This is a genomic window from Aquincola tertiaricarbonis, assembly GCF_000969605.1.
Lineage (GTDB): Bacteria > Pseudomonadota > Gammaproteobacteria > Burkholderiales > Burkholderiaceae_C > Aquincola > Aquincola tertiaricarbonis.
Genome location: NZ_JZUE01000007.1, coordinates 1 through 110,469, shown reverse-complemented (window position 1 = coordinate 110,469; position 110,469 = coordinate 1). Strand labels below are relative to the sequence as shown.

At 70.0% G+C, this 110,469-nt stretch carries 110 protein-coding genes, 2 tRNA genes and 1 other RNA gene (1 of these 113 only partly in view); 56 read left to right on the top strand and 57 right to left on the bottom strand.

Features of this window, described 5'->3' with window-relative positions; all coding sequences use genetic code 11:
* Positions 1-1,100, top strand: partial view of a molecular chaperone HtpG gene (gene htpG / locus VO99_RS10390; RefSeq protein WP_046112780.1) — the 3' portion only. The gene continues 772 nt to the left of window position 1, outside the view; 1,100 of the gene's 1,872 nt are visible here — the last part of the coding sequence; its start codon lies beyond the left edge, outside the window; the stop codon is at positions 1,098-1,100.
* 87 nt (positions 1,101-1,187) lie between these two features.
* Here the strand turns inward: htpG and VO99_RS10385 are convergent, their stop codons facing one another.
* From VO99_RS10385 to VO99_RS10375, 3 genes are all read right to left on the bottom strand, one after another.
* Positions 1,188-2,198: a serine/threonine protein kinase gene (locus VO99_RS10385; protein ID WP_046112779.1), complete on the bottom strand. Its 1,011-nt coding sequence runs from the start codon at positions 2,196-2,198 to the stop codon at positions 1,188-1,190.
* 2 nt (positions 2,199-2,200) lie between these two features.
* A complete protein-coding gene (locus tag VO99_RS10380; protein ID WP_052736242.1) occupies positions 2,201-2,860 on the bottom strand; it encodes a DUF2726 domain-containing protein in 660 nt (219 codons plus the stop codon).
* 86 nt (positions 2,861-2,946) lie between these two features.
* Positions 2,947-3,627: a GNAT family N-acetyltransferase gene (locus VO99_RS10375; protein WP_046112778.1), complete on the bottom strand. Its 681-nt coding sequence runs from the start codon at positions 3,625-3,627 to the stop codon at positions 2,947-2,949.
* A 295-nt stretch (positions 3,628-3,922) separates the two neighbouring features.
* Between VO99_RS10375 and rplM the strand changes: the two genes are divergently transcribed.
* From rplM to erpA, 3 genes are all read left to right on the top strand, one after another.
* Positions 3,923-4,351: a 50S ribosomal protein L13 gene (rplM, locus tag VO99_RS10370; protein ID WP_046112777.1), complete on the top strand. Its 429-nt coding sequence runs from the start codon at positions 3,923-3,925 to the stop codon at positions 4,349-4,351.
* Positions 4,352-4,360: 9 nt separating this feature from the next.
* Positions 4,361-4,753 (top strand): 30S ribosomal protein S9, encoded by a 393-nt coding sequence (gene rpsI, locus VO99_RS10365; RefSeq protein WP_046112776.1) that lies wholly within the window; start codon positions 4,361-4,363, stop codon positions 4,751-4,753.
* Positions 4,754-4,920: 167 nt separating this feature from the next.
* On the top strand, positions 4,921-5,298 hold the full coding sequence (erpA, locus tag VO99_RS10360; RefSeq protein ID WP_046112775.1) for an iron-sulfur cluster insertion protein ErpA: 378 nt from the start codon (positions 4,921-4,923) through the stop codon (positions 5,296-5,298).
* 27 nt (positions 5,299-5,325) lie between these two features.
* Here erpA and VO99_RS10355 read toward each other — a convergent pair whose 3' ends face one another.
* Together VO99_RS10355 and VO99_RS10350 are read right to left on the bottom strand one after the other, a co-directional pair.
* Positions 5,326-6,456 carry an anhydro-N-acetylmuramic acid kinase gene (locus VO99_RS10355; protein ID WP_046112774.1) on the bottom strand — a complete coding sequence of 377 codons (1,131 nt, stop codon included), beginning with the start codon at positions 6,454-6,456 and terminating at the stop codon, positions 5,326-5,328.
* A 16-nt stretch (positions 6,457-6,472) separates the two neighbouring features.
* Positions 6,473-7,714 (bottom strand): M23 family metallopeptidase, encoded by a 1,242-nt coding sequence (locus tag VO99_RS10350; RefSeq protein ID WP_157039520.1) that lies wholly within the window; start codon positions 7,712-7,714, stop codon positions 6,473-6,475.
* 352 nt (positions 7,715-8,066) lie between these two features.
* On the opposite strand from VO99_RS10350, the gene tyrS reads away from it, so the two are divergent.
* On the top strand, positions 8,067-9,296 hold the full coding sequence (gene tyrS / locus VO99_RS10345) for a tyrosine--tRNA ligase (protein WP_046112772.1): 1,230 nt from the start codon (positions 8,067-8,069) through the stop codon (positions 9,294-9,296).
* 7 nt (positions 9,297-9,303) lie between these two features.
* Positions 9,304-9,747 carry a D-aminoacyl-tRNA deacylase gene (gene dtd, locus VO99_RS10340; protein WP_046112771.1) on the top strand — a complete coding sequence of 148 codons (444 nt, stop codon included), beginning with the start codon at positions 9,304-9,306 and terminating at the stop codon, positions 9,745-9,747.
* A gap of 18 nt (positions 9,748-9,765) precedes the next feature.
* Here the strand turns inward: dtd and VO99_RS10335 are convergent, their stop codons facing one another.
* Positions 9,766-10,689 (bottom strand): MBL fold metallo-hydrolase, encoded by a 924-nt coding sequence (locus tag VO99_RS10335; protein ID WP_083440513.1) that lies wholly within the window; start codon positions 10,687-10,689, stop codon positions 9,766-9,768.
* Positions 10,690-10,702: 13 nt separating this feature from the next.
* Entirely contained in the window at positions 10,703-12,391 is a 1,689-nt protein-coding gene (locus tag VO99_RS10330; RefSeq protein ID WP_046112910.1) for a long-chain-fatty-acid--CoA ligase, read from the bottom strand.
* A 118-nt stretch (positions 12,392-12,509) separates the two neighbouring features.
* On the opposite strand from VO99_RS10330, the gene VO99_RS10325 reads away from it, so the two are divergent.
* A complete protein-coding gene (locus tag VO99_RS10325; RefSeq protein WP_046112909.1) occupies positions 12,510-13,442 on the top strand; it encodes an esterase/lipase family protein in 933 nt (310 codons plus the stop codon).
* On the opposite strand, the gene hppD is transcribed toward VO99_RS10325, so the two are convergent.
* A complete protein-coding gene (gene hppD, locus VO99_RS10320) occupies positions 13,417-14,523 on the bottom strand; it encodes a 4-hydroxyphenylpyruvate dioxygenase (protein ID WP_046112770.1) in 1,107 nt (368 codons plus the stop codon). The genes VO99_RS10325 and hppD overlap by 26 nt on opposite strands.
* 116 nt (positions 14,524-14,639) lie before the next feature.
* On the opposite strand from hppD, the gene VO99_RS10315 reads away from it, so the two are divergent.
* Positions 14,640-15,122 (top strand): Lrp/AsnC family transcriptional regulator, encoded by a 483-nt coding sequence (locus tag VO99_RS10315; protein WP_046112769.1) that lies wholly within the window; start codon positions 14,640-14,642, stop codon positions 15,120-15,122.
* 11 nt (positions 15,123-15,133) lie between these two features.
* Here the strand turns inward: VO99_RS10315 and VO99_RS10310 are convergent, their stop codons facing one another.
* The 4 genes from VO99_RS10310 to VO99_RS10300 form a co-directional block, all read right to left on the bottom strand.
* On the bottom strand, positions 15,134-15,958 hold the full coding sequence (locus VO99_RS10310; protein WP_046112768.1) for an HDOD domain-containing protein: 825 nt from the start codon (positions 15,956-15,958) through the stop codon (positions 15,134-15,136).
* A gap of 226 nt (positions 15,959-16,184) precedes the next feature.
* Complete coding sequence (locus VO99_RS10305) at positions 16,185-16,457, bottom strand: hypothetical protein (RefSeq protein ID WP_232315330.1); 273 nt, start codon at positions 16,455-16,457, stop codon at positions 16,185-16,187.
* 63 nt (positions 16,458-16,520) lie between these two features.
* Positions 16,521-16,682 (bottom strand): hypothetical protein, encoded by a 162-nt coding sequence (locus tag VO99_RS30800; RefSeq protein ID WP_198156911.1) that lies wholly within the window; start codon positions 16,680-16,682, stop codon positions 16,521-16,523.
* Positions 16,683-17,031: 349 nt separating this feature from the next.
* On the bottom strand, positions 17,032-17,604 hold the full coding sequence (locus VO99_RS10300) for a hypothetical protein (RefSeq protein WP_046112767.1): 573 nt from the start codon (positions 17,602-17,604) through the stop codon (positions 17,032-17,034).
* A 77-nt stretch (positions 17,605-17,681) separates the two neighbouring features.
* Here VO99_RS10300 and VO99_RS10295 point away from each other — a divergent pair, with 77 nt between their 5' ends.
* The 3 genes from VO99_RS10295 to VO99_RS10285 are packed head-to-tail and all read left to right on the top strand — an operon-like array spanning position 17,682 to position 21,021.
* Entirely contained in the window at positions 17,682-18,536 is an 855-nt protein-coding gene (locus VO99_RS10295; protein ID WP_046112766.1) for an aldo/keto reductase, read from the top strand.
* A gap of 21 nt (positions 18,537-18,557) precedes the next feature.
* Positions 18,558-19,763: a formate-dependent phosphoribosylglycinamide formyltransferase gene (purT, locus tag VO99_RS10290; protein WP_046112765.1), complete on the top strand. Its 1,206-nt coding sequence runs from the start codon at positions 18,558-18,560 to the stop codon at positions 19,761-19,763.
* 10 nt (positions 19,764-19,773) lie between these two features.
* Positions 19,774-21,021 (top strand): MFS transporter, encoded by a 1,248-nt coding sequence (locus VO99_RS10285; RefSeq protein WP_046112764.1) that lies wholly within the window; start codon positions 19,774-19,776, stop codon positions 21,019-21,021.
* On the opposite strand, the gene fusA is transcribed toward VO99_RS10285, so the two are convergent.
* Positions 20,999-23,077 carry an elongation factor G gene (gene fusA / locus VO99_RS10280; RefSeq protein WP_046112763.1) on the bottom strand — a complete coding sequence of 693 codons (2,079 nt, stop codon included), beginning with the start codon at positions 23,075-23,077 and terminating at the stop codon, positions 20,999-21,001. The genes VO99_RS10285 and fusA overlap by 23 nt on opposite strands.
* A 239-nt stretch (positions 23,078-23,316) precedes the next feature.
* Between fusA and VO99_RS10275 the strand changes: the two genes are divergently transcribed.
* The gene (locus tag VO99_RS10275; protein ID WP_157039519.1) at positions 23,317-24,009 is read left to right on the top strand and encodes a hypothetical protein; all 693 of its coding nucleotides are present in this window, start codon (positions 23,317-23,319) and stop codon (positions 24,007-24,009) included.
* On the top strand, positions 24,009-24,254 hold the full coding sequence (locus VO99_RS10270; RefSeq protein ID WP_046112761.1) for a hypothetical protein: 246 nt from the start codon (positions 24,009-24,011) through the stop codon (positions 24,252-24,254). The genes VO99_RS10275 and VO99_RS10270 overlap by 1 nt, the downstream gene beginning before the upstream one ends.
* Positions 24,255-24,268: 14 nt before the next feature.
* On the opposite strand, the gene VO99_RS10265 is transcribed toward VO99_RS10270, so the two are convergent.
* From VO99_RS10265 to VO99_RS31725, 3 genes are all read right to left on the bottom strand, one after another.
* On the bottom strand, positions 24,269-25,813 hold the full coding sequence (locus VO99_RS10265) for an AMP nucleosidase (RefSeq protein WP_046112760.1): 1,545 nt from the start codon (positions 25,811-25,813) through the stop codon (positions 24,269-24,271).
* Between the two features lie 43 nt (positions 25,814-25,856).
* Complete coding sequence (locus VO99_RS10260) at positions 25,857-26,642, bottom strand: transporter substrate-binding domain-containing protein (RefSeq protein ID WP_046112759.1); 786 nt, start codon at positions 26,640-26,642, stop codon at positions 25,857-25,859.
* A gap of 101 nt (positions 26,643-26,743) precedes the next feature.
* Positions 26,744-26,866, bottom strand: a complete 123-nt coding sequence (locus VO99_RS31725) for a hypothetical protein (protein WP_259374793.1) — start codon at positions 26,864-26,866, stop codon at positions 26,744-26,746.
* Positions 26,867-27,050: 184 nt separating this feature from the next.
* Here VO99_RS31725 and VO99_RS10255 point away from each other — a divergent pair, with 184 nt between their 5' ends.
* Positions 27,051-27,863, top strand: coding sequence for a DUF72 domain-containing protein (locus VO99_RS10255; protein ID WP_046112758.1), 813 nt, complete (start codon positions 27,051-27,053; stop codon positions 27,861-27,863).
* 3 nt (positions 27,864-27,866) lie between these two features.
* On the opposite strand, the gene VO99_RS10250 is transcribed toward VO99_RS10255, so the two are convergent.
* Positions 27,867-28,481 (bottom strand): histidine phosphatase family protein, encoded by a 615-nt coding sequence (locus VO99_RS10250; RefSeq protein ID WP_052736240.1) that lies wholly within the window; start codon positions 28,479-28,481, stop codon positions 27,867-27,869.
* A gap of 61 nt (positions 28,482-28,542) precedes the next feature.
* Here VO99_RS10250 and VO99_RS10245 point away from each other — a divergent pair, with 61 nt between their 5' ends.
* Positions 28,543-30,225, top strand: a complete 1,683-nt coding sequence (locus VO99_RS10245) for an MBL fold metallo-hydrolase (protein ID WP_046112757.1) — start codon at positions 28,543-28,545, stop codon at positions 30,223-30,225.
* A gap of 25 nt (positions 30,226-30,250) precedes the next feature.
* Here the strand turns inward: VO99_RS10245 and VO99_RS10240 are convergent, their stop codons facing one another.
* Together VO99_RS10240 and VO99_RS10235 are read right to left on the bottom strand one after the other, a co-directional pair.
* Positions 30,251-31,198, bottom strand: a complete 948-nt coding sequence (locus VO99_RS10240; protein WP_046112756.1) for a transglutaminase family protein — start codon at positions 31,196-31,198, stop codon at positions 30,251-30,253.
* Positions 31,199-31,244: 46 nt separating this feature from the next.
* Positions 31,245-31,937, bottom strand: coding sequence for a PEP-CTERM sorting domain-containing protein (locus tag VO99_RS10235; RefSeq protein ID WP_157039517.1), 693 nt, complete (start codon positions 31,935-31,937; stop codon positions 31,245-31,247).
* Between the two features lie 207 nt (positions 31,938-32,144).
* Between VO99_RS10235 and VO99_RS10230 the strand changes: the two genes are divergently transcribed.
* The 6 genes from VO99_RS10230 to pyrC all read left to right on the top strand — a co-directional run bounded on the left by VO99_RS10230 (position 32,145) and on the right by pyrC (position 37,579).
* A complete protein-coding gene (locus tag VO99_RS10230) occupies positions 32,145-33,062 on the top strand; it encodes a LysR substrate-binding domain-containing protein (RefSeq protein WP_046112754.1) in 918 nt (305 codons plus the stop codon).
* Between the two features lie 282 nt (positions 33,063-33,344).
* Complete coding sequence (locus VO99_RS10225) at positions 33,345-34,241, top strand: amino acid ABC transporter substrate-binding protein (protein ID WP_046112753.1); 897 nt, start codon at positions 33,345-33,347, stop codon at positions 34,239-34,241.
* A gap of 105 nt (positions 34,242-34,346) precedes the next feature.
* The gene (locus VO99_RS10220) at positions 34,347-35,054 is read left to right on the top strand and encodes an amino acid ABC transporter permease (protein WP_046112752.1); all 708 of its coding nucleotides are present in this window, start codon (positions 34,347-34,349) and stop codon (positions 35,052-35,054) included.
* A complete protein-coding gene (locus VO99_RS10215) occupies positions 35,054-35,722 on the top strand; it encodes an amino acid ABC transporter permease (protein WP_046112751.1) in 669 nt (222 codons plus the stop codon). Before VO99_RS10220 ends, VO99_RS10215 begins: the two co-directional genes overlap by 1 nt.
* Positions 35,723-35,737: 15 nt before the next feature.
* Positions 35,738-36,472 (top strand): amino acid ABC transporter ATP-binding protein, encoded by a 735-nt coding sequence (locus tag VO99_RS10210; protein WP_046112750.1) that lies wholly within the window; start codon positions 35,738-35,740, stop codon positions 36,470-36,472.
* Positions 36,473-36,517: 45 nt separating this feature from the next.
* The gene (gene pyrC / locus VO99_RS10205) at positions 36,518-37,579 is read left to right on the top strand and encodes a dihydroorotase (protein WP_046112749.1); all 1,062 of its coding nucleotides are present in this window, start codon (positions 36,518-36,520) and stop codon (positions 37,577-37,579) included.
* Positions 37,580-37,623: 44 nt separating this feature from the next.
* Here pyrC and VO99_RS10200 read toward each other — a convergent pair whose 3' ends face one another.
* On the bottom strand, positions 37,624-39,813 hold the full coding sequence (locus VO99_RS10200) for a serine/threonine protein kinase (RefSeq protein ID WP_157039516.1): 2,190 nt from the start codon (positions 39,811-39,813) through the stop codon (positions 37,624-37,626).
* Positions 39,814-39,821: 8 nt separating this feature from the next.
* The gene (gene cysK / locus VO99_RS10195) at positions 39,822-40,742 is read right to left on the bottom strand and encodes a cysteine synthase A (protein WP_046112747.1); all 921 of its coding nucleotides are present in this window, start codon (positions 40,740-40,742) and stop codon (positions 39,822-39,824) included.
* 60 nt (positions 40,743-40,802) lie between these two features.
* Here cysK and rnpB point away from each other — a divergent pair.
* The 5 genes from rnpB to VO99_RS10175 all read left to right on the top strand — a co-directional run bounded on the left by rnpB (position 40,803) and on the right by VO99_RS10175 (position 44,900).
* An RNA gene (gene rnpB, locus VO99_RS28770) (RNase P RNA component class A) lies at positions 40,803-41,141 on the top strand.
* Between the two features lie 21 nt (positions 41,142-41,162).
* On the top strand, positions 41,163-42,368 hold the full coding sequence (locus VO99_RS10190; RefSeq protein WP_046112746.1) for a multidrug effflux MFS transporter: 1,206 nt from the start codon (positions 41,163-41,165) through the stop codon (positions 42,366-42,368).
* 79 nt (positions 42,369-42,447) lie between these two features.
* Positions 42,448-44,163 carry a response regulator gene (locus VO99_RS10185; protein ID WP_083440498.1) on the top strand — a complete coding sequence of 572 codons (1,716 nt, stop codon included), beginning with the start codon at positions 42,448-42,450 and terminating at the stop codon, positions 44,161-44,163.
* 50 nt (positions 44,164-44,213) lie between these two features.
* A complete protein-coding gene (locus VO99_RS10180; RefSeq protein WP_046112745.1) occupies positions 44,214-44,534 on the top strand; it encodes a hypothetical protein in 321 nt (106 codons plus the stop codon).
* A 6-nt stretch (positions 44,535-44,540) separates the two neighbouring features.
* Entirely contained in the window at positions 44,541-44,900 is a 360-nt protein-coding gene (locus VO99_RS10175; RefSeq protein ID WP_157039515.1) for a hypothetical protein, read from the top strand.
* A 21-nt stretch (positions 44,901-44,921) separates the two neighbouring features.
* Here VO99_RS10175 and VO99_RS28745 read toward each other — a convergent pair whose 3' ends face one another.
* Genes VO99_RS28745 through VO99_RS10160 form a run of 3 tightly spaced genes read right to left on the bottom strand, consistent with a single transcriptional unit; the run spans position 44,922 to position 48,169 of the window.
* Complete coding sequence (locus VO99_RS28745; protein WP_052736238.1) at positions 44,922-45,797, bottom strand: hypothetical protein; 876 nt, start codon at positions 45,795-45,797, stop codon at positions 44,922-44,924.
* A gap of 37 nt (positions 45,798-45,834) precedes the next feature.
* The gene (locus VO99_RS10165) at positions 45,835-46,941 is read right to left on the bottom strand and encodes a M14 family metallopeptidase (RefSeq protein ID WP_046112743.1); all 1,107 of its coding nucleotides are present in this window, start codon (positions 46,939-46,941) and stop codon (positions 45,835-45,837) included.
* Between the two features lie 37 nt (positions 46,942-46,978).
* On the bottom strand, positions 46,979-48,169 hold the full coding sequence (locus VO99_RS10160; protein ID WP_046112742.1) for a M20 aminoacylase family protein: 1,191 nt from the start codon (positions 48,167-48,169) through the stop codon (positions 46,979-46,981).
* Positions 48,170-48,249: 80 nt separating this feature from the next.
* Between VO99_RS10160 and VO99_RS10155 the strand changes: the two genes are divergently transcribed.
* The 3 genes from VO99_RS10155 to VO99_RS10145 are packed head-to-tail and all read left to right on the top strand — an operon-like array spanning position 48,250 to position 51,746.
* Positions 48,250-50,316 carry a molybdopterin-containing oxidoreductase family protein gene (locus VO99_RS10155; RefSeq protein WP_046112741.1) on the top strand — a complete coding sequence of 689 codons (2,067 nt, stop codon included), beginning with the start codon at positions 48,250-48,252 and terminating at the stop codon, positions 50,314-50,316.
* A 14-nt stretch (positions 50,317-50,330) separates the two neighbouring features.
* The gene (locus VO99_RS10150) at positions 50,331-51,395 is read left to right on the top strand and encodes an aminopeptidase (RefSeq protein ID WP_046112740.1); all 1,065 of its coding nucleotides are present in this window, start codon (positions 50,331-50,333) and stop codon (positions 51,393-51,395) included.
* Positions 51,396-51,434: 39 nt separating this feature from the next.
* On the top strand, positions 51,435-51,746 hold the full coding sequence (locus VO99_RS10145; RefSeq protein ID WP_046112739.1) for a polyhydroxyalkanoic acid system family protein: 312 nt from the start codon (positions 51,435-51,437) through the stop codon (positions 51,744-51,746).
* 24 nt (positions 51,747-51,770) lie between these two features.
* On the opposite strand, the gene VO99_RS10140 is transcribed toward VO99_RS10145, so the two are convergent.
* The 17 genes from VO99_RS10140 to VO99_RS10060 all read right to left on the bottom strand — a co-directional run bounded on the left by VO99_RS10140 (position 51,771) and on the right by VO99_RS10060 (position 72,553).
* A complete protein-coding gene (locus VO99_RS10140) occupies positions 51,771-52,028 on the bottom strand; it encodes an acyl-CoA-binding protein (RefSeq protein ID WP_046112738.1) in 258 nt (85 codons plus the stop codon).
* A gap of 29 nt (positions 52,029-52,057) precedes the next feature.
* Positions 52,058-53,254 (bottom strand): nicotinate phosphoribosyltransferase, encoded by a 1,197-nt coding sequence (gene pncB / locus VO99_RS10135; RefSeq protein ID WP_046112737.1) that lies wholly within the window; start codon positions 53,252-53,254, stop codon positions 52,058-52,060.
* A 64-nt stretch (positions 53,255-53,318) separates the two neighbouring features.
* The gene (locus VO99_RS10130; RefSeq protein ID WP_046112736.1) at positions 53,319-54,839 is read right to left on the bottom strand and encodes a BCCT family transporter; all 1,521 of its coding nucleotides are present in this window, start codon (positions 54,837-54,839) and stop codon (positions 53,319-53,321) included.
* Positions 54,840-54,885: 46 nt separating this feature from the next.
* The gene (locus tag VO99_RS10125) at positions 54,886-55,494 is read right to left on the bottom strand and encodes a DVUA0089 family protein (protein ID WP_052736237.1); all 609 of its coding nucleotides are present in this window, start codon (positions 55,492-55,494) and stop codon (positions 54,886-54,888) included.
* 23 nt (positions 55,495-55,517) lie between these two features.
* Positions 55,518-57,182 carry an alkaline phosphatase D family protein gene (locus tag VO99_RS10120; RefSeq protein ID WP_046112735.1) on the bottom strand — a complete coding sequence of 555 codons (1,665 nt, stop codon included), beginning with the start codon at positions 57,180-57,182 and terminating at the stop codon, positions 55,518-55,520.
* A gap of 101 nt (positions 57,183-57,283) precedes the next feature.
* Positions 57,284-58,969 carry a tannase/feruloyl esterase family alpha/beta hydrolase gene (locus VO99_RS10115; RefSeq protein WP_198156910.1) on the bottom strand — a complete coding sequence of 562 codons (1,686 nt, stop codon included), beginning with the start codon at positions 58,967-58,969 and terminating at the stop codon, positions 57,284-57,286.
* Between the two features lie 176 nt (positions 58,970-59,145).
* Positions 59,146-62,712, bottom strand: a complete 3,567-nt coding sequence (locus VO99_RS10110) for a molybdopterin cofactor-binding domain-containing protein (RefSeq protein WP_046112734.1) — start codon at positions 62,710-62,712, stop codon at positions 59,146-59,148.
* A complete protein-coding gene (locus VO99_RS10105) occupies positions 62,709-63,221 on the bottom strand; it encodes a (2Fe-2S)-binding protein (protein WP_046112733.1) in 513 nt (170 codons plus the stop codon). The genes VO99_RS10110 and VO99_RS10105 overlap by 4 nt, the downstream gene beginning before the upstream one ends.
* Positions 63,222-63,237: 16 nt before the next feature.
* Positions 63,238-63,972: a bifunctional nicotinamidase/pyrazinamidase gene (gene pncA / locus VO99_RS10100; RefSeq protein WP_046112732.1), complete on the bottom strand. Its 735-nt coding sequence runs from the start codon at positions 63,970-63,972 to the stop codon at positions 63,238-63,240.
* A gap of 16 nt (positions 63,973-63,988) precedes the next feature.
* Positions 63,989-64,741, bottom strand: coding sequence for an ABC transporter ATP-binding protein (locus VO99_RS10095; protein ID WP_046112731.1), 753 nt, complete (start codon positions 64,739-64,741; stop codon positions 63,989-63,991).
* On the bottom strand, positions 64,738-65,514 hold the full coding sequence (locus VO99_RS10090) for an ABC transporter ATP-binding protein (protein ID WP_046112730.1): 777 nt from the start codon (positions 65,512-65,514) through the stop codon (positions 64,738-64,740). The genes VO99_RS10095 and VO99_RS10090 overlap by 4 nt, the downstream gene beginning before the upstream one ends.
* A complete protein-coding gene (locus VO99_RS10085) occupies positions 65,514-67,397 on the bottom strand; it encodes an ABC transporter permease (RefSeq protein ID WP_046112729.1) in 1,884 nt (627 codons plus the stop codon). The genes VO99_RS10090 and VO99_RS10085 overlap by 1 nt, the downstream gene beginning before the upstream one ends.
* 126 nt (positions 67,398-67,523) lie before the next feature.
* Complete coding sequence (locus VO99_RS10080) at positions 67,524-68,741, bottom strand: ABC transporter substrate-binding protein (protein WP_083440496.1); 1,218 nt, start codon at positions 68,739-68,741, stop codon at positions 67,524-67,526.
* A 33-nt stretch (positions 68,742-68,774) separates the two neighbouring features.
* Positions 68,775-69,359, bottom strand: a complete 585-nt coding sequence (locus VO99_RS10075; protein WP_046112728.1) for an amino acid synthesis family protein — start codon at positions 69,357-69,359, stop codon at positions 68,775-68,777.
* A 28-nt stretch (positions 69,360-69,387) separates the two neighbouring features.
* Positions 69,388-70,029, bottom strand: a complete 642-nt coding sequence (locus VO99_RS10070) for an amino acid synthesis family protein (RefSeq protein ID WP_046112901.1) — start codon at positions 70,027-70,029, stop codon at positions 69,388-69,390.
* A 22-nt stretch (positions 70,030-70,051) separates the two neighbouring features.
* On the bottom strand, positions 70,052-70,954 hold the full coding sequence (locus VO99_RS10065) for a UPF0280 family protein (protein WP_046112900.1): 903 nt from the start codon (positions 70,952-70,954) through the stop codon (positions 70,052-70,054).
* Positions 70,955-70,963: 9 nt separating this feature from the next.
* Complete coding sequence (locus tag VO99_RS10060) at positions 70,964-72,553, bottom strand: hypothetical protein (protein WP_046112899.1); 1,590 nt, start codon at positions 72,551-72,553, stop codon at positions 70,964-70,966.
* 255 nt (positions 72,554-72,808) lie between these two features.
* On the opposite strand from VO99_RS10060, the gene VO99_RS10055 reads away from it, so the two are divergent.
* From VO99_RS10055 to VO99_RS10045, 3 genes are read left to right on the top strand one after another with little or no spacing between them, the layout of a single operon-like run.
* Positions 72,809-73,582: a ferredoxin--NADP reductase gene (locus VO99_RS10055; RefSeq protein ID WP_046112727.1), complete on the top strand. Its 774-nt coding sequence runs from the start codon at positions 72,809-72,811 to the stop codon at positions 73,580-73,582.
* 30 nt (positions 73,583-73,612) lie between these two features.
* On the top strand, positions 73,613-74,317 hold the full coding sequence (locus VO99_RS10050) for a TetR family transcriptional regulator (RefSeq protein ID WP_375136386.1): 705 nt from the start codon (positions 73,613-73,615) through the stop codon (positions 74,315-74,317).
* 45 nt (positions 74,318-74,362) lie between these two features.
* A complete protein-coding gene (locus VO99_RS10045; protein ID WP_046112726.1) occupies positions 74,363-75,550 on the top strand; it encodes an amidohydrolase family protein in 1,188 nt (395 codons plus the stop codon).
* Position 75,551: 1 nt separating this feature from the next.
* Here VO99_RS10045 and VO99_RS10040 read toward each other — a convergent pair whose 3' ends face one another.
* The gene (locus VO99_RS10040) at positions 75,552-76,319 is read right to left on the bottom strand and encodes a tetratricopeptide repeat protein (protein WP_046112725.1); all 768 of its coding nucleotides are present in this window, start codon (positions 76,317-76,319) and stop codon (positions 75,552-75,554) included.
* Positions 76,320-76,334: 15 nt separating this feature from the next.
* A complete protein-coding gene (locus VO99_RS10035; RefSeq protein WP_046112724.1) occupies positions 76,335-77,006 on the bottom strand; it encodes a TetR/AcrR family transcriptional regulator in 672 nt (223 codons plus the stop codon).
* 119 nt (positions 77,007-77,125) lie between these two features.
* Here VO99_RS10035 and VO99_RS10030 point away from each other — a divergent pair, with 119 nt between their 5' ends.
* The 15 genes from VO99_RS10030 to VO99_RS09960 all read left to right on the top strand — a co-directional run bounded on the left by VO99_RS10030 (position 77,126) and on the right by VO99_RS09960 (position 88,993).
* The gene (locus VO99_RS10030) at positions 77,126-78,064 is read left to right on the top strand and encodes an ABC transporter ATP-binding protein (RefSeq protein ID WP_046112723.1); all 939 of its coding nucleotides are present in this window, start codon (positions 77,126-77,128) and stop codon (positions 78,062-78,064) included.
* Positions 78,061-78,831 carry an ABC transporter permease gene (locus tag VO99_RS10025; protein WP_046112722.1) on the top strand — a complete coding sequence of 257 codons (771 nt, stop codon included), beginning with the start codon at positions 78,061-78,063 and terminating at the stop codon, positions 78,829-78,831. The genes VO99_RS10030 and VO99_RS10025 overlap by 4 nt, the downstream gene beginning before the upstream one ends.
* A complete protein-coding gene (locus VO99_RS10020) occupies positions 78,828-80,021 on the top strand; it encodes a DUF3734 domain-containing protein (protein ID WP_046112721.1) in 1,194 nt (397 codons plus the stop codon). The genes VO99_RS10025 and VO99_RS10020 overlap by 4 nt, the downstream gene beginning before the upstream one ends.
* Positions 80,022-80,031: 10 nt before the next feature.
* A complete protein-coding gene (locus tag VO99_RS10015; protein ID WP_046112720.1) occupies positions 80,032-80,310 on the top strand; it encodes a BolA family protein in 279 nt (92 codons plus the stop codon).
* A gap of 96 nt (positions 80,311-80,406) precedes the next feature.
* A complete protein-coding gene (gene murA, locus VO99_RS10010) occupies positions 80,407-81,702 on the top strand; it encodes a UDP-N-acetylglucosamine 1-carboxyvinyltransferase (protein ID WP_046112719.1) in 1,296 nt (431 codons plus the stop codon).
* A complete protein-coding gene (hisG, locus tag VO99_RS10005) occupies positions 81,699-82,340 on the top strand; it encodes an ATP phosphoribosyltransferase (RefSeq protein WP_046112718.1) in 642 nt (213 codons plus the stop codon). The genes murA and hisG overlap by 4 nt, the downstream gene beginning before the upstream one ends.
* Positions 82,337-83,650: a histidinol dehydrogenase gene (gene hisD / locus VO99_RS10000; protein WP_046112717.1), complete on the top strand. Its 1,314-nt coding sequence runs from the start codon at positions 82,337-82,339 to the stop codon at positions 83,648-83,650. Before hisG ends, hisD begins: the two co-directional genes overlap by 4 nt.
* 38 nt (positions 83,651-83,688) lie before the next feature.
* Positions 83,689-84,765: a histidinol-phosphate transaminase gene (hisC, locus tag VO99_RS09995; RefSeq protein WP_046112716.1), complete on the top strand. Its 1,077-nt coding sequence runs from the start codon at positions 83,689-83,691 to the stop codon at positions 84,763-84,765.
* A complete protein-coding gene (gene hisB, locus VO99_RS09990; protein WP_046112715.1) occupies positions 84,765-85,367 on the top strand; it encodes an imidazoleglycerol-phosphate dehydratase HisB in 603 nt (200 codons plus the stop codon). Before hisC ends, hisB begins: the two co-directional genes overlap by 1 nt.
* A gap of 2 nt (positions 85,368-85,369) precedes the next feature.
* Positions 85,370-86,014 (top strand): imidazole glycerol phosphate synthase subunit HisH, encoded by a 645-nt coding sequence (gene hisH / locus VO99_RS09985; protein WP_083440495.1) that lies wholly within the window; start codon positions 85,370-85,372, stop codon positions 86,012-86,014.
* A 65-nt stretch (positions 86,015-86,079) separates the two neighbouring features.
* Entirely contained in the window at positions 86,080-86,820 is a 741-nt protein-coding gene (hisA, locus tag VO99_RS09980; RefSeq protein WP_046112713.1) for a 1-(5-phosphoribosyl)-5-[(5-phosphoribosylamino)methylideneamino]imidazole-4-carboxamide isomerase, read from the top strand.
* A gap of 1 nt (position 86,821) precedes the next feature.
* Positions 86,822-87,583 (top strand): imidazole glycerol phosphate synthase subunit HisF, encoded by a 762-nt coding sequence (gene hisF / locus VO99_RS09975; RefSeq protein ID WP_046112712.1) that lies wholly within the window; start codon positions 86,822-86,824, stop codon positions 87,581-87,583.
* Positions 87,580-88,158, top strand: coding sequence for a 16S rRNA (guanine(966)-N(2))-methyltransferase RsmD (gene rsmD / locus VO99_RS09970; protein ID WP_046112711.1), 579 nt, complete (start codon positions 87,580-87,582; stop codon positions 88,156-88,158). Before hisF ends, rsmD begins: the two co-directional genes overlap by 4 nt.
* 44 nt (positions 88,159-88,202) lie before the next feature.
* The gene (gene coaD, locus VO99_RS09965) at positions 88,203-88,706 is read left to right on the top strand and encodes a pantetheine-phosphate adenylyltransferase (RefSeq protein ID WP_083440494.1); all 504 of its coding nucleotides are present in this window, start codon (positions 88,203-88,205) and stop codon (positions 88,704-88,706) included.
* Between the two features lie 14 nt (positions 88,707-88,720).
* Entirely contained in the window at positions 88,721-88,993 is a 273-nt protein-coding gene (locus tag VO99_RS09960) for a YfhL family 4Fe-4S dicluster ferredoxin (RefSeq protein WP_046112710.1), read from the top strand.
* Positions 88,994-89,040: 47 nt separating this feature from the next.
* On the opposite strand, the gene VO99_RS09955 is transcribed toward VO99_RS09960, so the two are convergent.
* From VO99_RS09955 to VO99_RS09920, 8 genes are all read right to left on the bottom strand, one after another.
* Positions 89,041-89,478 carry a hypothetical protein gene (locus VO99_RS09955; protein ID WP_046112709.1) on the bottom strand — a complete coding sequence of 146 codons (438 nt, stop codon included), beginning with the start codon at positions 89,476-89,478 and terminating at the stop codon, positions 89,041-89,043.
* Positions 89,475-90,140 (bottom strand): aminoacyl-tRNA hydrolase, encoded by a 666-nt coding sequence (pth, locus tag VO99_RS09950; RefSeq protein ID WP_046112708.1) that lies wholly within the window; start codon positions 90,138-90,140, stop codon positions 89,475-89,477. The genes VO99_RS09955 and pth overlap by 4 nt, the downstream gene beginning before the upstream one ends.
* A gap of 87 nt (positions 90,141-90,227) precedes the next feature.
* The gene (locus tag VO99_RS09945; RefSeq protein ID WP_046112707.1) at positions 90,228-90,869 is read right to left on the bottom strand and encodes a 50S ribosomal protein L25/general stress protein Ctc; all 642 of its coding nucleotides are present in this window, start codon (positions 90,867-90,869) and stop codon (positions 90,228-90,230) included.
* A gap of 110 nt (positions 90,870-90,979) precedes the next feature.
* Positions 90,980-91,927 (bottom strand): ribose-phosphate pyrophosphokinase, encoded by a 948-nt coding sequence (locus VO99_RS09940; RefSeq protein ID WP_046112896.1) that lies wholly within the window; start codon positions 91,925-91,927, stop codon positions 90,980-90,982.
* A gap of 71 nt (positions 91,928-91,998) precedes the next feature.
* A tRNA-Gln gene (locus tag VO99_RS09935) sits at positions 91,999-92,075 on the bottom strand.
* Positions 92,076-92,108: 33 nt separating this feature from the next.
* Positions 92,109-92,969: a 4-(cytidine 5'-diphospho)-2-C-methyl-D-erythritol kinase gene (gene ispE / locus VO99_RS09930; RefSeq protein ID WP_083440493.1), complete on the bottom strand. Its 861-nt coding sequence runs from the start codon at positions 92,967-92,969 to the stop codon at positions 92,109-92,111.
* Positions 92,966-93,499 carry an outer membrane lipoprotein LolB gene (locus tag VO99_RS09925; protein WP_232315329.1) on the bottom strand — a complete coding sequence of 178 codons (534 nt, stop codon included), beginning with the start codon at positions 93,497-93,499 and terminating at the stop codon, positions 92,966-92,968. The genes ispE and VO99_RS09925 overlap by 4 nt, the downstream gene beginning before the upstream one ends.
* Positions 93,496-95,289, bottom strand: coding sequence for a tetratricopeptide repeat protein (locus VO99_RS09920; RefSeq protein WP_046112705.1), 1,794 nt, complete (start codon positions 95,287-95,289; stop codon positions 93,496-93,498). The genes VO99_RS09925 and VO99_RS09920 overlap by 4 nt, the downstream gene beginning before the upstream one ends.
* Before the next feature lie 100 nt (positions 95,290-95,389).
* Between VO99_RS09920 and mutM the strand changes: the two genes are divergently transcribed.
* From mutM to mutY, 3 genes are all read left to right on the top strand, one after another.
* Complete coding sequence (mutM, locus tag VO99_RS09915) at positions 95,390-96,223, top strand: bifunctional DNA-formamidopyrimidine glycosylase/DNA-(apurinic or apyrimidinic site) lyase (RefSeq protein WP_046112704.1); 834 nt, start codon at positions 95,390-95,392, stop codon at positions 96,221-96,223.
* 102 nt (positions 96,224-96,325) lie between these two features.
* Entirely contained in the window at positions 96,326-98,380 is a 2,055-nt protein-coding gene (locus VO99_RS09910; RefSeq protein WP_052736235.1) for a dynamin family protein, read from the top strand.
* Positions 98,381-98,634: 254 nt separating this feature from the next.
* Positions 98,635-99,705 (top strand): A/G-specific adenine glycosylase, encoded by a 1,071-nt coding sequence (gene mutY, locus VO99_RS09905; protein WP_046112893.1) that lies wholly within the window; start codon positions 98,635-98,637, stop codon positions 99,703-99,705.
* Here mutY and VO99_RS09900 read toward each other — a convergent pair.
* Genes VO99_RS09900 through VO99_RS09885 form a run of 4 tightly spaced genes read right to left on the bottom strand, consistent with a single transcriptional unit; the run spans position 99,702 to position 103,884 of the window.
* Entirely contained in the window at positions 99,702-100,325 is a 624-nt protein-coding gene (locus tag VO99_RS09900) for an LON peptidase substrate-binding domain-containing protein (protein ID WP_046112703.1), read from the bottom strand. The genes mutY and VO99_RS09900 overlap by 4 nt on opposite strands.
* 4 nt (positions 100,326-100,329) lie before the next feature.
* Positions 100,330-101,232, bottom strand: a complete 903-nt coding sequence (rapZ, locus tag VO99_RS09895) for an RNase adapter RapZ (RefSeq protein ID WP_046112702.1) — start codon at positions 101,230-101,232, stop codon at positions 100,330-100,332.
* A 43-nt stretch (positions 101,233-101,275) separates the two neighbouring features.
* A complete protein-coding gene (gene recN, locus VO99_RS09890) occupies positions 101,276-103,003 on the bottom strand; it encodes a DNA repair protein RecN (protein WP_046112701.1) in 1,728 nt (575 codons plus the stop codon).
* A gap of 5 nt (positions 103,004-103,008) precedes the next feature.
* The gene (locus tag VO99_RS09885; protein WP_046112700.1) at positions 103,009-103,884 is read right to left on the bottom strand and encodes an NAD kinase; all 876 of its coding nucleotides are present in this window, start codon (positions 103,882-103,884) and stop codon (positions 103,009-103,011) included.
* A 68-nt stretch (positions 103,885-103,952) separates the two neighbouring features.
* Here VO99_RS09885 and hrcA point away from each other — a divergent pair, with 68 nt between their 5' ends.
* Positions 103,953-104,981 (top strand): heat-inducible transcriptional repressor HrcA, encoded by a 1,029-nt coding sequence (hrcA, locus tag VO99_RS09880; RefSeq protein WP_046112699.1) that lies wholly within the window; start codon positions 103,953-103,955, stop codon positions 104,979-104,981.
* A 50-nt stretch (positions 104,982-105,031) separates the two neighbouring features.
* Positions 105,032-105,108 (top strand) — tRNA-Ile (locus VO99_RS09875).
* Positions 105,109-105,113: 5 nt separating this feature from the next.
* Here the strand turns inward: VO99_RS09875 and VO99_RS09870 are convergent.
* The gene (locus VO99_RS09870; protein ID WP_046112698.1) at positions 105,114-105,812 is read right to left on the bottom strand and encodes an alpha/beta fold hydrolase; all 699 of its coding nucleotides are present in this window, start codon (positions 105,810-105,812) and stop codon (positions 105,114-105,116) included.
* Positions 105,812-107,074 (bottom strand): CaiB/BaiF CoA transferase family protein, encoded by a 1,263-nt coding sequence (locus VO99_RS09865; RefSeq protein WP_046112697.1) that lies wholly within the window; start codon positions 107,072-107,074, stop codon positions 105,812-105,814. The genes VO99_RS09870 and VO99_RS09865 overlap by 1 nt, the downstream gene beginning before the upstream one ends.
* 36 nt (positions 107,075-107,110) lie before the next feature.
* Between VO99_RS09865 and VO99_RS09860 the strand changes: the two genes are divergently transcribed.
* The 4 genes from VO99_RS09860 to ptsP all read left to right on the top strand — a co-directional run bounded on the left by VO99_RS09860 (position 107,111) and on the right by ptsP (position 110,404).
* Positions 107,111-107,653, top strand: a complete 543-nt coding sequence (locus VO99_RS09860; protein WP_046112696.1) for a hypothetical protein — start codon at positions 107,111-107,113, stop codon at positions 107,651-107,653.
* Between the two features lie 161 nt (positions 107,654-107,814).
* Positions 107,815-108,264, top strand: coding sequence for a PTS sugar transporter subunit IIA (locus tag VO99_RS09855; RefSeq protein ID WP_046112892.1), 450 nt, complete (start codon positions 107,815-107,817; stop codon positions 108,262-108,264).
* Positions 108,233-108,502 (top strand): HPr family phosphocarrier protein, encoded by a 270-nt coding sequence (locus VO99_RS09850; protein ID WP_046112695.1) that lies wholly within the window; start codon positions 108,233-108,235, stop codon positions 108,500-108,502. The genes VO99_RS09855 and VO99_RS09850 overlap by 32 nt, the downstream gene beginning before the upstream one ends.
* A 96-nt stretch (positions 108,503-108,598) precedes the next feature.
* Positions 108,599-110,404, top strand: coding sequence for a phosphoenolpyruvate--protein phosphotransferase (ptsP, locus tag VO99_RS09845; RefSeq protein WP_083440492.1), 1,806 nt, complete (start codon positions 108,599-108,601; stop codon positions 110,402-110,404).
* Positions 110,405-110,469: the final 65 nt, after the last annotated feature.

Sequence of the window (110,469 nt, the reverse complement as noted above, 5' to 3'; positions counted from 1 at the left end):
ACGACACCGAAGCGCCGCTGGCCTACACGCACAACCGCGTGGAAGGCCGCAGCGAGTACACCCAGCTGCTGTACGTGCCGGCCAAGGCGCCGTTCGACCTGTGGAACCGCGACAAGCGCGGCGGCGTGAAGCTGTACGTCAAGCGCGTCTTCATCATGGACGATGCCGAGGCGCTGATGCCGGTGTACCTGCGCTTCGTCAAGGGCGTGATCGACTCGGCCGACCTGCCGCTGAATGTCAGCCGGGAGCTGCTGCAGGAAAGCCGCGACGTGAAGGCCATCCGCGAAGGCAGCACCAAGCGCGTGCTGAGCATGCTGGAGGACGTGGCCGAGAACCAGAAGGACAAGTACGCCTCGTTCTGGAACGAGTTCGGCGCGGTGCTGAAGGAAGGCGTGGGCGAGGACCATGCCAACCAGGAGCGCCTGGTCAAGCTGCTGCGCTTCGCTTCCACGCAGGCCGACGAGGGCGTGTCCTTCGCCGACTACATCGGCCGCATGAAGGAAGGCCAGGAGTCCATCTACTACATCACCGCCGACAGTCTGGCCGGCGCCAAGAGCAGCCCGCAGCTCGAGATCTTCCGCAAGAAGGGCATCGAGGTGCTGCTGCTGACCGACCGCGTCGACGAGTGGATGCTCTCGCACCTGTACGAGGTGGAAGGCAAGCCGCTGCAGAGCGTGGCCAAGGGCGCGGTCGACCTGGGCAAGCTGCAGGACGACGAGGAGAAGAAGCAGGCCGAGGAAGCCGCCGAGGCCTTCAAGCCGGTGCTGGAAAAGCTCAAGACCGCGCTGAAGGACCGCGCGAAGGACGTGCGTTCCACCAGCCGCCTGGTCGATTCGCCGGCCTGCATCGTGGTGGAGGAAGGCGACATGAGCGCCCACCTGGCCCGCATGCTGAAGCAGGCCGGCCAGCAGGCGCCCAAGACCCAGCCCATCCTGGAAGTGAACCCGTCGCATGCGCTGGTCAAGCGGCTGGAGGCGGACGAGTCCCATTTCGACGACCTGGCCAACCTGCTGTTCGACCAGGCCTGGCTGGCCGAGGGCGGCCAGCTGGAAAGCCCGGCCGACCATGTGCAGCGCGTGACGCGGCTGCTGACGGCCTGATGGCGCGGGCCACTCCCCGTTCCGCCGGGCCGCCCCAAGGAACGGGGCTCCCCCTCGGGGGGCGCGAGCGAAGCGAGCTCGGGGGCGCTATTCCCCCATGGCCTCGATCTGCTCGCGCAGCTGCTGCGTCTGCTGCTGCCAGTAGGCCGCGGTGCCGAACCACGGGAAGGCCGCCGGGAAGGCGGGGTCTTCCCAGCGCTCTGCGATCCAGGCGCTGTGGTGGATCATGCGCAGCGTGCGCAGCGGCTCGATCAACGTGAGCTCGCGGCGGTCGAAGCGCATGAAGCTTTCGTAGCCTTCCAGCAGCGACTCCAGCTGCATCGACATCGTCGGCCGGTCGCCCGACAGCAGCATCCACAGGTCCTGCACCGCAGGCCCGTTGCAGGCGTCGTCCAGGTCGACCACGTGCGGGCCTTCGTCGCGCCACAGGATGTTGCCGGGGTGGCAGTCGCCATGCAGCCGCAGCTGGCGCGCGCCAGGCAGGCGGTCGAAGGCCTGCTGCGCCAGCACGAGGGCCTGCTCGCTGGCGGCGGCCCACAGCACGTCCTGCGGCTCGGGCACGAAGCGCCCGTCCAGCAGCCGCTGGCGCGCGGCGGTGCCGAAGGTGGCCACGTCCATCGTGCGGCGATGCTGGAACGGCGCGGTGGCGCCCACCGCATGCAGCCGGCCCAGGAAGCGGCCCAGCCACTCCATCACCAGCGGGTCTTCGAGCTCCGGCGCGCGCCCGGCGCTGCGGTCGCTCACCGCAAAGCGGTGTGGCGCGGCTGCAGTGCCCAGCGTGGCCAGCGTCGGCGGGTCGCCAGCCAGCGCCACCGGCACCGGCGTGTCGGGCGCAGGCTGCAGCCCACGCGGCGCGATCACCGGCACCTCGGCCTGCGCCAGTTCCAGCGCGAAGGCGTGCTCCTCCAGGATCTGCGCGTCGGTCCAGCGGCCGGGGCGGTAGAACTTGGCGACCACCACGTCGCCGTCCTCCAGGAAGACCTGGAACACGCGGTTCTCGTACGAGTTGAGCTGCAGCAGGCGGCCGTCGCCGCGCAGGCCGACGGCGTCCAGCGCCTCCAGCACCGCGCCGGGGTCGAGTTCGGAATAACCGGGCATGTTCAGCGTCCTGTGGTGCCGTTGCGGGAAGGCGGCCCGTTCTGGTCGGGGGGCGGATTGGAGCGCCGGTAGCCGGTCAAGAAGGAGTCGATGAAACCGTTGGACTCGGGCCAGCCGCTGCTGCGCTGTTCCGGCCACGGGGTGGGCGTGGAAGGGGCCGGGGCCGCGGCGCCAGCGGGCGGCACCAGCGAACGCAGCTCGGGAATCGTCGGCAGCGCATCGGCCTTGCAGCGCAGGTAGCGCACCTCGCAGGCCGCCAGCACCGATTGCTTGATGCGCTGCCCGCGTCGCGAGCGCAGGCTGGGCGATTCGATGTCGATGGCCGCCAGCACGCGGCCGCTGCCGGTGCAGATGGCGAACGAGACGTTCAGCGCACCGATCAGCTCATACCAGTAGCGGATGCGGCCAGGGTCGTGCGGATGGCAGAAGCGCACCAGCGGCAGCTTGGACAGCACCACATGCTGCGGCGAGGCTTCCCGCAGCTGGCGGTACACCTGCCGCTCCTCGGCGCTGAACACCGGGCGCGGCGCCAGCGGCCATTCGTCGGGCAGCATCGGCTGGCGGGCCGTCAGGCGCCTACGCCGCCACGCGACCACGGCGATCAGCACGGTGCCCAACAGCAGGATGGCGCCAGCGACGAACCACGGTGACGACTGCAGCATCGGTCAAACGGCAGAGGTGCGGTGCCCCACGGCAGCACGGAAATGCGGAGCGGGCATGTTAAGGCCCGCGGCCGCGCCGGCGCCCATCACTCGCTGGCGCCGCGGCCGGTCACGCCGAAGTACGACTTCACCGACGAGATGCCCTCGAGCAAGGCGTTCACCTGGCGTGCATGCACCTTCAGCCGGTAGTCGATCTCGGCGGCCTGGTCGCCCAGCAGCTGCTCCACGTTGGACACCAGGTCCTCCGGCGGCAGCTTCAGCCGCGCTTCCGCTTCGGAGCCCGAGCGCTCCACCACCGCGCCTGCGTTGCGTGCGATCTTCAGCATCGCGGTGTTCTCGCTCAGCGCATGGATCACCAGCGTGGTGATGCCACGGTTGCGGGCATGCAGCACCGCATGCTCGAAGAGGCGCGCCCCAAAGCCGCGGCCGCGGGCGCCGCCCACCACCGACACGCCAAACTCCGCCGCCGGCGGCTGGCCTGGCACCGGGCTCAGGTAGGCCAGGTGCGCCAGCGCCACCAGTTCCAGCCGGCGGTTGAACACCCCGAACACTTCGTCGTGCACGAAGTCGATGCCGTCCACGTAGCGGCCCACCTGGCTGTCCGACGCGGCATAGCCGAAGCGCAGGTAACGGTCGGCCGGATCCAGGCTGAGCAGATGCGACAGGATGCGCGGGCGGTGCCGCTGCGCCAGGGAACGCACCGGCAGCCAGCGGTAGCTCGCCGCCTTGCCGGGAGCGGCGGTGGGAGTGGCAGTGCGAGTGTTCATGGAGGCTCCGTGGCGCGGTGTCGCGTCAGTATTTACCCTAGTATTGTAGGCGGTCGCGGGACGCGGCGTTGCTGGGTGAGTCACTCAGCGCCCCGGAACCGTGGCACTGCCTTGTCAAAACCGCATATACTCGCGGGCTTCCCTCCGACGGACGGGACGTTTGCTTGCGCGCCGTGCCTGCCACGGCAGCGACTGAGAGGCCACCTCGTGAGAGTGGCACCGAAGAAGCCGACACGCAAACGAAAGTCCGTTTCCGGGTGTGCCATGCCGGCGCGCCCACATTGAAAGACCTCTCATGAAGACCTTCAGCGCCAAGCCGGCCGAAGTGAAGCACGAGTGGCTTGTGCTCGACGCCACCGACAAGGTGCTCGGACGTGTTGCCAGCGAAGTGGCACTCCGTTTGCGCGGCAAGCACAAGGCCATCTACACGCCTCACGTCGATACCGGTGATTTCATCATCGTCATCAACGTCGACAAGCTCCGTGTCACCGGCAACAAGGCCAACGACAAGGTGTACTACCGGCACTCGGGCTTCCCGGGCGGCATCTACGCGACCAAGTTTAAGGACATGCAGGCCAAGCACCCCGGCCGTGCCCTGGAAAAGGCCGTGAAGGGCATGCTCCCCAAGGGTCCGCTGGGCTACGCGATGGTGAAGAAGCTGAAGGTCTATGCCGGTGACACCCACCCGCACACCGCTCAGCAGCCCAAGACGCTGGAAATCTAAGGAGCTGAGATGATCGGCAATTGGAACTACGGAACGGGCCGTCGCAAGTCGTCTGTCGCACGTGTCTTCATGAAGAAGGGCACGGGCCAGATCACGGTGAACGGCAAGCCGGTGGAGGAGTACTTCGGCCGCCAGACCTCGATCATGATCGTCAAGCAGCCGTTGTTCCTGACGAACAACGTCGAGGCTTTCGACATCAAGGTCAACGTGCAGGGCGGCGGCGAAAGCGGCCAGGCCGGTGCGGTGCGCCACGGCGTCACCCGCGCGCTGATCGACTACGACGCGGCGCTGAAGCCCGAGCTGAGCAACGCCGGCTTCGTGACGCGTGATGCGCGTGAAGTCGAGCGTAAGAAGGTCGGCCTGCACGGCGCCCGCCGTCGCAAGCAGTTCAGCAAGCGCTGATCGCGCCTGCTGCGCATCGAAAGCCGCCTCCGGGCGGCTTTTTTTCGCCCCGTACCGTGGCGATCCTGCGCGCACAAGCCCGAATTTGCGTGGGGTCAGGCCCCAGCGCCGATAATCCGGCTTGAACGCAAGCGGTTTGACCGCATGTCCTCTTGGAAGGAGCTCCCATGAACGCTGTAGCCGAACCGATTGCCACGCCCGTCGCCGATGAAATGCCGGCACCGATCATCTTCACCGACAGTGCCGCCGGCAAGGTGAAGGAGCTGGTCGACGAGGAGGGCAACCCTGAGCTGAAGCTGCGCGTGTTCGTGCAGGGCGGCGGCTGCTCGGGCTTCCAGTACGGTTTCACCTTCGACGAGATCGTGAACGAAGACGACACGCAGATGAGCAAGAACGGCGTGACGCTGCTGATCGACGCGATGAGCCTGCAATACCTGATGGGCGCCGAGATCGACTACAAGGACGACCTGCAGGGCGCCCAGTTCGTGATCAAGAACCCCAACGCCACCACCACCTGCGGCTGCGGCTCCAGCTTCTCGGCCTGATCGGCGCGGCCAGCGCCCGGCGCCTTCTCAGGCGCCCGGGTGCCAGGCGCCCAGCACACGCGGCCCCAGCGCCCCGGTGACCTCCTTGCGGTTGCCGGGGCGTTGCTCCTTGAAGGCCTGCGCCAGCCAGGCGAAGGCGGCCGCTTCCACATGCATCACGTCGATGCCGGCCTCGTCGGTGGCGGCTACGCCCACGCCGGGCAGCAGGTCGGCCAGCCGGCCCATCAGGTGCCGGTTGTAGGCGCCGCCGCCGCACACCCACAGCTGCCGGGTATCCGGCGCATGCCGCGCCAGGTCCGCGGCGATGGGGCGCACCGTCAGTTCCGCCAGCGTGGCCTGGATGTCCTCGGGCCGGTGGCCGGCGGGCACCTCGCGGACCAGCCAGCCGGGGTCGAACAGGTCACGGCCGGTGCTCTTGGGTGCAGTGCGGCTGAAGAAGGGCTCGGCGAGCCACTGGGCTAGCAGATCCTCCAGCACGCGGCCGGTGGCGGCCCAGGCGCCCTCGGCGTCGTAGGGCTGGCCGGTGTGGCGCTCGCACCAGGCGTCCATCAGCGCATTGGCCGGGCCGCAGTCGAAGCCGGTGATGCTGCCGCTGGCGCCCAGCAGCGTCAGGTTGGCGATGCCACCGAGGTTGAGCACGGCCGTGGCCTGACCGCTGCGCGCGAACAAGGCGGCATGGAAGGCAGGCACCAGCGGCGCGCCCTGGCCGCCGGCCGCCACGTCACGGGAGCGGAAGTCGCACACGACGTCGATGCCGCAGCGCTCGGCCAGCAGTGCGCCGTTGAGCAACTGCAGCGTGTAGCCGCTGCCATCGAATTCACCGGGGCGGTGGCGCACCGTCTGCCCATGGGCGCCGATGGCCTGCACCGGCGCGTCGCCGGCATGCGGCAGCAGTGCCTCCACCCGCTGCGCATAGGCCTCGGCCAATGCGTTGGCGGCCAGCGCCGCGCGGTGCAGCTCGTTGTCGCCGGGCTGGTTGAGTGCCAGCAGCTCCTGCCGCAGGGCGGCACTGAAGGGCGCATGCACGTGGTGCAGCACCTGCAGGGCGCGGCCGCCGCCCTCGACATGGACGAGCACGCCGTCCACGCCGTCCAGCGAGGTGCCGGACATCAGGCCGATGTACAGGCCTGGCGCGCAGGCGTTGACGGGCCGCGGCATGCGGGCGGCCGGCGGCTCAGTCGCCGTCGCCGTGGTTGCCTGCGATGGTCTGGGCCAGCGCCAGCTGCGCCTTGTAGTTCAGCGCGCGGGCGGTGAAGTCGGCCCGCTGGGCGGACGACACGGTCACCGCTTCGGCGTTCTTGGCGATCTTCAGCGGGTCCTGCTGCTGGCCGTCCACCTTGAACTCGAAGTGCAGGTGCGGGCCGGTGGCCCAGCCGGTGGCGCCGACGGCGCCGATCGTCTCGCCCTGGCTGACACGGTCGCCCTTGCGCACACCGATGCGTGACAGGTGGGCGTACAGCGTGCTGCGCTCGTTGCTGTGCCGCACTTCGATCACGTTGCCGTAGCCGTTCTGCACGCCGGCAAAGGTGACCACGCCATCGGCCACGGTGCGCACCGGGGTGCCGGTGGGTGCGCCGTAGTCCACGCCGCGGTGGGCGCGCCAGGTCTGCATGATGGGATGGAAGCGCATCGCGAAACCGGAGGTGACGCGCGAGAACTCCATCGGGCTGGCCAGGAAGGTGCGGCGCTTGCTCTGGCCATCGAAGCCGAAGTAGGCGCCGCGGCCGGAGGCGTCGCGGTACCACAGCGACTGGTACGCCTTGCCGCCATTGACGAACTCGGCGGCCAGCACTCGGCCGGTGCCCTGGTTCCAGGTGATCGGCTCGCCGTCGGCGGTGAGCGCTTCGTAGACGATGCTGAAGGTGTCGCCCTTGCGCAGTTCGCGGTGGAAGTCGATGTCGGCGGCAAACATCTCCGCCATCTGGGCAGCGATCGCGTCGGGGATCTGCGCTTCGTCGCTGGCGGCGAAGAACGAGCTCTGGATCGTGCCGCTGGCCAGCCGCACCTGCGATTGCAGCGGCGCCACGGCCACGCTGCTGCGCAGGCCGCTGCCGTCACGCTGGATGCTCAGGCGGGTGAAGTGGCTAGCGGTGTTGTCCGTGGTTTCGGCCGGATAACGGGCCACCAGGCTCACCAGCTGGCCATCGGCGTCGGCCACCACCTGCACCATCTTGCCCGGCCGGCCTTCTAGCAGGCGGCGGGCCACCGGGTCGCGGCGCAGGAAGCCGGCCGCGGACGCATCGCTCACGCCCAGCCGCTTGAGCAGGCTGTCGGCGGTGTCGCTGCCGCGTGTGAGGTCGCTGCGGCTGAGCTCCAGTCCTTGCGCGGCGAGGGCTTCCAGCTGGCTGTCCAGCGGCTCGTGCAGCACCTGTTCGCTGACGATGCGCTGCGGCAGGTCCGACGCGTCGGGCGCCATCGGGGCGATGCCGAATGCGGTGGCCGAGACCCCGGCCAGGAAAGTGACGACGGCGGCAGTGATGCCGCGGGGATGTCGTCTTGTGAAATTTTCAACGGCGGTACCGACACGCGCCAGCGTTCCCAATTGTTCCAATTTGAGTTGGCGGGACGACGGGCCCCGAGATTCGTGTAGCGCCGGCACGATCAGCCGGGCCACGGGGTCGGAAAAAAGCGTCCGAAGGGCCTCGCTAGAATTGAAGCGAGATCAAGAGTCGGACGCCGTCGATAGGGACGTGTTCTCGTTGTCCTACAAGTATATCGGCCCACCCCCCCGTTCGAGTAGGCCGGACCACCGGATTTACAAGCCCTCCATGTCAAGAAATGTGAATGACGCCGTGACTTCCGACCGCGTTCTGGAGGCGCTCGCCGTCAGCAAGCGCGGTTGCGACGAATTGCTGCCCGAGGCCGAGTGGCTCAAGAAGCTGCAACGGTCGGAGGCCACCGGCACGCCGCTGCGCATCAAGCTGGGGCTGGACCCCACGGCGCCGGACATCCACATCGGCCACACCGTGGTGCTGAACAAGATGCGCCAGCTGCAGGACCTGGGGCATCAGGTGATCTTCCTGATCGGCGACTTCACCTCGATGATCGGCGACCCCTCTGGCCGCAACGCCACCCGGCCGCCGCTGACCAAGGAGCAAATCGAGTCGAACGCGCAGACCTACTACCAGCAGGCCAGCCTGGTGCTGGACCCGGCGCGCACCGAGATCCGCTACAACTCCGAATGGAGCGACGCGCTGGGCGCGCGCGGCATGATCCAGCTGGCCGCACGCTACACGGTGGCCCGCATGATGGAGCGCGACGACTTCCAGAAGCGGTACAGCGCCAACACGCCGATCAGCGTGCACGAGTTCCTGTACCCGCTGATGCAGGGCTACGACTCGGTGGCGCTGAAGAGCGACCTCGAACTGGGTGGCACCGACCAGAAGTTCAACCTGCTGGTGGGCCGCCATCTGCAGCAGGAATACGGCCAGGAGCCGCAGTGCGTGCTCACCATGCCCTTGCTGGAAGGCCTCGACGGGGTCGAGAAGATGAGCAAGAGCAAGAACAACTACATCGGCATCACCGAGCCGGCGAACAGCATGTTCGCCAAGTTGCTGTCGATCAGCGACACGCTGATGTGGAAGTACTTCACCCTGCTGAGTTTCCGCTCCGAGGCCGAGATCGCGAAGCTGAAGGCCGAGGTGGAAGGCGGGCGCAACCCGAAGGGCGCCAAGGTGCTGCTGGCCAAGGAGATCACCACGCGCTTCCACAGTGCGGCGGCGGCCGAGGCGGCGGAGCAGGACTTCCAGAACCGCGCCCGTGGCGGCGTGCCGGACGAGATTCCGGAGGTGTCGCTGTCCGGCGGGCCGCTGGGCATCGGCGCGCTGCTCAAGCAGGCCGGCCTGGTGCCTTCCACCAGCGAAGCCCTGCGCATGGTGGAGCAGGGCGGCGTGCGCATCGACGGCACGGTGCTGTCCGACAAGGGCCTGCGGGTGGAGCCCGGCATCTACGTGCTGCAGGTGGGCAAGCGCAAATTCGCCCGCGTGACGCTGGGCTGACGCACAGGTGCTGTCCGTCATCCAGCGGGTGGCCGAAGCCTCCGTCACGGTCGATGGCCGGGTGGTCGGGCACATTGGGCCCGGCCTGCTGGTGCTGGTGTGCGCCGAGCCGGCCGACACGCCCTCGGTGGCCGACAAGCTGGTGGCCAAGCTGCTGAAACTGCGCATCTTCAGCGACGATGCCGGCAAGATGAACCGCAGCGTGCAGGACATTGGCGGCGGATTGCTGATCGTCTCGCAGTTCACGCTGGCGGCCGACACCCGCGGCGGCAACCGCCCGAGCTTCACCAACGCGGCGCCGCCGGCGCTGGGTCGCCAGCTCTATGAGGCGGTGCTGGCCAGCGCCCGGGCGCAGCATGCGCTGGTGCAGGCGGGCGAGTTCGGCGCCGACATGCAGGTGCGGCTGCTGAACGATGGCCCCGTCACCATCCCGCTGAACATCAGCGGCTGACGACGCCGGCAGGGCCGGCTACGGCAGGCGCACGTCGGCACCGTCGGCCACCAGCGTGCGGTCGTGCAGCAGGCGGTCGAGGTTGTCGGCCGCGAAGTCGTCGGGCGAGGTGCCTTCCGGCAGCCGGCGCGCCAGCTCGGCCAGCAGCGGCGTGACCGTCATCCAGCGCAACAAGTCGGCCCGCGGCCGGCGGCGGTGCTCCAGCAGGTTGAACATCACCAGCGCCCGCAGTGCATAGCGCAGATGCGCCAGCGGCTGCCCGGCGAACAGCGCCAGGCGCTCGCGGCTCGCGGCCAGCGCATCGGCCACGCCGGTGAACGGCGCGCCGTGACCGGGGATGACGATGCGCGGCGCCAGCTGCTCGATGCGGTCCAGCGCCTGGCGCGCCGGGCCGATGCCGTCCTCGCCCACCAGTTCGGGAAAGACGATGGCCACCCGCCGCTCCCACAGCGCATCGCCGGAGATGAGCACCCGCTGCGTGGGCTCGAACAGCATCACCGCGTCCGGGTCGTGGCCGGGCGCGGCATGCACCTGCCAGTCCGCGCCGCCCAGGCGCAGCCGCTGGCCGTCGGCCAGGCCGTGGTGCGCGGTGAAGCGGGTGCAGCGCTGATCGATGGCGTCGAAGCTCAGCGCGCCGCCGGTGTCCCACTGGTTGACGGCCTGCAGCAGCGGCTCGGGCACCCAGCACGCTTCGGCCCCGCCGGCCAGCAGCGCCGCGTTGCCGCCGCAGTGGTCGGCATGCAGGTGGGTGTTGATGATTCGCGCCGGCCCGCCGGGCAACAGCGTGTCGACGAGCGCCAGCGTCTGGTCGGCATGGCTGACGTAGCCGGTATCGACCACCGCCGACGGCGAACCGGGCCGCGCCTCGAACACGATGTTGTTGGCCGACAGCCAGCCGCGCTCCAGCACCTGCAGCCCGAGTGCGGCGAACGCCGCCGGCACCGGCGCCGCCTGCTCAGGCCGCACGTCGCAGTTCGCGGCGCAGGATCTTGCCGACGTTGGTCTTGGGCAGCTCGTCGCGGAACTCGATGTATTTCGGCCGCTTGTAGCCGGTGAAGTTGTCGCGGCAGTAGCGCATGAGGTCTTCCTCGTCCACCGCCACGCCGTCCTTGCGCACCACGAACAGCTTCACCGCCTCGCCGGACTTGTCGTCCGGCACGCCCACTGCGGCGCATTCGAGCACCGCGTTGTGCAGGCCCACCACCTGCTCGATCTCGGTGGGGTACACGTTGAAGCCGCTGACCAGGATCATGTCCTTCTTGCGGTCGACGATGCGCACCTCGCCGTTGGCGTCCATCACGCCGATGTCGCCGGAGCGGAAGAAGCCGTCGGGCGTCATCACCTTGGCGGTCTCGTCGGGGCGGCGCCAGTAGCCGGGCATCACCTGCGGGCCGCGGATGCAGATCTCGCCCGCGGCGCCCAGCGGCACGTCGTTGCCGTCGTCGTCGCGGATGGCGATGTCGGTGGACGGCATCGGCAGGCCGATGCTGCCGGTGAAGCCCTGGATGTCGATGCGGTTGGCCGTGGCCACCGGCGAGGTTTCCGACAGGCCGTAGCCCTCCACGATCCAGCAGCCGGTGATGGCATGCCACTGCTGGGCCGTGGCCTGCTGCACCGCCATGCCGCCGCCGTTGCAGATCTGCAGCTCGGAGAAGTCGAGCCGGCCGAAGTCCGGGTGGTTGATCAGCGCATTGAACAGCGTGTTGACCGCCGGGAACATGTGCACCTTGTGCTTCTGCAGCGTGGCGATGAAGCCGGGGATGTCGCGCGGGTTGGGCACCAGCAGGTTGGTCATGCCCAGCCGCAGGCCCAGGAAGTTGCAGGCCGTCAGCGCATAGATGTGATACAGCGGCAGCGCGCAGACGATGGTCAGCGGCTTGTCGCCGAGGAAGGTGAGCGCCGGCGCGAACCAGGCCTCGCTCTGCAGGATGTTGGCCACCACGTTGCGGTGCAGCAGCATCGCGCCCTTGGACACGCCGGTGGTGCCGCCGGTGTACTGCAGGAAGGCGATGTCGTCGGGCTGCAGGCTGGGGCGCTTGAGCGGCAGGCGCTGGCCGGCGGCCACCGCGTCGTTGAAGCGGGTGACGGTGTGGCCTTCGTCGGCGGGCAGCCGGAACTCCGGCACCATGCGCTTGGCATGCCGCACGGCAAAGTTCACCAGCCGGCCCTTCCAGAAGCCCAGCATGTCGCCCATGGCGGCCAGCAGCACATGGCGCACCTCGGTGCGCTGGATCACTTCTTCCAGGGTGGCGGCGAAGTTCTCCAGCACCACGATGGCCTGCGCGCCGGAGTCCTTGAGCTGGTGCTCCAGTTCGCGCGCGGTGTAGAGCGGATTCACGTTCACCACCACATAACCGGCGCGCAGCACTGCGGCGATGGCCACCATGTACTGCGGCAGGTTGGGCATCATCAGCGCCACCCGGGTGCCGCGCTCCAGCCCCAGGGACTGCAGCCAGCCGGCCAGCGCCTGGGAGGTCTCGTCCAGGTCGCGGTAGGTCATGCGCGCATCCATGCAGATCGATGCATCGCGCGTGGCATGGCGTCGGAAGCAGTCTTCCAGCAGATCGACCAGCGACGAGTAGCCGCTGGCATCGATCTCGGCCGGTACGCCCGGCGGATAGTGGGCCAGCCAGGGGCGGTCGATCGGAGGTACCGTGGTGGCAGTCACGCGTGAACGTCCTTGAGGTGCAGTTGAACCATTGCAGACGATCTTCGGCCTTGCGCGCCAGGCCTGCCACGGTAGTTATCCGCTGTCGAACCCCATGACAGTCGCCCGGCTGCAGCAGGCGCTGGTGCTGGCCATCCTGGCCGCGCTGGTGCTGTGGAATGCCTGGTGGTGGCCGCGCGGCCAGCCGGTGGTGGCGCTGCTGGGCAGCCTGCTGCTGGCGCTGCCGCATGCGCCGGTGCTGGCGCTGGAGTTCTGGCTGATGCGCCGCCTGCACCGCGACCAAGCGGTGCCGCGCGCGCGGCCAGGCGCGCTGTTACGCGCCTGGTGGCACGAGGTGGCCTGCGGCGTGGCGGTGTTCGGCTGGCGCCAGCCTTTCCGCAGCCGGGCCGAGCCCGACCACCTGGAGGCCGGGGCACAGGGCCGCACGGCGGTGGTGCTGGTGCACGGCTTCATGTGCAACCGCGCGATGTGGAACCCGTGGATGCGCCGCCTGCGTGCCGCCGGCCATCCATTTGTGGCGGTGACGCTGGGCCCGCCGTGGGCGCCCGTCGAGCACCATGCGCCGGCGCTGCAGCAGGCGGTGCAGCGGGCCCGGCAGGCCACCGGCCGGCCGCCGCTGGTGGTGGCGCACAGCATGGGCGGGCTGGTCGTGCGGGCCTGGCTGCGCTCGATCGCCGCGCTGCATGCCGACCCGGTGGCCGAGTGCACGGCCGGCATCGTCACCATCGCGACGCCGCACGGTGGCACCTGGCTGGCGCGCTTCGGCCGGGCGGCCAATGCGCGGCAGATGCGGCTGGGCAGCGCCTGGCTGGCTGAGCTGCAGGCCGCCGAACGACCGGCCTGGGCAGCCGGCTTCACCTGCTTCCATAGCAACTGCGACAACGTGGTGTTCCCCGTCAGCGCGGCCGTGCTGCCGGGTGCGGACAACCGGCTGGTGCCTGGCATGGCGCATGTGCAGCTGCTGGGCCACCCCGCCGTGTTGGGCGAGGTGCTGCGCCGGCTTACACCGCCGCCTTGTCGGTCTTGAGCACGCCGCGGCGCATCTGGTCGAGCTCGATGCTCTCGAACAGCGCCTTGAAGTTGCCTTCGCCGAAGCCCTGGTCGCCCTTGCGCTGGATGAATTCGAAGAAGATGGGGCCGAGCTGGTTCTCGCTGAAGATCTGCAGCAGCAGCTCGCCTGGCTTGCCGTCCACCAGGATCTTGCGCTTCTTCAGCTCGGCCACGTCCTCGCCGTGGCCCGGGATGCGCTTGTCGATCAGCTCGTAGTAGGTGTCGATCGTGTCCAGCAGCTTCACGCCGCTGGCGCGCAGGGCATCCACCGTCTGGTACAGGTCGCGCGCGCCCATGGCAATGTGCTGGATGCCCTCGCCGTGGTAGTGGTCCAGGTACTCCTGGATCTGGCCCGGGGTGTCGTTGCCCTCCTCGTTGATGGGGATGCGGATCTTTCCGCAGGGGCTGGTCAGCGCCTTGCTCTTGACGCCCGTCACCTGGCCTTCGATGTCGAAGTAGCGGATCTCGCGGAAGTTGAACAGCCGCTCGTAGAACTCGGCCCATTCGTTCATGCGGCCGCGGTGCACGTTGTGCGTGAGGTGGTCGATGTACTGCAGGCCGTGGCCCGCCGGGTTCAGCTCGGCGCCGGGCAGCGGCTCGAAGTCGACGTCGAAGAAGCCGATGTTGCCGATGTCGCCCTCCTTCGCACCGTTCTTGCCGCGCCAGCGGTCCACCAGGTAGATCAGCGAATCGCCGATGCCCTTGATGGCCGGGATGTTGAGCTGGCCCGGGCCGGCCTGGTCGGCAAAGCCCCAGGCGCCCAGCGAGGTGGCGCGCTCGTAGGCGGCCTTGGCGTCCTGCACGCGGAAGGCGATGGCGCACACGCTGGGGCCGTGCAGGCGCGCGAAGCGCTGGGCGAAGGAATCGGGCTCCGCGTTCAGGATGAAGTTGATCTCGCCCTGGCGGTACAGCGTCACCTTCTTGTAGCGGTGTTTGGCGATCGGCTTGAAGCCCATGCGCTCGAACACCTGGCCCATCGCGGCCGGGTCGGGCGCGGCGTATTCGATGAACTCGAAGCCGTCGGTGCCCATCGGGTTGTCCCAGGGAGTGAACTGCATGGCGTGTCTCCGTTGCGGTGTGGCTGCTTCCACTGTAGGAGGCGGTGCACGCAAGCTTCCTGCAAAGTACCGCAGGGCGGCTTATGCTTTTGCAGGAAACCTGCGTGGAGAGGACCATGAAGACCGAAGACGCGCTCGACAGCCTGGATCGGCGCATTCTTCGCGCGCTGCAAGCCCAGGGCCGCATGACCTATGACGAACTCGCGGCCGAGGTGGGGCTGTCGGCCTCGGCGGCGCTGCGGCGGGTCAAGCGGCTGGAGGAAGCGGGCGTGATCGCCGGCTACGTGGCGCTGGTGCGCGCCGAAGCGGTGGGCCTGGGCCTGACGGCCTACGTGAACGTGCGGCTGGAAAAGCAGTCCGAGAGCTCCAAGCGCAACCCGATGGACCTGTTCCGCGCCGCGGTGCAGGCCTGGCCCGAGGTGGTGGAGTGCGTGTCGCTCACCGGCGAGATGGACTACCTGCTGCGCGTGCTGGTGGCCGACATGGCGCACTACGCCCGCTTCATCGCCGACACGCTGCTCAAGCACCCGAGCGTGCAGGACTGCAAGACCAGCTTCGTGCTCGACCGAGTGAAGGCCACGACCGCCGTGCCGCTCTAGCGCCCGGGCGGTCAGTCGTCGATCTCGTGCAGCAGGGCCAGGGTCGATTCGTTGTTCAACCGCAGCAGCTGCGCGATGTCGCTCAGGTCGTCGGGCAGCGCGGCATTCGCCCAGCCCTGCGCCGAGTGACGCGCCACCCGCACCGCCAGCCGCACGTTGCGCACGGAAGGCGTGTCGGCGCCGTGCTCCGCATCGAGCTGCAGCAGCAGGTCGGGCAGGCTCCAGGCCTTCATCAGCGCCTGCTGTACCTCGCACAGCGCCACGCCCAGCACCTGCTGCTGCGCCATGGCCGAACGCAGCGTGCCGTCGGCCTGCTGGCGGCGAGCGATCTCCAGTGCCAGGCGCGGCGCATGGCACCAAAGCAGCATCTCGGCCAGGTCGTGCAGCAGCGCGGCCTCGCGGATGACCATGGCGTCGTGGTCCAGGCGCTGCACCGCGAAGCCGAGCGCGAAGCGCGCGGCGCGGTGGGCGCGCGAGAGCACCCGGCGCAGGCCTTCCAGCGCACCGGGCACGGCCTGCAGCCGGTCTTCCACCGTCGGCAGCTGGCCGAAGGTGCGGAAGAACGGCGGCACGCCCATCAGCACCAGGGCGGCGGTCAGCGTCTCGATGCCGGTGTCGCGCCGGTGGTGGCGGCCCACGTGGGCCAGCACCCGCACGGTGAGAAAGGGGTCGTCGCCGAGTGCTTCGGCCAGGGTGTGGGCATCCACCGCGTCTTCATTGGCGGCAAAGGCCTCGATCTGGTCGGCGCTGTCGGCCAGCACCGGCACCGGGGCATCGCGGAAATGCGCCACCCAGGCATCCAGGGTGGGCAGGGGGTTGTCCAGCAGGGGCGGCATGGGCGACGAGGCTACGGCAAACGCCCCCCGGGCGATCAAGGGAGCTGACCGGGGAATCGGCATTTGCCGTCGGCATCACACCCGGGCTTACCCGCTGCGGCGGACACCGCCGGACAGGCCGCGGACGGCCCGCCGGCGTCCGCCGCCATCACGGTGGCGGCCAGCAGCGATGCGGCCATCACCGCGGCCGTGACCCACACGGCGCGTTGGTTGGAGCTGCCGCGCATCACAGCCTCGTCACGCCGGGCAGGTGCCCGACCAGGTGGCCGTCGAGGTACAGCGCGCCTTCCGGCGCCCCGGCTTCGGCGTAGAACTCCAGGCGGGCATCCGCCATCGGTCGCGGGCGCTGCGGCCGCGGCAGGGTCAGGGCGCGTGCGGCGCGGGCCAGCTGGCGGCTGGCCTGCAGCATCGCGGCCGCCAGCAGGCGGCAGGGCAGGCTGGGTCGGTACAGGGATGGGCTGGCCTCCAGGGCCGGCCAGTGCAGGCTGGGCTGCGACATGGTGAATCTCCTTGGCGGCGCCGGCCTGCCGCAGCCTGCGGCGGTGCCGGTCGCCCTGTCAGTTCATGGGCTGGGCGGTTTCATGCGGTCGAGGTCGCGGCGCAGGTCGCGGCGGCCTTGCTGGCGCATCGCCCCGGCGCCGGGGCGGTGGGCGCCGGCCCGACGGGCGCGGGCGGCCAGGGCCAGCGGATTGCGGGGGCGTGGGACATGGAGGGTGATCTTCATGGGGTGGCTCCTGAAGTGGCCGGACGGACAAGTGCCGGACTGGAAAGGCAAACGGCCCGGATGCGGGATGCAGCCGGGCCGTGGCAGGTGAGGAACGCCGACGTTTCAGCGTCGGCGGCACACCGGCCGCGCCCGGGCAGGGCGGCGAGGGAACGCAGGGGCGGACTGCTCGGGCAGCAAGGCGCTGGACATGTCGCTCCTGTCGTTCAAGGTGGGGAATGAGGTTTCGCCGGCTGCGCGATGCGCTGCAGCCGGCTTGCTGCGCATGATAAACAAACGATTATCTTGCGCAAGAGTCTTCATCCCTAAGCTTAGGGGTGCGTTGCGCACCGGCATCGTCGGCCGCGGCTCAGCGCTTCTTCGGCTTGAGCGGCGCCACGCCGGTCTGGGTCTTCAGCCACAGCGCATGGGCATCGTCGGGCGCTGCGCGCTTGACGGCGGGCGGCGGTGGGGCGGCCGGCGAAGGCACCAGCACTTCACCCAGGAGATCAAGCAATCTTGCCCTGGCGCGCTGCGGATGGCGCCGGTAATAGGTGAGCACCAGGCCGACGATGAAGCGTTCGTCGTCGTCGCGCGGCAGGCGGGTGTCGTCCGGCGCAGAGGCGGCCGGGGCGGCAGCATGGACTGCCAGGCTGGGTGCGGGCGCGTCGCTCGGCGCGTCGCGCGGCTGGTCCATCCACAGCGGCGGCTTGTGGCAGAGCTGCTCGAACTGCCGCGCCAGGCGGTCGCCGATCTGGCGTGAACGGCTCTTGATCTGGCTCCAGTAGCTGGGCTGGATCTGCAGGCGCTCGGCGAAACGGCGCTCCAGGCCGCGCAGGGTGGCGGCATCGGCGTGCTTGACGGTGGCTCGCACGAACTCGTCGAACAGCACCAGGGCGTTGTCGAGCCGGATCTGCGCGACATCGCGGGGACGGTTGGACATGCGGGGATGATAAAGGCGGCTTCACCTGCACCTGCGGCCTACACTGGCCTGCTTCAACCCCGTACGGATGGATCGCGATGCGTGAAGTGACGCTGCCGGCCGGCGACAAGCTGCCCGCCCTCGGGCTGGGCACCTGGAAGATGGGCGAACAGGCGCGCCAGCAGCCGGCCGAGGTGGCCGCCGTGCGACGCGCCCTGGAGATCGGATACCGCCTGATCGACACCGCCGAGATGTATGGCGAAGGCGGTGCCGAGACCGTGGTGGGCCAGGCGCTGGCCGAGGCGCTGCGCGCCGGCACCGTGACGCGGCAGGACGTCTTCCTCGTCAGCAAGGTGTACCCGCACAACGCCAGCCGCGCCGGGGTGCAGGCGGCGTGTGAGCGCAGCCTGAAGCGCATGGGCATCGACACCATCGACCTCTACCTGCTGCACTGGCGCGGCGGCGTGCCGCTGGCCGAGACGCTGGCGGGTTTCCAGGCGCTGCAGCAGCGCGGCTGGATCCGCCGCTGGGGCGTGAGCAATTTCGACCGTGACGACCTGCTGGAGCTGGCCGCGCTGCCGGGCGGCGACGAGTGCGCGGCCAACCAGGTGTATTACTCGCTCAGCCAGCGCGGCATCGAATTCGACGTGGCGCCCTGGCAGCGCCAGCGCGGCATGCCGGTGATGGCGTATTCGCCGATCGACCAGGGCGCGCTGGCCGAGCAGCCCGGGCTGGACGAGATCGCCGCCCGCCATGCCGCCACGCCGGCCCAGGTGGCGCTGGCCTGGCTGATGGCCCAGCCGGGCACCATCGCCATTCCGAAGGCGGTGCGTGAAGCGCACCTGCATGAGAACCTGGCGGCCGCCGGCATCACGCTCAGCGCCGACGACCTGGCCCAGCTCGACCTGCTGTTTCCCCCGCCGCGGCGCAAGCAGCCGCTGGCGATGCTGTAACCCAACCACGCTTTTCCCGACATGACCGTCACCCTCGGCACGCCGCTGTCTCCCCACGCCACCAAAGTGATGCTGCTCGGCTCCGGCGAGCTGGGCAAGGAGGTGCTCATCGCGCTGCAGCGCCTGGGCGTGGAGACCATCGCCGTCGACCGCTACGACAACGCGCCCGGCCAGCAGGTGGCCCACCATGCCCGCACGATCGCGATGAGCGACCCGGCGCAGCTGCGTGCGCTGATCGAGGCCGAGCAGCCGCAGCTGGTGGTGCCCGAGATCGAGGCCATCGCCACCCCGGTGCTGGAAGCGCTGGAGGCCGAAGGCCGCGTGCGTGTGATTCCCACCGCCCGCGCCGCCCGCCTGACGATGGACCGCGAAGGCATCCGCCGCCTGGCCGCCGAGACGCTGGGCTTGCCCACCAGCGCGTACAAGTTCTGTGATTCGCAGGAGGAACTGCAGGCCGCCATCGACGGGGGCATTGGCTATCCCTGCGTCGTCAAGCCGGTGATGAGCAGCTCGGGCAAGGGCCAGAGCAAGCTCGAAGGCCCGGCCGACGTCGCCGCCGCCTGGCAGGTGGCGATGGCCGGCGGCCGCGTGAGCCATGGGCGGGTGATCGTCGAAGGCTTCATCCGCTTTGATTACGAGATCACGCTGCTGACGGTGCGTGCGCTGGGCGCCGACGGCCAGGTGCACACGCATTTCTGCGACCCCATCGGCCACATCCAGGTCAGCGGCGACTACGTGGAAAGCTGGCAGCCGCACCCGATGAGCTCCGCTGCGCTGGCCGAAGCACGCCGCATCGCCGAGGCGGTGACGGCCAACCTGGGCGGCCAGGGGTTGTTCGGCGTGGAGCTGTTCGTCCAGGGCGACCAGGTGTGGTTCAGCGAGGTGAGCCCGCGCCCGCACGACACGGGCATGGTGACCATGATCACGCAGCAGCAGAACGAATTCGAGCTGCATGCCCGCGCCATCCTCGGCCTGCCGGTGGACACCACGCTGCGCACGCCGGGCGCCAGTGCGGTGGTCTACGGCGGCGTGGAAGCCGCCGGCATCGTGTTCGACGGCGTGGACGAGGCGCTTCGCGTGCCGCAGACCGAGCTGCGCCTGTTCGGCAAGCCCGAGAGCTTCGCCAAGCGCCGCATGGGCGTGGCGCTGGCCTACGACGCCGACGTGGAGCAGGCGCGCCACCGCGCCAAGCAGGCCGCCGCGCTCGTCAAGCCGCGCACTCCCTGACCGCGCCCCGATGAACGTTCTGGCCTTCCTGCGCGAGAACGCGCGCTGGTTGGCCCTCGGCTTCCTGCTGCTGTTCTTCGGCGCCGTCGGCCAGACCTACTTCCTCGCCATGTCGGTGGGCGACTTGCGGCGCGAGCTCGGCCTGTCGCACAGCGCCTTCTCGGGCTTGTACATGGCGGCCACGCTGATCAGCGCCTTCACCCTGCCGCACCTGGGCGGCCTGCTGGACCGCCATGCGCCGCACCGGGTGGTGGCCTGCGTGGTGCCGATGCTGGCGCTGGCCGCAGCGGCGCTGGCGCTGTCCACCCACTGGGCGGCGGTGTTCCTGGCGCTGATCGGCCTGCGGCTGTTTGGCCAGGGCCTCATGCCGCAGACCGCCTTCAACGTGCTGGGCCGCTGGTTCGCCGCCGAGCGCGGGCGGGCGGTGTCGATCGCCACGCTGGGCTTCAACGGCGGGCAGGCGCTGCTGCCGGCGGCCTTCGTCGCGCTGGCGGCGGTGGTGGGCTGGCGCAGCGCCTGGGCCGCCGTGGTGGCGCTGCTGCTGCTGGCGGTGTGGCCGCTGGCGACGTGGCTGGCCGCCCGCGAGCGCCAGCCCCGCGCGGCCGACGTGGCCGCCGCCCGCCGCGCCGCGCCCGACCGCACGCGGGCCGAGGCGCTGCGCACGCCGCTGTTCTGGTTGGCGCTGCTGGGCGTGGTGCCGCCGGCCTTCATCGCCGGGCTGGTGTTCTTCCACCAGACGCACCTGGCCGAGGTGCGCGGCTGGTCGCTGCAGGCGATGGCGGCTTCGCTGTCGCTGCTGGCGGTGGTGACGGTGACGTCGTCGCTGATCACCGGCCCGCGCATCGACCGCGGCACCGCGGCGCAGTGGCTGCCGGTCTACCTGCTGCCGCTGGGCGCCGGCTGCCTGGTGCTGGGCCTGGTGCCGGCGGCCTGGGCGGTGCCGGTGTTCATGGTGCTGTTCGGCATCACGGACGGCATCGCGCTGACGCTGATGGGCGCGTTGTGGCCGGAGCTGTTCGGCGTGCGCCACGTGGGCGCCATCCGGGCGGTGGTGGTGTCGGTGCTGGTCACCGCATCGGCCGCGGGGCCGGGGCTGGGCGGCGTGCTGATCGACGCGGGCGTGCCGTTTCCGGCGGTGGTGGCCTCGCTCAGCGGGCTGTGCTTCGGCATCTCCGCGCTGATGCCGCTGGCGGTGCGCCATGCGCGCGCGCACAGGGCGCGGGCGGTGCCGCCGGTCAGTCCTCTTCCCTCGCCTTGAACTGGCCGGTGAGCTGCGCCTGCGCGTTGGGCGGCACGGCCTCGTAGTGGCTCAGCGCCAGGGTGTAGCGGCCCTGGCCGCTGGTCATGGCGTTCAGGCGTGACTGGTAGGCGCTCAGCTCCGACAGCGGCGCCTGGCCGGTGACCACCGACTGCCCGGCCGCGCCCGGGTGGGTGCCGCTGATCAGCCCGCGGCGGGCCGACAGGTCGCCGGTGATGTCGCCCAGCGCCGCCTCGGGCGCGGTGATCTCCAGGTCGACGATGGGCTCGAGCACGATGGGCCGGGCCTCGCGCACCGCGGCCATGAAGGCCTTGCGGCCAGCGGTGGCGAAGGCGATTTCCTTGCTGTCCACGCTGTGGGCCTTGCCGTCGAACACCGTCACCTTCACGTCCACCACCGGGTAGCCGGCGATCACGCCCTGGGCCAGCACCTCGCGCACGCCTTTTTCCACCGCGGGGATGAACTGGCCGGGTATGGCGCCGCCCTTGACCTCGTCCGCGAATTCGAAGCCCGCGCCGCGCGGCAGCGGCTCCACCCGCAGGAACACCTCGCCGAACTGGCCCGCGCCGCCGCTCTGCTTCTTGTGGCGGTGGTGGCCTTCGGCCGCAGCGGTGACGGTCTCGCGGTAGGCGATGCGCGGCGGGCGCGTCACGGCCTCGAACTTGTAGACCTCGCGCAGCCGGTCCAGCAGCACCCGCAGGTGCAACTCGCCCAGGCCGTACACCACCGTCTCGTTGGTGTGGGCCACGTGCTCCACCTTCAGGCACGGGTCCTCGTCCACCAGCTTGGCGAGGATCTCCCACATGCGCTGCTCGTCGCCCGGGCGCCTGGGCTCGATGGCCAGGCCGTGCACCGGCACCGGGAAGGGCAGCGGCTTGAGGTGGATGTGGTCGTCTTCCGCGGCGTCGTGCAGCACGGCGTCGAAGTGGATCTCGTCCACCTTGGCCACCGCCACGATGTCGCCGGGCACTGCCTGCGGCACCTCCACGTGTTCCTTGCCCTGCAGCATGAACAGGTGGTTCACCCGGAAAGGCTTGCGGCCGTCGCCCACGTACAGCAGGCTGTCCTTGGTGATGGTGCCCTGGTGCACGCGCAGCACGCCCAGCTTGCCGACGAAGGGGTCCACCGCCACCTTGAACACATGGGCCAGCACATGCAGCGCCGGGTCCGGCCGGGCCTGCAGCGGCTGCGCCGCCTCGCCCTCGCCGCGCAGGAAGGCGGGCGGGTTGCCCTCGGTGGGGTTGGGCAGCAGCTTGACGATCACGTCCAGCAGCTCGGCCACGCCCGCGCCGCTGCGGGCCGAGACGAAGCACACCGGCACCAGGTGGCCCTCGCGCAGCGCCTGTTCCAGCGGGGCGTGCAGCTCCGCGGGATCGACGTCGCCGTCGTTCAGGTAGCGCTCGACGAAGTCGCCGTCCACCTCCACCACCTGCTCCACCAGCGCGCGGTGGGCGGCTTCCACGCTGGAGAAGTCGCAGCCGCCTTCCTCGCGGTTGTAGAAGCAGTCGACCACCCGGCTGCCGCCGTCGGCGGGCAGGTTCAGCGGCAGGCATTCGGTGCCGAAGGCCTCGCGGATCTGCGCCAGCAGCGCCTGCAGGTCGGTGCCGGCGTCGATGCGGTTGACGATCACCAGCCGGTCGAGCTGCCGCTCGGCGGCGTAGGCCATCATGCGCACCGCCATCGGCTCGATGCCCACGGCGGCATTGATCACCACCGCCGCGGTTTCCACCGCCTCCAGCGCGGGCAGCGCCTGGCCGATCAGGTCGGGCGAGCCAGGCGTGTCCAGCAGGTGGATGCGCACGCCGGCATGGTCCAGGTGCAGCGCCGACGAGTTCAGCGAATGCTGCATCCGCCGCTCCAGCGGATCGTGGTCGCTGACGGTGCTGCCACGCTCCAGCGAGCCCGGCGTGGTGAGCATGCCGGCGCGGTGCAGCAGGGCCTCGGCCAGGCTGGTCTTGCCGCAGGCCTGCGGGCCGACGAAGGCGATGGTGCGCAAGGCGGCAGGATCGACGGTCGCGGAGGGCAGGCCGGGGGTGCCGTTGGATGGGCGTGGCATGGGCAGTCTCCTTGCGGTCGGGCCGCGATGCCAGCCTACGGGAAGGCCGTGCACCGCACAAGCAGGGCAAATGGCAGGCGCCGGACAGCCGCTGCCTGCCGCGGTGACCGGGTCCACGGTGCTTGTCCTACAAGATTTGCCCCGTGGCGCCGACATCCGTCGGAAGTGGGATGTCAGACGATCTGCACAGGGCGTCCGAGGGTGGACGCAGGTCTAGAGTCAAGGGCGTCGAGGTGCACATGCCGACCCGCATTGCCAACCGGAGGGAAGCTGTCCGTTCGCCGTGGGGCCGCCCGCTGGCGTCGCCAGCTGCGTGGTTCACCCTGGCCGCGCTGACGGCATTGCCGGCCGCCAGCCGGGCAGCGGACGACGTGGGCGCCAGCGGCGCCTCGTCGGTGGCCATGGCTTCGCTGCTGGGCCGGGTGACCGCGGCCACGCCGGCGCTGCGCGAAGGCGGGCCGCCGGCCCTCGACGCCGCGCTGGGCACCGTGTCGCCCGCCGATCCGGTGGCCGATGCCCAGGGCCATGTGATGGACGCGCTGTCCCGCGTCACCGTCAGCCGCTGGATGGGCCGCGGCCAGGCCCGCCTGGGGCTCGGCGTGGGCGCGGTGGGACAGCGCGCCGCCGACGGCGTGGTGCTGGCCAATCCGTCGCCGGCCGTCACCGTGGGCGTGCAGCTGGACCTGGCGCCACGCGCGACGATGTACGCGGATGCCTCCAGCGCGGCGGTGTGGCGCACGGCGGGCAGCGAGGCGGGCGCGCCGGCGGCGTTCTACAACACCCGTGTGGGCATGGAATTCAAGAGTGCGAGCAATGCACGGGGGCTGGGTTTCGATCGCGGAGCGATCGGCATGCAGCTCGATTCAGGCTATCGCCTGCAAATGAAGCCACGCCGCGGCGGGTTGGCGGTTTACCTTCGAGGACAGTTCTGATGGACAGCAGCACGCACCCGCGCGACCAACCCAAGGCCGAGCGCGACGACAACGACCAGACCCGCCGCACGCTGGAGCGCTCCGGCGGCCCCGACCCGAAGCAACCCAACGAGCGGGACGAATCGGCCGACACCGCCGCCGAGCCGCAACCCCGCATCGAGCAGGCGCACAGGGACCTGGAGCGCGGCCTGCAGGACACCGACCGCGGCAAGCCGATGGACGACACCTACCGCAAGCAGAAGTAGGCCAGCCGGCAGCCTTACTGGAACGCCACTTCGGCAAAGCTGCGCAGCTTGCGGCTGTGCAGCTCGTCCAGCCGCAGCTGGCGCAGCAGCTCGATGGCGCGCATGCCGATGCGCAGGTGCTGGTCCACCCGCTCCCGGTAGAAGTGGTTGGCCATGCCGGGCAGCTTGATCTCGCCGTGCAGCGGCTTGTCGCTCACGCACAGCAGCGTGCCGTAGGGCACCCGGAAGCGGAAGCCGTTGGCCGCGATGGTGGCCGATTCCATGTCCAGCGCGATGGCGCGGCTCTGGCTGAAGCGCCGCTCCGGCGTGGTGAGCTGGTGGTGGAAGGGCAGCAGCTCCCAGTTGCGGTTGTCGGTGGTGGCCACCGTGCCGGTGCGCATCACGCCCTTCAACTCGTAGCCCGAGAGCTGCGTGATGTCGGCCACCGCGGCCTCCAGCGCCACCTGCACCTCCGCCAGCGGCGGAATGGGCACCCACAGCGGCAGTTCCTCGTCCAGCACGTGGTCTTCCCGCACGTAGCCGTGGGCCAGCACGTAGTCGCCCAGCTGCTGCGTGGTGCGCAGGCCGGCGCAGTGGCCGAGCATCACCCAGGCATGCGGGCGCAGAACCGCGATGTGGTCGGTGATGGTCTTGGCGTTGGAGGGACCCACGCCGATGTTCACCATCGTGATGCCGCTGCGGTCCGGCCGCACCAGGTGGTAGGCCGGCATCTGCGGCAGCCGCGGCGGCACGGCGCCCAGCTCGTCGCCGGGCTGGTGGGCGGTGCCGCTGCGGCGGGTGATGACGTTGCCCGGCTCGACGAACATCGTGTAGCCGTCGCCGGCGGCCGGGTCGGCATGACCCGCCTGGCCGTCCAGCAGGTCGCCCTGGCCCATCTCGCTGGCCATCACCTCGTGGCCCAGCCGCACGAACTCGTCGATGTAGAACTGGTAGTTGGTGAAGAGCACGAAGTTCTGGAAGTGCTCGGGCGCGGTGCCGGTGTAGTGGCGCAGCCGGTGCAGCGAATAGTCCACCCGCGGCGCGGTGAAGAGGGCCAGCGGCTGCGCCTCGCCGAAGGCCGCCTCGTAGGTGCCGTTGGCGATGCCGTCGTCCATCGAGGTGAGGTTCGGCAGGTCGAACAGGTCGCGCATCAGCAGCCGGCGTGCGGGCGACAACGTGCCTTCCACATGGTCGTGCTCGGCGAACGAGAAGTGCACCGGGATCGGCTGCGTGCTGACGCCCACCTCCAGCGGCACGCCGTGGTTGCGGACCAGCAGGTGAAACTGCTCGCGGTAGTACTCGGCAAACAGCTCAGGCCGGGTGAGCGTGGTCTCGAACACGCCGGGCCCCGAGACGAAGCCGTAGGACAGCCGCGAATCCGCCCGGCGCACCGTGTCCACCTGCACCCGCACGAAGGGATAACACGCGCGGATGCGGGAGGCCGGCACCTCGCCGGCCAGGAACGCATTCAGATGCTGCCGCAGGTGCGCGATGGCGGCGTCGTACAACGCCTTCGCATGCTGGAAGGCGGCTTCTGCATCGGTGAACTGCGCGGGAGACGGGAGGGCGGGCTCGATCATCGGGCCATTGTGGCGCGTGTGGATGACGCTTCCGCCGCCGCGCTCAGAGCGGCAGGTCGCCCGCGGGGCGGCCGAGCCAGCGCTTGGCCATGGCGTCCAGGTCACCGGCGGCCTTGGCCCCGGCGATGATCTCGTTGACCTTGGCGCGCAGCTTGTCCTCGCCCTTGGCAATGCCGATGAAGTTGGGCGAGTCCTTCAGCACGAACTTGTATTCGGCGCCCAGGTTGGGGTTGCGCGCCATCATGTTGCCGGCCACCGAGGCGCCGGTGGCAATGGCCTGCACCTGGCCCGAGACGAAGGCCGCCACGGTGGCGTTGTTGTCCTCGAAGCGCTTGATGTCGGCCGAGGCGGGGGCGATCTTGCTCAGCTCCATGTCTTCCATCGCGCCGCGGGTCACGCCCACGCTCTTGCCGGCCAGGTCGCCGGCGGCCTTGATCACGCTGGCCTTGGGCGCGAACACCGCCTGGAAGAAGGGCGAGTAGGCGGCGCTGAAGTCGATCACCTTCTCGCGCTCCGGGTTCTTGCCCAGCGTGGAGATGACGAGGTCGGCCTTGCGCGTCTGCAGGTACGGAATGCGGTTGGCGCTGGTCACCGGCACCAGCTCCAGCTTCACGCCCAGCTTGTTGGCGATGTAGCCGGCCATCTCCACGTCCAGGCCCTGCGGCTTCAGGTCGTTGCCCACGAAGCCGTAGGGCGGAAAGTCGGTGGGAATCGCGATCGTGATGAGCTTCTTGGCCATCACGTCGTCGAGCGCGCTCTGCGCGGCAGCAGGCAGGGCGACGGCCAGCAGCAGCGTGCCGGCGGCGGTGATGAGTGAGCGGCGGTCCATCGTCAGGGTCTCCAGGTTTGGTGACCCTGCCATCGCAAGCGCCGTGCCTTGCGCACCGCGCACCGCCTTGGCGCGTGCCAGACACGCGCCGGTTCAGATGCTCAGCGGTCGAGCAGTTGTATGCGTTCGCGGGCCTCGGCCGCGTCGGCGTACAAGGCCTGCAGTCCGGGCAGCGCAGCTTCGTAGCCCACGTCCAGGTCGGACACCGGCACGTCGTCTGCCACGACGGGGGCGGGAGAGAAATCCCAACGCCGCCCGCTTGCTTCGATCCAATCCTGTTCGCTTGACATGGCCTACTCCTGGCAACCGGTGTGATAGTGCTTGCTGACGGCATGGCTTGCCATCCGTCGAATGGGGGAACTGATGTAGTCGGTTTCCTACAAGCCCCACTTGAAGGGAAAACTTGAAATGACCCCTCGCATACGGGTAGGAATCGGCGGCTGGAACTTCGCGCCCTGGCGCGACAACTTCTACCCCGCCGGCTGGCCGCAGGCACGCGAGCTGGAATACGCCGCGCAGCACGTCACCGCCATCGAGGTGAACAGCACCTACTACAGCGCACAGAAGCCGGCCACCTATGCCAAGTGGCGTGACAGCGCGCCCGAAGGCTTCGTGTTCTCGCTCAAGGCGTCGCGCTATGCCACGCAGAAGCGGGTGCTGGCCGAGGCGGGCGAATCGGTGCAGCGCTTCCTGGGCAGCGGCATCGCCGAGCTCGGCGACAAGCTCGGGCCCATCGTCTGGCAGCTGGCACCCACCAAGGTGTTCGACGCGCAGGACCTGGAAGCCTTCCTGGCGCTGCTGCCTTCGCAGGTGGCGGGGGTGCCGCTGCGCCATGTGCTGGAGGTTCGCAACCCGAGCTTCGCGGTGCCGGAATACGTGGCCCTGGCCCGCCGCTTCAAGGTGGCCACGGTGTTCACCGATGCCATCGACCGCTTTCCGGTGATCGCCGATCCGACCGGCGACTTCGTCTATGCGCGGCTGCTGAGCGCGGATGCGGAGATCGACACCGGCTACAGCCCCGCGGTGCTGGACCGCTGGGCCGACTGTGCGCGGCACTGGTCGGAAGGCCGCATCGATGCCGACCTGCCGCGGGTGGAGCCCACTTTGCAGCCCGCCGGCACGCCGCAGGACGTGTTCATCTTCTTCATCAATGGCGCGAAGGAGCGTGCGCCGGCGGCGGCCATGGCGCTGCTGTCCCGCCTGCAGGCCGGCGGCGGCTGAGCCTCAGCCGCCCACCAGGCTGCTGCCCTGGTGGGCGCTGCGTTCGTCGAGGTGGGCGGTGCAGTTCACCAGCTCCACCTTGTGCGGCGGCAATGCGGTGCACACCGTCAGCGCGGTGTTGCCCAGCGGGCCGCTGAACGCCAGCGCCTCGGGCAGCTGCAGCACGCCGTCCAGCCACACGCGCAGCACCAGCCCATGGGTGACCACGACCAGCGGCCCGTCCAGGCGGGCCTGCTGCGCGGCCAGCTCGGCCAGCGCCGCCGTCACGCGGGCGCTGAACTCGGCGGCCGATTCACCGCCGGGCGGGGCCTCGTCCATGCGCAGCGCGTCGAAGCCCAGGCCGTCGTAGCTGCGGCCGCGCAGGTCACCGAAGTTGCGCTCCTGCAGCGCGTCCATCCGTTCAATGGGCAGGCCGGTGGCCGCGGCGATGGCCTCGGCCGTCTGCAGCGCACGCGGCAGGGGGCTGCTGACGATGCCCGCCGGCCGCAGCGCGGCGACGCGGGCGGCCAGCAGCGCAGCCTGGCGCCGGCCGGTTTCGCTCAGCGGGGTGTCGGCGGGCTGCAGCACGCGCGCCACGTTCAGCGCGGTCTCGCCATGGCGCACCATCAACAGGCTCATCGACGCTCCTTTCGCGGGGGTCGGGCATTATTGGTGCCCGCTCCTGCTGTCCGAAGAAACCATGTTCGATGCGCTGAACCGCCTGGCCGCCGATCCCGAGGGCCGGCCGCCCCGCCCCTCCGCCACGCTGGTGGTGCTGCGCGAATCCCCGGCCGGGCCGGAGGTGCTGCTGCTGCGCCGGGCCGAGCGCGGCGACCTGAACAGCGGCGCCTGGGTCTTTCCCGGCGGCCTGGTGGACGAGGCCGACCATGCCAGTGCAGGCTGCTGCACCGGCGTGGACGAGGCCGCCGCCAATGCCACGCTGGGCCTGGCGTCCGGTGGCCTGGCCTTCTACGTGGCCGCGGTTCGCGAGTGCTTCGAGGAGTGCGGCCTGCTGTTTGCGCGCGAGGCCGGCGGGCTGCCCGTGGCGCCGCAGCGCCTGTCGCAGCTGGACGCCTGGCGCGGCCCGCTGCACCGCGGCGAGGCCGGCCTGCCGGCGCTGTGTGCGGAGCACGGCCTGTCGCTGGCGCTGGACGAGCTGGTGTATTGCGCGCACTGGCTCACGCCGGTGGGCATCCCCAAGCGCTACGACACCCGGTTCTTCGTCGCGGCCGCGCCGGCGCTGCAGACCGCGGTGCCGGACGCGGCCGAGACGGTAGAGCACCGCTGGCTGCGGCCGGCCGACGTGCTGGCCGACCGCGCGGCCTACAAGATGCTCACGCCCACGTTGAAGACGCTGGAGATGATCGCCCCGCATGCCAGCGCCGCCGCCTTCCTGGCCTGGGCGCGGCAGCCGCGCCAGGTGCCGATGATCCAGCCACGCCTGGGCAGCGGCCGCCAGGGCAAGCGGCCGGTGACGCCGGACGAACCCGCCTGGGCGGAGCTCGGCCGGCTGGACCCGCAGGGTACCGGCCAGGCCTGCTACGAGATCCAGGTGGACGTGCCGGTGCGGCTGTCGCCGCGGGTGATCCGCGTCACCGCCGACAACGGCAGCGTGATGACCGGCCCCGGCACCAACACCTACCTGGTGGGCGGCGGCCCGCGCAATGAATGGGCGGTGATCGATCCCGGCCCGCTGTCGCCCGCCCATGTGCAGGCGGTGCTGGCCGCCGCGCCGGGCCCCATCCGGCACATCCTGGTGACCCACACCCACACCGACCATTCACCCGCCTGCGTAGCGCTCCAGCAGGCCACCCAGGCGCCGGTGTCAGGCCGGGTGGCCAGCCATCCGATGTGGCAGGACACCACCTTCGCGCCCGACCGCCTGTTGCAGGGCGGCGAGCGCCTGCAGATCGACGACGGCGTCACGCTGCAGGTGGTGCACACGCCCGGCCATGCCAGCAATCACCTGTGCTACCTGCTGGAGGAAGAGAAGACGCTCTTCACCGGCGACCATGTGATGCAGCTGTCCACCGTGGTGATCAACCCGCCCGATGGCGACATGCGGGCCTACATCGCCTCCCTGCGCGAACTGGCCGCCGGGCTGGAGCTGGACTGGCTGGCACCGGGCCACGGCTTCCTGATGGCGCAGCCGCGGCAGGCGATGGAGGCCATCGTCGCCCACCGGCTCAAGCGCGAGGCCAAGGTGGTGGAAGCGCTGCGCCGCCTGGGCCCGGCCAGTGCCGATGAACTGCTCAAGGCGGTGTACGACGACGTGCCGCCGCGGTTGCATCCGGTGGCCATGCGCTCGCTCAACGCGCACCTGCTGAAGCTGCGAGACGACGCGGCCGCGGTGGAGCGGGATGCGCTGTGGGCGCTGGCCTGAAGGTCGCGCCCGGCGCCGCGGGTGCTCAGCGCCGCGGCAGCACCCGGCGCACGTCCACCACCACGTCCATGCCCAGGTAGGCCTCCGGGTCGCCGTACCAGCTGCCGGTGACCGGCGCGGCCTGTCCCGGGTCGCGCGCCACGCCCACACGGATGAGCTGGTTGCCGCCCAGCAGGTTGTTGGTGGGGTCGAAGGGCAGCCAGCCGGCGCCGGGCAGGTAGGCCTGCAGCCAGGCATGCGTGCTGCCGGCGCCCACGGTCGGCTGCGCCTCGGCGGCGGTGGCCGGGCTCCCTTCCGCGGCCAGGGCGGGCGCCTCCGCCGCGGCGGCCGTGTCCAGCGCGGGGTCGTAGAGGTAGCCCGAGACGAAACGCGTGGCAATGCCCAGCCGGCGGGCGGCTTCCATCATCAGCAGCGCGAAATCGCGGCAGGTGCCGCCGCCCAGCGCCAGCGTCTGCAGCGGGGTCTGCGTGCCTTCCTCGTCGCGCGTGCTGTAGTCGAAGTTGTCGCGGATGTGCTGGTTCATGTGCACCAGCAGCTCCCGGGTGTGCGTCGGCCCGTCGGTGCGCAGGAACTGGCGCGCCCAGCGCGTCAGCTCGCCCTGCGGATCGTCGTAGTGGGGGCGCAGGTAGTGCTCCAGGTCGAAGCGCTCCTCCACGCCATAGGCGAAGGGAAAGATTTCCGCGCTGGGCGACAGCGGCAGCTCCAGGTTGTGGCTCTGCGCATGCTCGATGCGGAACTTGCAGACGATCTTCAGCTCGGTGGCCGGCTCCAGCGGCTGCACCAGCGCCACCGAGTTGGAGTGCGGGTCCTGGATCAGGCGCACCGCGGCCTCGGGGCTCACTTCCAGGTCGGTGGCCAGCACCCGCAGGTCGTGGCTGTCACGCGGGCGGAACATCACCCGGTGCTCGCCGAAGGTCACGGGCGCGCTGTAGCGGTAGCGCGTGGTGTGGGTGATGTCGTAGCGGGTGAACATCGATCGGGCGGCACCGGGAAGGGGAACGCCACGATCATGCCGCGATTCAGCCGCGGCGGCGCCGCGTGGCCACGCCCACCCCGGCCAGCCCGGCCAGCAGCATGGCCACGGTGGAGGCCTCGGGCACCGGCGACAGCACCACGTCGTCGATGAAGAACCGGCCCACCACCTTGCCACCGGCCGGGTTGCCCACGTCGCCGTCGAACACCAGGCTCTGCGCCACGCCCTGGAAGCTCAGCGTGTAGGTTTCCCACTTGTTGTAGCTGCCGCTTTCCTCGTCCTTGAACTTGCCCTTGAACGGGGCGGGATCGGAGTCGAGCGACAGCAGCGGGTCGGCGTTGCTGCCCGATTGCGCCAGCACCTGGTTGTTGGCGTCCAGCACCGTGACGCGGGCGGTGCTCTCGAAGGTGGAGTAGGAGAAGGTGACGCTGCCCTGGAAGCCCTTCGCCACTTCGATGCGCACGCCGTCGGTGGCGCTGGCGTCACGGTAGAGCGTGAGCGCGCCGAAGCGGCTGGGGGCGCGGCCGAAGTTGCCCGTGCCCGAGCGGCCCGGGGCGGTGCTGTCGGCATCGATGAAGATGAAGCCGTTGGAGATGCTGAAGCCGGGTGGCTGGTAGATGTCGGAGTCGGCGGGGCCTTCCTGCTGCACCTCGAAATCGAGCGTGACGGCGGAAGCCAGCAACGGTGCGCACGCCAACAAGGCGGCGGCCGTCCATCGGTTCATCGACAAAGGCAGCATGCGGCTCTCCTGATCCTGGGGTTTGTGTTTTTTCGTGAGGAACGCAAGCACGAACCTTGCCGTTCATCGACCCCAGCAATGTACTCAACGATGTGCCGCGGTACTTTGACACGGCCCCCCCTCCGTTCAAGGGATCAGCAGCCGGGCCGGACTGTGAGTGGGGTTTGCGAGCACGGCGCCATTTTTCCCAGACCTACACTCCCAGCCGTGGAAACAAAGTGGCTGGAAGACTTCATCACGCTCGCGGAAACGCGCAGCTTTTCCCGTTCCGCGCAATTGCGGCATGTCACCCAGCCGGCCTTCTCGCGGCGCATCCAGGCGCTGGAGGCCTGGGCCGGCATCGACCTGGTGGACCGCTCGTCCTACCCCACGCGGTTGACGCCGGCCGGCGAGACCTTCCATGCCCAGTCGCTGGAGATCATGGGTGCGCTGCAGGCTACGCGCAACATGATGCGCAGCCATCACGTCAGCGGGCAGGACATGATCGAGTTCGCGGTGCCGCACACGCTGGCCTTCAATTTCTTCCCGCACTGGCTGATGGACCTGCGCCGGCGCTTCGGCGCGCTGAAGAGCCGGCTCATCGCCCTGAACGTGCATGACGCGGTGCTGCGCCTGACCGAAGGCACCTGCGACCTGCTCATCGCCTACCACCATGCCTCGCAGCCGCTGCAGCTGCCGCCCGAGCGCTACGAGATGCTGAGCCTGGGCCAGGAGACGCTGGCGCCCTATGCCAAGGCCGATGCGGACGGATTTCCGATGTTCCGGCTGCCGCCGCTGTCGGCCGACCGTGTGCCGTTCCTCAGCTATGCCTCCGGCGCGTACATGGCGCGCATGGTCGAGCAGATCGTCAAGCACGCGCCCGAGCCGCCGCCGCTGGAGCCCATCTACGAGACGGACATGGCCGAGGGCCTGAAGGCGATGGCGCTGGAGGGGCACGGCCTGGCCTTCCTGCCCGCCAGCTCGGTGCGCAAGGAACTCAAGTCGCGAAGGCTGGTCAGTGCGGCGGGTGGGCCCGGCTACGAGCTGACGATGGAAGTGCGCATCTATCGCGAGCGGCCGGAGAGCGCGCGGCATGTCAAGCCGGTGGCCCGTGCAGTCTGGGACTTCCTCAGCCGGCCCGCCTAGCCGCAAACCCGCCGCAGCGGTATGCGGCTGGTGCATGGAAGTTCACCGAATCGGAATTAGCGCGGGCAGGTGTTGCGAACGTACATTCGCGCCCGGCCCGGCAACGGGATTGGCCCGAAAGCTGCATCAAGCCAGCGCTTCGGGTTGGCGCGGGACCCTGCTGTACGGGTCCTCGCCAAGGGTGGAGCCTACGGGCTTTTACTTAGATGGTGCCTTCCTAGAATGGCGCCGCGCTTGAAACGTGCGTTGTTTTTACTTTCCATTTCCCAAGGAGCCTGTGGCATGAAGAAATCGATGATCGCTGTGGCCATTGCTGTCGCGGCGAGTGCTGCCACCGCACAAACCACCGATACGCTGAAGAAGATCAAGGACAGCGGCACCATCACCCTGGGCACGCGTGAGTCGTCGGGCGCACTGGCATACACCTTGGGCGACGGCAAGTACGTCGGCTTCCATACCGAGATGGCCGAGCGCATCGTGGCCGACCTGTCCAAGCAGCTGGGCACCAAGCTGGCCATCAAGTACCAGCCGGTCACCTCGCAGAACCGTCTGCCGCTGGTGCAGAACGGCACCGTGGACCTGGAGTGCGGCTCCACCACCAACAACGCCGCTCGCCAGAAGGACGTGGCCTTTGCCGTGACCACCTACGTGGAAGAAGTGCGCATCGCGGTCAAGGCCGCCTCGGGCATCAACTCCATCGAGCAGCTGGCGGGCAAGAAGGTGGCCACCACCACCGGCACCACTTCGGTGCAGACGCTGCGCAAGCATGAGCGTGCCGCCAACGTGAACTTCGAGGAAGTGTTCGGCAAGGACCACGCCGACGCCTTCCTGCTGCTCGACTCGGGCCGTGCCGACGCCTTCGTGATGGACGGCCAGATCCTGGCCGGCAACATCAGCAAGGCCAAGAGCCCGGCCGACTTCAAGATCGTGGGTGAAGTGCTGTCGGTCGAGCCGATCGCCTGCATGCTGCGCAAGGGTGACACCGCCTTCCAGACGGCCGTCAACGACAGTATCAAGGGCATGATCAAGAGCGGCGACCTGGCCAAGCTGTACGACAAGTGGTTCATGCAGCCGATCCCGCCGAGCAACACGCGCGTGGGCCTGCCGCTGTCGGAAGCCACCAAGGCCGCCTGGGCCAATCCGAACGACAAGCCGATGGAAGAGTACGCCAAGAAGTAAGGCGCTGCCGGCACGGTCCCGGGCCCGACGAAGGCCCGGGCCTTGCAACAAGCCGGCTGCCTGCATGCGTGCAGGCACAGACGACACACCTTGAGGAGGCGGCCTTTGAGCGGCACGTGGGATTGGCAGTTGTTTCTGCAGGACACCGGCGGTGGGGAAACCTATCTCGACTGGATGCTGTCCGCATGGGGGTGGACGCTGAGCGTCGCGGTACTGGCCTTGGTGCTGGCGCTGGGCATCGGTTCACTGATGGGCATTTTCCGCACGACGCCGAGCAAGCTGCTCGTGGCGATCGGCAACAGCTGGACGGAGCTGTTTCGCAATATTCCGCTGCTGGTCCAGATCTTCCTCTGGTACCACGTGCTGCCTTCCATCTTCCTGGTGCTGCGCGAGGTGCCCAGCTTCATGCTGGTGGTGTTCGCGCTCGGTTGCTTCACCTCGGCGCGTATTTCCGAGCAGGTGAAGGCCGGCATCCAGAGCCTGCCGCGCGGCCAGCGTTATGCCGGCCTGGCCGTGGGCCTGACGCTGCCGCAGACCTACCGCTACGTGCTGCTGCCGATGGCCTTCCGCATCGTCATCCCGCCGCTCACGTCGGAATCGATGAACATCGTCAAGAACTCGTCGGTCGCGTTCGCGGTCTCGATCGCCGAGCTGACCATGTTCGCGATGCAGGCGTCGGAGGAAACCTCGCGCTTTGAAGAGATCTTCATTCCCGTGACCGCCCTGTACTTCATTTCCGCGTTTGCCATCAACCGCGTCGCACAGCAGATCGAGAAGCGCCTGCGCATTCCCGGCCAGATCGGGGGCAAGTGATGGGAGCGCTCGATTTCTCATTCCTCAGCTGGGGCGTGCTGTCGAGCTTCGTGCTCAAGGGCCTGCTGTTCTCGCTGCAGCTCACCATCATCGCCATGGTGGGCGGCATCGTGCTGGGCACGGTGCTGGCGCTGATGCGCCTGTCCGGCAAGCCCTGGCTCGAAATCCCGGCCGCCGCGTACGTCAACACCATGCGGTCGATTCCGCTGGTGATGGTGATCCTGTGGTTCTTCCTGCTGATCCCGAAGCTGCTCGGCCAGCCGCTGGGCGCCGAGGTGTCGGCGATGATCACCTTCACGCTGTTCGAGGCGGCGTATTACTCGGAGATCATGCGCGCGGGTATCCAGAGCGTGCCGAAGGGCCAGGTGTATGCCGGTTATGCGGTGGGCATGACCTACTCGCAGACCATGCAGCTCATCGTGCTGCCGCAGGCCTTCCGCAACATGCTGCCCGTGCTGCTCACGCAGACCATCATCCTGTTCCAGGACACGTCGCTGGTGTATGCCATCGGTGCCTACGACCTGCTCAAGGGTTTCGAGGTGGCGGGCAAGAACTTCAATCGCCCGGTGGAAACCTACCTGGTCGCCGCCGTCGTCTACTTCATCATTTGCTTCAGCTTGTCGATGCTCGTGCGCCGCCTGCAGAAGAAGATCGCCATCATTCGTTGAGACAGGAAGCTCCCCATGATCGATATCAAGAACGTCAGCAAGTGGTATGGCAGCTTCCAGGTGCTCACGGATTGCACGACCACCATCAAGAAGGGTGAAGTGGTGGTGGTCTGCGGCCCATCGGGCTCCGGCAAGAGCACGCTGATCAAGACGGTGAATGCGCTGGAGCCGATCCAGAAGGGCGACATCGTGGTCGACGGCACCTCCATCAGCGACCCCAAGACCGACCTGCCCAAGCTGCGCAGCCGCGTGGGCATGGTGTTCCAGCACTTCGAGCTGTTCCCGCACCTGACGGTGACCGAGAACCTCACGCTGGCGCAGATCAAGGTGCTCGGCCGTAACAAGGACGAGAGCCTGAAGCGTGGCCTGAAGATGCTGGACCGCGTGGGCCTGTCGGCGCACAAGGACAAGTTCCCGGGCCAGCTGTCCGGCGGCCAGCAGCAGCGCGTGGCCATCGCCCGGGCGCTGTCGATGGACCCGATCGTGATGCTGTTCGACGAGCCCACCTCGGCGCTCGACCCCGAGATGGTGGGCGAGGTGCTGGACGTGATGGTGCAGCTGGCCCACGAAGGCATGACCATGATGTGCGTGACGCACGAGATGGGCTTCGCCAAGAAAGTGAGCCACCGCGTCATCTTCATGGATGCCGGCAAGATCATCGAGGACTGCCCGAGCAACGAGTTCTTCATCAACCCCGACGCACGCTCGCCGCGGGCGAAGGACTTCCTGTCGAAGATCCTGCAGCACTGACCTGCCGTTGACCGGCAGCCGGCAGCGGCCGGGCAGAATCGCCGCATGAGCTCTTCCGCCCCCGCTGCCTCCTCCGCCGACCACGTCACGCTGGTCCGGCCCGACGATTTCCACCTGCATGTGCGCGACGGCGCCGCCCTGGCGGCCGTGCTGCCGCACAGCGCGGCGCAGTTCCAGCGCGCGGTGATCATGCCCAACCTGCGGCCGCCGATCACCACCGCTGCACAGGCCGTGGCCTACCGCGAGCGCATCCTCGCGGCCCGCCCCGCCGGCTCCACCTTCGAGCCGTTGATGACGCTGTACCTCACCGACCTGCTGCCGCCCGACGAGATCCGTCGCGCGAAGGAGGCCGGCGTCGTGGCGGTCAAGCTCTACCCGGCCGGTGCCACCACCAACAGCGATGCCGGCGTGACCGACCTGCGCAAGACCTACAAGACGCTGGAGGCCCTTCAGCGCGAGGGCATGCCGCTGCTGATCCACGGCGAGGTGACCGATCCGGACATCGACCTGTTCGACCGCGAGGCCGTGTTCATCGACCGCGTGATGCGCCCGCTGCGTGCCGACCTGCCGGAGCTGAAGGTGGTGTTCGAGCACCTCACCACGCGCGAAGGCGCGCAGTACGTGGCCGCGGCCGACCGGTACACCGGCGCCACCATCACGCCGCAGCACCTGCTGTTCAACCGCAATGCCATCTTCATGGGCGGGCTGCGGCCGCACTACTACTGCCTGCCGGTGCTCAAGAGCGAGGAGCACCGCCAGGCCCTGGTGCAGGTGGCCACCTCCGGCAGCGACCGCTTCTTCCTGGGCACCGACAGCGCGCCGCATGCGGCCCACCTGAAGGAACACTCGGGCGGCCATGCGGGCTGCTACACCGCGCTGACTGCGCTGGAGCTGTATGCCGAGGTGTTCGAGGCCGCCGGTGCGCTGGACAAGCTGGAAGCCTTCACCAGCTTCAATGGCGCCGACTTCTACGGTCTGCCGCGCAACACCGGCACCGTCACGCTGCAGCGGCAGGCGTGGACCGTGCCCGAGTCGGTGCCGTTCGGTGATGCGGTGCTGAAGCCGCTGCGCGGCGGCGAGACGCTGCGCTGGCGGCTGGCCGACTGAGCCCCGGCGCGGTCAGCGGCTGAAGGGCGCCACGGCGCCTACGTTCAGCCGCCGGGCCCGCCCAGGTTCAGCGTGGCGTCCTTCCAGGCCGACCAGGCCAGGGCGCCGAGCACCACCAGCAGCACCAGCATCGCCAGCACCGCGGCCACCATGCGGCCGCGCGTCCAGCCTCCCGCCCGGGCGGGTGCCGGGCTGGCTGCGTCGGCCGGCGGCTCGGCCACCGACAGGGCGCTGAAATCGGGCAGCTCGATGCGCTGCGGCGCCTGCCCGGCCGGGCCCTCCGCCTGCATGGCGCCTTCAGGCGCACGCCGCGGCGGCGCCGGCGGCAGCGAGCCGATGGCCGCGGCGATGGCGGCCCGCACCGCGTCGTCGATGGGCTCCTCGTCGGCTTCCACCGCCGGCTTGCCGCTCCCAGCCTGCGGGGCGGGCCAGTCGATGGGCTGCAGCCGCATCGGAGCCGGTGTCGGTGCGTCGGGCACCGGTGCGGGCCAAGCCACGGGTGCGGGCGCCGACGTGACCTCGGGCGGCGGAGCGGGCACCGGTGCGGGGGCGGCCGTGGGCGCATGCAGTGGCGGCTCACGCAGCTCCTGCGCGGCGGCGGTGGCCATGAACTGCGGGATGGGATCGTGCACCGGCTCGTCGGGCGCGAGCGGCGGTAGCTCGGGTGCATCGAACGCCGGCTCGCGCGGGCCGGCGGTGAGCGAGGCTTGCAGCGGTTGGCCGGGTTCGAGCGACGGCTCCGGCGGCGATGCGATCGACGACGTCGGTGCCGGCTCGGCGGCTTCGGGCACCGACTCGTTCGCGGGCAGCGGCAGGGGCACCGGCTCAGGCACGGGCTGAGGCGGCGCCTGCCGAGCCTCCGACGGTGCCACCGGCGCAGGCTCCGCGGTCCGTTCGGGTTGGTGCTCGGTCGCCACAGGCACCGCGGGCATCGGTTCGGGCAGCGGCAGGCGGGCCGCAACCGGGGTGGCCTCATCGGCTTCCAGCAGCGTTTCCTCGAAGGGCCGCGCGGCCGGGCGCGTGGGGGCCGCAGGCGGCGCAGGCGTCCGGTCCTCCCAGGCGCGGGCGGCGAGGTCGGGCAGGGGCTCCAAAGCAGCCTCGTGGGACGAGGCGCGCACCGGCAAGGGCATCGGCGTGGGCAGGGGCGCCGCATGGGGCGCCGGTGACGTTGCCGGCGCCGGCGCGCGCGGCTTGCGCACCGGGGCGGTGGCGGTCTGCTCGGCCACCGCGCTGCGCAGGCTGGACGAGCGCAGCACCGCGCCGATGGACGGCTGCGGCCACGGCCGGGTGGCGGTGGCGTCGAAGGGCTCGCCGCCCGGCAGCGTCACATCCACCATGCCGGCGGCCAGGCCGCCGCTGGGCCGCAGTCCCATGGCCTGGCGCAACGCAGCGACGGACTGCGGCCGGTCGCCGGGCAGCGGCGCCAGCGCCCGCTCCAGCGCATGCGACAGGGCATGGCCCATCGGCGCACGCGTACGCAGCGCATGCGCGGTGGGTGGGTCGGCCGAGACGGCCACCGGCTGGGCCGACATCGCGAACCGCGCCAGCGCGGCCAGCGCATACACGTCGCTCCACGCGCCGCGCGGTAGGTGACCGCCGGAAGGCAGCTGCTCCACCGGCGTGTAGGCCGCATCCATCGTGCCCTGCAGCGAACGGCGCACGGTGCCGAAGCCCAGCAGCAGCGCAGGCCGGCCCTCGGCCAGGATGACCTGCTCGGGCAGCACGTAGCCATGCACCAGGTTGGCCGCATGCAGCGCCTCCAGCGGGCCCATCAGGTCCGCCAGCAGGTGGCGCAGGCCGCCTTCGTCCATGGTGTCGGAGTACATCGCCCGCCAGGCGGCCAGCGTGCGGCCGGGGGCGTAGGGCATCAGCCGGAAGACGGTGCCGTGGTCCTCGAAGAGGCCGCTCACCGGCAGCAGCCCGGGAATGTCCAGGTGCGCCAGCAGCCGCGCTTCCTCGATGAACGCCTGGCGGCCGGTGGCGAAGCGGGCCGCGTCGGCCGGGGTGCGCGGGCTCACCTGTCCATCGTCGTCGCGCTGGCAGAAGCCCGGCGCGAAGTACTCCTTCACCGCCACCGCGCGGCGCAGCATCGGATCCACCGCGTGGTAGACGATGCCGTATTCGCCGACCGACAGCACCGAGTCGATGACCACGCCGCCCACCCGGGTGCCGGGCGGCAGCGCATGTTCGTTTCCGGGGGGCGGTGCGCCCGCCAACTTCAAGGGCGTTGCCACGTTGCGCTTCACTCGGCGGGCAGGAAGCCTTCGACCGACAGGTAGCGCTCGCCGGTGTCGTAGTTGAAGCCCAGCACGCGGGCACCGGCGCCCAGCTCGGGCAGCTTCTGCGCGATGGCCTGCAGCGTGGCGCCGCTGGAGATGCCCACCAGCAGGCCTTCCTCGCGGGCGCTGCGGCGGGCCATCTCGCGGGCGGCCTCGGCGTCCACCTGGACCACGCCGTCCAGCAGCGCGGTGTGCAGGTTCTTCGGCACGAAGCCGGCGCCGATGCCCTGGATCGGGTGCGGCGACGGCTGGCCGCCGCTGATCACCGGCGAGGCGGTGGGCTCCACCGCGAACACCTTCAGCTGCGGCCATTGCGCCTTCAGCACCTGGGCGCAGCCGGTGATGTGGCCGCCGGTGCCCACGCCGGTGATCAGCGCGTCCAGGCCGTCGGGAAAGTCGGCCAGGATCTCCTGCGCGGTGGTGCGCACATGCACGTCGATGTTGGCGGTGTTCTCGAACTGCTGCGGCATCCAGGCGCCGGGCGTCTCGGCCACGATGGCCTGCGCCTTGGCGATGGCGCCCTTCATGCCCTCGGCCCGCGGCGTCAGCACGAAGCGCGCGCCGTAGGCCAGCATCAGCCGGCGGCGCTCCACGCTCATGCTGTCGGGCATCACCAGCACCAGGGTGTAGCCCTTGACGGCCGCCACCATCGCCAGGCCCACGCCGGTGTTGCCCGAGGTGGGCTCGACGATGGTGCCGCCGGCCTTCAGCAGGCCGCGCGCCTCGGCGTCCTCCACCATCGACAACGCGATGCGGTCCTTGATGGAGCCGCCGGGGTTGGCCCGCTCCGACTTGATCCACACGTTGGCGCCCGCGCCGTACAGGCGGTTGATGCGGATGTGCGGCGTGTTGCCGATGGTGGCGAGGACGTTGTCAGCGCGCATGGACGGTCTCCTTCTGCGGGAAAAATCACGGGATCGCGGTAGCCGCGATAATCGCACGGTGAAGCAAGCCAGACCGCCGCTGGTGCGATCGTGGAAACACGGCACTGGAGGAAGGTCCGGACTGCACAGGGCAGCGCAGGAGTTAACGGCTCTCCACCGCGAGGTGAGGATCAGAGCAACAGAGACGAGTCGCCGCGGTTTGCGCCGTGGCGGGTGAAACGGGCAATCTCTGCGCGCAGCAACACCAAATAGGCACACGTTGATTCGGCCCGAGGAGTGTGCGGGTAGGTGGCACCGAGCCGTGTGGGCGACCCACGGCCCAGAGGAATGGCGGTCACGCGGCGGCGCCTGCAAGGGCGACGCCGCGCACAGAATCCGGCCTATCGGCTTGCTTCACACTTTTACTTCGGAAGCTGCTGTTTGAATCCCCACGCATCCACCTTGTGGCGCGGCCCCCGCTGGACCCTGGCCGTGCTGCTGGCCTGCCTGGGCACCGTCGGTCCGTTCTCGATCGACACCTACCTGCCGGCGTTCTCCGGCATCCAGGCCTCGCTGGGCGCCACGCCGGCGGCCATGCAGCAGACGCTGTCGGCCTTCCTGTTCGGCTTTGCGCTGATGAACCTGTTCCACGGCGCGCTGGCCGACAGCTTCGGCCGCCGGCCGGTGGTGCTGTGGGGCATGGGGCTGTTCACGCTGGCGTCGCTGGGCTGCGCGCTGTCGCAGAGCGTGGGCTGGCTGGTGGTGTTCCGCGCGCTGCAGGGCATCTCCTGCGGGGCGGGCGTGGTGGTGTCGCGCGCCATCATCCGCGACATGTTCCCGCCGGCCGAGGCGCAGCGGGTGATGTCGCAGGTGACGATCTACTTCGGCGTGGCGCCTGCGGTGGCGCCGATGGTGGGCGGCCTCCTGTTCGTGCACCTGGGCTGGCATGCCATCTTCTGGTTCCTGGTGCTGGTGGGCGCGGCGCTGTGGCTGATCAACTGGCGGCTGCTGCCCGAGACGCTGGACCCTTCGCAGCGACAGAGCTTCCATCCGCGCCACCTGATGGCCGGCTACCTGCAGCTGGGCGCCAGCCCGCGCTTCATGGCGCTGGCGCTGGCCAGCGGCATCCCGTTCAACGGCATGTTCCTGTACGTGCTGTCGGCGCCGGTGTTCCTGGGCGAGCTGCTGCACCTGCAGCCCACGCAGTTCTTCTGGTTCTTCTGCATCAGCATCGGCGGGATCATGGCCGGCGCCTGGCTGTCGGGCCGGCTGGCCGGGCGCATCAAGCCCAAGCACCAGATCCGCAACGGCTTCGTCATCATGCTGGCGGTGTCGGTGGTCAACGTGGTGCTGAACCTGCTGCTGCCGCCGCACCCGGCCTGGGCGCTGCTGCCCATCGGCATCTTCGCCTTCGGGTGGGCGCTGATGGTGCCGGTGGTCACGCTGCTGGTGCTGGACCAGGCGCCCGACCGGCGCGGCATGGCGTCATCGCTGCAGGCCTGCGTGGGCAGCCTGGCCAACGGCCTGGTGGCGGGCGTCATCGCGCCGCTGGTGATGCATTCGGCCATCGGCCTGGCGCTCACGTCGATGGGCATGATGCTGATCGGCGTGGTGGCCTGGGTGTGGGTGAAGCCGCGCGTGACTTGAAGCACGCCGACCCGAGGGGCCGCCCGCGGCCGGAACCGGCCGGTGCGGGCGCTATGCTTGGTCAACCATCGCAGTCAGCATGAAGCAGCCGCCCTCCGCGCCCTCGAACCGTCCCGCTTGGCACCAGTGGTGGCGGCATTTCCGGGCCCGGCCGCCAGCCGCCTCCACCACGCCGGACGCCGCTGCGCCCGACCATCCGGCGGCACCGCGCGTGGCGGTGCAGCCCGCGGAGCCGGAAGCAGTCGCGTTGCGTGCCGCACTGGCCGCGAGCGAGGCGGCAGGTCGCGCCAAGTCCGAATTCCTGTCCCACCTGGGCCACGAGATCCGCACGCCGATGAGCGGCATCACCGGCATGGCCGACCTGTTGGCGGCCACCCAGCTGGACGCCACCCAGCGCGGCTACGTGGAGATGATGCAGCGCTCGGCCGGCAGCCTGCTCACCCTGGTGGACCGCCTGCTCGACTTCACCCGCCTGGAGGCCGAGCCGCCGCAGCTGCGTGCCGAGCCGGTGGCCCTGCGCGGCCTGCTCGACGCCGCCGTGGCCGAGGTATGGCCCCGCGCACAGGCCAAGCGCCTGCTGCTGGAATGCCTGCTCGACCCCGCGCTGCCCGCCTGGGTGCAGGCCGATCCTTCCCGGGTGCGGCAGGTGGTCAGCCACCTGCTGGAGAACGCCCTGGAGTTCACGCCGGTGGGCCAGGTGCTGCTGGCCGCGCGGCCGGCGCCCGAAGGCGGTGTGCTGATCGAGGTGAGCGACACGGGCATCGGCATCGCACCGGCGCTGCATGCCAGCGTGTTCACGCCCTTCGTGCAGGCGGACGCCAGCCTGGCGCGCCGCCAGGGCGGCATCGGCCTGGGGCTGGCGGTGGTGCACCTGTTGGTGCAGGCCATGGGCGGCCAGGTGGTGCTGCACAGCGAGGAAGGCCACGGCGCGCTGTTCCGCGTGCATCTGCCGCTGCAGCCGCTGGAAGCACCCACCGCGCCCGGGCCGCTGCGGGACGCCGCATCGGCGCGCCGCGTGGGTGTGGTCAGCGACGCGCTGGCCAGCCAGCAGGCCTGGCAGGCCCGGCTGCGCCACCTGGGGCACGAGGTGGTGTCCACCCTGACGTGGCGGGAGCTGGCCTTCGAGCCGGAGACCCTGGCCGCGCAAGCCCCGCATGTGGTGCTGTACGACGAGCCGCCCGGCGGCTGGCCGCCCAACGGGCTGGACGATCCGCAGCCCGTGCCGTGGGAACGGCTGATGATTCTGCGCAGCGAAGCTGCCGCCGGCGGCACCAGCTTCGGCGCCTTCCCGGGCACGCGGCTGCAGCGTCCGGTGGACGATGCCGGCCTGGCCCGTGCGCTGGACGCCACCCACCGCGGCGGCGGCGGGGCAGCGGGCGGCCTGGCGCCGCAGGCCGCCCCGCCGGCCGGCCGCGGCCGCGTGCTGCTGGTGGAAGACCACGAGATCAACCAGGTGGTGGCCCGCAGCTTCCTGGAACACCTGGGCTTCGAGGTGGACGTGGCCTCCGATGCCACCGGCGCCATGAGCGCGCTGGACGCCCGCGATTTCGCCGTGGTGGTGATGGACTGCCAGATGCCCGGCATGGACGGCTACGAGCTCACCCAGCGCATCCGCGCCGGCGAGGCGGGTTCGCGTGCCCAGCGCACGCCCATCATCGCGTTGACCGCGCATGCCACGCCCGCCGACCGCGAGCGCTGCCTGGACGCCGGCATGAACGACTACCTGGCCAAGCCGGTGAACGTGCAGCTGCTGGGCAGCACGCTGGAGCGTTGGCTGGCGCCCACGCGGGACTGACGACCCCCGCGCCGGCATGCAGCCGGGCGCGGCGCTACCATGCGGGCGACATGGAACTCGTGACCCAGGTGCTGGCCGGTGCGGTACTGGCCGTGTGCATTGCGCTGCTGCTGCGCATGGTGATCGGTGCGCGCCTGCGCTACCGCATCGACGCGGCGGCGCAGGCTGCCTGGCAGCGGCTTCGGCGCGGCCGCGCCGGCACCCGGCCGACGCCGCCGGTGCGTGGCGCCGACGCGAAGGAAGCCGCCCGCGTGGCCGAGGAGGCGATACGCCGCGCCGCGCGCCGCGGCCGCTGGGAGGGCAACGTCTACAAGCCCGACGCCTTCCGCCCGCCCGCCGACGACAAGACCGACCGCCGCAAACCCCACTGACACCGCATGCTGCCGCCATCAAGCCGTACCACGCCCGAACGCTGGGTGGCCGAAACCCGCGGTCGCGGGCTCCTCAAGCTCGACATCCCGCCCGACGCCGCCCGCACCCGCACCTTCGAGATCAGCTGCAGCCTGCAGGTGCAGGCCCGCGACGGCGGCCAGGCCTGGCACGGCATGAAGGTGCTGGTCGACGGCGCGCAGCAATGGGCGCGCCGCGTGCCCACCCATGAAGGCGGGCGTGATTCGCTGGACGTGCGCTTCCGCAAGACGGTGGAGCCGGGCCGTCCGCTGAGGCTGTCGGTGCAGACCGAGCTGCACCAGTCGGCACCGCTGGCGCTGCAGGTGGTGGCGGAGGAAGAGGCCTGACGGCGGCCTGAGCCAGGCCGGTCAGGCCGGCGCGGCCGCCTGCAGCTCGGCCAGTTCCTTCTCGCACCAGGGCCGTTCGTCGACCGCCAGCTGCGCATGGCAGGCCAGCGCGGCATCACGCGCCTGCGCGAAGCAGGCTTCGTCACCCAGCGCGCGATGTGCGAAGGCCTGTACCGCGTGGGCGAAGAAGCGCTCGAAGGCTGGCGCGTCGTTGGCGGTGCAGACGGCCAGGCAGCGCCGGGCGCTTTCGAGAGCGGCCTCGGCCTCGCCGGCCGCCAGCCGGCAGCAGCTCAGGCGGTGCTCGGCGCGTTCCACCTGCAGCCAGCCGCCGGCGCGTGTCCAGTAGGCCAGGCCGGTCTCGGCGGCGCGCAGCATCAGCGCGGTCTCGGCTGCGCTGCGTTGCGGGCGGTCCTGCAGGTCGGCGGCAATGTTGTTGCCGGCCACGGCCAGCGCACGCAGCGCGGGCGAGCCGTCGGGCAGCCCTTCGGCGGCCACGGCCAGCGCGGCATCCAGCGAGCTGGCGGCCGCTTCCGCGTCGCCGCGGCCCACCTGCATGGCGGCGGCGCCCGCGAGCACCGCGGCGCGTTCGCCGGCCATCAGGTCGTCCAGCGCTTCGCCGTCGCCGCTGGCGCAGCGCAGCGTGCGTTCGGCCCGCTGCACGGCGGCCAGCGCCACCGCATCTTCCGCGGCCACGCCGCGCAACCGGCCCAGCAGCACCAGCGCGTCGTGCCAGCGGCCCAGGTGCTCGCCGTACACATGCGCCAGCAGCGAGGCGAAGGCCGGCACCTCGGCAGGTGACTGCACTTCGGGCAGCTTCTCGGCCAGCTGCTGGGCGATGGTGTCGGCGTCGTCGCCGTGGGCGTCCCAGGCGTCGTTGATGAAGGTGGAGAGGTCCATGGCGCTGCGCGTCGTCGGTGGCGGAGCGCCATTTCTATCACTTGCCGGGGGACAGCCCCTGCACCGCCTGCCGAGCCGCCTCCACGCCTTGCTCGACGATGCGCTGCTTCCATTCCGGCGTCTCGGTATAGAAGGCCGCGCGCATGCGCTGCTCGATCTCGCGACGCAGCGGCGTGTCGCCCAGTTCGGGCCGGTTCTCCAGCCATTGGGCGCCGCGCAGGGCTTCCAGCATCTCGCCCAGGGGCACGGTGCCGTATTCCAGCGCGATGCCGGTGTACTCGGCCTGCGCGCATTCGGTGTCGGCGGCGCTCCACATCAGGCCGACCAGCGGCGCGGAGCTGCTGCTGCCGTCGTAGATGGAGGTGACGCTGTCGCCCCACCAGGCGCGGGCGCGGGCCAGCGCGGCGGCGTCGTTGCGGCAGGCGAAGATGCGCTCGCCGTGGCCCGAAGGGCCCAGGCCGGTGTGCAGGTCGATCCAGCCCAGCCGCGTGCAGCGCGTGGCCTGCTCCTGCAGCACGTGGCGCAGCGTCTGCTGGCTCCAGGTGGGGTTGCGGCCACCGTAGAAGATGCCCTGCGGCTGCGTGTACTGGCCGCCGGAGATGGCGGCCTGCAGGGCACGCTCGCCATGCCGCGCGGCATAGGCCGTGAGCGCCGCCTGCGCCTCGGCCGAAGGCGGCCAGGTGTCGGGCACGATCCAGTGCGCCAGCTCGTCGTAGCCGGGGTTGTCGGGCAGCGGCTTGCTGAAGTCGTGCCAGTTGCGGTTGAGGTCGACGTTCTCGTGCGTGGTGCGCCGGTTCCACGAGAAGCCCCAGGGGTTCAGCGCATGGATGTACAGCACGGCCACGCCGGCCTCGGCAGCCTGGCGCTGGAAGGCGGTGTCGGCCAGCAGCGCGTTCTGCACGCCCGAGCCGCAATAGCCTTCGATGCCGTGGCAGGCGCTGCTGACGATCAGCAGCGACGCCGCATCGGCCGGGCCCGCGCGGGCCACGTCCATCGCCAGCGCCTCGCCGTCGCGGCCCACCAGCGGATGCGGATGGCTCTGCACGTCGAGCCCCGCGGCTTCCGCCGAGGCCAGGAACTTCTGCCGCGCCTCGGCATAGGTGGTGGCGAAGAAGCCGTCGATCTCGGGGGCGGTGGACGTCATGGGTGCCGGGTACTCAGGCAGTGGAGGAAGCTTGTTTTCAGCGCGGCGCCAGCCAGCGCTCGGCCATCCGCACCCAGGCGGTGGCGCCCAGCGGGATCAGGTCGTCGTTGAAGTCGTAGCTGGGGTTGTGCAGCATGCAGGGGCCCAGGCCATGGCCGCCTTCGCGGTGCGCGCCTTCGCCGTTGCCCACCATCAGGTAGCAGCCCGGCACCTTCTGCAGGAAGAAGCTGAAGTCCTCGGCGCCCATCGTGGGCTCGAAGGGCACGACGTTGTCGGCACCCACCACCTCGGCCAGCACGCCCTTGGCGAACTCGGTCTCGGCGTCGTGGTTGATGGTGGGCGGATAGTTGCGCACGAACTCGAAGTCGACGGTGCATTCGAAGGCCGCGGCCGTGTGCTCGGCCACTTCCTTCATGCGGCGCTCGATCATGTCCAGCACCTCGGTGGTGAAGGTGCGCACGGTGCCCTCCATCACGCAGTGCTCGGGGATCACGTTGGTGGCCTCGCCGGTGTGGATCATGGTCACCGAGATCACGCCGGTGTCGATCGGCCGCTTGTTGCGGCTGATGATGGTCTGGAAGGCCTGCACCATCTGGCAGGCCGCCGGCACGGGGTCGGTGCCCAGGTGCGGCATGGCGCCGTGCGCGCCCTTGCCGTGCACGGTGATCTTGAACTCGTTGCTCGACGCGTAGATGGGCCCGCTGCTCACCGCGAACTGCCCCACCTTCAGGCCCGGCCAGTTGTGGGCGCCGAACATGGCTTCCATCGGGAACAGGTCGAACAGGCCGTCCTTGATCATCTCGCGCGCACCGCCGCCGCCTTCTTCGGCCGGCTGGAACACCAGGTACACCGTGCCGTCGAAGTGGCGGTGCTTGCTCAGGTGCTTGGCCGCGGCCAGCAGCATGGCGGTGTGGCCGTCGTGGCCGCAGGCATGCATCTTCCCGGGGTGCTTGCTGGCATGCGGGAAGTGGTTGTGCTCGGTGATGGGCAGGGCGTCGATGTCCGCCCGGATGCCCACGGCGCGCTTCGAGCTGCCGTTGCGCACGATGCCGACCACGCCCGTGGTGCCCAGGCCGCGGTGCACCTCGATGCCCCAGTCGGTGAGCGCCTTGGCGATGAGGTCGGAGGTGCGCACCTCTTCGAAACACAGCTCGGGATGGGCGTGGATGTCGCGCCGCAGCGTGGCGATGCTGGCAGCGTCTGCCAGGATGGATTCGATCAACCGCATGATGAAAGGCTTCCAAGCAGGGAGCGGGCCAGTTTACGCCGCAGGCATCACCCGGTGGCCGGCTGTGCCATAGTGACCCGATGAGCTCGACCGCCATCGCTGAACGGGTCGTGCGCGCTGCCTGCCCGCACGACTGCCCCGACACCTGCGCCATGCGGGTGACCGTCGCCGAGGACCGCGTGATCCGCATCCAGGGCGACCCGGACCACCCGCCCACCCACGGCGCGCTGTGCACCAAGGTGTCCCGCTATGCCGAGCGGGTGGAACACCCGGAGCGCGTGCTGTACCCGATGAAGCGCAGCGGCCCCAAGGGCAGCGGCCAGTTCGAGCGCGTGAGCTGGGACGAGGCGCTGGGAGACATCGCGCGGCGGCTGCAGGCCATCGCGGCACGCAACCCGCAGGCGGTGCTGCCCTACAGCTATGCCGGCACCATGGGCCTGCTGCAGGGTGAAGCAATGGCGGCACGCTTCTTCCACAAGCTGGGCGCCTCGCTGCTGGACCGCACCATTTGCGCCAGTGCCGGCGCAGCCGGGCTGCAGGCCACCTATGGCGGCAAGCTGGGCATGCACCTGGAGCAGTTCGCGGGCAGCAAGCTCATCGTCATCTGGGGCAGCAATTCGATCGCTTCGAACCTGCATTTCTGGACCTTCGCCCAGCAGGCCAAGCGGGCCGGCGCCAAGCTGTGGTGCATCGACCCGCGCCGCAGCGAAACCGCCGACAAGTGCCATCGCCACCTGGCGCTGAAGCCGGGCACCGACGGCGCGCTGGCGCTGTCGCTGATGCACGAGCTGATCACCCGCGGCTGGCTGGACGCCGACTACATCGAGCGCCATGTCGAGGGCTGGCCCGAGCTGCGCGAGCGTGCGCTGCAATGGCCGCCCGAGCGCGCGGCCCAGGTGTGCGGCGTGCCGGCCGACGACATCCGCGAGCTGGCGCGCGATTACGGCACCACGCAGCCCGCGGCCATCCGCCTGAACTACGGCATGCAGCGCGTGCGCGGCGGCGGCAATGCGGTGCGGCTGGTGGCGCTGCTGCCCTGCCTGACCGGCGCCTGGCGGCATCCGTCGGGCGGCATGCTGCTCAGCGCCTCCAGCTGGTTCCTGCGCGCGATCGACCATGCGGCGCTGCAGCGGCCCGACCTGCTGGCCGGCCGGCGGCCGCGCACCATCAACATGAGCACCATTGGCGACGACCTGCTGCGCGAGGGCAGCGAAGCCTTCGGGCCGAAGATCGAGGCGGTGGTGGTCTACAACAGCAACCCGGTGGCGGTGGCGCCGGAGTCGCGCAAGGTGGTGCAGGGCTTTGCGCGGGAAGACCTGTTCACCGTGGTGCTCGAGCACTTCATGACCGACACCGCCGACCATGCCGACTACGTGCTGCCCGCCACCACGCAGCTGGAACACCTGGACCTGCACACCAGCTACGGCCACACCTACGTGCTGCTGAACCAGCCGGCACTCAGCCCGCGCGGCGAGGCCAAGCCCAACACGCAGATCTTCCGCGAGCTGGCCGCGCGCATGGGCTACGACGACGCCTGCTTCTTCGATACCGACGAGGCCCTGGCCCGCCAGGCCCTGAAGCCCGGCATCGCCTACGAGGCGCTGCAGGCCCACGGCTGGCAGAAGCTGCCGCTGCCCGACGCGCCGTTCGCCGAAGGCGGCTTCCTCACGCCCAGCGGCAAGGCCGATGCGCGCGGCGCCGACCACCTGCCCAACCATGAATGCGCGGAGAGCACGCCGGCCCTGGCCGCGCAATACCCGCTGGCCATGATCTCGCCGCCAGCGCGGCATTTCCTCAATTCCACCTTCGTCAACGTGAAGAGCCTGCGCAGCATCGAGGGCGAGCCGCTGGTCGAGATCCACCCCGACGATGCCGCACCGCGCGGCATTGCCACCGGCATGCTGGTGCGGGTGTTCAACGACCGCGGCAGCTACCGCTGCAAGGCCGAGGTGAGCACCCGGGCGCGGCCCGGCGTGGTCAACGGCCTGGGCATCTGGTGGCGCAAGTTCGGCGTGGACGGCACCAACGTCAACGAGCTGACCCACCAGCAGCTCACCGACCTGGGCCGCGCGCCCAGCTTCTACGACTGCCTGGTGCAGGTGGCGGCCGATGCGCCGGCCACCTCGGTGGCACCCGCGGTGGCGTGAGGCGCGGGCTGCGCATGGCGTTCTGGGGCGGGGCCGGCGTGGCTGCGCTGTGCGTGGCGGCCCTCGGCCTGGGCGGCTGCAGCACGGCCGGTTATTACGCGCAGGCCGCACGCGGCCACCTGGACCTGCTGGCACGTGCGCGGCCGGTGCCGGAGCTGCTGGCCGATGGCAGCACGCCCGAGGCCTTGCGCCGCCAGCTGGCGCTGTCGCAGCGCATCCGCGACTTCGCGGTGGCCGAGCTGCACCTGCCCGACAACCGCAGCTACCGCAGCTACACCGACCTGGGCCGCACGGCGGCGGTGTGGAACGTGGTGGCCACGCCCGAGCTGTCGCTCAAGCTGAAGACCTGGTGCTTCCCGGTGGTGGGCTGCATCGGCTACCGGGGCTACTACGACCGCGCCGCCGCCGATGCGCTGGCAGCGCAGCTGCAGGCCGAAGGCTGGGAGGCCACGGTGTACGGCGTGCCCGCCTATTCCACGCTGGGCTGGAGCGAGTGGCTGGGCGGCGACCCGCTGCTCAATACCTTCATCGGCTGGCCCGAGGGCGAGCTGGCGCGCATGGTGTTCCATGAACTGGCGCACCAGGTGGCCTATGCCGACGACGACACCGCCTTCAACGAGAGCTTCGCCACCGCGGTGGAACGCATCGGCAGCGAGCGCTGGCTGAACGAGCATGCCGCCCCCGGCGCCCGCGAGGCCTATGCCGCCCAAGGCCAGCGCCGGACCGACTTCCGTGCGCTGACGCAGGCCGCGCGCGCAGACCTGCAGGCGCTGTATGCCAGCACCGCCTCCGATGCCGACAAGCGCGCGGCCAAGGCCGAACGCCTGGCCCGCCTGCGGGCCGACTACGAGGTGATCAAGCGCGAGCGCTGGGGTGGGTTCACCGGCTACGACGCCTGGTTTGCACGCGCCGGCAATCCGTCGCTGGCGGTGCAGGGCGCCTACAACGACCTCGTGCCGCAGTTCCTGCGCCTGTATGAGCGGCAGGGCCGCAGCTTCCCGCGCTTCTACGACGAGGTGCGTCGCCTGGCCGCGCTTCCGATGGCCGAGCGCCGTGCCGCGCTGCAGGCCGAGCCCTGACCTTCTTCCGCACCGACGACCGACCCCAAGGAGAGCCGAATGGCCCGTCAGCCCGACATCCACATCCAACGCCCGCATGCACTGGGCCTGCCCAAGGCGCGCCGGCTGGCGCAGCAATGGATGGCGCAGGCCACGGAGAAGTACGGCCTGCAGTTCAGCACCGAGGAAGGGGACGAGGGCGACACCGTGCGCTTCGAGCGCAGCGGCATTCAGGGCACGCTGGCGGTGCGGGCCGACAAGCTCGACCTGCAGGCCGAGCTGGGCTTCCTGTTCAAGGCGATGGGCGCCACGGTGGAGACCGAGATCGCCCGCAAGATCGATGCGCTGCTGGCCAAGGCCAGCACCGCATGAGGTGACGGGGCCGAGCCGCGCCGCCTACTTCAGCGACTCGATCAGCTCGATGTAGTCGCCCATCGCCTGCTCCGGCGAGGTGCCGGACAGCGATTGCCAGGCGTCGTACTTGGCGCGGTTGACGAAGTCGGACAGGCCGGGGCGGTCGCCCTGCACGTCGCCGCTGCTGGCCTGCTTGAACAGCGCATAGATGCGCAGCAGCGTCATGTTGTCGGGCTTCTCGGGCAACTGCTTGCTTTCGGCAACGGCTTGCTCGAATCGGGTCTTCAGGTCGTCGGACATCTTGGGCGGTCTGGAGGAGAAAAGGCGGCTCAGGGCGTGGCCACCGGCACGTTGAACACCTGGCGCAGGTAGGCCAGGAAGGTGTGGTCGTCGCAGATGGTCTTGCCGGGGCTGTCGGACAGCTTGGCCACCGGCTGGCCATTGCAGTGGGTGAGCTTCATGACGATGTGCAGCGTCTTCAGGCCCACGTCGTTGGTGAGGTTGGTGCCGATGCCGAAGCCCAGCTGCGTGCGGTCGGCGAAGTGGCGGTACAGCGCCAGCGCGCGCGGGATGTCCAGCCCGTCGGAGAAGGTCAGCCGCTTGGTGTGCGCGTTGATGCGCAGCTTCTCGTAGTGCGCCAGCGCCTTCTCGCCCCACACGATGGGGTCGCCGGAATCGTGGCGCAGGCCGTCGAACAGCTTGGCGAAGTACAGGTCGAAGTCGGCCAGGAAGGCGTCCATGCCCACCACGTCGGTCAGCGCCACGCCCAGGTCGCCGCGGTATTCCTGCACCCAGCTCTCGAGCGCGGCCTTCTGGAAGTCGCGCAGCCGCACGCCCAGGGCCTGGTAGGTCTGCAGGTACTCGTGCGCCATCGTGCCGATGGGGATGAGGTCGAGGTCGCGTGCCAGCAGCACGTTTGAGGTGCCCTTGAAGTAGCGCGAGGCCTCGCGCTTGAGCGTGCCCACCACCTCGCGCTGCCAGGCGCCGCTGTAGCGCCGGCGCACGCCGAAGTCGAAGAACTCGAACGGATGGGTGCGCGGCGCCTCGTGGTCGAAGCGGTCCAGCAGCTCCAGCTTGTCCTGCAGCCGCTGGCGGCCGCAGGCCAGGGCCTTGTCGGCATCGAAGCGGCGGAAGTACAGCTCGTTGACCATCGCCAGCACGTAGATCTCGAAGGCCATCACGTGCACTTGCGGGCCGTTGGCGATGATCTCCAGCGTGTCGCCAGAGATGCGCACGTGGATGAACTCCCGCTGGAACTGGAAGATGCGCAGGAAGTCGACGAAGTCGGTCTTGATGTAGCGCAGGCCGCGCAGGTACTTCAGCTCGTCGGGGCGGAAGCGCAGGCTGCACAGGTGGTCCAGCTGCTCGCCGATCTCCTGCTCCAGCTCGGACAGCGGATACCCCGGCTCGTGGCGGCAGACGAAGCGGTACTCGGCCTGGGTCTGCGGATGGCGATGCAGCATCGCCTGCCACATGGTGAACTTGTAGAGGTCGTTGTCCAGCAGGCTGTGGATGATCGGTTGCACTCGGGTCTCTCCGGCGGCTCACCCGGCCGCGCGTGGCCCATTGTCGTCGCAAGCCGCCGGGCCCTCAGCGGTCGGCGGCCAGCTCCCGCAGGCGGCGCCGCAGTGCCCGTTCACGGCGGTCTTCCTCGTGCCAGTCGAGGCGCACGCCGCGCCACAGCGCCAGCGCCATCAGCAGGATGACGATGGTGAACGGCAGCGCGAAGACGATGGTGGCCGTCTGCACCGCCTTCAGCCCGCCGCTGAGCAGCAGGCTGACTGCGATGCCGGCAATCAGCAGGCCCCACAGGATCTTGCTGCGGGCGGAGGGGTTCGGGTCGCCGCGGTGGCTCATCATGCCCAGCACCAGCGTGGCCGAATCGCCCGAGGTGACGAAGAAGACCGCCACCAGCACCGTGGCCACCAGCGACATCACGCCGCCCAGCGGCAGCAGTTCGAACATCGCGAACAGCGCGGTGGACACATCGGCCTTGACGGCCGCGGCGATGGGCGCGCCGTGCATCACCTCCAGGTTGAGCGCGGTGCCGCCGAAGATGCTGAACCACAGCATGGCGGCCAGCGTGGGGGCCAGCACCGTGCCCATCACGAACTCGCGGATGGTGCGCCCGCGGGACACGCGCGCGATGAACAGGCCCACGAACGGCGCCCACGACACCCACCAGGCCCAATAGAAGATGGTCCAGCCGGCCACCCAGCTGCTGTCGCGAAAGGGCGTCATGCGCAGGCTCATGCGCACGAACTCGCTCAGGTAGCCGCCCAGCGTGTTGGTCAGCGTGTCGATGATGGCCACCGTGGGCCCCAGCACGAAGACGGCCAGCGCCAGCAGCGCCGCCACCATCAGGTTGGCGTTGGACAGCCACTTGAGCCCCCGCGCCACGCCGCTGACGGCCGACGTGATGAAGATGGCCGTGGTGACCACGATGATGGCGACCTGCGCGGTGGTGGACACCGGCAGCCCGAACACCTTGGCCAGCCCGCTGTTGATCTGCAGCGCGCCGATGCCCAGCGACGCCGCCACGCCGAATGCAGTGGCGATGACGGCCAGGCTGTCGAACAGCGGTGCCAGCTTCTTCACCAGCGGGTAGGGCAGCGACGAAGTCACCGCACTCACCAGCGCCGGCTGCTGCCGGCGGAACTGGAAGAAGGCGATGGCCAGCGCCACGACGCTGTACACCGCCCACGGGTGCAGCCCCCAGTGGAAGAAGCTGTAGCGCATGGCCGCGTTGGCCGCCTCGGGCGTGTTGGCGGGGATGCCCGGCGGCGGCGCGCCGTAGTGCGAGATGGGCTCGGCCACGCCCCAGAACACCAGGCCGATGCCCATGCCCGCGGCGAACAGCATCGAGAACCAGGAGCCCAGCGAGAACTCGGGTTCGTCGTCCTCCGCCCCCAGCTTCAGCGAGCCGTAGCGGCTGAAGGCCAGCAGGGCGCACATCACCACCAGCGCCAGCACCACCCACAGGTAGAACGAGCCGAAGTTGCGTGTGATGAAGGCGAGCGCTTGCTCGAAGGTGGTGCCCAGGGATGCCGGGTACAGCAAGCCCCACAGCACGACGGCGCCGATCAGGCCAGCGGAAACGAACGTTGGCATCGGAAGCCCTCCTGTACGGAAGGCGACCGATGTTAAGCGCGGTGGCTCAGCGGCGGCGACGCGCCGCCGGCACCAGCGCCGCTGCGCCGAGTGCCATCAACAGCCAGGTGGAGGGCTCGGGCACCGCGCTGACGTTCTGCACGCCGCTGAACTGGACGCGCCAGAAGCTGCCCTTCTGGTCGTTGGCGTTCGGGTCGTAGGTGGGCTGGTTCCACTGGCCGATGGCGATGGGCGCCTCGGCGTCGTAGGTGAAGCCCTGCGACAGCAGCTCGCCGTTGGCGTCGTTCGAGCTGGCCACCAGCGTGAGCATGTAGCGGCCTGCGGCCGGCTGCGGCAGCGCCAGGCCGGCGTCGAAGTAGCCGCTGTTGCCGATGGCGGGGTCGGCATCGTCGTTCTCAGTCACCCGGGTCCAGTCGTTGCCGGTCTTCGACCACAGCACGACGGCCGGGTCGAAGTTGAGGCCGCCCTGCCACGAGTCGGTGAACAGCGTGACATCGCTGCCGCCGGCGGCCACGTCGAAGGTGATGCGCACCACGTCGTTGTGGTTCGTGATGTTGCCGCTGAGGGTGAAGTCGGCGGCATGCGCGGTCAGGCCGGCGGCGGCCAGCAGCACGCCGACGGCGGCGCGCAGGGCGAAAGGAAGGGCGGTGGTCATGGGGTGTCCTGCAAGAGAGGTGTTCACGGGGCCAGCAGCGGCGGGTTGGCGCGCGGCGTGGTCTGGGCCGAAGGCACCAGGTGGTTGGTGCCGGCCTGCACCTCGAAGGCGGTGCCGAAGACCTGCACGTTGCTGATGCTGGCCACCGTGTCCACGTACCACCATTCGCCCACCACGCGCTGCGGCGTGGCGTCGATCAGCATGTAGCCGCGGCGCATGAGGTCGATGTACTTGAAGTGCGGGTTCTGGCTGCGCAGGAAGGCGGCCGTGCTGCCCTGCGGATCGTTGACGCCCGGCGAGGTGACCGAGGTGCCGACGAACTCCACCGCGCGCGAGCCTTCGCCGGTGGCCGGGTTGTAGCCGCCGCTGGCCAGGTCCGGGTTGTTCGGGTCCTGCGTCAGGTCGGCCGCCCAGGAGCTGTGGATGTCGCCGGTGAGCACCACCACGTTGCCCACGCCCGGCGTGGCGGCATTGCCCTTCAGGATGTCGTAGATGCGGTTGCGGGCGGGCTGGTAGCCGTCCCACTGGTCGGCATTGAGGAAGGCGCCGCCGCCGGCCGCGTTGGCTGCACCCACGCCCTTGAGCTGCGCGAACATCACGCCCTGGCCCAGGAAGCGCCACTGCGTGGTGGAGCGGCGCAGCGTGTCGGCCACCCAGGCTTCCTGCTCGCTGCCCAGCAGGCTGCGGCTGGCATCGGTGAAGGCACCGGTCTGCGTGAACTGGCCGCCGGCAGGCAGCTGCTGCGCCCGGCCGGCCAGGCGCTCTTCCAGCATCACCACGTCGGCCAGGTTGCCGAAGCGGAAGCTGCGCCAGTTCTTGCGCAGGTCGGTGGTGTCCACCGCGCGCGTGGGCATCCACTCGAAGTAGGCCTTCAGTGCGCGGTTCACGCGCTCGTTCCACACGCCCTCGGCGCCTTCGGTGTGGTTCTGGGCGCCGTCCTTCCAGGCGTCGTTGGTGATCTCGTGGTCGTCCCAGATGGCGATCATCGGATGCTGGCGGTGCAGCGCCTGCAGGTCGGCATCGCGCTTGTACTGCGCATGGCGCATGCGGTAGTCGGCCAGGCTGGTGATCTCGGTAGCCGGCTCGGTGGGGCGGGCGGTGCCGTACTGGTTGGTGCCGTATTCGTACAGGTAGTCGCCCAGGTGCAGCACCAGGTCCAGGTCGGCGCGGGCTGCGATCTGGCGGTAGGCGTTGAAGTAGCCGTAGGCGTGGTTGCTGCAGCTCACCACGGCCATGCGCAGGCGGTCCACCGCACCCACCGGCAGCGTGCGCGTGCGGCCGATGGGCGAGTCGGTGCCCTCGGCCTTGAAGCGGTAGTAGTAGGTGGTGCCCGGCTGCAGGCCGATGGCGTCCACCTTCACGGTGTAGTCGCGGTCGGGGTTGGTCTTGGCGGTGCCGCGCAGCACCACCTGCGTAAGGCCGGGATCACGGGCCACCACCCACTGCACCGGCACCGCACCGCGCGGGCCGTTGGGCGTCACGCGGGTCCACAGGATCACGCGGTCGGACAGCGGATCACCGCTGGCCACGCCGTGCTGGAACGCGGGCACCGCATCGGCGGCCAGGGCGCTGCCCATCGGCAGCAGCGTGGCGGCGGCCAGGGCGGCGGTGCTGCCGCCGGACTGCTTGAAGAAGTCGCGGCGGTTGGGACCCTTGCGGGCCGGCGGCTTGGTGTGGGGACGTCCCATGTACTGCTCCTGGCGATGTGCTTGGCGCCTGGCTGCGCAGGCGTTGAGCGTCGCAGTGTGGGCAGCGTGTATGTCAGGCGTGCGACGGCCCCCGGGTGCCGCTAGCGGCAGGTGAAGTTGGCGGCGTCCTCGATGCTGCCGCTGCCGTTGTAGACCGCCTCCTTGGGGTAGGCGCACAGCGGGCGGGTGCGGCCCGGCCAGGCCACGCCGGCCGCGGCGCGGGCGGTGGACACCATCACGTCGGGCGCGCTGCCGTTCTCCACCCAGCGCACCATGGCACCGAAGGCATCGAACTGGTCGGTGCCGTAGGCGCCGCCGCTGCAGTGGCCCATGCCGGGCACCAGGAACACGCGCGCGAAGCCGGCCGCATCGGCCTCGCCGTAGCGGGCCTGCACCTGCGTGTAGTAGCGCGCCAGGTCGTGGTTGGAGAAGGCCAGGTCGGCCGAGCCGTTGAACATCAGGATCTTGCCGCCGCGGGCTTTGAAGCGGTCCATGTCCGGCGATTCGGCATTGGTGAAGGCATTGCCCGAGCGGGTGAAGGGCGCGGCCACCGTCGAGAGCTTGGCGTACTCCGCGTCCATGTCGGCCTGCAGGCCGTAGCCCAGCAGGTCGGCCGTGAGCGTGGGCGGCGTGGTGTAGATGTGCGAGGCCTCGCCCGCGAAGATCGTGTAGAACGGATTGCCGAACTGCGCGGCCATGCCGGGCTCGAACGGCCAGGGCGCGTAGATCTGCTCGCCGCTGCGCGTGTAGGCGCCGGCGAACATCTTCGCCACGTAGGCGGCCTTGGCGGCAGGCAGGCAGTTGGCGGTTTCGCCCGCGGCACAGGCCCAGGTGGCGGGGTCGGGCCGGCAGGCGCTCAGCCTGCTGACCATGCCGTCCACCACGCCGTCCTGCGCATCGCAGGCATCGAGGATGCGCTGGCGCACGGTGGCCTTCTCGTCGTTGCTCAGGCCCTGCGTGATGTCGGGCCGGCCATGGGCACCCAGCGGCGCCACGGCGGCGGTGATCTGCGCCTGGTAGATCGATCCCTGGATCGACGCCTGCGTGAGCCGGAAGCCGGGCGACGCGGCCACGATGCCGTCGAACAGATCGGGGTGGCGCTGCGCCGCCACCATCGCCTGCCGGCCGCCGTTGGAGCAGCCGACGAAGTACGAGCGCGCCGGCGCCGCGCCGTAGAAGCGCTGGATCACCGTCTTGGCGGCGGCCGTGACCAGCGGCAGCTGCGCATCGCCGTACTCGTCGCGCGCCTGCGGATCGGCACCGAACAGGAAGGCGCCGTTGGCCACGCCCGTCTCGGCGATGTGGCCCGAATCGGTGGTGACCACCGCATAGCCGTCGAGCAGTGCATTGCGGGTGTTGCCGCCGGCCGGGTAGCTGCCGGTGGCGGTGAACAGCGTGCCGTCCACGCCGCTGCCGCCCTGGTAGTACAGCCGCGAGTTCCACAGCATCGGCAGGCGCACTTCGAACTGCAGCGCATAGGGCTTACCGTCGATGCCGGTGCGGCGGTTCATCGCGCCGCGCACCAGGCAGTGGTCGGGCACCGAGGCGGCGGTGATGGCGCCGGTGCTGGCGGGCGTGAACACCGCGGACTCGACCGCGCCGCTGCCGACGCTGCCTCCAGCCAGCGCGGCGCAGGCCTCGGCGAAGGTGGCGGCTGTCGGCCCTTCGTCGTTGCTGCCGCCGTCGCCGCCACAAGCGGCGACGAGCAGGGCGCTGGCGGCGACGGTGGCCGTGGCGGCCAGGCTGGTTGCGGGGCGGCGGGCGTTGTGCTTGGAACGATCGATCACTTCGAACTCCTCAAGGACCGTGTGACACCAATGGCCGCAGCTGCCGATGCCGGCTGCGCCGTGCATGTCGATGTAGCAGGCACCGAACCAAAATGTGGCGGGCACTACATCGGCTGAAGGCGTCGATGCAAGAGCGGTGCCGTGCCGCGGTGGTGCGCCGGCCGGCGCATGCGGTGTCAGTGCGCCGGCTGCTGGCGCAGTCGGGCCACGTCGGAGGCCAGGTCTGGCCAGGCCGGCTTGTCGGGCGCGTGGCGCTGGCGCAGGTAGGCGGCGATGTCGGCGATCTGCCGGTCGTCCAGCGCGTGGCGAAAGGCGGGCATGTAGCCCACGTCGCGCGTGGGCGGGTGCTGCAGGCCGTCGAGGATGGTGCGCAGCAGGTTGTCGGGTCGGGCGCTGTGCAGGTTGCTGTTCAGCGCCAGCGGCAGGTCCAGGCCGAACTGGCCGGGCACCGGCGTGTCGTGGTGGCAGGCACCGCAGGCGCCTTCAAACAGGCGGGCGCGGGCGTCGGGCAGCGGCACCGCCAGTGCGGCTGCGGCCGCGGGCGGCGTGGCTTGCGCCTTGTTGAACGAGGCCAGGTACACCGCCATCGCGCGGATGTCGGCATCCGGCAGCGCCTGCAGTTGCTGCACCACCGGCGCCATCGGGCCGCCGGCCACGCCGTGGCGGGGGCTGTAGCCGCGGCGCAGGTAGCCGTAGAGGTCGCCTTCGGTCCAGGGCAGCGGCGCGGTGGACAGGGCGGTGAGCGCCGGCGCTTCCCAGCCATCGACCATGGCACCTGACAGCGTGGCGGCGCCGATGCGCTCGGCCCCGAAGGCATTGCGCGGCGTGTGGCAGGCGCCGCAGTGGCCGGCGCCGTTGACCAGGTAGGCGCCGCGGTTCCATTCGGCGCTGCGGGCGGGCTCGGGCTGTGCCGGGCCCGGCACCAGGTACAGCGCGTTCCACAGCGCCATCAGCGGCCGCAGGCTGAAGGGGAAGGCCAGCCTGGTGGCCGGCGGCTGGTGCGCCACGGCCGGCTGCGCCATCAGGTAGGCATACAGCGCGGTCAGGTCGTCGTCGGTCATCTTGGTGAACGACGTGTACGGGAAGGCCGGGTACAGGTGGCGGCCATCGCGCGAGATGCCTTCGCGCATCGCACGCTGGAAGGCGCTGAACGACCATTGGCCGATGCCGGTGGCCGCATCGGGCGTGAGGTTGGTGCTGTAGACGGTGCCGAAGGGCGTCTGCATCGCGCGCCCGCCGGCATTGGGCGTGCCGCCGGGCGCGGTGTGGCACACGACGCAGTCGCCGGCGGCGGCCAGCAGCCGGCCGCGCTCGATCGTCTGGCTTGTATAGACAAGTGCGCTGCTGCCGGCCGCCACCGGCGCGATGGCCGGGCGCCAGCCGAAGGCGGCCGCGCCCAGGCCCACCAGCCCCGCCAGCAGCGCACCCGCGGTGGCCCACAGGCCGCGGCGGCGGCGCGGCAGCGGTGCATCGGGCGGCAGCGCGGGGCGGGGCAGGGCGGGCGCTTCGGCGGCGGGCGGCAGCGCGGCAGCCGCACCAGCGTCCTCCTGCGGCCCGGGCAGCGGATTCAGGGCCGCGCGCACCACCTCGGGTGTGAACGGCGGGTTGCGGAATCGCACGCCGGTGGCGTCGAAGATCGCGTTGGCGATGGCCGCCGTGCCCGGCACCGAAGCCGATTCGCCCGAGCCCAGCGGCGCCTCGCCGGGCCGCGGCATCAGCATCACCTCCACCACCGGCACCTCGCGGAAGCTGAGGATCGGGTAACTGCCCCATTCGCGCGTGGCCACCGCGCCGATGTTCGGGCCCGAAGGCTCGGTGCGCACCTGCTCCTTCAGCGCACGGCTGGTGGTCTGCAGCACGTTGCCGTGCACCTGGTGCTGCACGCCGGCGGGGTTGACCATCAGGCCCGCGTCGTGGCCCACCACCACGCGCCTGACATGCACCTCGCCGGTCACGCGGTTGACTTCCACGTCGGCCACCCAGGCGGCCCAGGCGGCGCCGAAGCCGGGGAACTTGCTGTGCACGTAGCGCGCATACGCGAAGCCCTGGCCCCGGAGCACGTCGCCCACCGCCGGCTGGCCCTGCGGTGCGGTGTGCGGCCGCCAGCCGGCCTTGGCGGCGGTGGCACGCACGAGCTCGGCCGCGCGCTCGTCCTTCAGCCAGCGCAGCCGGTAATCCACCGGGTCGACGCCGGCCGCGGTGGCCAGTTCGTCGATGTACGACTCATGCGCGAAGCTGTTGGGCAGCGCCGAGACGCCGCGCAGCCACGAGGCGCGCAGGATCGGCGCCATGTCGTTGGCGGCCACGCGCAGGTTCGCGTAGTCGTAGGGCGGCACCGCGGTGCGGTCGCCCATCTCGTAGGCGGTGGCCGTGGCGGGCACGGTGCCGGTAAGCAGCAGCGCCAGCGTGGGCGCGCCGTTGCTGGGGTAGCTGGTCTGGAAGTCGTAGGCCGCGGGCGAGCCGTCGGCCTGCAGCCCGCCGTCGATCTGCATGAGCTGCGCGGCGCCCTTGGGCTCCCAGGCATGCTCCTGCTCGCGCGTGAGCTGCACCCGCACCGGCTGGCCCACCGCACGCGAGAGCAGGGCCGCATCGGCCGCCACGTCGTCCGCGCCGTTGCGGCCATAGCAGCCGGCGGCTTCCATGCGCACCACGTCCACCTGCACATCGGCCAGGCCGGTGAGCCTGGCAAGGTCGGCGCGCAGCACGTGCGGGTTCTGGGTGCCGGCCCACACGGTGAGCTTGCCGTCCTGCCAGTCGGCCACCGCGCACGAAGGCCCGATGGACGCATGCAGCTGGTAGGGCCAGAGGTAGCTGCGCGGCATCGGTTGGGCGGCGCCGGCGATGGCCGTCTGCACGTCGCCCTTCTCCAGCAGCAGCCGGCGGGTGGCGGGGTTGCTGCGCACCGCGTTTTCCACGTCGTGCAGCGCCTGCAGGCCGGGCCAGGGCTTCCACTGCACCTGCAGCGCCTGCATCGCGGCTTCGGCCTGGTCTTCACGCTCGGCCACGATGCCGATGAAGTCGCCGATGACCACCAGGTCGACGATGCCGGGCAGGTGGCCGATGGAATCGCGGTCCACCGACTGCAGCGTGCGGCCGACGAAGTCGCCGGCATCCACGCCGGCATAGGGCGGGCGCACCACGCGGCCGTGCAGCATGCCGGGCAGGCGCATGTCGTGCACGAAGATCAGCTCGCCCGTGGCCTTGGCCGGGATGTCCACCCGGGGCACCGGCTGGCCGATCACGCGGTGCTGCTCGTGCGGCTTGAGCGTGGCCGCCGCCGGGTCGAGCAGCAGCCGCACCTGGCGGCCCTGCAGATCGGCCGGCGTGGCGCCCTGCTCCCGCAACCAGGCCCGGGCCTGGGCCGCGGCCTGGCGCAGCGGCAGGCCGTGCACCTGGATGCTGGCGCTGGCGATCGTGGCGCCCTGGTTGGGCACGCTGCAGGTGTGGCCCATCACCATCGTCACCTCCGCCAGCGGCAGGTCCAGTTCCTCGGCCACCAGCTGCGAGAGCGCGGTGCGCAGGCCGGTGCCCAAGTCCACATGGCCATGCAGGCCGGTGGCGCTGCCGTCCTCCCACAGCGCCAGCAGGATCTCCGGGCCCTCGGCCGGGTTGGCCGATACCGCGGGCGGCTGGCCGGGGCTGGGCGGCGGCGCGGGTGGCGCTTCGCGCAGCACCAGCAGCACGCCGCTGGCGGCCAGGAAGCCGGCGCGGTCCAGGTGCTGGGAGCGGTGGGCCAGCGTCATGCGGCGTGGGGCGGCTTCGCCGCAGCCTGGTCGCGCAGCACCACCGCGCGGCGCACCGCCGACAGGATCTCGATGTGCGTGCCGCAGCGGCACAGGTGGTGCGCCAGCGCCTCGCGGATCTGCGCCTCGGTGGGCTGCGCGCAGTGCGTCAACAGCGCCAGCGTGGCCATCACCATGCCGTTGAGGCAGTAGCCGCACTGCGCGGCCTGGGTGTCGATGAAGGCCTGCTGCACCCAGTGGGGCGCTGCGCGCGTACCCAGGCCTTCCAGCGTGGTGACCGAGCGGCCCTGCATGCCACCGGCCGGAATGCAGCACGAGCGCGCCACCTGGCCATCGACCAGCACCGCGCAGGCGCCGCACTGGCCGAGTCCGCAGCCGTACTTGGGGCCGTTGAGCCGCAGGTCATTGCGCAGCACCTGCAGCAGCGGCGCCTCGGGCGGCACCTGCAGCACCCGCAGCTGGCCGTTCACCTGCAACTCGATCGGCGGCGCGGGTACTGCAGCGGTCACGGTGGAGGAGAGGGCGTCAGGCCGCCGCGATGTCCGACGACTGGATGCGCTTGACGCCCTTGGCCGCCATCTGCTTCCAGGCCGCTTCCAGCGAGCCGTTCAAGTCGATGGCGCGTGTGGCGTCCTCGATCACGTAGACGTTGAAGCCGGCCTTGCGTGCGTCCATCGCCGTCCAGGCCACGCAGAAGTCCGTCGCCAGGCCGGTGACGTACACCGTCTTGATGCCGCGGGCCTTCAGGTAGCCGGCGAGGCCGGTGACGGTCTTGCGGTCGGCCTCCTCGAAGGCGGAATAACTGTCCACGCCCTTGTTGAAGCCCTTGCGGATGATGAGCTGCGCGGTGGGCAGCTTCAGGTCCTTGTGCAGCGCCGCGTCCTCAGTGCCCTGCACGCAGTGGTCGGGCCACAGCACCTGGTTGCCGTACTTCAGCACCGTGGTCTCGAACGGCTTCTTGCCGCCATGGCTGCTGGCGAACGAGGCATGGCCCGGCGTGTGCCAGTCCTGCGTCACCACGATGTTGGCGAAGGCCGGGGCGATGCGGTTGATCACCGGCACCACCTCGTCCCCGCCCTTCACGGGCAGCGTGCCGCCGGGCACGAAGCAGTTCTGAACGTCCACCACGATCAGCGCCGACTTGTCGTCGGGCTTGAGCGCGTCCGCCGCCAGCGCCCAGGGCGCGGTGCCGGCGGCCAGCAGGGCGGCGGAGGATTGCAGCAGGAAGCTGCGGCGTTGAAGGGCGGAAGGTCGGCTCATGGTTGCGCTCCGTTGGTCACACACTCAGGTAGGCCCGCCGCACTTCCTCGTTCGCGGCCAGGTCGGCCATGCTGCCGGTGTACCGCATCTGGCCCTTCTCGAGCACATAGGCGCGGTCGGACACCAGTTCGGCGAAGTGCATGTTTTGTTCCGACAACAGGATGCTCACGCCCTGCGCCTTCAGCGCCAGGATCATGTGCGCCATCTGCTCGACGATCACCGGCGCCACGCCTTCCGAGGGCTCGTCCAGCAGCACCAGGAAGGGGTTGCCCATGAGCGTGCGCGCCACGGTCAGCATCTGCTGCTCGCCGCCGCTCATGCGGCCGCCGGGGCGGTCGGGCATCTCGCCCAGGTTGGGAAACAGCTGGAACAGCCGCTCGGCCGTCCACAGCGGTGCGTCGCTGCCATCGGGCCAGCGGCGCGGCGGCTGGCGGCCCACCTCGAAGTTCTCCAGCACCGTGAGGTCGCTGAACACGCGCCGGTCTTCGGGCACGAAGCCCAGGCCCGCGCGGGCGATCTCATGCGGCTGCGCGCGGCTGATGTCGAGGCCCATGAACTGCACGTTGCCGCGCCGCTTGACCAGCAGGCCCATCAGGGTCTTGAGCGTGGTGGACTTGCCGGCGCCGTTGCGGCCCATCAGCGCCACCACCTCCCCGCGTCGCACCTGCAGGCCCACGTCGAACAGGATCTGCGCGGCGCCGTACCAGGCGTTGAGGCCGCTGGCGTCCAGCAGCAGGTCGGCGGGATTGGCGGAAGTCGCGGCAGTCATGCGGGCACCTGCGGAGTCTTCTTCTCAAACGTTTTTCCGGTGCCGAAATAGACCTCCTGCACCTTGGGATGGTCGCGGATCTCGGCCGGCTTGCCTTCGGCGATCAGCCGGCCGCGGGCCAGCACGATCATGCGGTCGGCGTAGGCGAACACCACGTCCATGCTGTGCTCGGTGAACAGCACCGCGATGCCGCGCTCGATCACCAGCTGCTTGGTCAGCGCCATCAGCTCGTTGCGCTCCTTCGGCGCCATGCCGGCGGTGGGCTCGTCCATCAGCAGCAGCTTGGGCGTGTTGGCCATCGCGATGGCCAGCTCCACCCGCTTCACGTCGCCGTAGGCCAGCACGCTGCACGGCCGGTCGGCCTGCGCAGCCATGCCCACCTGGGCCAGCAGGGCCATCGCCTCGTCGCGCTTGTGGTCGGCGGCCCGGCGGAACATCGAGAACAGCCGGCCGTCGCTGGACAGCAGCGCCATCTGCACGTTCTCCACCACCGTCAGCGAGCCGAAGGTCTCGGCGATCTGGAAGGTGCGGCCCACGCCCATCTTCCAGATGTCGCGCGGCCGGCGGCCGATCAGCTCCTGGCCTTCGAGCTGGATGCTGCCGGTGTCGGCCTTCAACTGGCCGTTGACCATGTTGAAGGTGGTCGACTTGCCGGCGCCGTTGGGGCCGATCAGCGCCAGCAGCTCGCCCTTGGCGACCGAGAAGCTCACGCCATCGACGGCCCGGTTGCCGCCGAAGGACTTGCCCAGGTTGGTGACGTTCAACAGGCTCATCACGCAGCCTCCTTGCGGTTGGCGAACAGCTGCCGCACGAAGCCGGCGATGCCCTGCGGAAAGGCCAGCACCAGCAGCAGGATGATGCCGCCCAGCAGGGCGCGCCAGTAGTCGGTGCTGCGGGCCACGGTGTCCTGCAGCCAGGTGAAGGTGACCGCGCCCACCAGCGGGCCCGACAGCGTCTGCAGCCCGCCCAGCAGCACCATCACCAGGCCGTCCACCGAGCGGCCAACGCCCAGCACGTCGGGCGAGATGCTGCCCTTGCTGAAGGCGTACAGCGCGCCCGCCAGCCCGGCGAACAAGCCCGCCACCACGAAGGCCACCCACTGCATGCGCTTGACGTCGATGCCGATGGCATCGGCCCGCAGCGGTGAATCGCGGCCCGCGCGCATCGCATAGCCGAAGGGCGAGAACAGGATGCGCCGCAGCGCCAGCACCGCCAGCGCGACCAGCGCCAGCGTGAGGAAGTAGTAGTGCGTCTTGTCGGACAGCCATTCGGCCGGCCACACGCCGGTGATGCCGTTGCTGCCGCCGGTGAACTCGTCCCACTGGAAGGTGACCGACCAGACGATCTGCGCGAAGGCCAGCGTGAGCATCGCCAGGTACACGCCCGACAGCCGCACGCAGAACCAGCCGAACACCAGCGCGCCCACGGCGGCGGCCACCGGCGCCAGCAGCAGCGACAGCTCCATCGGCAGCCCCGCGTTGCGCACCAGCAGCGCGGCCGCATAGGCGCCCAGGCCGAAGTACGCCGCATGGCCGAACGAATGCATGCCGGCCGGGCCCATGATGAAGTGCAGGCTGGCGGCGAACAGCGCGGCCGTCAGCAGGTCGATGGCCAGCACGGTGAGGTAGGGCGCATCGGCGGTGGCCGCGGGCATGGCCACCAGGGCCAGCAGCAGCACGGCGCCGGCGATCTTCAGGCCGTTGCCGGCCGGGCGCAGCGGCTCTTCCGGCGGTGCGCTGTTGCGGCTGGTGCCCTGCGGCCGGCCGAACAGGCCCCAGGGCCGCACCACCAGCACCGCGGCCATCACCAGGAACTCGGCCACCAGCGTGAGCTTGGAGAACGAGAAGGCGATGCCGAACAGCTCCACGTTGCCGATGCCGATGCACAGCGCCTTGATCTCCGCGATGATCAGCGCGGCCACGTAGGCGCCGGGAATGGAGCCCATGCCGCCCACCACCACCACCACGAACGCATCGCCGATGGTCAGCAGGTCCAGGCCCAGGTTGGCCGGCTCGCGTGGCATCTGCAGTGCGCCGCCCAGGCCGGCCAGCATCGCGCCCAGCGCGAACACGGCGGTGAACAGCCAGGCCTGGTTGACGCCGAGTGCACCCACCATCTCGCGGTCCTGCGTGGCGGCGCGAACCAGCGTGCCGAAGCGGGTGCGGGTGAGCAGCAGCCACAGCAGGCCCAGCACGATGGGGCCGATGAAGATCAGGAAGATGTCGTAGGTGGGGAAGCGCCGGCCCAGGATGTCGATGGAGCCGGTGAGGCCCGGGGCGCGCGGGCCCAGCAGGTCTTCAGGGCCCCAGAGCCACAGTGCCGCGTCCTTGATCACCAGCACCAGCGCAAAGGTGGCCAGCAGCTGGAACAGCTCCGGCGCGCGGTAGATGCGGCGCAGCAGCGTCATCTCCACCAGCGCGCCGACCAGGCCCACCGCCAGCGAGGCCAGCAGCAGCGCCGGCCAGAACCAGGCGCTGCCCAGCCGGTCGGTCAGGCTGTAGGCGATGTAGATGCCGAGCATGAAGAACGAGCCATGCGCGAAGTTCACGATGCGCGTGACGCCGAAGATCAGCGACAGGCCGGCCCCGACGAGGAACAGCGACGATGCGCCGGCCAGGCCGTTGAGCAGTTGGACGATGAAGCCGGAGAGATCCATGGCGGATGGCGGTGTGCTCGGCGATCAGACAGGCAGCCCCGCCACCGCTGCAGGCATCGCGCAGCGGCAGGGCATCTCGGACGGGTGGGCGGCCGGTGCGGGCGCGGCCCGCACCGTGCACGGCATTCAGTCGGCGGCGCGCAGCTTCTTTACTTCGGCGTCGCTGGGCTGGAACTTGGCGCCGTCGAGGTAGGTGTAGTCGACCATCACGCCCTTGCCGTTGTCGTTCTTGGTGCGGCCCACGTAGGCGCCCAGCGTGGACTGCTGGTCGATGGCGCGGTAGTGGAACTTGCCGAACGGGCCGGTGACTTCCAGGCCGCGGAAGGCGGTGATCAGCTTCTCGGTCTCGGTGCTCTTGGCCTTCTTGATGCCTTCGGCCAGCGACTTGATCATGCTGTAGCCCACCACCGAGCCCAGGCGCGGGTAGTCCTTGTACTTGCCGTGGTAGGCCAGGAAGAAGGCCTTGTGCTCGGGCGTCTGGATGCCGTACCAGGGGTAGCCGGTGACGATCCAGCCGTTGGGCGTCTCGTCCTTCAGCGGGTCGAGGTACTCCGGCTCGCCGGTCAGCAGGCTCACCACCTCGCGGCCCTGGAACAGGCCGCGGGTGTTGCCCTCGCGCACGAACTTGGTCAGGTCGGCGCCGAACAGCACGTTGAAGATGGCGTCGGGCTTGGCATCGGCCAGCGCCTGCACCACGCTGCCCGCGTCCAGCTTGCCCAGCGGCGGCGCCTGCTCGGCCACGAACTCCACGTCGGGCTGCGCAGCCTTCAGCAGCGTCTTGAAGGTGGCGATGGCCGACTGGCCGTATTCGTAGTTGGGGTAGACGATGGCCCAGCGCTTCTTCTTGAGCTTGGCGGCTTCCGGCACCAGCATGGCCGACTGCATGTAGGTGGAGGCGCGCAGGCGGAAGGTATAGCGGTTGCCGTTCTGCCAGACGATCTTGTCGGTCAGCGGCTCGCCGGCCAGGTAGAAGAACTTCTTCTGCTTGGCGAAGTCGGTCAGCGCCAGGCCGGTGTTGGACAGGAAGGAGCCCGCCAGCACGTCCACCTTCTCGCGCGAGATCAGCTCCTCCGCCGCACGCACCGCATCGCCGGGGCTGGCGTTGTCGTCGCGGGTGATCAGCTCCACCTTCTTGCCCAGCAGGCCGCCGGCGGCGTTGATCTCCTCCACCGCCAGCTCCATGCCCTTCTTGTAGGGCTCCAGGAAGGCGGGCTGGGCCTTGTAGCTGTTGACCTCACCGATCTTGATCACGGCCTGGGCCTGTGCCGCCGCGCCCCATGCCAGGGTGGTGAAGGCCAGGCCGGCCAGTGCAAGGCGGCGGCGGGTGAAGGTGACGAGTGCCATCGGAATTGCTCCAGGGATGAATGCGGTAGAGGTTCAGCGCAGGCCGTCGGTGCCCTGCACCTCGGCATGCTGCAGGCCGCCGATGCGCGGCAGCGGGCGCCCGCTGTCGGTGACAACGACGCACACGACGATCTCGTTGGCACGCGGCGCATCGCCGATGCGGGCCTCCATCGCGTCGAAATGGCTGCGAACGTAGGCGGCGTCCTTGTGGCCCAGCGGCACGTCGATCGCGGTGCCCAGGCCGCCGCGCTTCTTGCTGGAAGGCACCAGCGCCGCGCCCTTTTCCACGGCCGCACGCAGCGGCGCGCCCAGCTTCGGGTGCAGGATGGCCGCGGCATGTTCCAGCTCGCCGGCCTCGCCCACGATGGCGGCCTTGCCGTAGCTCTGGGCCTGGCCGGGCGCGATGCCCAGGGCCTGCACGCACTTGCCGCCCAGCAGGCCGCCCAGCTCCTCGCCGATGGCGATCAGCTCGTCCAGCGACTCGGCATAGCGGCCGGCATACGGGTTCTCGATCACGGCCATGGCCAGGGCCTTGCGCACCGGCGGCTGCACCGGGCGGCCCATCTCCATGCGGGTCTCGTCCACCTGGACGACGATCTTGCGGATCTTGGCAGTCATGTGTCGGGTCCTTCGTCGGTTTCGTGCTTCAGCGCAGGCCGTTCCATTGCGCGATGTCGGCTGCCTTCAGGCCGCCCACCCGGGCATGCACGCGCGGGCCGGTGCTCATCGCCAGGATGTACACCAGCTCGTCGGGCAGCGGCGCGCCGGGCACCCGCACTTCCAGCGCGTCGAAATGGCTGCGCACGTAGCTGGCGTTGATGTGGGTCAGCGGCACGTCCAGCGTGGCGCCGGGCGGGCCCACCTTCTTGGTGGAAGGCACGATGGACAGCGCGTTGCCGGGCTGGCCGGACTTGTCCTCTCCCTTGCCGGCGGCATAGGCCGCGCGGTCGCCCTTCCAGCCCAGCAGCTCGCGCATGGCATAGCCGCCCGGCACGTGCCACAGCGCGCCGTGCTCCAGCTCGCCGGCGGCGCCCACGATGGCGCCCTTGCCATAACCCTCGATGCGCTCGGCCGGCACGTCCATCGCGGCACGCAGCTGCTCGGCCATCTGGATGCCCAGCGGCTGCAGCGCGTCCATCATCGGCAGGATGTCGGCCACGTAGCGGCCGGCGAACGGGTTGGTGAGCACCACGCCGATGGCGCCCCGCCGCAGTGGCTGCGCGGCCACCGGCCCGAACTCGTGGTGGATGTCTTCCACCTGCGTGAAGACGCGTCGGATCTCAATCATCGCAGCTTCCATCACCGTTTCATTAAGCAAGTACTGAACCAATGGACGGTGCTTCCAGCAGCCGGCCGGCTACGGGATTGTCCACGCATGCAAAACGCCCCTGGCAGGCCAGCACGGCGGCCTGTACCAGCCCCTGCGCCTGCAGCGCACGGGCCCGTTCGACACCTGCCTGCAGCGCCTGTTCCACCAGGGCCGGCGGCAGTGGCGGCACGTCCACGGTGACGGCGATGCCGCCCAGGTCGCTGTCGTCCTTCAGCTCGCAGGCTGGGCGGCGCAGGATGCCCGGATGCACCACGTCCACGGCATTGGCGATGACGGTCGCAGCCGCATCGGCCTGGGCCGCGGTGCGGGCCAGCACCGTCACGCTGTCGGCGATGCCCAGCGAGAAGCTGCGGCCGCGCCAGCCGCTGGTGGCCACGCCGCGCACCGGCATCTCGGCGCGCACGGTGAACTGCGCGTCGGTGTCCAGCAGGCCGCCGGCCTGGTGCGGATCGAAGCCGGCGATGTCGGCCAGCAGGCCCACGCGCACGCTGGTGCCGGGCGCCAGGTGCAGCGCGATGTCGCCACCGTTGTTGATCCAGGCGCGGCGGATGCCGGGCCGTTGGTAGAAGCCGATGAGCTCCTGCGCCACCGAGCCGGCCACGGCGGCCATGGGGGTGATGAAGGCGGTGCCGAGCGGAGCGCAGGCCCGCCACATGCGCTGGGCGATCGGCCCGCTCATGGGGCAGGGCTCGGCGCGCACCAGCCGGCGCAGCAGCGGCAGCTCGGCCACCAGCTCGGCCAGCACGCCACTGAAGCGGCGCCACGCGGCCTCGTGTGCCGCGTTGACGGCGGGGGCATCGCCTTCCGCACTGATCAGCAGGTCGATGGGCCCATGCTGGAAATGCCGTCGGCCGTCGTGCAGGGCATGGCGCTGTGCTTCCATCATGCGTGCTCAGCCCAGCAGCGGCGGCGTGCCCAGCGGCCAGCCGTTGGCCTGCAGCGCCGGTACGTCGGCACGCCGGGTGGGTGCGCCGTCATGGTGCCAGGCACCTTGCCGCAGCGCCTGGCCGAGGCTGCGCACCGGCTCCATGTGGCCGCCCAGCCGCTGGTAGTCGTCCATCGTCATGCTGAACTCGATGGGCGCGACGATGGCCGGCGTGGGCACGGTGCCGAAGCTGTTGTCCGGCATGCGCATCACGTCCACCATCACCGTGATGCCGCCGCCCGCCCACACATAGGCCGGCGCGCCGCCGCAGGTCACGTTGACCAGCGCGTTCTTGATGGCGCGGGTGAGCAGCACCGGGTTCTCCGTCACGCCGGCACGCAGGCTGCCGCCGGCACCGCCGAGGAACATCACCGAGGTCATCGAGGGTTCGCAGTTCTCGCCGATGCGCTCGACCACGCGCTGCACCTCGGCGGGCATGGGCGCGGGCTGCGGCACCAGCTGCTCGTCCAGCACGAACCAGGCAGCATGCTCGCCGGTGGTTGACGTCATCAACAAGCGCAGGCCCGGCCAGGCGACGGCCGCGTCCCAGCCCTCGATGATGGACAGCGGCTCGGCGATGTCGGTGCCGCCCCAGCCGGTGCCAGGATTGGCCACCTGGAAGTAGCGCCCCGGCGTGGACTTGCGGCCGCGGATCTTCAGGCCCGAGGGCTTCATGTCCAGGCACTTGCCGGCCTGGTGCTCGGTGAGCACGCCGGTGATGTGGTCGTCCACCACCACCACTTCGTCGCACTGCCCCCAGAACTGCTTGGCAAAGATGCCGATGGTGGCCGAGCCGCAGCCCACGCGCATGCGCTGCTCCTCCACGCCGTTGACGATGGGCGCCCGGCCGGCCTGGATGGTGATCTGCGAGCCGCCGTCGATGCTCAGGTCCACCGGCTGCTTGTTGCCCAGCGCCTGCATCACCTCCACCGTGACGCGGCCCTCCTTCTTGCTGCCGCCGGTGAGGTGGTGCACGCCGCCCAGCGACAGCATCTGCGAGCCGTATTCGGCCGTGGTGACGTGGCCCACCACCTCGCCCTTGCAGCGGATGTTGGCCTGCTCGGGGCCCAGCCAGCGGTCGGTGTCGATCTTCACCTTGAAGCTGCAGTAGCTGAAGATGCCCTCGGTGACCACCGTCACCATGTCCACGCCGCGCGCCTGGCTGGCCACGATGAAGGGCGCGGGCTTGTAGTCGGGGTAGGTGGTGGACGAACCCACGCCGGTGACGAAGAAGTCGTCGCCGCTGGCCGCTTGCTCGGCCGGCGCGCTGCCGTCCAGCGGCAGCAGCGGCAGCGGTTCGCCGGCGGCGCGCGCTTCCACCGCGCCGCGTCGCAGGAACAGCACCGGGTCAACCCGCACCAGCACGCCCTCGGTGTTGGCATAGCGGTCGCACGCGCCCGTCTTGCCGGGCGAGATCTGGCACAGCACCGGGCAGGCGTTGCATTCGATCTTGCCGCTAGCCATGCGCTCGTTGCGCGGCCGCGCACGCTCCAGCACCTGCGGCACCGCAGGCAGGTCGAGGCCGGGCAGGCCGTCGGTCTTGGTGTGTTCGTTCATCGGACGCTCACGTGGGAAGTGCGCAGGTTCATCGTGGTGTGGCGGCAGCCCCGGGTGCAAGACGCGCGCCAGCATGTTCTTCTTGCGGCGCACCATCCGTGTATGTAGCATTCACTTAACAAGGATGTAGCGCAGGCTACATCGGGAGCCGAGTTGGTGCAATCGGGCGAAGCACGCACCGCCGCAGGGCAAAATCCCGGTCAGCCGCCGCCTTTCTTCCATCCAACCGAATCCACTTCGCAGCAGGAACTCTTCATGAGCGCTTTCCACGAAGAAAAGGTGCTGAGCGTCCACCACTGGACCGATCGCCTCTTCACCTTCACCACCACCCGCGACGCGGGCCTGCGGTTCTCCAACGGCCACTTCACGATGATCGGCCTGCGCGTCAACGGCAAGCCGCTGCTGCGTGCCTACAGCATCGTCAGCCCGAACTACGAGGAGCACCTCGAGTTCCTGAGCATCAAGGTGCCCGACGGCCCGCTGACCAGCAAGCTGCAGCACATCCAGGTGGGCGACACCGTGATCGTGGGCAAGAAGCCCACCGGCACGCTGCTGATCGACTACCTGCTGCCCGGCAAGCGCCTGTACCTGGTGGGCACCGGCACCGGCCTGGCGCCGTTCATGAGCATCATCCGCGACCCCGCCACCTACGAGAAGTTCGAGCAGGTGGTGCTGATCCACGGCGTGCGCCAGAAGGACGAGCTGGCCTACCACGACCTGGTGGCCGACCACCTGCCCAAGCACGAGTTCCTGGGCGAGATGATCAGCCAGCAGCTGCTGTACTACCCCACCGTCACCCGCGAGAGCTACAGGAACATGGGCCGCGTGACCGACCTGATGGTCAGCGGCAAGCTGTTCCAGGACCTGGGCGTGCCCAACATCGACCCCGCGGAAGACCGCGTGATGATCTGCGGCAGCCCGGCCATGCTGCGCGACCTGAAGCACCTGCTGGAGGAGCGCAAGTTCAAGGAAGGCAACACCACCACGCCGGGCGACTTCGTGATCGAGCGGGCCTTCGCCGAGCAGTGATCCGCTGACAGCCCAGCCGAGCCTTCCCGCGTGCCCACCAAGACCCTGCGCCGCCCCGCTGCCACACCCGCCCGCCGCACCGCGTCGGGCGCCGAGCGGCCGCCCGGCGTGCGCGAGCTGTCGGCCCGCGCCACGCGCGACAGCATCCTGAAGGCGGCCACCAAGGTGTTCGCCAAGCAGGGCTACGACGGCGGCAAGGTGGACCAGATCTCCAAGGCCGCGAAGTCCTACGACCGGATGATCTACTACTACTTCGGCAGCAAGGAAGGCCTGTTCGTGGCCGTGCTGGAGGAGTGCTATCGCCGCTTCAACGACGCCGAGGCCGAGTTGTCGATCGACGTGGCCAAGCCGGTGGAGGCGCTCACGGCGGTGATCCGCTTCATGTGGACCTACTACCTGAAGAACCCGGACTTCATCACGCTGCTCAACACCGAGAACCTGCACCGCGGCAAGCACATCGGCAAGAGCCTGCGGGCGCGCGAGTACTCGTCGCCTGCGGTGGACCTGATCGCCGGCATCCTGGCCAGCGGTGCGCAGCAGGGCCGGTTCCGCAGCGACACCGCCGCGCGCGACGTGTACCTGATGATCGCCGGCATGTCGTACTTCTACCTGTCCAACCGCTACACGCTGTCGGCCTTCCTCGGCGAGCCGCTGGACAACGCCGACGCGCTGGCGCACTGGGAACGGTTCGTCATCGACGCGGTGCTGCGCACCGTGGCCGCCGCGCCCGCATAGCGCCTTCATCCGCCCACCCGCCAACCGCGCAAAGGAGTACGTCGCATGGCCGAAGCCGCCGCATCCGCCCAGTCGGGCAAGGTCGTCATCCGCAACATCGGCCTGCTGTTGTCGGGCGACCTGGACCGACCCATCCTCGACGCCGACACCATCGTCATCGACGACGGCCTGATCACCGCGGTGGGCCAGGCCGCCGACTGCAACACCGAGGGCGCGACCACCGTGATCGACGCCCGCGGCACCTGCGTGGCGCCGGGCCTGATCGACAGCCACGTGCATCCGGTGTTCGGCGACTGGACGCCGCGCCAGGGCCAGCTGGGCTGGATCGATTCGTCGATGCACGGCGGCGTCACCACCATGATCTCCGCCGGCGAGGTGCACCTGCCCGGGCGGCCGAAGGACATCGTGGGCCTGAAGGCGCTGGCCATCACCGCGCAGCGAGCCTTCGACAACTTCCGCCCCGGCGGCGTGAAGGTGCTGGCCGGCGCGCCGGTGATCGAAAAGGGCATGACCGAGCAGGACTTCAAGGACCTGGCCGACGCCGGCGTGAAGCTGCTGGGCGAGGTGGGCCTGGGCTCGGTGAAAGCCGGCTACGAGGCGCAGCAGATGGTGGCCTGGGCGCGCAAGCACGGCATCCAGAGCACCATCCACACAGGCGGGCCGTCGATTCCCGGCTCGGGCCTGATCGACAAGGACGTGGTGCTGGAGGCCGACGCCGACATCATCGGCCACATCAACGGCGGCCACACCGCGCTGCCGGAGGCCCATGTGTGCGAGCTGTGCGAGAAAAGCAGCCGCGGCATCGAGATCGTGCACAACGGCAACGAGAGGGTGGCCATCGCCGCCGCGCAGGCCGCGATGCAGCTCAAGTGCCCGCATCGGGTGATCCTGGGCACCGACGGCCCGGCCGGTTCGGGCGTGCAGCCGCTGGGCATCCTGCGCATGGTGTCGATGCTGTCCAGCCTGGCGAACATCCCTGCCGAGCTGGTGTTCTGCTTCGCCACCGGCAACACCGCCCGCATGCGCCAGCTCAACTGCGGCCTGGTGGAGCCCGGCCGCGCGGCCGACTTCGTCTTCATGGACCGTGCGCAGCACACCGCCGGCCGCACGCTGCTGGAAAGCGTGCAGCTGGGTGACATCCCCGGCATCGGCATGGTGATGATCGACGGCCTGGTGCGCTGCGGCCGCAGCCGCAACACGCCGCCGGCCACGGAAATCCCCGTGGTGGTCTGATTCAGTCGTTCAGCTCGGCCCGCGCCCGGTCCACATGCAGCCGCTCGGCTGCGTCGGCCGGCGTGCAGGCCACGGCCTCGGCGCACAGCCGGTCGGCCTCCGGCAGGCGCTTCTCGCCTTCCAGCATCACCAGGCCCTTGGCGAATTCCAGCCGCGCCAGCGCGCTGTCGGGCATCAGCTTCAGCGCCTGGCGGAAGTGGCGCAGGCCGGCTTCCACGCTGGCGCCCTGGGTGCGGCCCAGCAGCGAGCCCACCTTGTCGATCACCTCGGCATGGAAGGCGCCCAGCACGATGTGCGCCTCGCCATGCGCCGGCTGCAGGCGCACCGCGGTGTCCAGGCTGGCGCGCACCTTGCTGCCCATGCCCATGGCCAGTGCCTTGGCCACGCTGATGCTCTGGCTGTAGCGGCCCAGGGCCGAGGCCAGCAGGTAGTGCGCATTGGCATTGGCCGGCTGCAGTGCGGTCAGGGCCTCGGCCCGTTCGGCCGCCTGCAGAAACAGCGCGATGCGCGCCGTCTCGCTGGGCTCCAGGTAGCTGGCGTAGGCGATCTGCGCCTTGGTGGCCGCGGTGATGCCGGCCCCTCCCGCGGCCATGCCCAGGTCGCGCGCGCGCTCGAAGTCACCGGCGTGGTAGCAGACCCAGGCCTGCAGCACCGCCTCGTCGGCGGGCAGCGGCTCCTGGTCGCCCTGGTGCAGGCGCAGCCACTGCGCGCGCAGCGTGTCCAGGTCGAATGCAAACAGGGGATGGGGATAGCCGGTCCACTGGCCCATGGCGTACTTCTCTCGTCAATGCAGGTCCGCTGTGGGCCGGACGGTGGCCCGGGCCAGCAGCTGCTGGCGCGCCGCCGCGCCCAGGTAGGGATGCAGCAGGCTCAGCACATGGTAGACCGCCCGCGCCAGCGTGGCCTCGGCCTGCTCCGGCTCCAGCGCACGGCGCGGGTCGCGCGCGTATTCGTGGTTCAGCCAGTAGCTCACCATGACCACCAGGCATTGGGCCAGCGGCGCCGCCTCCTCGCGGCCGATGGTCATGCACTGGTTGTGCACCAGGCCTTCCAGTGCGGTTTCCACCGCGCGGGCCTTGCGCTCCAGCACCGCCTGGAAGCGGGCCTCGACCATGCGGTTCTTCGACAGCAGGTCGTTCAGGTCGCGGTACAGGAAGCGGTACTCCCACGCCACGCCGAACAGCGCGTGGAAGAACTGCCAGGCGGTGTCCAACGAATGCACGCTGCCAGCCTCCGCCAGGCGTTCGGCCATCGCCAGCTCGTAGCGCTCGTACAAAGCGTTGATCAGCGTTTCCTTGGCGGGGTAGTGGTAGTACAGGTTGCCCGGGCTGATGCCCAGTTCCGCCGCGATCAGCGTGGTGCTGACGTTGGGCTCGCCGAAGCGGTTGAGCAGTTCGAGTGCCGCATCCAGGATGCGCTCGGCAGTGCGCCTCGGTTTCTTGGTGTGGGACTGCATGGCGGGCTTCGGGCTGTTGCGCCCACGCTAGCACCGCCTCGCGCGCTTGTTGATCGGGACAAAACCAGCCCATCCCCAGAATCACAAGGGCCGGGCCGCCTCCCTACAATCGCCGGCCCATGCCCGCCGTATCGTTCCAGCAAGTCGCCAAAACCTACCGGGGAGCCAGCGGCAGCTTCCAAGCCCTCGACGATGTCTCCTTCGACATCCAGGAGGGCGAATTCTTCGGATTGCTCGGCCCCAACGGTGCCGGCAAGACCACCCTCATCAGCATCCTGGCCGGCCTGAACCGCGCCACCTCCGGCCGCGTGACCGTGATGGGCCATGATGTCGTGGCCGATTACGCCGCGGCCCGCAAGGCGCTGGGCATCGTGCCGCAGGAGCTGGTGTTCGACCCGTTCTTCAGCGTGCGCGAGACCCTGCGCATCCAGAGTGGCTACTTCGGCGTGCGCAACAACGGCGCCTGGATCGACGAGCTGCTGGCCAGCCTGGGCCTGGCGGACAAGGCCGGCGCCAACATGCGCCAGCTGTCTGGCGGCATGAAGCGCCGGGTGCTGGTGGCGCAGGCGCTGGTGCACCGGCCGCCGGTCATCGTGCTGGACGAACCCACCGCCGGCGTGGACGTGGAACTGCGGCAGACGCTGTGGCAGTTCGTCGCACGCCTGAACCGCGAAGGCCACACCGTGCTGCTGACCACCCACTACCTGGAAGAGGCCGAGGCGCTGTGCAACCGCATCGCGATGCTCAAGCGCGGCAAGGTGGTGGCGCTGGACCGCACCGCCAACCTGCTGGCGGGCACCGCCAGCACCATGCTGCGCTTCAAGACCGACGATGCGCTGCCGCCGGCGATGGCCGCGCATGCGCGCGTCACCGGCCGCATCGCCCAGGTGACGGCGCACGACGCGGCCGAGGTGGAGCAACTGCTGGCGCAGCTGCGCGGGGCGGGCGTGCGCATCGAGGACCTGGAAATCGGCCGCGCCGACCTGGAGGACGTCTTCCTCGAGATCATGCAGGGCGCGCCCCAGGCTGCGGGCACGGGTGCGAAGGTGGCGGCATGAGTGCGAGCCTGTTCGCCGGCGCCCGCACGCTGCTCTACAAGGAAGTGCTGCGCTTCTGGAAGGTGAGCTTCCAGACCGTGGCCGCGCCGGTGCTCACCGCGGTGCTGTACCTGCTGATCTTCGGCCACGTGCTGGAGGACCATGTGCAGGTCTACCCCGGCGTGGGCTACACCAGCTTCCTGATCCCCGGGTTGGTGATGATGAGCGTGCTGCAGAACGCCTTCGCCAACAGCAGCTCCTCGCTCATCCAGAGCAAGATCACCGGCAACCTGGTGTTCCTGCTGGTCACGCCGCTGTCGCACTGGGCCTGGTTCGCGGCCTATGTGGGTGCTTCCGTCATCCGCGGCCTGGCGGTGGGCCTGGGCGTGCTGCTGGTCACCGTGTGGTTCGCGCCGCCGGCTTTCGTGGCACCGTGGTGGATCGTGGTGTTCGCCGCGCTGGGCGCCGGGCTGATGGGCTGCCTGGGGCTCATCGCCGGGCTGTGGGCCGAGAAGTTCGACCAGCTGGCCGCCTTCCAGAACTTCATCATCATGCCCATGACCTTCCTGTCAGGCGTGTTCTATTCGGTGCACTCGCTGCCCGCGGCCTGGCAGGCGGTCAGCCACCTGAATCCGTTTTTCTACATGATCGACGGCTTCAGGCATGGTTTCTTCGGCGTGGGCGACGTGTCGCCCTGGCTCAGCCTGGGCGTGGTGTCGGTGAGCTTCCTGGTGGTCAGCGCCGTGGCGTTGCGGCTGCTGGCCACCGGCTACAAACTCCGGTCATGAACCACACCGCCCCGCGCCCGCTGCCCTATGAACACATCGCGCTCGTGCTGCAGGGCGGCGGGGCCCTGGGTTCCTACCAGGCAGGGGTGTTCGAGGGCCTGTCCGAGGCCGGCATCCGGCCCAACTGGGTGGCGGGCATCTCGATCGGAGCGCTCAACAGTGCGGTGATCGCCGGCAATGCGCCCGAGCACCGCGTGGACCGCCTGCGCGAGTTCTGGCAGACCATCTGCCAGCCCGCCTTCGGCGCGCCCAGTGCCGACTGGCTCCAGGCCACCGCCGAGCAGGTGGGCGGCCCGCTGCGGGCGGCCTTCAACTCGATGGAAGCCACGCGCGCGATGCTGGAAGGCCAGCACGGCTTCTTCGTGCCGCGCCTGACGCCGCCGTGGTGGCCGCACCGCGCCTTCAGCGAGCTGAGCTGGTACGACGTCTCGCCGCTGAAGTCCACGCTGGAACGCCTGTGCGACTTCGACCGCATCAATGCCGGCGAGATGCGCGTCACCGTCTCCGCCGTCAATGTGCGCAGCGGCAACTTCGAGCGCTTCGACAACTCGCGCGGGCCGTGGAAGGGCCGGCTGCGGCCGGAGCACTTCATGGCCTCGGGCGCGCTGCCGCCGGGGTTTGCCGCCGTGGAGATCGACGGGGAAAGCTACTGGGACGGCGGGCTGGTGTCCAACACGCCGCTGGCCGAGGTGGTGGCCGAGACGCCGCGGCGCGACACGCTGGCCTTCCAGGTCGACCTGTGGAGCGCCGTCGGCCCGCTGCCGGCCAATCTCTACGACATCGAGGAGCGGCAGAAGGACATCCGCTTCTCCAGCCGCACCCGCGCCATCACCGACATGCTGGCGCGCGAACAGAAGCTGCGCGCGCTGCTGCGCGGCGTGCTGGCCAAGGTGCCGCCCGAGGCGCGTGCCGATTGCGAATGGTGCGCCGAGGCCGCGGTGGAAGCCTGCGACCGCAAGCTCAACATCGTGCAGCTGATCTACCGCGACAAGGAGTGGGACGGCCTGAGCAAGGACTACGAGTTCGGCCCGCTGACCATGCGCGAACACTGGGCCAGCGGCCTGGACGACATGCGCCGCACGCTGGCCCATGCCGACTGGCTGGCGCCGCCCACCAGCAAGGCGGCGGTGGTCACCCACGACGTGCACCGGGACAACGGCGCCGGCAGGATGCCGCGCCGCAGGCGATAATCCGCGGGCCATGGCCGAACCCACACCCCAGCAAGTCCGCGAATTCATCGCCGCCGGCCTGCCCTGCGAACACCTGGCCGTCGAAGGCGACGGTCGCCATTTCTTCGCGACCATCGTCTCGCCCGAATTCGAAGGCAAGAGCCGCGTGCAGCGGCACCAGCGCGTGTACGCCGCCCTGGGCGAGCGCATGCGCGAGGAAATCCACGCGCTGTCGATGAAGACCCTGACGCCCGCCGAATGGCAGGCCCAGCCGTCCGCCAGCCCCGCCGCCGAGCCCCACCGCCACTGATCGACCCCGCGGCATGCCGCGGGCGGCGGGCTGCCTCACCGTGCGTGTGATGGCCCGGCTGCCGGCGGCGGCGCCGCACAGCCAGCCACACTACACATGGACAAACTCCTCATCCGCGGCGGCCGCAGCCTCCAGGGCGAAGTGCGCATCTCCGGCGCCAAGAACGCGGCGCTGCCACAGCTGTTCGCTGCACTGCTCACGGCCGATCCGGTGCAGCTGGGCAACGTGCCGCGCCTGCAGGACACCAAGACCGCGCTGAAGCTGCTGCGCAGCATGGGCGTGCAGGCCGAGCAAAGCGAGAGCCGGCCCGACGAGGTGCGGCTGGACGCCAGCGACGTGGCCAACCCGGTGGCGCCCTACGACCTGGTCAAGACGATGCGCGCCTCCATCCTGGCGCTGGGCCCGCTGCTGGCGCGCTTCGGCACCGCCACCGTGTCCTTGCCCGGCGGCTGCGCCATCGGCTCGCGCCCGGTCGACCAGCACATCAAGGGCCTGCAGGCGATGGGCGCGCACATCGTGGTGGAGCACGGCAACATCGTGGCGAACGCACCCGGCGGCCGGCTGCGCGGCGCGCGCATCACCACCGACATGGTCACCGTCACCGGCACCGAGAACCTGCTGATGGCCGCCACGCTGGCCGAAGGCGAGACGCTGCTGGAGAACGCCGCCCAGGAGCCCGAGGTCACCGACCTGGCCGAGATGCTGGTGAAGATGGGCGCCAGGATCGAAGGCATCGGCACCGGCCGGCTGCGCATCACCGGCGTCGAGCGCCTGCATGCGCCCACCGGCGGCCACCGCACCATCCCCGACCGCATCGAGACCGGCACCTTCCTGTGCGCGGTGCTGGCCACCGGCGGCGACGTGACGCTGCGCGACACCTGCATCCACCACCTGGACGCCGTGGTCGACAAGCTGCGCGAGGCCGGCGCCGACATCACCTCCGGCGACGACTGGATCCGCGTGCAGGCCCGCGGCCGGCCGAAGGCGGTGGGCTTCCGCACCAGCGAGTACCCGGCCTTTCCCACCGACATGCAGGCGCAGTTCATGGCCGTGAATGCGGTGGCCGAAGGCGCGGCGCGCATCACCGAGACCATCTTCGAGAACCGCTTCATGCACGTGGACGAGATGAAGCGCCTGGGCGCCAACATCGAGGCCGACGGCCACACTGCGGTGGTGCAGGGCGTGGAAAGCCTGTCGGGCGCCAGCGTGATGGCCACCGACCTGCGCGCCTCCGCCAGCCTGGTGATCGCCGGCCTGGTGGCGCAGGGCGAGACGGTGGTCGACCGCATCTACCACCTGGACCGCGGCTACGACCGCATGGAAGTGAAGCTGCGCGCGCTGGGCGCCGACATCGAGCGCATTTCCGGCACGCCCGAGAAGGCCGCTGTATGACCGTGACGCTCGCACTGTCCAAGGGCCGCATCTTCGACGAGACGCTGCCGCTGCTGAAGGCCGCCGGCATCGAGGTGACCGAGGATCCCGAGACCTCGCGCAAGCTGATCCTGACCACCAACCGGCCCGACGTGCGCGTGGTGCTGGTGCGCGCCACCGACGTGCCCACCTACGTGCAGTACGGCGGCGCCGACATGGGCGTGGCCGGCAAGGACGTGCTGCTGGAGCACGACGGCAACGGCCTGTACCAGCCGCTGGACCTGAACATCGCCCGCTGCCGCATGAGCGTGGCTACCCGGGCCGACTTCGACTACGCCGCGGCCGTCAAGCAGGGCTCGCGCATCCGCGTGGCCACCAAGTACACCACCGTGGCCCGCCAGCACTTTGCCGACAAGGGCGTGCACGTCGACCTGATCAAGCTCTACGGCAGCATGGAGCTGGCACCGCTGACCGGCCTGGCCGACGCCATCGTCGACCTGGTGTCCACCGGCAGCACGCTGCGCGCCAACCACCTGGTCGAGGTCGAGCAGATCATGCCGATCTCGTCCCGCCTGGTGGTGAACCAGGCCGCGCTGAAGCTCAAGCGCGACATCCTCCGGCCCCTCATCGACGCCTTCGAATCCGCCATCCAGCCATGACACTCGCCCTCCGCCAGCTCGCCACCACCGCAGCCGATTTCGAAGCCGAGTTCCAGCGCGTGCTGCACTGGTCGGCCGAAACCGACCATGCGATCGAGCAGCGGGTGGCCGAGATCCTGGCGGACGTGCAGGCCCGTGGCGATGCCGCGGTGCTGGAATACACCGCGCGTTTCGATGGCCTGCAGGCGGCCACGGTCGCCGAGCTGGAGATCACGCGCGAAGAACTGAAGGCCGCCTTCGACGGCCTGCCGACGAAGCAACGCGAAGCCATCGAGTTCGCCGCCCGCCGCGTGCGCAGCTACCACGAGCGGCAGCTGCAGGCGTGTGGCCTGAGCTGGCAGTATCGCGATGAAGACGGCACGTTGCTGGGCCAGAAGGTCACGCCACTCGACCGCGTGGGCATCTACGTGCCCGGCGGCAAGGCGGCCTATCCGTCCAGCGTGCTGATGAACGCCATCCCGGCCCAGGTGGCCGGCGTGGGCGAGATCGTGATGGTCGTGCCCACGCCCAGGGGCGAGCGCAATGCGCTGGTGCTGGCCGCCGCCTACGTGGCCGGCGTGCACCGCGCCTTCACCCTGGGCGGCGCGCAGGCGGTGGGCGCGCTGGCCTATGGCACGGCCACGGTGCCGGCGGTGCACAAGATCACCGGACCGGGCAACGCCTATGTGGCCAGCGCCAAGCGCCGGGTGTTCGGCACCGTGGGCATCGACATGATTGCCGGGCCCAGCGAAATCCTGGTGCTGGCCGACGGCAGCACGCCGCCCGACTGGGTGGCGATGGACCTGTTCAGCCAGGCCGAGCACGACGAGCTGGCGCAAAGCATCCTGCTGTGCCCCGACGCGGCGTACATCGAGCGCGTGCGCGCCGAGATCGAGCGCCTGCTGCCCGGCATGCCGCGCCGCGACACCATCCGCGCCTCGCTGGAAGGCCGGGGCGCGCTGATCCACACCCGCTCGATGGAAGAGGCGTGCGAGATCAGCAACCGCATTGCGCCCGAGCACCTGGAAGTCAGCTCCAGCGATCCGCACCGCTGGGAGCCGCTGCTCAAGCATGCGGGCGCCATCTTCCTCGGCGCGTTCACGAGTGAAAGCCTGGGCGACTACTGCGCCGGGCCCAACCATGTGCTGCCCACCTCGGGCACTGCGCGGTTCTCGTCGCCGCTGGGCGTGTACGACTTCCAGAAGCGCAGCAGCCTGATCGAGGTGAGCGAAGCCGGCGCCCAGGTGCTGGGCCAGGTGGCCGCGGAACTGGCCTACGGCGAAGGCCTGCAGGCCCATGCACAGGCCGCCGAGATGCGCCTGAAGCGCTGAAGCCCGATGCCAAGCTCAATTCAAATGCCTGCCGCCGCATGAACACCTTGCCCGACCGAATCGCCCGAGTGCTCCGCCAGGACGTGCAGTCGATGCACGCCTACGCCGTGCAGCCCAGCGCCGGCTTCATCAAGCTGGACACGATGGAGAACCCGTTCAGCCTGCCCGAGCCGCTGCAGCAGGCGCTGGGCGAGCGCCTGGGCCGCGTTGCGCTGCACCGTTACCCCGCCGAGCGCGGCGATGACCTGAAGGCTGCACTGGCCCGGCATGCCGCGCTGCCCGAGGGCTGCGCGCTGATGCTGGGCAATGGCTCCGACGAGTTGATTTCGCTGCTGGCCATGGCCTGCGACGTGCCCGGCGCCACGATCCTGGCGCCGCTGCCCGGCTTCGTGATGTATGCGATGTCGGCCCAGCTGCAGGGGCTGCGCTTCGTCGGCGTGCCGCTGACCGCCGACTTCGAGCTGGACGAAGCCGCCATGCTGGCGGCCATCGCGCAGCACCAGCCGGCCATCGTCTACCTCGCCTACCCGAACAACCCGACCGCCAACCTGTGGAGCGACGAGGCCATCGAACGCATCATCCAGGCCGCACCCGGCCTGGTGGTGATGGACGAGGCCTACCAGCCATTTGCCGCGCGGGATTCGATGGCGCGGCTGGCCCGCTGGCCCCACGTGCTGGTGATGCGCACCATGAGCAAGTTCGGCCTGGCCGGGGTGCGCATCGGCTACCTGATGGGGCGCACCGAGCTGATCGAACAGGTCGACAAGCTGCGCCCGCCCTTCAACATCAGCGTGCTGAACGCCGAGGCCGCGCTGTTTGCGCTGGAGCATGCCGACGAGTACGCCCGCCAGGCCGCCGTCATCCGCGCCGAGCGCCAGCGGCTGATGGCCGCGCTGGCCGACATGCCCGGCGTGCGGCCTTTCCCCAGCGAGGCCAACATGATCCTGGTGCGGGTGCCCGATGCCAGCGCGTGGTTTGCCGGCCTGAAGCGCCACGGCGTGCTGGTGAAGAATGTGTCGGCCATGCACCCGCTGCTCGACAACTGCCTGCGGCTGACCGTCGGCACGCCCGACGAGAACACGCAGATGCTGCAAGCCCTGAAAGCCAACCTGTGATGGAAGCCAACCAAGCCCGCATTGCGGAAGTCAGCCGCAACACCAAGGAAACGCGCATCCGCGTGCGCGTCAACCTCGACGGCACCGGCGAGGCCAGGCTGAACACCGGCATCGGCTTCTTCGACCACATGCTCGACCAGGTGGCCCGCCACGGGCTGATCGACCTCGACGTGGAATGCGAAGGCGACCTGCACATCGACGGCCACCACACGGTGGAAGACGTGGGCATCACGCTGGGCATGGCGGTGGCGCAGGCCGTGGGCGACAAGAAGGGCCTGGTGCGCTACGGCCACAGCTATGTGCCGCTGGACGAGGCGCTGTCGCGCGTGGTGGTCGATTTCTCCGGCCGCCCGGGGCTGCACCTGCACATCCCGTTCACTGCCGGTGCGATCGGCGGCTTCGACACCCAGCTCACCTACGAGTTCTTCCAGGGCTTCGTGAACCATGCGCTGGTGTCGCTGCACATCGACAACCTGAAGGGCATCAACGCGCATCACCAGTGCGAGACGGTGTTCAAGGCCTTCGGCCGCGCGCTGCGCATGGCCATGGCCATCGACCCGCGCGCCGCGGGCGTCATCCCGTCGACCAAAGGGAGCCTCTGACCGTGGCCAGGACCGTCGCCGTCGTCGACTACGGCATGGGCAACCTGCGTTCGGTGTCGCAGGCGGTGATGCACGTCGCCGCCGGTACCGATGCGCAGGTGATCGTCACCTCGCACCCCGAGGAAGTGCGTGGCGCCGAACGCATCGTGCTGCCCGGCCAGGGCGCCATGCGCGACTGCATGCACGAGCTGCGCGCCTCCGGCCTGCAGGAAGCGGTGCTCGAGGCCGCCGCCAGCAAGCCGCTGATGGGCGTGTGCGTGGGCATGCAGATGCTGCTGGAGCACAGCGAGGAGCAGGACACGCCCGGCCTGGGCCTGTTTGCCGGCAATTGCCTGCGCTTCCGGCTTGAAGGCCAGAAGCAGCCCGACGGCAGCCGCTTCAAGGTGCCGCAGATGGGTTGGAACGAGGTGTTCCAGAAACCGCATGCGCTGTGGGCCGGCGTACCCGACGGCACCTACTTCTACTTCGTGCACAGCTTCTTCGCCCGCCCGGCCGACCCGGCGCACAGCGTGGGGGAAACGGAGTACGGCGCACGCTTTACCTCGGCGATAGCGCGCGATAACATTTTTGCCACGCAGTTTCACCCCGAGAAGAGCGCGGCCCATGGCCTGGCCCTCTATCGCAACTTCCTCTCCTGGAAGCCCTGACGTCTTCTCGCGCCGCAGCGCCTCGCGGCGTCCTCCCTCTTTTTCCTCCTCCAGTTGAACCCGTCATGCTGCTCATCCCGGCCATCGACCTGAAAGACGGCAAGTGCGTCCGCCTCAAGCAAGGCGACATGAACGACAGCACCACCTTCGGGGACAACCCCGCCGCCATGGCCCGGCGCTGGCTGGACGCGGGCGCGCGCCGCCTTCACCTGGTGGACCTGAACGGCGCCTTCGCCGGCAAGCCGGTGAACGAGCCGGCCATCCGCGCCATCCTGGCCGAAGTGGGCGACGAGATCCCGGTGCAGCTGGGCGGCGGCATCCGCGACCTGGACACCATCGAGCGCTACCTGGACGACGGCCTGTCGTACGTGATCATCGGCACCGCCGCGGTCAAGAACCCCGGCTTCCTGAAGGACGCCTGCAGCGCCTTCGGCGGCCACATCATCGTGGGCCTGGACGCCAAGGACGGCAAGGTGGCCACCGATGGCTGGAGCAAGCTCACCGGCCACGAGGTGATCGACCTCGGCAAGAAGTTCGAGGACTACGGCGTCGAAGGCATCGTCTACACCGACATCGGCCGCGACGGCATGTTGAGCGGGGTGAACATCGAGGCCACCGTCAAGCTGGCGCAGGCCCTCACCATCCCGGTGATCGCTTCCGGCGGCTTGAGCGACCTGGCCGACATCGAACGCCTGTGCGCGGTGGAAAGCGAAGGCGTGGAAGGCGTCATCTGCGGCCGCTCGATCTACACCGGCTCGCTCGATTTCGCCGAGGCCCAGCGCCGCGCCGACGAACTGGCGGCCTGACGTGCTGGCCAAACGCATCATTCCCTGCCTGGACGTCACCGGCGGGCGCGTCGTCAAGGGCGTCAACTTCCTCGAGCTGCGCGACGCGGGCGATCCGGTGGAAATCGCCGCCCGCTACAACGAGCAGGGCGCCGACGAGCTCACCTTCCTCGACATCACCGCCACCTCCGACGGCCGCGACCTCATCCTGCACATGATCGAGGCGGTGGCCTCGCAGGTCTTCATCCCGCTGACGGTGGGTGGCGGCGTGCGCACGGTGGAAGACGTGCGCCGGCTGCTCAACGCCGGGGCCGACAAGGTCAGCTTCAACTCCGCCGCCATCGCCAATCCGCAGGTGATTCGCGACGCGGCCGACAAGTACGGCTCGCAGGCCATCGTGGTCGCCATCGACGCCAAGGCGCGTGAGAACGGCGCCGGCTGGGACGTCTACAGCCATGGCGGCCGCAAGAACACCGGGCTCGATGCGGTGGACTGGGCCTTCCGCATGGCCTCCCTGGGCGCGGGCGAAATCCTGCTCACCAGCATGGACCGGGACGGCACCAAGGCCGGCTTCAACATCCCGCTCACCCGCGCGGTGAGCGACGCGGTGGACGTCCCCGTGATCGCCTCCGGCGGCGTCGGCACGCTGGAGCACCTGTGCGAAGGCATCCAGCAGGGCGGTGCCGATGCGGTGCTGGCGGCCAGCATCTTCCACTACGGACAGCACACCGTGGCCGAAGCCAAGGCGCTGATGCGCCAACGGGGCATTCCCGTGCGCGCATGACGGCGGGCAAGGCGCCGGCGCGCCGCCAGCCGCCGCACGAGGTGCGCATCGTCGGCGGGCAATGGAAGCGCAGCAAGCTGCCGGTGCTGGACAAACCCGGCCTGCGGCCCACGCCCGACCGGGTTCGAGAAACCCTCTTCAACTGGCTGGGCGGTGACCTCACGGGCTGGCGCGTGCTGGACGCCTTCGCCGGCAGCGGTGCGCTCGGCTTCGAGGCCGCCTCCCGCGGCGCCACCGAGGTCACGCTGCTGGAGCGCGACCGCGATTTGCTGCGGCTGCTGCGGCAGGCGCAGCAGCGACTGTCCGCCACCGCGCTGTGCATCCAGCAGGCCGACGCGATGGCCTGGATGGCGCGCGGTGCGCCGGGTGCCTTCGAGCTGGTGCTGCTTGACCCGCCCTTCGATGCCGGCCTGGCGGCGTCGGCCATTGCGGTGGCCGCGCCGCTGGTGGCGCCGGCCGGGTGGCTGTACCTCGAAAGCGGCGAGCCCCTGGCGGAGGTGCCCGCCGGCTTCCGCCTGCACCGCCAGCTGCGCGCCGGGGCGGTGCATGCCCAGTTGCTGCAGCGCGACAGCTAAACTGCCCGGCCGACGACCGGGATCGACCCCAAGGAGAGTGCCGCGTGACCACCGCGAAGCGACTGACCGCCGTCTACCCCGGCACCTTCGATCCGATGACGCTGGGCCATGAAGACCTGATGCGTCGCGCCAGCCGCCTGTTCGAGCGGCTGATCCTGGCGGTGGCGGCCGGCCATCACAAGCGCACGATGTTCAGCGTGGACGAGCGGCTGGAGATCGCCAAGGAACTGGCCGCGCCGTACCCGAACGTGGAAGTGATTGCCTTCCGCGGCCTGCTGCGCGACTTCGTGGTGGACCACGGCGGCAGCGTGGTGGTGCGCGGCCTGCGCGCGGTCAGCGACTTCGAATACGAGTTCCAGATGGCCGGCATGAATCGCCAGCTGATGCCCGACGTGGAAACGCTGTTCCTCACGCCGAGCGATCAGTTCCAGTTCGTCAGCGGCACCTTCGTGCGCGAGATTGCCACCCTCGGCGGTGATGTCTCCAAGTTCGTGGCACCCTCCGTGCTCCGACGACTCCAGACCCGCGTGGCCCAGCCCCGCGAATAGAACGCAGGTTTCCCATGGCCCTGATGATCACCGACGAGTGCATCAACTGCGATGTGTGCGAGCCCGAGTGCCCCAACCAGGCCATCTCGATGGGCGAGGCGTTCTATGTGATCGATGCCGGCCGCTGCACTGAATGCGTGGGCCATTTCGACGAGCCGCAGTGCGTGCAGGTCTGTCCGGTGGAATGCATTCCGGTCAATCCGGAGCATGTCGAGGCCAAGGAGTCGCTGTGGGCGAAATACCGGCGGCTGCAGGCGGAGGCCGCAGCGCCGGCCACACCGGGCTGAGGCGCTGACGGTCGGCGCTTGCTTGCGCCGCGCCGCCTACCTGCTGCTCAACTTGCGCCGGACGCCTGCCTGGCCGGCTTCTGCTTCTTCTGCGTGCGCTTGCTTGCCTTGGGGCCGGGCTCGCGCTGCCACTGGTGCAGCGTGGATGGCGACGGCTGCTGCTGCGGCACACCGCGGATGGCCGCCGGCACGCGAGGCAGGGCCGCCCACTCCGCCTCCTGCTCACGGCGCTCGCGGCGCAGCCGGTCCGCCAACGCCTGGTCGCGTTCAATGCTCTGCCGGGCGGCGCGCTGCTGCGCGTCGCTGCGGCTGTCGTCCAGCCTCAGCGGCGTGCCCTCTGCGCAGGGCTGCTGCGAGTACACGCGCCCCTGCGGCCCGCAGCGGTACACGGTGGTCTCGGCCGCCGCGGTGGTCGGCATCAGGTTCAAGGCGCACAGCGCGGGGATGAACAGCAACGACGACGACAGCGGCAGGCGGTTTTTCATGGCGTGTCCGTGGGCGGTGGTGCGGGGGAGGTTCCGGCCGCGGCCACCGGGCGCGGAGGCTTCGGTGGCTTGGGCCGGGGCGGCTTGGCATGCACCTTCATCATGGCGCGCTCCATCTCGCCGGCCAGCAGCAGATCCAGCGCCTCGGTGGACTTGGTCACGCAGTCGTCGATCGCCGCGCGGTCGGTGGGCGACGGCTTCTTGAGCACGTAGTTCACCACCTCCGCCTTGTGCCCCGGGTGGCCGATGCCCAGCCGCAGCCGCCAGAAGGCGGCACTGCCCAGCTGCGCGATCATGTCGCGCAGCCCGTTGTGGCCGGCGTGGCTGCCGCCCTGCTTGAGCTTCATCTGGCCGGGCAGCAGGTCCAGTTCATCGTGGGCCACCAGGATTTCTTCCGGCGCGACCTTGTAGAAGCGCGCCAGCGCCGCCACCGACTTGCCCGACAGGTTCATGTAGGTCTGCGGCTCCAGCAGCCAGACCGGCCCTTCGATGCCGGGCAGCGGCCGGTTCACCCGCGCCACCAGCCCGTGGTAGCCCCGGTCGTAGCTCAGCGTGCTGCCGAGCTTGCGGGCCACATGGTCGATCCACCAGAAGCCGGCGTTGTGGCGGGTGTCGTCGTATTCCGGGCCCGGGTTGCCCAGGCCGACAAGCAATCTGATCATCGTCGTTCCACAAAGCAGAAGCCCCGCACGGGGCGGGGCTTCGAGAGAGCCGGAACTCGGCTGAAGCGGCCCGTGGGCCGCCGCAGCTTACTTCTTGTTCTGCTTCTCGTTCTTCTTGGCGGCCTTGCCCTTGGCAGCCGGGGCCACGGCCACCGGCGTGATTTCCTCTTCCACCACCGGTGCGGCGACCGAGGCGATGGCCGGGTTCTTCTTGCCGCGCAGCACCACCTTGACGTTCTTGTCGAGCTTCAGGTCGTTGACGTGCAGCGACTGGCCCTTTTCCAGGGTGCCCAGGTCGACGGTGATGAACTCGGGCAGCTGCGAAGCCAGGCACTCGATCTCGAGTTCGGTGGCCACGTGGTTGATCAGCAGCTTGTCGGTCTTGACGGCCGGCGAGTTCTCTTCGTTGATGAAGTGCAGCGGCACCTTCTTCTTGATGCGGGTGCGCTCGTCCACGCGCTGGAAGTCCACGTGCAGCACGATCTGCTTCCACGGGTGCATCTGGAAGTCGCGCAGCAGCACCTTGTCGGTCTTGCCGGCCAGTTCCATTTCCAGGATGGACGAGTGGAACGCTTCCTTCTTCAGCGCGAAGTACAGGGCGTTGTGGTCCAGCTCGATCTGGGCCGGCTCGCCGGCGCCGTAGACGATGCCCGGCACCTTGCCGGCGATACGCAGGCGGCGGCTCGCTCCGGTCCCCTGCAGCGTGCGCTCGTAAGCGACGAATTTCATGGTTTCACTCCAAAAAAGTGAGGCACCCGCGACCAGGTGCCTGGATGGGCAGGCCATGGGGCCTGCAACGAAAAAGGCACGCGCCGGTGAGGGCCCGTGCCTGGATGGGGTCAGAAGTTGCTGTTTTGCTCGGCGAACAACGAGGTGACCGATTCGCCGTCCGAGATGCGGCGGATGGTCTCGGCGAACAGGAAGGCCACCGACAGCTGGCGAATCTTCTTGCAGGCCTGGCCGGCTTCCGACAGCGGGATCGTGTTGGTGATCACCACTTCGTCGAGCTGGGACTTCTGGATGCGGTCGATCGCCGGGCCCGAGAACACGGCGTGGGTGCAGTAGGCGTACACGCTCTTGGCGCCACGCTCCTTCAGCACCTCGGCCGCCTTCACCAGCGTGCCGGCGGTGTCGATCATGTCGTCCATGATCACGCAGTTGCGGCCGTCGATCTCACCGATGACGTGCATCACCTCGGACACGTTGGCCTTCGGGCGGCGCTTGTCGATGATGGCCAGGTCGCAGCCCAGCTGCTTGGCCAGCGCCCGTGCACGCACCACGCCGCCGACGTCGGGCGACACCACCACGAGGTCAGGGTAGCGCTTGGCCTGCACATCGGCCAGCAGCACCGGCGAGGCGTAGATGTTGTCGACCGGGATGTCGAAGAAGCCCTGGATCTGGTCGGCGTGCAGATCCATCGTGAGCACACGCTCGACGCCGACGGTTTCCAGCAGGTTGGCGACCACCTTGGCGCTGATCGGCACGCGCGTCGAGCGCGGGCGGCGATCCTGACGGGCATAGCCGAAGTAGGGAATCACGGCGGTGATGCGGCGCGCGCTGGCGCGCTTCAACGCATCCGTCATGATCAGCAGTTCCATCAGGTTCTCGTTCGTCGGTGCGCAGGTGGACTGCACGACGAAGACGTCGCGGGCGCGAACGTTCTGCTGGATCTCGACCGTGACCTCGCCATCCGAGAAGCGGCCCACGCTGGCCTTGCCGAGCTCGATGCCGAGGTGGGTGGCGATTTCCTTGGCCAGCACGGGGTTGGCGTTCCCCGTGAAGAGCATGGTGTTGAAGAGCACGGCGAACCCTGGCGGCGGCAGATGAACGAGACGGCGATCAGCGGAAGAAAGATATTTGGCAGGGGAGGAAGGACTCGAACCCTCGCATGTCGGAATCAAAATCCGATGCCTTGACCAACTTGGCGACTCCCCTACACAGGTTGCGGCTTGCGCCACAACCTTCAACTCAATCTGCCCAGGCCCGCAAAGGGTGGCTGGCCAGACTTCGGCATTCCCGTCCCACCCAACCTGCCGGAAGATCCGTCAGGTCTATCGCCGAAGGCGAGGCGTTGGTGCCTGTGTCCATTCTTGCAAAGACCGCGCTGCCTGAGCCCGTCATCCGGCTGTTGCCGAAGCGGTCTGCCAGCCACCGAGCCGCTTGGGCTACCTCGGGGCAGCGGTCTTCAGCGGGTGGCTGGAGATCATTGCGACCGAAGGCGGTATCTGCAAGTGAGCCTCGGAGTATAGACAGCTTTGTGTCCCGTGTCAGCAAGGGATGCGCAAAGATTTCTGCGGTGGCCAGGGAAGCCTGTGGCTTGACCACAACAAAGCGCTGCACAGGCACCTCGATGGGGCTCAGCTGCTCGCCAATGCCTTCGACGAAGGCGTTGTCGCCGCCCACGAAGAAGGGCACGTCGGCACCCAGCTGTGGTGCCAGCGCGAGCAGCTGCGCCCGCGACCAGCCCAGGCCCCACAGCCGATTGAGCGCCAGCAGCGTGGTGGCCGCATCGGAACTGCCGCCACCCATGCCGGCGCCCCAGGGCACCTGCTTGTCGACCGAGATGTCGACGCCCAGGCTGCAGCCGCTGCGCTGCTGGAGCAGGCGCGCGGCGCGCAGGCTCAGGTCGTCGGCGGGCAGGGCGGGGCCCAGGTCGTGGCGTTGCAGCCGGCCGTCGGCCCGGCGCTCGAAATGCAGGGTGTCGGCCCAGTCGATGAGGACGAACACCGACTGCAGCAGGTGATAGCCATCGGCGCGCCGGCCGGTGATGTGCAGGAACAGGTTGAGCTTGGCTGGCGCCGGGACGTCCAGCAACGAGACCAGGCTCACGGTGCCGACGGCTTGTCCAGCCGCACCCGCACGGTGGTGGCCGGGGCCCCGGAGCGCTCGGCCACCAGCGCACCGTCCGCATAGCGGCGCAGGTCGATCTGCCAGCCCAGCTGCTGGAAGCCCGCGTCGTTGGCATAGCTCGGCGCCGCCGGCCAAGGACGGCCACGCAGCCAGTCGATCAGCGCGGCCAGCGGCAGCGGCTCGCCCAGCATCTGCTGCGACATCGCATCCAGGCTGGGGAATTTGCGCGTGCCCTCGGTGGTGAGGAGCTCGGCCTCGCCGTCGTGCCAGCGGGCCTGGGCCAGGGTGTTGCCCAACGGGCCGCTCAGGCTCAGCTCGCCCAGGCGGGCATCGCCGCGCAGCTCGAAGGCGGCGCTCATGCTGCGCGGTTCGGCATCGCTGTCCACCGGCTGGGCCACCTGCACCGCCAGCCGGCCGCTGATGGAGGCGGCGCTGGGATCGGCCGGCGGCAGGCTGGCACAGCCGGCCAGCACGGCGGCGGACATCCAGGCAAGAAACAGTCGCTTCACAGGTTCACCTTCAGGCGGGCCAGGGTTTCGCGCAGCACCTCGTTGGTGGCGTCGCGCTGCTGGGCGTCGCGCCACAGGCGCAGGGCTTCGTCACGCTGGCCCTGGGACCACAGCACCTCGCCCAGGTGCGCGGCGATCTCGGGATCGGGGCGCGAGCTGTAGGCGCTGCGCAGCAGGCGCAGCGCCTCGGCATGGTTGCCCAGGCGGAATTCCACCCAGCCCAGGCTGTCGGTGATGAACGGATCGCCCGGCGACAGCGCCAGCGCCTTGGCGATCAGTTCACGTGCCTCGGGCAGCCGCTGGTTGCGATCGGCCAGCGCATAGCCCAGCGCGTTGTAGGCATGTGCGTGATCGGGCTTGAGCTGGATCACGCGGCGCAGCAGCTGTTCCATCTCCGCGGGGCGGTCGATCTTCTCGGCCATCATGGCCTGTTCGTACAGCAGGGTGGCGTCCTCGGGCTGGCGCGCAGTGGCCGTGGCCAGCACGTCGTGCGCCTCGCGCCAAAGCTTGACCTCGCGCAGCATCTGCGATTCGGCCAGCACCTTGGCGCGCGCATCGTCGGGCTCGCGCTCGGGGATGGCGCGGATCAGCGCGCGGGCTTCGGTCACGCGGCCCTGCCGAGCCACCAGCACCGCGCGGCGGGCCTGCACTTCCACCACACGCTGCGGGCTGTCGATCCTTGCAAGCCACGCATCGGCGGCCTTCAGGTCGCCGCGCTGCTCGGCGGCCTGGGCCAGCAGCAGCCAGGCCTGCATCAGGTCGCCATCGTCGGGCGCGGCCTCGCCTTCCGCCTCGGCCGGCGGGGCGCCGGCGGCCTGCCGCAGCGTGATGAAGCGTTCCAGCGACGCCTGGGCCTGCTGCGGCTGGCGCAGTTCCAGCTGCAGCGCGCCCAGGGTGAGCCAGGGCGCGGGCAGGTCGGGCTGCGCGCGGGTGACCACCTCCAGCTGCTTGATGGCGTCGGCATAGCGCTGGGCGCCGCTCAGCACCCGCACATAGGCCAGGCGCACGGCGGGCTCGGCCTTGGGCTGGTCCAGGTAGTTCTCGACGATGCGCTGGGCCTCGGGCTGGCCGGGCAGCAGTTCCAGCGCCAGCAGCGCCGGGCCTGGGAAGCTGGGGTCGTCCACCTGGGCGCGGCGCGCCAGGGTGAGCGCACGCGGCGTGTCGCCGGCCGCCTGCCAGGCGCGGGCCAGCGCCACGCGCGAGGCAGCGCGGGTGCCGGTGGCCTCCAGGTACGGCGCCAGCACCTGCTCGAAGAGCTCCACCACCTGCTTGCGGTCGGTGCTGCGCTGGAAGAAGCGCGGCAGCGACGAGATGAGCCCCGGCTGCTCGACCACCGGCGTCTGGGCCAGCAGCTCGCGCAGCGGCTCGGCCACCTCGGGCACGCGGTTCAGCGCCATCAGCAGCTGGACCTGGTAGCGCAGGGACTCGGCCGAGTCGGGCAGGGCGATGCGCCAGGCGCGGGCGGCGCTCAGGGCCTGGTCGCCGGCGCGGGCCTGCAGCGCGATTTCCACGGCGCGCTTGAACAGCTGCTCATCGCGTGAGCGGCGGGCAGCGTCCAGCAGCACCTGGTAGGCGGTGCCGGCCTCGCCGTTGCGCAGCTCCATCTCGCCCACCAGCAGCTGGTAGAAAAGCGGCGCATCGAGCGGTGAGTTCTGCGGGGTGGAAGCGGCGGCGGTGGCAGGCGTGGCCGCTTCGGCGGGCACCTGTGCATGGACGACGCCCGCGGCCAGCAGTGCAGCAGCGAGGGCGTGACGGGTTGCGGCACGCCACCGCGGAGAGAGGGCAAGCATCGCGACTCCTTGAGTCGAAGGATTCTAGACATGGCCGTGTCAAGGGCCGGTGAAGCACGGGCGCTCCACAATCGTTGGATGTTCACGGCCAGCAGCCTCCATGCCTGAGATGCCCGAAGTGGAAACCACGCGCCGCAGCTTTGCCGGGCGCATCGCCGGCGCGCAGGTGCGGCAGCTGGTGCTGGGCGCGCCGCTGCGCTGGCCGCTGGGGCGCGATCCGGCCGAACTGGTGGGCGCGACGGTGGGCCACACGGTGCGGCGCGGCAAGTACCTCTGGCTGCCGCTGCAGCTGCCCAGCGAGCCGGCCGGCGGCCTGCTGATGCACCTGGGCATGTCGGGATCGCTGGCCTTCCTGCCGGCGCCGGCGCGGCAGGCGGGCAAGCATGACCACTTCGAGCTGCATACCTCGCTGGGCGTGCTGCGGCTGACCGACCCGCGGCGCTTCGGCGCGGTGGTGTGGTCGCCGTCCATCGATGCCGGCATGGCGGGCAAGCTGCTGGCGACGCTGGGCCACGAGCCGTTCGACGAGGCGCTGACGCCGGCGCTGTTCCATGCCGCGCTGCAGCGGCGGCGCACGCCGATCAAGGCCGCGCTGCTGGCCGGCGACATCATCGTGGGCGCCGGCAACATCTATGCATGCGAGGCGTTGTTCGAGGCCCGCATCGACCCCCGGCTGCCGGCTGAACGCATCAGCCGCCCGCGTGCCGCGCGCCTGCTGGGCGCGGTGCGGGAGACGCTGACGCGCGCGCTGGCGCTGGGCGGCTCCACGCTTCGGGATTTTCGCGACGCCCACGGCATGGACGGGCAGTTCCAATTGCAAGCGCGTGTGTATGGCCGCGAAGGCCTGCCTTGCCCGAACTGCGGTGCGGCGGTGCGGCGCATCGTGCAGGCGCAGCGTTCCACCTTCTTCTGCGCGGTGTGCCAGAAGCGCTGAGCCCGGCGGCCTTGGGCGGTAGCAAGCGGTAGCGAAGCTGCCGCTTCGCCCATCACCCCTGCGCTAGCATCGTTCGCGAACCTGCACACCGAGCCGCCCGACATGGAGTTCACCTTCGCCCATCACCTCGATGCCCTGGCCTCCTGGCGCGAGGAGGCCGGGCGCCAGGTGCATGCCTTCGGGCAGACGCTGGGCGCCGACGACCTGCTGGACGAGGGCCTGGCCCAGGTGCTGGCCACGCTGCAGGCGCGCCTGGCCAGCGACCAGCTGGTGGTGGCCTTCGTGGCCGAGTTCTCGCGCGGGAAGTCGGAGCTGATCAACGCCATCTTCTTCGCCGACACCGGCCGCCGCATGCTGCCGGCCACGCCCGGCCGCACGACGATGTGCCCGGTGGAGCTGGGCCATGACGATGCGCTGCCGCCGCTGCTGGCGCTGCTGCCGATCGAGACCCGGCTGGAAGCCGCGCCGCTGGCGGTGCTGCGCACCCAGTCCGCCCGCTGGAAGCGGCTGCGCCTGGACACCAGCCAGCCCGAGCAGGTGGCGCAGGCCCTGCAGGAGCTCACCCGCACGAAGGCGGTGTCGCTGGAAGAAGCGCGGGCCCTGGGCCTGGCGCCCCAGGCACCGGACGCCGCCGACGGTGGCAGCGGGCCCCGCCTGCGGCCCGACGGCCTGGTGGACATCCCCGCCTGGCGGCATGCGGTCGTCAACTATCCGCATCCGCTGCTGCGCCGCGGCCTGGTGGTGCTGGACACGCCGGGCCTGAATGCCGTGGGCGCGGAACCGGAGCTGACGCTCTCTCTGCTGCCCACCGCGCATGCCATCGTCTTCGTGGTGGCGGCCGACACCGGGGTCACGCAGTCGGAGCTGGCGGTGTGGCATGAGCACCTGGGCGGCCACGGCCCGGCCCGCTACGTGGTGCTGAACAAGGTGGACACCCTGGCCGATCCGCTGCTGCCCGAGGCCGAGGTGCAGGCGCAGATCACGCGCCAATGCGCCGGCGTGGCCAGCACGCTGGGCGTGCCGGAGGCGGCGGTCTATCCGATCTCTGCCCGCCAGGCGCTGGTGGCCCGGGTGCGCCAGGGCGCGCTCGCGGATGCGGCCAGCAGCCATGCCGGCGGCCTGGCGGCGCTGGAGGATGCGCTGGTGTCGCAGCTGCTGCCACGCCGCCGCCAGGTGCTGTCGGAACTGCTGCTGGGCGGCACCGCCACGGTGGAGGCGCAGGCCACGCGCCGGGTGGCGGACCAGCGCCGGCAGATCCACGAGCAGCTCTCCGAACTGCGCGAGGTGCGCGGCAAGAGCGCGGCCAAGGTGCAGTGGACGCTGGAGCGGCTGGACACCGAAGCGCAGGAATTCGAGCGCTGCACCTCGCGGCTGGCCGCCCTGCGCTCGGTGCAGTCGCGCCTGGTGGGCGATGCCCTGCAGCTGCTGTCGGCCGAGCAATTGCGCACCGAGGTCCAGCAGATGCAGCGCGAATCCACCGGCCGCATGCTGAACCTGCGGGCGCGCAAGGCGTTCTCCGCGTTGTGCGGGCGGCTGCGTGCGCTGCTGCAGCGCGCCGGCGGGCTGGGCACCGAGGTGCAGGCCATGCTGACGGCCAGCTACCAGCAGCTGAACACCGACTTCGGCTTCGCGCTGGCACCGGGCGCGGCGCCGGCGCCGGCCCGTGCGCTGTCGGAGATCGACCTGATCGAGCGCAACTACGGCCGCTACCTGGGCCTGCCGTATGCGCTGCGGCTGGGCGACGAGCGGCAGATGGAGCAGTTCCTGCGCATGCTGTTGTCCAAGCTGGAGGTGATCTTCGAGCACCAGGCGCATGAGCTGGAGCGGTGGAGCCAGATCGTCACCGTGCAGGTGGACGTGCAGCTGCGTGACCGCCGCCGGGCCTTCGAGCGCCGCCGCGACACGCTCACCCGCGCCCACAGCGCCGCCGGCGAGCTGGCCGGCCGCATTGCCGAGCTGGAGGCGCAGCACCGCCACTGGGAGCGGCTGGGCGAGCAGGTGCATGCGCAGGCGATGGCGCTGCGTTCGCTGGCGCTGCGCAGCGCGGCCACGGTGGACATTCCGCTGAGCTTTCCCGCGCCGGAGCGGCAGGAGCCCGCGCCACTGACACTGGTGCATTCCGCGGCCGCCGGCCGCAGCCGCCAGGGCGCCGGCTGAGAACCTGTGAACGAACCACTCACGCCCGCTTAACGCGCCCTGACGACCCGGCTCGTCGTTGCAAATGCTCGCCATAGCCCGAGCTATGGCTGCGCTTTGCGCCTGGATCCAGGCCGCCCTGTCGCGCCGCTCGGTCGCGACCGGTTCGCTCACAGGTTCTGAGCGGTGCCACCGTGCCAGCGGCCTGCGTGTCGGATGATGCGCGGATGAATGCCGACGCCGTTTCCTCCGCTGAACCCGTTGCCGCCGCCTGCATGCCGCCCGCCCCGCCCACCGAAGCCGCCACGCCCGGCGTGGCCGAGCGGGTCGTCGGCTGGCAGCTCACCCACGGCCGGCACGGGCTGCCCTGGCAGGGCACGCGCGACGCCTACCGCGTGTGGCTGTCGGAAATCATGCTGCAGCAGACGCAGGTGTCCACGGTGCTGGCTTACTACCCGCGCTTCCTGCAGCGCTTTCCCGACGTCGCCGCGCTGGCCGCCGCGCCGCTCGATGATGTGCTGGCACTGTGGAGCGGCCTGGGCTACTACCGCCGCGCCCGCAACCTGCACCGCTGCGCGCAGGCCGTGATGGCCGAGCACGGCGGCGCCTTCCCGCGCAGCAGCGCGGTGCTGGCCACGCTGCCGGGCATCGGCCGTTCGACCGCGGCGGCCATCGCCGCCTTCTGCTTCGGTGAGCGGGCCGCCATCCTGGACGGCAACGTCAAGCGGGTGCTGACGCGCGCGCTGGGCTTCGGCGGCGACCTGGCCGTGGCCGCACAGGAACGCCAGCTGTGGCAGCAGGCCGAGGCGCTGCTGCCCGCCCAGGGCATCGAGGCCTACACCCAGGGCCTGATGGACCTGGGCGCCACCGTATGCACCGTGCGACGGCCACAGTGCCTGCTGTGCCCGCTGCAGCCCGTGTGCGTGGCCCGGCGCGAAGGCCAGCCGGAGCGCTATCCGGTGAAGACCCGCAAGCTCAAGCGCGGCGCCCGCAGCAATGCGCTGCTGTGGCTGCAGCAGGCCGACCGCGTGTGGCTGGTGCAGCGGCCGGACACCGGTGTGTGGGCCGGCCTGTGGAGCCTGCCGCCCTTCGACGACCTGGCCGAGCCGAGGCGCCTGAGCGCCAGCTGGCCGGGCGTGGCCACCACGCTGCCGCCCTTCGAGCATGTGCTGACGCATTTCGACTGGGCGCTGCAGCCGCTGCACCACCGGCTGCCCGACGCCCTGCAGGGCCCGGCGCTGCAGGCGGTGGAAGCGACGCTGCCCGCCGGCCGCTGGTTCACGCTGGACGAGGCGATGGCGCTGGGCCTGCCGGCGCCGATCCGCAAGCTGCTGGGGAGTGCCTAGCCGCCGATCACGCCCTGGTCGCGCAGGAATTCGTCCACCAGCTTCAGGCGCGCCAGCGGGTCGTCCAGCGCCATCAGCTTCTGCTTGGCAGCCAGGCTGATGGGCAGGATCTCGCACCAACGGTTGGCCACCCAGCCGGCGTCCGAAAAACGATAGGGCGGGATGAAGGGCTCGGCGCCTTCGCGCCGCATGGCCTCGATGGCTTCGCGCAGCGACTGCACCGTGTCGTCCATCTCGTCCGGCGGCAAGGCCAGCTCGTCGGCCGGCAGCAGCGCCACGTCCGCCAGCCAGAGGCCGTCGGGCTGGCGGCGCGGGTTCTGCAGCGCAAAGCGCTCGCGGCCGCTGCAGCGGATGTGCAGGATGCCGGCCTGCTCGGCGTCCACCTCGTCGATGTGCGCCTGCACGCCGATGTCGTGGAAGCGCACCGGGGCCGGGTTGCCGTCCTGGTCCTTGCGCTGCATCTCGCCGCCGGCCTGCAGGCACACCACGCCGAAGGGGCGCTGCTGGCGCAGGCAGTCGCCCACCATGTCCAGGTAGCGTGCCTCGAACACCTTGAGGTTCAGCCGGCCGCCGGGAAACAGCACCGTCTGCAGCGGGAACAGCGGCAGCTCGGTGCTCATGTCATCACTCCCGTGCGTCCAGTTCGCGGTGGCGCAGCAACGTGGCGCTGCGCTGGCGGAAGCGGCGCGCCAGCTGCTCGGCCAGGTAGACGGAGCGGTGCTGGCCGCCAGTGCAGCCGATGGCCACGGTGAGGTAGCTGCGCTGGTCGTCCTCGAAGGAGGGCAGCCAGCGGCTGATGAAGTCGCCGATCTGCGTCAGCATCTCCGGCACCTCGGGCTGCGCCTCGAGGTAGGCAGCCACGCCGGCGTCGCGGCCGGTGAAGGGCCGCAGCTCGCGGATGTAGAACGGATTGGGCAGTACCCGCACGTCGAACACGAAGTCGGCGTCCAGGGGCACGCCGTGCTTGAAGGCGAAGCTCTCGAACACCAGCGTCAGCCCGCCGTGCGGCGCGCCCACCAGGTCGCGCAGCCACAGCCGCAATTGCGCCGGGCGCAGCTGGCTGGTGTCGATCACGGTGGACACCTCGCGCAGCTCGGCCAGCAGCTCGCGCTCCAGCTCGATGGCATCGACCAGCGCCCGGCGGCCATCGCCGGCGGGGTCTTCCTGTGCGCCTTCGGCCGCGCGCACCGGCGCCGGCCTGGTGGACAGCGGATGCGGCCGCCGGCTTTCGGAGAAGCGGCGCACCAGCGCATCGGTGCTGGCATCGAGGAACAGCGAGCGGATCGCCACGCCTTCGCCCCGCAGCCGGTCGATCAGCGGCAGCAGGTGCGGCAGCGAGCCGGCGCTGCGCACGTCCACCGCGATGGCCACGCGGCGGTCGGAGCGGTCGCGCTCGATGCGCAGGAAGTCCGGCAGCAGCTCGGGCGGCAGGTTGTCGATGCAGAAGTAGCCGGCGTCCTCCAGTGCATGCAGCGCCACCGACTTGCCGGAGCCGGAAATGCCGGTGACCAGCACCACCTCGCGCATGGCGTCGGACGGCGTGGGCAGGTCAGTACGGGTGGGGGTGATGTCAGGCACGGGAGCGCTTGCGAGAGGGCTTGCCGGAAGCGGCTGTTACATCATCGGCGACAACGGCCGGCTTTGCTGCCTCCGCCAGCAATTGCTCGGCATGCGCCAGGCTGGTGGCCAGCCTCTCGCCGCCCAGCATGCGGGCGACCTCGCTGACCCGTGCCTCGCCGGCCACCGGCTGCACGTCGCTGGTGGTGATGCCGCGCTGCGCCGCCTTGGAGACGACGAAGTGATGGTCGGCGCAGGCGGCCACCTGGGCCAGGTGCGTCACCGCCATCACCTGGCGGCGCTGGCCGAGCTGCTTCATCAGCCGGCCCACGGTGTCGGCCACGGCACCGCCGACGCCGGCATCGATCTCGTCGAAGATCAGCGTGCCGGCCCCTTCCTCGTCGCGCGCGGCGGTGGTGACGGCAATGGCCAGCGCCAGCCGCGACAGCTCCCCGCCCGAGGCCACCTTGGCCAGCGCCCGCGGCGTGCTGCCGGCATGGCCCGCCACGCGGAACTCCACGGTTTCAAGGCCGTAGGACTGCGGTGCTTCCTGCGGCAGCAGCGCCACCTCGAAGCGGCCACCGCCCATGCCCAGCTGCTGCATCGCCCGCGTGACGGCCTCGCCCAGCGGGCCGGCGGCAGCGGTGCGCGCCTGCGTCACACGCCTGGCTTCCTGCTGGTAGCGGCGCTGGGCGTCGGCATGGGCCTTCTGCAGCGCATCCAGGTCGGCAGCGGCGTCCAGCGCGGTCAGCTCTGCGCGCCATTGCGCCAGCACCGCCGGCAGCTCGGCCGGCGTGCGGCGGTAGCGGCGGGCCAGGCTCATCCAGGCGCCCAGGCGGGCGTCAAGTTCTTCCAGCCGCTGCGGATCAACCTCGGTGTGGCCGAGGTAGCCGTGCAGCGTGTGCGCGGCGTCCTCCAGCTGGGCCTGCGCACTGCGCAGCACCTCCATCACCTCGGCCAGGCGGGCGTCGTGGTGCACCACGTCGCCCAGCGCATCCAGCGCGCGGGAGGTGAGGGTGTCGGCATTGGTGTCGGCCTCGGCCACGGCATCCAGCGCCAGGCGGGCGGCGTCGAGCAGTGCCTGCGCATGAGAGGCGCGCTGGTGCTCGGCGTTCAGCTCCTCCCATTCGTCGTCGGCGGGTGCCAGCTTGTCCAGCTCGCCAATCTGCCAGGCCAGGCGTTCACGCTCGCGCTCGATGCTGTCGCGCTGGGCGCTGGCGGCTTCCAGCGCTTCGGCGGCGCCGCGCATGTCGCCCCAGGCGGCGGTCAGCGGCTGCAGGTCGATGCCGGCCTGCGCGTCTAGCAGCGCGCGCACGGCGGCCGGCCGCGTCAGGCTCTGCCAGGCATGCTGCCCGTGGATGTCGAGCAGGTGCTCGGCCGCCTCGCGCAGCTGGGCCAGCGTCGCGGCATTGCCGTTGACCCACGCGCGGCTCTTGCCCTGGGCGTCGATCACGCGGCGCAGCAGCAGCACGCCGTCGTCGGCGCCTGCGTCGAAGCCGGCCTCGGCCAGCCAGCCGGCCAGCGTGGGCGGCATGTCGAATTCGGCGGTGATGTCGGCGCGGGCGGCGCCTTCGCGCACCACGCCGGCGTCGCCGCGGCTGCCCAGCGCCAGCTGCAGCGCGTCGATCAGGATGGACTTGCCGGCGCCGGTTTCCCCGGTGAGCACGGAAAAGCCCGGCTGGAGGTCGATCTCCAGCACGGGAACGATGACGAAATCGCGCAGGGCCAGGCGGCGCAGCATCGGTGTCAAACCCCTTCGTACCAGCGCAGCTTGCGCCGCAGCGTGGCGTAGTAACTCCATCCGCGCGGGTGCAGGAACCGCACCTTGTGCGCCGAACGCTGCACGCGTACCTCGTCGCCGTGCAGCAGGCTGGTCAGGCTGTGCATGTCGAAGTTGGCCGAGGCGTCGCGGCCGGCAACGATCTCCACCGTGATCTCGGCCGCATCGGGCAGCACGATCGGCCGGTTCGACAGCGTGTGCGAGGCGATGGGCACCAGCACCCAGCCCGCGATACCCGGGTGCAGGATCGGCCCGCCGGCCGACAGCGCATAGGCGGTGGAGCCGGTGGGCGAGGCGATGATCAACCCGTCGGCCCGCATGTTGGCCACGAACTCGTCGCCGATGTGGATGCGCAGCTCCACCATGCTGGCGGTGGCGCCGCGGCTGACCACCACGTCGTTGAGCGACATGCTCTCGAAGATCGGCCGGCCGTCGCGCCACACGCCGCCGCCCAGCATGCTGCGGTGCTCTTCCTCGTAGTCGCCATCCAGCATCGGCGCCAGCGCCTCGCGGAACTGGCCCACGGTGATGTCGGTGATGAAGCCCAGCCGCCCCTGGTTGATGCCCACCAGCGGGATGTTGTGGCGCGCCAGCTCGCGGGCGATGCCCAGCATCGTGCCGTCGCCGCCCACGACCACGGCCAGGTCGCACTTCTGGCCCATCTCGGCGGGCGTGAGCGCGCCGTACTCGGCGGCCATGCCGGTGTTGTTGGCGGTGGCGCGCTCCATCGAGACCTCGAGCCCGCGGCTCATCAGGAACTGCGCGATCTCCTCCAGCAGCGCACGCATGCCCTGGGCCTGGAATTTGCCCACGATGGCGGCGTGTCGGAAGCGGTTGCCCATGGCGAAGGATTACACCATCACCGCATGGCAGCCTCGGGGCGAAGGCCTCTTCCGTACAATGAAAAACCATGCTCGACGAGCGCGCCAAAACCCTGCTGAAGACCCTGGTCGAACGCTACATCGCCGACGGCCAGCCGGTGGGTTCCCGCACGTTGTCGAAAGCCTCGGGCCTGGACCTGTCGCCTGCCACCATCCGCAACGTGATGGCCGACCTGGAAGAGCTGGGCCTGATCGCCAGCCCGCACACCAGCGCAGGCCGCATCCCCACCGCACGCGGCTACCGGCTGTTTGTCGACACCATGCTTACCGCGCGGCCTTTCGGCGCGGCCGACATGCCGGCCGACATGGCTGCCGCCGGCGGCCACCTGCAGCCTGACCAGCCGCAGCGCGTGATCGCGACGGCGGCGCACATGCTGTCCAACCTGTCGAATTTCGTGGGCGTGGTCACGGCGCCGCGCAAGACCAGCGTCTTCCACCACATCGAGTTTCTTCGGCTGGGCGAGCGGCGCGTGCTGCTGATCCTGGTGGCCCCCGACGGCGACGTGCAGAACCGGGTGATCTTCACCGCGCGTGACTACACGCAGAGCGAGCTGGTGGAGGCCACCAACTTCCTCAACGCCCACTACGCCGGGTTGACGATCGACGGCGTGCGTGAGCGCCTGAAGCGCGAGATCGAGGCGCTGCGCGGCGACATTGCCACGCTGATGCAGGCTGCGGTGCAGGCCGGCGGCGAGGCGCTGGAAGAGAGCGAAGACCAGGTGGTCGTCAGCGGCGAGCGCAACCTGCTGGCGGTGCAGGACTTCAACGACATGGGCTCGTTGCGCAAGATGTTCGACCTGTTCGAGCAGAAGACGCAGCTGATGCGCCTGCTGGACGTCAGCAGCCGCGCCGAGGGCGTGCGCATCTACATCGGTGGCGAAAGCCGCGTGGTGCCGTTCGAGGAGCTGTCGGTGGTGAGCGCGCCCTACGAGGTGGACGGCCAGGTGGTGGGCACCCTCGGCGTCATCGGCCCCACCCGCATGGCCTACGACCGCATGATCCAGATCGTCGACATCACCTCGCGGCTGGTGACCAACGCGCTGTCGCAGCCGCGCTGAGCCCCGCATGGCGGGCGACGCGCCTGCCTACAATGCGCCGCTTCCCCCGGGGGCCGTTAGCTCAGTTGGTTAGAGCAGAGGACTCATAATCCTTTGGTCGTTGGTTCAAGTCCAACACGGCCTACCACCGCGCTAGCTGCGCACCGCCAGCAGCGCCGCCAGCAGTTGATCCGGCGCACTCACCATCGGATCGTGGCCGGTGGGTATCTCCACCACCTTCCAGCCCGCCGCTTTGCGCACACGCTGGCGCATCAGGTCGATCGTCGGCAGCGCGGGCGATGTGCAATCGATGAAGGTGCGCGGCAGCGCCGCGATGCGTTGCGCGTCGAAGTGCAGCGGGTCGTCGTAGACGCCGCCCGGCTGCGGCGTCTGCCGCCGGGCCACCCAGGCCGCGTCGCCGCCAGTCAATCCGAAGGCTGCCGGGTCCGCCGGCGCGATGGCGCCGGTGGCCGCGATGGCCGCCCGGCGCGCAGCCTGGGTCTCTGCACTGTGTCCGCTGGACCAGCTCTCGCCGGGCTCGGGCACCACCGCGTCCAGATAGACCAGGTGCGACATCCGATGCGCCAGCCGGTCGGCCACCGCGGTGATCACGATGCCGCCATAGCTGTGGCCCACGAGCACCGCGCCCTGCAGTTCCTCGGCTTCGATCACCGTGCACACGTCGTCCGCATGCGTCTTCAGGTCGATGTCGCGGCGGAACTGGTGGGCCCGCTCGCCCACGCCTGTCAGCGACACCGCGAAGGCCCGATGCCCGGCAGCCCATAGCCCCGGAAGCACCCGCTTCCAGCACCAAGCGCCGTGCCAGGCGCCATGCACCAGCACGTAGTCCATCAGATCGCTCCCGATTCGCGCAGCGCCGCGCACTCTTCCGCTGACAGGCCAAACTCCGCCAGAACGTGCTGCGTGTGCTCACCCAGCAGCGGCGGTGCCCGGCGCAGCGTGGGCGGCGTGGCCGACATCTTCATCGGGCTGGCCACCAGCCGCAGCGCATCGGTGTGCGGATGCGCCACCTGCGTCACCATGCCCCGGGCCAGCACGTGCGGGTCGGCGAACACCTCGGCCAGGTCGTTAATCGCGCCGCACGGTACCTTGGCCGCCTCCAGCGCGCTCAGCCAGTCCTGCTTGGCGCGCGTGCGCAGCACCTCGGCCAGCATCGGCACCAGCGACTCGCGGTAACGCACGCGGTCCGCGTTCTTGATGAACCGTGGGTCGGCGGCCAGCTCGGGCAGGCCGGCCACCTGGCAGAACTTGGCGAACTGGCTGTCGTTGCCCACCGCCAGGATCAGGTGCCCGTCGGCCGCCTCGAACACCTGGTACGGCACGATGTTCTGGTGGGCATTGCCGGCCCGCTTCGGTGCCACGCCGCTGGCCAGGTAGTTGGCGCCCATGTTGGCCAGCATCGCCACCTGGGTGTCGAGCAGCGCCATGTCGATCGCCTGGCCTTCGCCCGTGGCGTCGCGGTGGCGCAGCGCCGCCAGGATCGCCACCGTGGCGTACATCCCGGTGAACAGGTCGGCCACCGCAACGCCCACTTTCTGCGGGCCGCCGCCGGGCAGGTCGTCGCGCTCGCCGGTAATGCTCATCAGGCCGCCCAGGCCCTGGATGGCGTAGTCGTAGCCAGCGCGCTCGCTGTATGGGCCGGTCTGGCCGAAGCCGGTGACGGAGCAGTACACCAGCCGCGGGTTCAGCTGCAGCAGCGTGGCCGAATCCAGCCCGTAGCGGGCCATGTCGCCCACCTTGTAGTTCTCGACGAAAACGTCGCAATCGGCCACCAGCCGCCGCACCAGCGCCTGCCCGGCGGCCGAGGCGATGTCGATGGTGATCGAGCGCTTGTTGCGGTTGGCGCCCAGGTAGTAGGCGGCTTCGGCGGTGTCCTGGCCTTCGCGGTCCTTCAGGAAGGGCGGACCCCAACCGCGGGTGTCGTCGCCGCCCGGGTGGCGATCGCCGGGCGGGCGCTCCACCTTGATCACGTCGGCGCCCAGGTCGGCCAGCGTCTGAGTGCACCAGGGGCCGGCCAGCACGCGGGACAGATCGAGCACGCGCACGCCGTTGAGCGCGCCGGCCGGGGCAGGAGAAGGAACAGCTTGGGTCATGGCCTGATGCTAAGCGGCCACCCGGGATAATGTGCCGTGACCTTCCTCCGTTCCTCCCTGCGCCTGGCGGCCGCGCCGCTGGCTGCCGCCGTGGTGCTGGCGGCTTGTTCCCCCTCGCTGAACTGGCGGCAGTGGCGCCCGGAGGGCGCGCCCTTGCTCACCCTGTTTCCCTGCAAGCCCAGCGGGCCGACCCGCAACGTGCCGCTGGCGGGCGCGCCGTCTGCGGTCACCGTGGTGTCGTGTGATGCGCAGGGCATGACCTTCGGCCTCACCTTCGCCGACGTCGGTGATCCGGCTCGGGTGGGCCCTGCGCTGGAGGCGTTGGCGTCCGTCGCGGCAGGCAACGTCGGTGCGCCGGTGCCTGCCGCGCCGGCGTCGGCTGCCTTGCCAGGCGCCACGCCGAATCCTCGCGCCGGCCGTCTGAGCCTGGCCGGCCGCCGACCGGATGGCGGAACCATCCAGGTGCAGCTGGTGCTTTTTGCGCATGGCACGCAGGTATTCCAAGCGACGGTGCTGGGCAGCCGGCTGGATGCGGAAGCGGTGGATACCTTCTTCGGCGCGCTGCAGCTCGGCGGCTGAAGGCGGCCTGGCGAATGTCGGCGATGCGCAGGCCGCCAGCGTTTCCAAAGATCCTGTGCCGCCCCCACGTGGCTAAGCCGCCTCGGTCCCCCTTGTCTTGACGGGTTTGCACCTAGCCTGATGGTGCTCAGTGCAATCCCGAGTACGCTCCACCCCCCATGATTCCCGGTCTCGTCATCCTCGCCCACGCGCCGCTGGCCTCCGCGCTGCGCGCCGTGGCGCAGCACACTTTCCCGGAGTGCGCCGCCCGCATCGAGGTCGTCGACGTGACTCCCGACATGTCACCGGATGAGGCGGAAGGCCTCGCACGGGCGGCACTGGCCCGGGCGCGCACGCCGCAGGCCCTGATCTTCACCGACGTCTTCGGGGCAACGCCTTGCAACGTGGCCCAGAAGCTGTCCGACGGCGTCCAGGTCCGGGTGGTTACCGGCGTCAACGTCCCCATGCTGTGGCGCACGCTCTGCTACGGGGAAGAGCCGCTGGAGAACCTCGTCACGCGCGCCCTGGCAGGCGCGACGCAGGGTGTGATGCCGGTGGGAAACACCCGTCCGCAGAACCAGGCTCATCCAACCCACTCAGATGCTCAAGACCAAGCTCATCATCAGCAATAAGCTGGGCCTTCACGCCCGTGCTTCGGCCAAGCTCACCAAGCTGGCCGGCAGCTTTGCCAGCGAAGTCTTTCTTTCCCGCAACGGCCGACGCGTCAACGCCAAGAGCATCATGGGCGTGATGATGCTGGCCGCCGGCATGGGCGCCGAACTGGAGCTGGATGTGGAAGGCCCCGACGAACAGCAGGCCGTCGACGCCATCACGGCGCTGGTCGACGACAAGTTCGGCGAGGGTCAGTAAGCGCTTCCCGTGCGCCTACGGCGCGGCATTGGCCGCGACTTCGCCCCCCGGGCTGATACCAGCTTCGCCTGGCATGGCCGCTGCTACATTCGTTGAATGAGCATCCAGGTGTTCGGTTTGCCGGTATCCCGAGGCGTTGCCATCGGGCGCGCGGTGTTGGTGGCGTCGAGTCGCATCGACGTCGCCCACTACTTCATCGAAGCTTCGCAGGCCGATGCGGAGGTCGAGCGCCTGCGCGTCGCGCGCGACCAGGTCGCCGCCGAACTCACCGCGTTGCAGCGCGATCTGCCGCCGGATGCGCCGGCCGAGCTTTCCGCCCTGCTCGACGTGCACCTCATGTTGCTGCACGACGACATGCTGGCGTCCGCCACCAAGCACTGGGTGCGCGAGCGGCACTACAACGCTGAATGGGCGGTTTCCGCCCAGCTCGAGGTACTGGCCCGCCAGTTCGATGAGATGGAGGACGACTACCTCCGTGAGCGCAAGGCGGACATGGAGCAGGTCACGGAGCGCGTGCTTCGTGCGCTGGCCCGCAAGAGTGCGTCCGGCGTCGTCGCGCCGCCACAGGGCGTGCGTGATTTCGGCGGCGAGGATCCGCTTGTGCTGGTGGCCAGCGACATCGCGCCTGCGGACATGCTGCAGTTCCGCCGCAGTGTCTTCACCGGCTTCGTCACCGATGTCGGTGGCAAGACCTCGCACACCGCCATCGTTGCCCGCAGCATGGACATTCCGGCCGTCGTCGGCGCCCGGGAGGCCAGCCGTCTCATCCGTCAGGACGACTGGGTGGTGATCGACGGCGACAACGGTGTCGTCATCGTCGACCCGTCTCCGATCGTTCTGGAGGAGTACCGCTTCCGGCAGCGCCAGAGCGAGCTGGAGCGTGCCCGGCTGCACCGGCTGCGTCACACGCCGGCGGTCACGCTGGACGGCCAGGCCATCGACCTTCTCGCCAACATCGAGCTGCCGAGCGACGCTGCGGCCGCCGTCGAGGCGGGTGCCGTCGGCGTCGGCCTGTTCCGCAGCGAGTTCCTGTTCATGAATCGCGCTCCGAACGACCTGCCCGGCGAGGACGAGCAGTACGAGGCCTACCGCGATGCCGTGCTCGGCATGAACGGGCTGCCCGTGACCATCCGCACCGTCGACATTGGCGCCGACAAGCCCATCGAGCGCATGAGCGTCAACGAACTGCGGCATGAGCACGTGCTGAACCCCGCCCTCGGCCTGCGCGCCATCCGCTGGAGCCTTGCGGAGCCCGCCATGTTCCGCCAGCAGTTGCGCGCCATCCTGCGCGCAAGTGCACACGGCAAGGTGAGGCTCCTCATTCCCATGGTCGCCCACCTGTCTGAAATCCGGCAGACGTTCGAGTCCATTGCACGCGCAAAGCAACAGCTCACCGATGCCGGCAAGCCGTTCGTTGATGTCGAAGTCGGCGCGATGATTGAAGTGCCCGCGGCGGCGCTGATGCTCAAGCGCTTCCTGAAGTACTTTGACTTCGTGTCGATCGGCACCAACGACCTCATCCAGTACACCCTGGCCATCGACCGAGCCGACGAGCACGTGTCTCACTTGTACGACCCTTGGCATCCCGCGGTGCTGAAGCTGGTGGCGGACAGCATTGCCATCGCCAACGCGGCCGGCAAGGATGTGAGCGTCTGCGGCGAAATGGCCGGTGACGTCGCCTTCACGGAGCTGTTGCTGGGCATGGGTCTGCGCAGCCTGTCGATGCACCCTGCGCAGATCGCCTCCGTGAAGCACAGGGTTCTCCGCGCAGACACACGCCGCTTGGCAGCTGGGCTGGACGCGGTGCTCCATGCTGACGATCCCATGCAGGCGGCACAGGAGGCGTTCAAGCGCGTCGAGGTCGCTGCCGTGCCGCCTACCGTGTCGCTGCCGCTGCAGTAGGTTTCTGAAAGCTCAACGCAAAAAGTTGACCGCTTCAAAAATCCCATGCTATAGTGCAAGGCTTC

What these genes read in the sequence shown, in the direction of transcription:
- hisB (WP_046112715.1), top strand. Translation starts at nt 84,765, where the DNA reads ATGGAAGCCAACCAAGCCCGCATTGCGGAAGTCAGCCGCAACACCAAG.
- rapZ (WP_046112702.1), bottom strand. Translation starts at nt 101,232, where the DNA reads ATGCGCGAGGTGGTGCTGGTCACCGGCATTTCCGGCTCCGGCAAGTCG.
- VO99_RS09945 (WP_046112707.1), bottom strand. Translation starts at nt 90,869, where the DNA reads ATGAAATTCGTCGCTTACGAGCGCACGCTGCAGGGGACCGGAGCGAGC.
- murA (WP_046112719.1), top strand. Translation starts at nt 80,407, where the DNA reads ATGGACAAACTCCTCATCCGCGGCGGCCGCAGCCTCCAGGGCGAAGTG.
- VO99_RS09870 (WP_046112698.1), bottom strand. Translation starts at nt 105,812, where the DNA reads ATGGACTACGTGCTGGTGCATGGCGCCTGGCACGGCGCTTGGTGCTGG.
- VO99_RS10275 (WP_157039519.1), top strand. Translation starts at nt 23,317, where the DNA reads ATGCCGACCCGCATTGCCAACCGGAGGGAAGCTGTCCGTTCGCCGTGG.
- purT (WP_046112765.1), top strand. Translation starts at nt 18,558, where the DNA reads ATGACCGTCACCCTCGGCACGCCGCTGTCTCCCCACGCCACCAAAGTG.
- VO99_RS09940 (WP_046112896.1), bottom strand. Translation starts at nt 91,927, where the DNA reads ATGCTCTTCACGGGGAACGCCAACCCCGTGCTGGCCAAGGAAATCGCC.
- VO99_RS10305 (WP_232315330.1), bottom strand. Translation starts at nt 16,457, where the DNA reads ATGTCGCAGCCCAGCCTGCACTGGCCGGCCCTGGAGGCCAGCCCATCC.
- pncA (WP_046112732.1), bottom strand. Translation starts at nt 63,972, where the DNA reads ATGAGCCGACCTTCCGCCCTTCAACGCCGCAGCTTCCTGCTGCAATCC.
- VO99_RS10110 (WP_046112734.1), bottom strand. Translation starts at nt 62,712, where the DNA reads ATGACGCTGGCCCACCGCTCCCAGCACCTGGACCGCGCCGGCTTCCTG.
- VO99_RS10375 (WP_046112778.1), bottom strand. Translation starts at nt 3,627, where the DNA reads ATGAACACTCGCACTGCCACTCCCACCGCCGCTCCCGGCAAGGCGGCG.
- VO99_RS09900 (WP_046112703.1), bottom strand. Translation starts at nt 100,325, where the DNA reads ATGAGCACCGAGCTGCCGCTGTTCCCGCTGCAGACGGTGCTGTTTCCC.
- VO99_RS10295 (WP_046112766.1), top strand. Translation starts at nt 17,682, where the DNA reads ATGCGTGAAGTGACGCTGCCGGCCGGCGACAAGCTGCCCGCCCTCGGG.
- VO99_RS10030 (WP_046112723.1), top strand. Translation starts at nt 77,126, where the DNA reads ATGCCCGCCGTATCGTTCCAGCAAGTCGCCAAAACCTACCGGGGAGCC.
- VO99_RS10035 (WP_046112724.1), bottom strand. Translation starts at nt 77,006, where the DNA reads ATGCAGTCCCACACCAAGAAACCGAGGCGCACTGCCGAGCGCATCCTG.
- VO99_RS10245 (WP_046112757.1), top strand. Translation starts at nt 28,543, where the DNA reads ATGTTCGATGCGCTGAACCGCCTGGCCGCCGATCCCGAGGGCCGGCCG.
- VO99_RS09955 (WP_046112709.1), bottom strand. Translation starts at nt 89,478, where the DNA reads ATGAAAAACCGCCTGCCGCTGTCGTCGTCGTTGCTGTTCATCCCCGCG.
- VO99_RS10325 (WP_046112909.1), top strand. Translation starts at nt 12,510, where the DNA reads ATGACAGTCGCCCGGCTGCAGCAGGCGCTGGTGCTGGCCATCCTGGCC.
- VO99_RS10020 (WP_046112721.1), top strand. Translation starts at nt 78,828, where the DNA reads ATGAACCACACCGCCCCGCGCCCGCTGCCCTATGAACACATCGCGCTC.
- VO99_RS10185 (WP_083440498.1), top strand. Translation starts at nt 42,448, where the DNA reads ATGAAGCAGCCGCCCTCCGCGCCCTCGAACCGTCCCGCTTGGCACCAG.
- VO99_RS10060 (WP_046112899.1), bottom strand. Translation starts at nt 72,553, where the DNA reads ATGAACGAACACACCAAGACCGACGGCCTGCCCGGCCTCGACCTGCCT.
- VO99_RS10260 (WP_046112759.1), bottom strand. Translation starts at nt 26,642, where the DNA reads ATGGACCGCCGCTCACTCATCACCGCCGCCGGCACGCTGCTGCTGGCC.
- VO99_RS10145 (WP_046112739.1), top strand. Translation starts at nt 51,435, where the DNA reads ATGGCCCGTCAGCCCGACATCCACATCCAACGCCCGCATGCACTGGGC.
- VO99_RS10025 (WP_046112722.1), top strand. Translation starts at nt 78,061, where the DNA reads ATGAGTGCGAGCCTGTTCGCCGGCGCCCGCACGCTGCTCTACAAGGAA.
- VO99_RS09960 (WP_046112710.1), top strand. Translation starts at nt 88,721, where the DNA reads ATGGCCCTGATGATCACCGACGAGTGCATCAACTGCGATGTGTGCGAG.
- VO99_RS10225 (WP_046112753.1), top strand. Translation starts at nt 33,345, where the DNA reads ATGAAGAAATCGATGATCGCTGTGGCCATTGCTGTCGCGGCGAGTGCT.
- cysK (WP_046112747.1), bottom strand. Translation starts at nt 40,742, where the DNA reads ATGCGCGCTGACAACGTCCTCGCCACCATCGGCAACACGCCGCACATC.
- VO99_RS10285 (WP_046112764.1), top strand. Translation starts at nt 19,774, where the DNA reads ATGAACGTTCTGGCCTTCCTGCGCGAGAACGCGCGCTGGTTGGCCCTC.
- VO99_RS10235 (WP_157039517.1), bottom strand. Translation starts at nt 31,937, where the DNA reads ATGCTGCCTTTGTCGATGAACCGATGGACGGCCGCCGCCTTGTTGGCG.
- VO99_RS10015 (WP_046112720.1), top strand. Translation starts at nt 80,032, where the DNA reads ATGGCCGAACCCACACCCCAGCAAGTCCGCGAATTCATCGCCGCCGGC.
- rpsI (WP_046112776.1), top strand. Translation starts at nt 4,361, where the DNA reads ATGATCGGCAATTGGAACTACGGAACGGGCCGTCGCAAGTCGTCTGTC.
- VO99_RS10265 (WP_046112760.1), bottom strand. Translation starts at nt 25,813, where the DNA reads ATGATCGAGCCCGCCCTCCCGTCTCCCGCGCAGTTCACCGATGCAGAA.
- recN (WP_046112701.1), bottom strand. Translation starts at nt 103,003, where the DNA reads ATGCTGCGCCGCCTGGCCCTGCGCGATTTCGTCATCGTTCCCGTGCTG.
- VO99_RS10120 (WP_046112735.1), bottom strand. Translation starts at nt 57,182, where the DNA reads ATGGGACGTCCCCACACCAAGCCGCCGGCCCGCAAGGGTCCCAACCGC.
- VO99_RS10385 (WP_046112779.1), bottom strand. Translation starts at nt 2,198, where the DNA reads ATGCCCGGTTATTCCGAACTCGACCCCGGCGCGGTGCTGGAGGCGCTG.
- VO99_RS10270 (WP_046112761.1), top strand. Translation starts at nt 24,009, where the DNA reads ATGGACAGCAGCACGCACCCGCGCGACCAACCCAAGGCCGAGCGCGAC.
- VO99_RS10125 (WP_052736237.1), bottom strand. Translation starts at nt 55,494, where the DNA reads ATGACCACCGCCCTTCCTTTCGCCCTGCGCGCCGCCGTCGGCGTGCTG.
- hisC (WP_046112716.1), top strand. Translation starts at nt 83,689, where the DNA reads ATGAACACCTTGCCCGACCGAATCGCCCGAGTGCTCCGCCAGGACGTG.
- VO99_RS10165 (WP_046112743.1), bottom strand. Translation starts at nt 46,941, where the DNA reads ATGACGTCCACCGCCCCCGAGATCGACGGCTTCTTCGCCACCACCTAT.
- VO99_RS10315 (WP_046112769.1), top strand. Translation starts at nt 14,640, where the DNA reads ATGAAGACCGAAGACGCGCTCGACAGCCTGGATCGGCGCATTCTTCGC.
- pyrC (WP_046112749.1), top strand. Translation starts at nt 36,518, where the DNA reads ATGAGCTCTTCCGCCCCCGCTGCCTCCTCCGCCGACCACGTCACGCTG.
- VO99_RS10090 (WP_046112730.1), bottom strand. Translation starts at nt 65,514, where the DNA reads ATGAGCCTGTTGAACGTCACCAACCTGGGCAAGTCCTTCGGCGGCAAC.
- hisA (WP_046112713.1), top strand. Translation starts at nt 86,080, where the DNA reads ATGCTGCTCATCCCGGCCATCGACCTGAAAGACGGCAAGTGCGTCCGC.
- VO99_RS10210 (WP_046112750.1), top strand. Translation starts at nt 35,738, where the DNA reads ATGATCGATATCAAGAACGTCAGCAAGTGGTATGGCAGCTTCCAGGTG.
- VO99_RS09920 (WP_046112705.1), bottom strand. Translation starts at nt 95,289, where the DNA reads ATGCTTGCCCTCTCTCCGCGGTGGCGTGCCGCAACCCGTCACGCCCTC.
- VO99_RS10350 (WP_157039520.1), bottom strand. Translation starts at nt 7,714, where the DNA reads ATGGCGCCCGACGCGTCGGACCTGCCGCAGCGCATCGTCAGCGAACAG.
- hrcA (WP_046112699.1), top strand. Translation starts at nt 103,953, where the DNA reads ATGCTCGACGAGCGCGCCAAAACCCTGCTGAAGACCCTGGTCGAACGC.
- VO99_RS09850 (WP_046112695.1), top strand. Translation starts at nt 108,233, where the DNA reads ATGCTCAAGACCAAGCTCATCATCAGCAATAAGCTGGGCCTTCACGCC.
- VO99_RS10070 (WP_046112901.1), bottom strand. Translation starts at nt 70,029, where the DNA reads ATGATTGAGATCCGACGCGTCTTCACGCAGGTGGAAGACATCCACCAC.
- erpA (WP_046112775.1), top strand. Translation starts at nt 4,921, where the DNA reads ATGAACGCTGTAGCCGAACCGATTGCCACGCCCGTCGCCGATGAAATG.
- VO99_RS10160 (WP_046112742.1), bottom strand. Translation starts at nt 48,169, where the DNA reads ATGCGGTTGATCGAATCCATCCTGGCAGACGCTGCCAGCATCGCCACG.
- VO99_RS10140 (WP_046112738.1), bottom strand. Translation starts at nt 52,028, where the DNA reads ATGTCCGACGACCTGAAGACCCGATTCGAGCAAGCCGTTGCCGAAAGC.
- VO99_RS10080 (WP_083440496.1), bottom strand. Translation starts at nt 68,741, where the DNA reads ATGGCACTCGTCACCTTCACCCGCCGCCGCCTTGCACTGGCCGGCCTG.
- VO99_RS10175 (WP_157039515.1), top strand. Translation starts at nt 44,541, where the DNA reads ATGCTGCCGCCATCAAGCCGTACCACGCCCGAACGCTGGGTGGCCGAA.
- VO99_RS10300 (WP_046112767.1), bottom strand. Translation starts at nt 17,604, where the DNA reads ATGTCCAACCGTCCCCGCGATGTCGCGCAGATCCGGCTCGACAACGCC.
- VO99_RS10155 (WP_046112741.1), top strand. Translation starts at nt 48,250, where the DNA reads ATGAGCTCGACCGCCATCGCTGAACGGGTCGTGCGCGCTGCCTGCCCG.
- rplM (WP_046112777.1), top strand. Translation starts at nt 3,923, where the DNA reads ATGAAGACCTTCAGCGCCAAGCCGGCCGAAGTGAAGCACGAGTGGCTT.
- VO99_RS10055 (WP_046112727.1), top strand. Translation starts at nt 72,809, where the DNA reads ATGAGCGCTTTCCACGAAGAAAAGGTGCTGAGCGTCCACCACTGGACC.
- fusA (WP_046112763.1), bottom strand. Translation starts at nt 23,077, where the DNA reads ATGCCACGCCCATCCAACGGCACCCCCGGCCTGCCCTCCGCGACCGTC.
- mutY (WP_046112893.1), top strand. Translation starts at nt 98,635, where the DNA reads ATGCCGCCCGCCCCGCCCACCGAAGCCGCCACGCCCGGCGTGGCCGAG.
- tyrS (WP_046112772.1), top strand. Translation starts at nt 8,067, where the DNA reads ATGTCAAGAAATGTGAATGACGCCGTGACTTCCGACCGCGTTCTGGAG.
- VO99_RS10065 (WP_046112900.1), bottom strand. Translation starts at nt 70,954, where the DNA reads ATGGAAGCACAGCGCCATGCCCTGCACGACGGCCGACGGCATTTCCAG.
- VO99_RS10040 (WP_046112725.1), bottom strand. Translation starts at nt 76,319, where the DNA reads ATGGGCCAGTGGACCGGCTATCCCCATCCCCTGTTTGCATTCGACCTG.
- VO99_RS09910 (WP_052736235.1), top strand. Translation starts at nt 96,326, where the DNA reads ATGGAGTTCACCTTCGCCCATCACCTCGATGCCCTGGCCTCCTGGCGC.
- VO99_RS10180 (WP_046112745.1), top strand. Translation starts at nt 44,214, where the DNA reads ATGGAACTCGTGACCCAGGTGCTGGCCGGTGCGGTACTGGCCGTGTGC.
- VO99_RS10240 (WP_046112756.1), bottom strand. Translation starts at nt 31,198, where the DNA reads ATGTTCACCCGCTACGACATCACCCACACCACGCGCTACCGCTACAGC.
- rsmD (WP_046112711.1), top strand. Translation starts at nt 87,580, where the DNA reads ATGACGGCGGGCAAGGCGCCGGCGCGCCGCCAGCCGCCGCACGAGGTG.
- VO99_RS10255 (WP_046112758.1), top strand. Translation starts at nt 27,051, where the DNA reads ATGACCCCTCGCATACGGGTAGGAATCGGCGGCTGGAACTTCGCGCCC.
- mutM (WP_046112704.1), top strand. Translation starts at nt 95,390, where the DNA reads ATGCCTGAGATGCCCGAAGTGGAAACCACGCGCCGCAGCTTTGCCGGG.
- VO99_RS10075 (WP_046112728.1), bottom strand. Translation starts at nt 69,359, where the DNA reads ATGACTGCCAAGATCCGCAAGATCGTCGTCCAGGTGGACGAGACCCGC.
- VO99_RS10130 (WP_046112736.1), bottom strand. Translation starts at nt 54,839, where the DNA reads ATGCCAACGTTCGTTTCCGCTGGCCTGATCGGCGCCGTCGTGCTGTGG.
- VO99_RS28745 (WP_052736238.1), bottom strand. Translation starts at nt 45,797, where the DNA reads ATGGACCTCTCCACCTTCATCAACGACGCCTGGGACGCCCACGGCGAC.
- VO99_RS10095 (WP_046112731.1), bottom strand. Translation starts at nt 64,741, where the DNA reads ATGACTGCCGCGACTTCCGCCAATCCCGCCGACCTGCTGCTGGACGCC.
- hisG (WP_046112718.1), top strand. Translation starts at nt 81,699, where the DNA reads ATGACCGTGACGCTCGCACTGTCCAAGGGCCGCATCTTCGACGAGACG.
- ptsP (WP_083440492.1), top strand. Translation starts at nt 108,599, where the DNA reads ATGAGCATCCAGGTGTTCGGTTTGCCGGTATCCCGAGGCGTTGCCATC.
- hisD (WP_046112717.1), top strand. Translation starts at nt 82,337, where the DNA reads ATGACACTCGCCCTCCGCCAGCTCGCCACCACCGCAGCCGATTTCGAA.
- VO99_RS10150 (WP_046112740.1), top strand. Translation starts at nt 50,331, where the DNA reads ATGGCGTTCTGGGGCGGGGCCGGCGTGGCTGCGCTGTGCGTGGCGGCC.
- pth (WP_046112708.1), bottom strand. Translation starts at nt 90,140, where the DNA reads ATGATCAGATTGCTTGTCGGCCTGGGCAACCCGGGCCCGGAATACGAC.
- VO99_RS10380 (WP_052736242.1), bottom strand. Translation starts at nt 2,860, where the DNA reads ATGCTGCAGTCGTCACCGTGGTTCGTCGCTGGCGCCATCCTGCTGTTG.
- VO99_RS09865 (WP_046112697.1), bottom strand. Translation starts at nt 107,074, where the DNA reads ATGACCCAAGCTGTTCCTTCTCCTGCCCCGGCCGGCGCGCTCAACGGC.
- VO99_RS10355 (WP_046112774.1), bottom strand. Translation starts at nt 6,456, where the DNA reads ATGCCGCGGCCCGTCAACGCCTGCGCGCCAGGCCTGTACATCGGCCTG.
- VO99_RS10250 (WP_052736240.1), bottom strand. Translation starts at nt 28,481, where the DNA reads ATGAGCCTGTTGATGGTGCGCCATGGCGAGACCGCGCTGAACGTGGCG.
- hppD (WP_046112770.1), bottom strand. Translation starts at nt 14,523, where the DNA reads ATGCAGTTCACTCCCTGGGACAACCCGATGGGCACCGACGGCTTCGAG.
- VO99_RS10085 (WP_046112729.1), bottom strand. Translation starts at nt 67,397, where the DNA reads ATGGATCTCTCCGGCTTCATCGTCCAACTGCTCAACGGCCTGGCCGGC.
- VO99_RS09885 (WP_046112700.1), bottom strand. Translation starts at nt 103,884, where the DNA reads ATGGGCAACCGCTTCCGACACGCCGCCATCGTGGGCAAATTCCAGGCC.
- VO99_RS10310 (WP_046112768.1), bottom strand. Translation starts at nt 15,958, where the DNA reads ATGCCGCCCCTGCTGGACAACCCCCTGCCCACCCTGGATGCCTGGGTG.
- VO99_RS10215 (WP_046112751.1), top strand. Translation starts at nt 35,054, where the DNA reads ATGGGAGCGCTCGATTTCTCATTCCTCAGCTGGGGCGTGCTGTCGAGC.
- VO99_RS10045 (WP_046112726.1), top strand. Translation starts at nt 74,363, where the DNA reads ATGGCCGAAGCCGCCGCATCCGCCCAGTCGGGCAAGGTCGTCATCCGC.
- VO99_RS30800 (WP_198156911.1), bottom strand. Translation starts at nt 16,682, where the DNA reads ATGAAGATCACCCTCCATGTCCCACGCCCCCGCAATCCGCTGGCCCTG.